General features: G+C 66.3%; 111 protein-coding genes, 1 tRNA gene and 1 pseudogene (2 of these 113 cut by a window edge). 40 read left to right on the top strand and 73 right to left on the bottom strand.

The window, feature by feature from the left end:
- Positions 1-596 carry the 3' end of a DUF262 domain-containing protein gene (locus ACOGXD_RS07895; protein ID WP_419917294.1) on the top strand. The gene continues 1,243 nt to the left of window position 1, outside the view, so 596 of the gene's 1,839 nt are visible here — the last part of the coding sequence; the start codon falls outside the window, past its left edge; it ends in the stop codon at positions 594-596.
- Positions 597-971: 375 nt separating this feature from the next.
- Here the strand turns inward: ACOGXD_RS07895 and ACOGXD_RS07890 are convergent, their stop codons facing one another.
- Positions 972-1,247 (bottom strand): hypothetical protein, encoded by a 276-nt coding sequence (locus ACOGXD_RS07890; RefSeq protein WP_419917293.1) that lies wholly within the window; start codon positions 1,245-1,247, stop codon positions 972-974.
- Positions 1,248-1,547: 300 nt separating this feature from the next.
- Here ACOGXD_RS07890 and ACOGXD_RS07885 point away from each other — a divergent pair, with 300 nt between their 5' ends.
- Positions 1,548-2,180, top strand: coding sequence for a hypothetical protein (locus ACOGXD_RS07885; RefSeq protein WP_419917292.1), 633 nt, complete (start codon positions 1,548-1,550; stop codon positions 2,178-2,180).
- A gap of 48 nt (positions 2,181-2,228) precedes the next feature.
- On the opposite strand, the gene ACOGXD_RS07880 is transcribed toward ACOGXD_RS07885, so the two are convergent.
- The 9 genes from ACOGXD_RS07880 to ACOGXD_RS07840 all read right to left on the bottom strand — a co-directional run bounded on the left by ACOGXD_RS07880 (position 2,229) and on the right by ACOGXD_RS07840 (position 16,466).
- Complete coding sequence (locus ACOGXD_RS07880; RefSeq protein ID WP_419917291.1) at positions 2,229-3,017, bottom strand: PP2C family protein-serine/threonine phosphatase; 789 nt, start codon at positions 3,015-3,017, stop codon at positions 2,229-2,231.
- A 4-nt stretch (positions 3,018-3,021) separates the two neighbouring features.
- Complete coding sequence (gene brxL, locus ACOGXD_RS07875) at positions 3,022-5,484, bottom strand: BREX system Lon protease-like protein BrxL (protein WP_419917290.1); 2,463 nt, start codon at positions 5,482-5,484, stop codon at positions 3,022-3,024.
- Positions 5,481-7,796, bottom strand: a complete 2,316-nt coding sequence (pglZ, locus tag ACOGXD_RS07870) for a BREX-1 system phosphatase PglZ type B (protein ID WP_419917289.1) — start codon at positions 7,794-7,796, stop codon at positions 5,481-5,483. Before pglZ ends, brxL begins: the two co-directional genes overlap by 4 nt.
- Positions 7,793-10,720, bottom strand: a complete 2,928-nt coding sequence (locus ACOGXD_RS07865; protein ID WP_419917288.1) for an Eco57I restriction-modification methylase domain-containing protein — start codon at positions 10,718-10,720, stop codon at positions 7,793-7,795. The genes pglZ and ACOGXD_RS07865 overlap by 4 nt, the downstream gene beginning before the upstream one ends.
- A 265-nt stretch (positions 10,721-10,985) precedes the next feature.
- A complete protein-coding gene (gene brxC, locus ACOGXD_RS07860) occupies positions 10,986-14,453 on the bottom strand; it encodes a BREX system P-loop protein BrxC (RefSeq protein WP_419917376.1) in 3,468 nt (1,155 codons plus the stop codon).
- 17 nt (positions 14,454-14,470) lie between these two features.
- The gene (locus tag ACOGXD_RS07855; protein ID WP_419917287.1) at positions 14,471-15,016 is read right to left on the bottom strand and encodes a DUF1788 domain-containing protein; all 546 of its coding nucleotides are present in this window, start codon (positions 15,014-15,016) and stop codon (positions 14,471-14,473) included.
- Positions 15,013-15,780 carry a hypothetical protein gene (locus ACOGXD_RS07850; protein WP_419917286.1) on the bottom strand — a complete coding sequence of 256 codons (768 nt, stop codon included), beginning with the start codon at positions 15,778-15,780 and terminating at the stop codon, positions 15,013-15,015. Before ACOGXD_RS07850 ends, ACOGXD_RS07855 begins: the two co-directional genes overlap by 4 nt.
- Entirely contained in the window at positions 15,777-15,986 is a 210-nt protein-coding gene (locus tag ACOGXD_RS07845) for a hypothetical protein (RefSeq protein ID WP_419917285.1), read from the bottom strand. Before ACOGXD_RS07845 ends, ACOGXD_RS07850 begins: the two co-directional genes overlap by 4 nt.
- 132 nt (positions 15,987-16,118) lie before the next feature.
- Positions 16,119-16,466: a TIGR02391 family protein gene (locus ACOGXD_RS07840; RefSeq protein WP_419917375.1), complete on the bottom strand. Its 348-nt coding sequence runs from the start codon at positions 16,464-16,466 to the stop codon at positions 16,119-16,121.
- Here ACOGXD_RS07840 and ACOGXD_RS07835 point away from each other — a divergent pair.
- Positions 16,455-16,604 carry a hypothetical protein gene (locus ACOGXD_RS07835; protein WP_419917436.1) on the top strand — a complete coding sequence of 50 codons (150 nt, stop codon included), beginning with the start codon at positions 16,455-16,457 and terminating at the stop codon, positions 16,602-16,604. The genes ACOGXD_RS07840 and ACOGXD_RS07835 overlap by 12 nt on opposite strands.
- 53 nt (positions 16,605-16,657) lie before the next feature.
- Here ACOGXD_RS07835 and ACOGXD_RS07830 read toward each other — a convergent pair whose 3' ends face one another.
- Positions 16,658-17,230, bottom strand: coding sequence for a hypothetical protein (locus ACOGXD_RS07830; RefSeq protein WP_419917284.1), 573 nt, complete (start codon positions 17,228-17,230; stop codon positions 16,658-16,660).
- A 215-nt stretch (positions 17,231-17,445) separates the two neighbouring features.
- Between ACOGXD_RS07830 and ACOGXD_RS07825 the strand changes: the two genes are divergently transcribed.
- Complete coding sequence (locus ACOGXD_RS07825; RefSeq protein WP_419917283.1) at positions 17,446-17,649, top strand: hypothetical protein; 204 nt, start codon at positions 17,446-17,448, stop codon at positions 17,647-17,649.
- Between the two features lie 101 nt (positions 17,650-17,750).
- Here ACOGXD_RS07825 and ACOGXD_RS07820 read toward each other — a convergent pair whose 3' ends face one another.
- The gene (locus ACOGXD_RS07820; RefSeq protein ID WP_419917282.1) at positions 17,751-18,011 is read right to left on the bottom strand and encodes a hypothetical protein; all 261 of its coding nucleotides are present in this window, start codon (positions 18,009-18,011) and stop codon (positions 17,751-17,753) included.
- A gap of 59 nt (positions 18,012-18,070) precedes the next feature.
- Between ACOGXD_RS07820 and ACOGXD_RS07815 the strand changes: the two genes are divergently transcribed.
- From ACOGXD_RS07815 to ACOGXD_RS07800, 4 genes are all read left to right on the top strand, one after another.
- Positions 18,071-18,289: a hypothetical protein gene (locus tag ACOGXD_RS07815; RefSeq protein ID WP_419917281.1), complete on the top strand. Its 219-nt coding sequence runs from the start codon at positions 18,071-18,073 to the stop codon at positions 18,287-18,289.
- Positions 18,289-18,474, top strand: coding sequence for a hypothetical protein (locus ACOGXD_RS07810; protein WP_419917280.1), 186 nt, complete (start codon positions 18,289-18,291; stop codon positions 18,472-18,474). The genes ACOGXD_RS07815 and ACOGXD_RS07810 overlap by 1 nt, the downstream gene beginning before the upstream one ends.
- Positions 18,475-18,492: 18 nt before the next feature.
- Complete coding sequence (locus ACOGXD_RS07805; RefSeq protein WP_419917279.1) at positions 18,493-18,642, top strand: hypothetical protein; 150 nt, start codon at positions 18,493-18,495, stop codon at positions 18,640-18,642.
- Positions 18,643-18,778: 136 nt separating this feature from the next.
- A complete protein-coding gene (locus tag ACOGXD_RS07800; RefSeq protein WP_419917278.1) occupies positions 18,779-19,069 on the top strand; it encodes a DUF6642 family protein in 291 nt (96 codons plus the stop codon).
- 36 nt (positions 19,070-19,105) lie between these two features.
- Here ACOGXD_RS07800 and ACOGXD_RS07795 read toward each other — a convergent pair whose 3' ends face one another.
- From ACOGXD_RS07795 to ACOGXD_RS07760, 8 genes are all read right to left on the bottom strand, one after another.
- A complete protein-coding gene (locus ACOGXD_RS07795; protein WP_419917277.1) occupies positions 19,106-19,678 on the bottom strand; it encodes a hypothetical protein in 573 nt (190 codons plus the stop codon).
- Positions 19,679-19,714: 36 nt separating this feature from the next.
- The gene (locus ACOGXD_RS07790) at positions 19,715-20,032 is read right to left on the bottom strand and encodes a hypothetical protein (RefSeq protein WP_419917276.1); all 318 of its coding nucleotides are present in this window, start codon (positions 20,030-20,032) and stop codon (positions 19,715-19,717) included.
- Complete coding sequence (locus ACOGXD_RS07785; protein WP_419917275.1) at positions 20,029-20,205, bottom strand: hypothetical protein; 177 nt, start codon at positions 20,203-20,205, stop codon at positions 20,029-20,031. The genes ACOGXD_RS07790 and ACOGXD_RS07785 overlap by 4 nt, the downstream gene beginning before the upstream one ends.
- Before the next feature lie 144 nt (positions 20,206-20,349).
- Positions 20,350-21,192 carry an IS5 family transposase gene (locus ACOGXD_RS07780; protein WP_419914603.1) on the bottom strand — a complete coding sequence of 281 codons (843 nt, stop codon included), beginning with the start codon at positions 21,190-21,192 and terminating at the stop codon, positions 20,350-20,352.
- Positions 21,193-21,520: 328 nt separating this feature from the next.
- Positions 21,521-22,813, bottom strand: coding sequence for an HNH endonuclease family protein (locus tag ACOGXD_RS07775; protein ID WP_419917274.1), 1,293 nt, complete (start codon positions 22,811-22,813; stop codon positions 21,521-21,523).
- Positions 22,814-22,835: 22 nt separating this feature from the next.
- Positions 22,836-23,033 (bottom strand): hypothetical protein, encoded by a 198-nt coding sequence (locus ACOGXD_RS07770; RefSeq protein WP_419917273.1) that lies wholly within the window; start codon positions 23,031-23,033, stop codon positions 22,836-22,838.
- A gap of 133 nt (positions 23,034-23,166) precedes the next feature.
- Positions 23,167-24,102, bottom strand: coding sequence for a nucleotidyl transferase AbiEii/AbiGii toxin family protein (locus tag ACOGXD_RS07765; RefSeq protein ID WP_419917272.1), 936 nt, complete (start codon positions 24,100-24,102; stop codon positions 23,167-23,169).
- Entirely contained in the window at positions 24,095-24,763 is a 669-nt protein-coding gene (locus ACOGXD_RS07760; RefSeq protein ID WP_419917271.1) for a type IV toxin-antitoxin system AbiEi family antitoxin domain-containing protein, read from the bottom strand. The genes ACOGXD_RS07765 and ACOGXD_RS07760 overlap by 8 nt, the downstream gene beginning before the upstream one ends.
- Before the next feature lie 243 nt (positions 24,764-25,006).
- Here ACOGXD_RS07760 and ACOGXD_RS07755 point away from each other — a divergent pair, with 243 nt between their 5' ends.
- The 3 genes from ACOGXD_RS07755 (at position 25,007) to ACOGXD_RS07745 (ending at position 26,841) form a co-directional block, all read left to right on the top strand.
- Positions 25,007-25,555: a peroxidase-related enzyme gene (locus ACOGXD_RS07755; RefSeq protein ID WP_419917374.1), complete on the top strand. Its 549-nt coding sequence runs from the start codon at positions 25,007-25,009 to the stop codon at positions 25,553-25,555.
- Positions 25,556-25,622: 67 nt separating this feature from the next.
- A complete protein-coding gene (locus ACOGXD_RS07750) occupies positions 25,623-26,276 on the top strand; it encodes a uridine kinase family protein (RefSeq protein WP_419917270.1) in 654 nt (217 codons plus the stop codon).
- Positions 26,277-26,376: 100 nt separating this feature from the next.
- A complete protein-coding gene (locus ACOGXD_RS07745) occupies positions 26,377-26,841 on the top strand; it encodes a hypothetical protein (RefSeq protein ID WP_419917269.1) in 465 nt (154 codons plus the stop codon).
- A gap of 36 nt (positions 26,842-26,877) precedes the next feature.
- Here ACOGXD_RS07745 and ACOGXD_RS07740 read toward each other — a convergent pair whose 3' ends face one another.
- Positions 26,878-27,282 carry a hypothetical protein gene (locus tag ACOGXD_RS07740; protein WP_419917268.1) on the bottom strand — a complete coding sequence of 135 codons (405 nt, stop codon included), beginning with the start codon at positions 27,280-27,282 and terminating at the stop codon, positions 26,878-26,880.
- A gap of 175 nt (positions 27,283-27,457) precedes the next feature.
- Here ACOGXD_RS07740 and ACOGXD_RS07735 point away from each other — a divergent pair, with 175 nt between their 5' ends.
- From ACOGXD_RS07735 to ACOGXD_RS07715, 5 genes are all read left to right on the top strand, one after another.
- The gene (locus ACOGXD_RS07735; protein WP_419917267.1) at positions 27,458-27,991 is read left to right on the top strand and encodes a superoxide dismutase family protein; all 534 of its coding nucleotides are present in this window, start codon (positions 27,458-27,460) and stop codon (positions 27,989-27,991) included.
- A gap of 196 nt (positions 27,992-28,187) precedes the next feature.
- Entirely contained in the window at positions 28,188-28,805 is a 618-nt protein-coding gene (locus tag ACOGXD_RS07730) for a hypothetical protein (protein WP_419917266.1), read from the top strand.
- A gap of 11 nt (positions 28,806-28,816) precedes the next feature.
- On the top strand, positions 28,817-29,368 hold the full coding sequence (locus ACOGXD_RS07725; RefSeq protein WP_419917265.1) for an RDD family protein: 552 nt from the start codon (positions 28,817-28,819) through the stop codon (positions 29,366-29,368).
- A 107-nt stretch (positions 29,369-29,475) separates the two neighbouring features.
- Complete coding sequence (locus tag ACOGXD_RS07720; protein ID WP_419917264.1) at positions 29,476-30,234, top strand: dienelactone hydrolase family protein; 759 nt, start codon at positions 29,476-29,478, stop codon at positions 30,232-30,234.
- A 43-nt stretch (positions 30,235-30,277) separates the two neighbouring features.
- Positions 30,278-31,645, top strand: coding sequence for a protoporphyrinogen/coproporphyrinogen oxidase (locus tag ACOGXD_RS07715; RefSeq protein WP_419917263.1), 1,368 nt, complete (start codon positions 30,278-30,280; stop codon positions 31,643-31,645).
- 27 nt (positions 31,646-31,672) lie between these two features.
- Here ACOGXD_RS07715 and ACOGXD_RS07710 read toward each other — a convergent pair whose 3' ends face one another.
- From ACOGXD_RS07710 to ACOGXD_RS07690, 5 genes are read right to left on the bottom strand one after another with little or no spacing between them, the layout of a single operon-like run.
- On the bottom strand, positions 31,673-33,067 hold the full coding sequence (locus ACOGXD_RS07710) for an amidase (protein WP_419917262.1): 1,395 nt from the start codon (positions 33,065-33,067) through the stop codon (positions 31,673-31,675).
- Complete coding sequence (locus ACOGXD_RS07705; RefSeq protein ID WP_419917261.1) at positions 33,060-33,821, bottom strand: SDR family NAD(P)-dependent oxidoreductase; 762 nt, start codon at positions 33,819-33,821, stop codon at positions 33,060-33,062. Before ACOGXD_RS07705 ends, ACOGXD_RS07710 begins: the two co-directional genes overlap by 8 nt.
- On the bottom strand, positions 33,821-34,834 hold the full coding sequence (locus tag ACOGXD_RS07700) for an LLM class flavin-dependent oxidoreductase (protein WP_419917260.1): 1,014 nt from the start codon (positions 34,832-34,834) through the stop codon (positions 33,821-33,823). Before ACOGXD_RS07700 ends, ACOGXD_RS07705 begins: the two co-directional genes overlap by 1 nt.
- Positions 34,831-35,625: an alpha/beta fold hydrolase gene (locus ACOGXD_RS07695; protein WP_419917259.1), complete on the bottom strand. Its 795-nt coding sequence runs from the start codon at positions 35,623-35,625 to the stop codon at positions 34,831-34,833. The genes ACOGXD_RS07700 and ACOGXD_RS07695 overlap by 4 nt, the downstream gene beginning before the upstream one ends.
- The gene (locus ACOGXD_RS07690) at positions 35,622-37,244 is read right to left on the bottom strand and encodes a class I adenylate-forming enzyme family protein (protein WP_419917258.1); all 1,623 of its coding nucleotides are present in this window, start codon (positions 37,242-37,244) and stop codon (positions 35,622-35,624) included. Before ACOGXD_RS07690 ends, ACOGXD_RS07695 begins: the two co-directional genes overlap by 4 nt.
- Positions 37,245-37,393: 149 nt before the next feature.
- On the opposite strand from ACOGXD_RS07690, the gene ACOGXD_RS07685 reads away from it, so the two are divergent.
- Positions 37,394-38,011 carry a TetR/AcrR family transcriptional regulator gene (locus ACOGXD_RS07685; RefSeq protein ID WP_419917257.1) on the top strand — a complete coding sequence of 206 codons (618 nt, stop codon included), beginning with the start codon at positions 37,394-37,396 and terminating at the stop codon, positions 38,009-38,011.
- Between the two features lie 61 nt (positions 38,012-38,072).
- Here the strand turns inward: ACOGXD_RS07685 and ACOGXD_RS07680 are convergent, their stop codons facing one another.
- From ACOGXD_RS07680 to ACOGXD_RS07665, 4 genes are read right to left on the bottom strand one after another with little or no spacing between them, the layout of a single operon-like run.
- Positions 38,073-38,786: an ABC transporter ATP-binding protein gene (locus ACOGXD_RS07680; protein WP_419917256.1), complete on the bottom strand. Its 714-nt coding sequence runs from the start codon at positions 38,784-38,786 to the stop codon at positions 38,073-38,075.
- Positions 38,770-40,578, bottom strand: coding sequence for an ABC transporter permease subunit (locus tag ACOGXD_RS07675; protein WP_419917255.1), 1,809 nt, complete (start codon positions 40,576-40,578; stop codon positions 38,770-38,772). The genes ACOGXD_RS07680 and ACOGXD_RS07675 overlap by 17 nt, the downstream gene beginning before the upstream one ends.
- Positions 40,575-41,456: a branched-chain amino acid ABC transporter permease gene (locus ACOGXD_RS07670; protein WP_419909712.1), complete on the bottom strand. Its 882-nt coding sequence runs from the start codon at positions 41,454-41,456 to the stop codon at positions 40,575-40,577. Before ACOGXD_RS07670 ends, ACOGXD_RS07675 begins: the two co-directional genes overlap by 4 nt.
- Before the next feature lie 24 nt (positions 41,457-41,480).
- Positions 41,481-42,935, bottom strand: coding sequence for an ABC transporter substrate-binding protein (locus tag ACOGXD_RS07665; protein WP_419917254.1), 1,455 nt, complete (start codon positions 42,933-42,935; stop codon positions 41,481-41,483).
- 243 nt (positions 42,936-43,178) lie between these two features.
- On the opposite strand from ACOGXD_RS07665, the gene ACOGXD_RS07660 reads away from it, so the two are divergent.
- From ACOGXD_RS07660 to ACOGXD_RS07645, 4 genes are all read left to right on the top strand, one after another.
- On the top strand, positions 43,179-45,110 hold the full coding sequence (locus tag ACOGXD_RS07660) for a hypothetical protein (RefSeq protein WP_419917253.1): 1,932 nt from the start codon (positions 43,179-43,181) through the stop codon (positions 45,108-45,110).
- A 34-nt stretch (positions 45,111-45,144) separates the two neighbouring features.
- Positions 45,145-46,302 carry a cache domain-containing protein gene (locus ACOGXD_RS07655; RefSeq protein WP_419917252.1) on the top strand — a complete coding sequence of 386 codons (1,158 nt, stop codon included), beginning with the start codon at positions 45,145-45,147 and terminating at the stop codon, positions 46,300-46,302.
- 44 nt (positions 46,303-46,346) lie between these two features.
- The gene (locus tag ACOGXD_RS07650; RefSeq protein ID WP_419917251.1) at positions 46,347-47,003 is read left to right on the top strand and encodes a DUF4389 domain-containing protein; all 657 of its coding nucleotides are present in this window, start codon (positions 46,347-46,349) and stop codon (positions 47,001-47,003) included.
- 354 nt (positions 47,004-47,357) lie between these two features.
- Positions 47,358-47,936, top strand: coding sequence for a Uma2 family endonuclease (locus tag ACOGXD_RS07645; RefSeq protein ID WP_419917250.1), 579 nt, complete (start codon positions 47,358-47,360; stop codon positions 47,934-47,936).
- A gap of 232 nt (positions 47,937-48,168) precedes the next feature.
- Here ACOGXD_RS07645 and ACOGXD_RS07640 read toward each other — a convergent pair whose 3' ends face one another.
- On the bottom strand, positions 48,169-48,711 hold the full coding sequence (locus tag ACOGXD_RS07640; protein ID WP_419909726.1) for a cupin domain-containing protein: 543 nt from the start codon (positions 48,709-48,711) through the stop codon (positions 48,169-48,171).
- An 18-nt stretch (positions 48,712-48,729) separates the two neighbouring features.
- Positions 48,730-50,142, bottom strand: a complete 1,413-nt coding sequence (locus tag ACOGXD_RS07635) for an amidohydrolase family protein (protein WP_419909728.1) — start codon at positions 50,140-50,142, stop codon at positions 48,730-48,732.
- Between the two features lie 55 nt (positions 50,143-50,197).
- On the opposite strand from ACOGXD_RS07635, the gene ACOGXD_RS07630 reads away from it, so the two are divergent.
- On the top strand, positions 50,198-50,881 hold the full coding sequence (locus ACOGXD_RS07630) for a hypothetical protein (RefSeq protein WP_419917249.1): 684 nt from the start codon (positions 50,198-50,200) through the stop codon (positions 50,879-50,881).
- Positions 50,882-51,094: 213 nt separating this feature from the next.
- Here ACOGXD_RS07630 and ACOGXD_RS07625 read toward each other — a convergent pair.
- Positions 51,095-51,171: transfer RNA gene (locus ACOGXD_RS07625), tRNA-Met, on the bottom strand.
- Between the two features lie 113 nt (positions 51,172-51,284).
- Between ACOGXD_RS07625 and ACOGXD_RS07620 the strand changes: the two genes are divergently transcribed.
- Positions 51,285-51,572, top strand: a complete 288-nt coding sequence (locus tag ACOGXD_RS07620; protein ID WP_419917248.1) for a helix-turn-helix domain-containing protein — start codon at positions 51,285-51,287, stop codon at positions 51,570-51,572.
- Positions 51,573-51,607: 35 nt separating this feature from the next.
- On the opposite strand, the gene ACOGXD_RS07615 is transcribed toward ACOGXD_RS07620, so the two are convergent.
- Positions 51,608-54,643 carry a UPF0182 family protein gene (locus tag ACOGXD_RS07615; protein WP_419917247.1) on the bottom strand — a complete coding sequence of 1,012 codons (3,036 nt, stop codon included), beginning with the start codon at positions 54,641-54,643 and terminating at the stop codon, positions 51,608-51,610.
- Between the two features lie 83 nt (positions 54,644-54,726).
- On the opposite strand from ACOGXD_RS07615, the gene purN reads away from it, so the two are divergent.
- The 5 genes from purN to ACOGXD_RS07590 all read left to right on the top strand — a co-directional run bounded on the left by purN (position 54,727) and on the right by ACOGXD_RS07590 (position 59,888).
- A complete protein-coding gene (gene purN / locus ACOGXD_RS07610; protein ID WP_419917246.1) occupies positions 54,727-55,383 on the top strand; it encodes a phosphoribosylglycinamide formyltransferase in 657 nt (218 codons plus the stop codon).
- Complete coding sequence (gene purH / locus ACOGXD_RS07605; RefSeq protein ID WP_419917245.1) at positions 55,380-56,966, top strand: bifunctional phosphoribosylaminoimidazolecarboxamide formyltransferase/IMP cyclohydrolase; 1,587 nt, start codon at positions 55,380-55,382, stop codon at positions 56,964-56,966. Before purN ends, purH begins: the two co-directional genes overlap by 4 nt.
- Before the next feature lie 104 nt (positions 56,967-57,070).
- Positions 57,071-58,867, top strand: coding sequence for a D-alanyl-D-alanine carboxypeptidase/D-alanyl-D-alanine-endopeptidase (locus tag ACOGXD_RS07600; protein WP_419917244.1), 1,797 nt, complete (start codon positions 57,071-57,073; stop codon positions 58,865-58,867).
- A gap of 65 nt (positions 58,868-58,932) precedes the next feature.
- The gene (locus ACOGXD_RS07595; protein WP_419917243.1) at positions 58,933-59,328 is read left to right on the top strand and encodes a hypothetical protein; all 396 of its coding nucleotides are present in this window, start codon (positions 58,933-58,935) and stop codon (positions 59,326-59,328) included.
- A gap of 2 nt (positions 59,329-59,330) precedes the next feature.
- Positions 59,331-59,888 carry a DUF6036 family nucleotidyltransferase gene (locus ACOGXD_RS07590; RefSeq protein ID WP_419917242.1) on the top strand — a complete coding sequence of 186 codons (558 nt, stop codon included), beginning with the start codon at positions 59,331-59,333 and terminating at the stop codon, positions 59,886-59,888.
- A 141-nt stretch (positions 59,889-60,029) separates the two neighbouring features.
- On the opposite strand, the gene ACOGXD_RS07585 is transcribed toward ACOGXD_RS07590, so the two are convergent.
- A complete protein-coding gene (locus ACOGXD_RS07585) occupies positions 60,030-61,019 on the bottom strand; it encodes a malate dehydrogenase (protein WP_419917241.1) in 990 nt (329 codons plus the stop codon).
- A gap of 92 nt (positions 61,020-61,111) precedes the next feature.
- Positions 61,112-62,110, bottom strand: a complete 999-nt coding sequence (locus ACOGXD_RS07580) for a PaaX family transcriptional regulator C-terminal domain-containing protein (protein WP_419917240.1) — start codon at positions 62,108-62,110, stop codon at positions 61,112-61,114.
- Between the two features lie 76 nt (positions 62,111-62,186).
- On the opposite strand from ACOGXD_RS07580, the gene ACOGXD_RS07575 reads away from it, so the two are divergent.
- Both ACOGXD_RS07575 and ACOGXD_RS07570 read left to right on the top strand, forming a co-directional pair.
- Positions 62,187-63,299: an aromatic ring-hydroxylating oxygenase subunit alpha gene (locus ACOGXD_RS07575; RefSeq protein WP_419917239.1), complete on the top strand. Its 1,113-nt coding sequence runs from the start codon at positions 62,187-62,189 to the stop codon at positions 63,297-63,299.
- Complete coding sequence (locus tag ACOGXD_RS07570) at positions 63,296-63,568, top strand: hypothetical protein (protein WP_419917238.1); 273 nt, start codon at positions 63,296-63,298, stop codon at positions 63,566-63,568. Before ACOGXD_RS07575 ends, ACOGXD_RS07570 begins: the two co-directional genes overlap by 4 nt.
- 65 nt (positions 63,569-63,633) lie before the next feature.
- Here the strand turns inward: ACOGXD_RS07570 and ACOGXD_RS07565 are convergent, their stop codons facing one another.
- Together ACOGXD_RS07565 and ACOGXD_RS07560 are read right to left on the bottom strand one after the other, a co-directional pair.
- Positions 63,634-64,479, bottom strand: coding sequence for a bifunctional 5,10-methylenetetrahydrofolate dehydrogenase/5,10-methenyltetrahydrofolate cyclohydrolase (locus tag ACOGXD_RS07565; RefSeq protein ID WP_419917237.1), 846 nt, complete (start codon positions 64,477-64,479; stop codon positions 63,634-63,636).
- A gap of 136 nt (positions 64,480-64,615) precedes the next feature.
- Complete coding sequence (locus ACOGXD_RS07560) at positions 64,616-65,872, bottom strand: NAD(P)/FAD-dependent oxidoreductase (protein WP_419917236.1); 1,257 nt, start codon at positions 65,870-65,872, stop codon at positions 64,616-64,618.
- Between the two features lie 90 nt (positions 65,873-65,962).
- On the opposite strand from ACOGXD_RS07560, the gene ACOGXD_RS07555 reads away from it, so the two are divergent.
- Positions 65,963-67,582, top strand: a complete 1,620-nt coding sequence (locus tag ACOGXD_RS07555; protein WP_419917235.1) for an aromatic ring-hydroxylating oxygenase subunit alpha — start codon at positions 65,963-65,965, stop codon at positions 67,580-67,582.
- Here the strand turns inward: ACOGXD_RS07555 and ACOGXD_RS07550 are convergent.
- Positions 67,550-68,032 carry a VOC family protein gene (locus ACOGXD_RS07550; protein ID WP_419917234.1) on the bottom strand — a complete coding sequence of 161 codons (483 nt, stop codon included), beginning with the start codon at positions 68,030-68,032 and terminating at the stop codon, positions 67,550-67,552. The two genes, ACOGXD_RS07555 and ACOGXD_RS07550, sit on opposite strands and share 33 nt — an antisense overlap.
- Positions 68,033-68,079: 47 nt before the next feature.
- Here ACOGXD_RS07550 and ACOGXD_RS07545 point away from each other — a divergent pair, with 47 nt between their 5' ends.
- On the top strand, positions 68,080-69,300 hold the full coding sequence (locus ACOGXD_RS07545) for an aromatic ring-hydroxylating oxygenase subunit alpha (protein WP_419917233.1): 1,221 nt from the start codon (positions 68,080-68,082) through the stop codon (positions 69,298-69,300).
- A 127-nt stretch (positions 69,301-69,427) separates the two neighbouring features.
- Here ACOGXD_RS07545 and ACOGXD_RS07540 read toward each other — a convergent pair whose 3' ends face one another.
- Complete coding sequence (locus ACOGXD_RS07540; protein ID WP_419917232.1) at positions 69,428-69,958, bottom strand: pyridoxamine 5'-phosphate oxidase family protein; 531 nt, start codon at positions 69,956-69,958, stop codon at positions 69,428-69,430.
- Positions 69,959-70,036: 78 nt separating this feature from the next.
- Entirely contained in the window at positions 70,037-71,032 is a 996-nt protein-coding gene (locus tag ACOGXD_RS07535; protein WP_419917231.1) for a lysylphosphatidylglycerol synthase transmembrane domain-containing protein, read from the bottom strand.
- A gap of 164 nt (positions 71,033-71,196) precedes the next feature.
- Here ACOGXD_RS07535 and ACOGXD_RS07530 point away from each other — a divergent pair, with 164 nt between their 5' ends.
- On the top strand, positions 71,197-72,414 hold the full coding sequence (locus tag ACOGXD_RS07530; RefSeq protein ID WP_419917230.1) for a glycosyltransferase family 4 protein: 1,218 nt from the start codon (positions 71,197-71,199) through the stop codon (positions 72,412-72,414).
- On the opposite strand, the gene sucD is transcribed toward ACOGXD_RS07530, so the two are convergent.
- The 7 genes from sucD to groES all read right to left on the bottom strand — a co-directional run bounded on the left by sucD (position 72,386) and on the right by groES (position 81,924).
- On the bottom strand, positions 72,386-73,270 hold the full coding sequence (gene sucD, locus ACOGXD_RS07525) for a succinate--CoA ligase subunit alpha (protein ID WP_419917229.1): 885 nt from the start codon (positions 73,268-73,270) through the stop codon (positions 72,386-72,388). The two genes, ACOGXD_RS07530 and sucD, sit on opposite strands and share 29 nt — an antisense overlap.
- Positions 73,271-73,288: 18 nt before the next feature.
- Positions 73,289-74,431: an ADP-forming succinate--CoA ligase subunit beta gene (gene sucC / locus ACOGXD_RS07520; protein ID WP_419917228.1), complete on the bottom strand. Its 1,143-nt coding sequence runs from the start codon at positions 74,429-74,431 to the stop codon at positions 73,289-73,291.
- 63 nt (positions 74,432-74,494) lie between these two features.
- Positions 74,495-76,867 (bottom strand): ATP-dependent helicase, encoded by a 2,373-nt coding sequence (locus ACOGXD_RS07515; RefSeq protein ID WP_419917227.1) that lies wholly within the window; start codon positions 76,865-76,867, stop codon positions 74,495-74,497.
- A 58-nt stretch (positions 76,868-76,925) separates the two neighbouring features.
- Entirely contained in the window at positions 76,926-78,122 is a 1,197-nt protein-coding gene (argJ, locus tag ACOGXD_RS07510; protein ID WP_419917226.1) for a bifunctional glutamate N-acetyltransferase/amino-acid acetyltransferase ArgJ, read from the bottom strand.
- Positions 78,123-78,218: 96 nt separating this feature from the next.
- Positions 78,219-79,796, bottom strand: a complete 1,578-nt coding sequence (gene guaA / locus ACOGXD_RS07505) for a glutamine-hydrolyzing GMP synthase (protein WP_419917225.1) — start codon at positions 79,794-79,796, stop codon at positions 78,219-78,221.
- Positions 79,797-79,949: 153 nt separating this feature from the next.
- Positions 79,950-81,599, bottom strand: a complete 1,650-nt coding sequence (gene groL, locus ACOGXD_RS07500; RefSeq protein ID WP_419917224.1) for a chaperonin GroEL — start codon at positions 81,597-81,599, stop codon at positions 79,950-79,952.
- 34 nt (positions 81,600-81,633) lie between these two features.
- The gene (gene groES / locus ACOGXD_RS07495; protein WP_419863559.1) at positions 81,634-81,924 is read right to left on the bottom strand and encodes a co-chaperone GroES; all 291 of its coding nucleotides are present in this window, start codon (positions 81,922-81,924) and stop codon (positions 81,634-81,636) included.
- Positions 81,925-82,168: 244 nt separating this feature from the next.
- Here groES and ACOGXD_RS07490 point away from each other — a divergent pair, with 244 nt between their 5' ends.
- Positions 82,169-83,773, top strand: coding sequence for an ATP-binding protein (locus ACOGXD_RS07490; RefSeq protein ID WP_419917223.1), 1,605 nt, complete (start codon positions 82,169-82,171; stop codon positions 83,771-83,773).
- Positions 83,774-83,999: 226 nt separating this feature from the next.
- The gene (locus ACOGXD_RS07485) at positions 84,000-85,127 is read left to right on the top strand and encodes a hypothetical protein (RefSeq protein ID WP_419917222.1); all 1,128 of its coding nucleotides are present in this window, start codon (positions 84,000-84,002) and stop codon (positions 85,125-85,127) included.
- 43 nt (positions 85,128-85,170) lie between these two features.
- On the opposite strand, the gene tsaD is transcribed toward ACOGXD_RS07485, so the two are convergent.
- From tsaD to ACOGXD_RS07425, 12 genes are all read right to left on the bottom strand, one after another.
- Positions 85,171-86,178, bottom strand: a complete 1,008-nt coding sequence (gene tsaD / locus ACOGXD_RS07480; protein WP_419917221.1) for a tRNA (adenosine(37)-N6)-threonylcarbamoyltransferase complex transferase subunit TsaD — start codon at positions 86,176-86,178, stop codon at positions 85,171-85,173.
- Complete coding sequence (gene rimI / locus ACOGXD_RS07475) at positions 86,175-86,774, bottom strand: ribosomal protein S18-alanine N-acetyltransferase (RefSeq protein ID WP_419917220.1); 600 nt, start codon at positions 86,772-86,774, stop codon at positions 86,175-86,177. The genes tsaD and rimI overlap by 4 nt, the downstream gene beginning before the upstream one ends.
- Positions 86,771-87,469: a tRNA (adenosine(37)-N6)-threonylcarbamoyltransferase complex dimerization subunit type 1 TsaB gene (tsaB, locus tag ACOGXD_RS07470; RefSeq protein ID WP_419917219.1), complete on the bottom strand. Its 699-nt coding sequence runs from the start codon at positions 87,467-87,469 to the stop codon at positions 86,771-86,773. Before tsaB ends, rimI begins: the two co-directional genes overlap by 4 nt.
- Before the next feature lie 57 nt (positions 87,470-87,526).
- Positions 87,527-88,030 (bottom strand): tRNA (adenosine(37)-N6)-threonylcarbamoyltransferase complex ATPase subunit type 1 TsaE, encoded by a 504-nt coding sequence (tsaE, locus tag ACOGXD_RS07465; RefSeq protein ID WP_419917218.1) that lies wholly within the window; start codon positions 88,028-88,030, stop codon positions 87,527-87,529.
- Between the two features lie 12 nt (positions 88,031-88,042).
- Positions 88,043-89,284: an alanine racemase gene (alr, locus tag ACOGXD_RS07460; RefSeq protein ID WP_419917217.1), complete on the bottom strand. Its 1,242-nt coding sequence runs from the start codon at positions 89,282-89,284 to the stop codon at positions 88,043-88,045.
- The gene (locus ACOGXD_RS07455; protein ID WP_419917216.1) at positions 89,281-90,849 is read right to left on the bottom strand and encodes an NAD(P)H-hydrate dehydratase; all 1,569 of its coding nucleotides are present in this window, start codon (positions 90,847-90,849) and stop codon (positions 89,281-89,283) included. Before ACOGXD_RS07455 ends, alr begins: the two co-directional genes overlap by 4 nt.
- A 15-nt stretch (positions 90,850-90,864) precedes the next feature.
- Positions 90,865-91,209 carry a holo-ACP synthase gene (locus ACOGXD_RS07450; RefSeq protein ID WP_419917373.1) on the bottom strand — a complete coding sequence of 115 codons (345 nt, stop codon included), beginning with the start codon at positions 91,207-91,209 and terminating at the stop codon, positions 90,865-90,867.
- 36 nt (positions 91,210-91,245) lie between these two features.
- Positions 91,246-94,914, bottom strand: a complete 3,669-nt coding sequence (locus tag ACOGXD_RS07445) for an SIS domain-containing protein (RefSeq protein WP_419917215.1) — start codon at positions 94,912-94,914, stop codon at positions 91,246-91,248.
- Between the two features lie 102 nt (positions 94,915-95,016).
- Positions 95,017-96,435 (bottom strand): phosphoglucosamine mutase, encoded by a 1,419-nt coding sequence (locus tag ACOGXD_RS07440; RefSeq protein WP_419917214.1) that lies wholly within the window; start codon positions 96,433-96,435, stop codon positions 95,017-95,019.
- Positions 96,436-96,441: 6 nt separating this feature from the next.
- A complete protein-coding gene (rpsI, locus tag ACOGXD_RS07435) occupies positions 96,442-96,834 on the bottom strand; it encodes a 30S ribosomal protein S9 (RefSeq protein WP_419917213.1) in 393 nt (130 codons plus the stop codon).
- A 38-nt stretch (positions 96,835-96,872) separates the two neighbouring features.
- Entirely contained in the window at positions 96,873-97,319 is a 447-nt protein-coding gene (rplM, locus tag ACOGXD_RS07430; protein ID WP_419917212.1) for a 50S ribosomal protein L13, read from the bottom strand.
- A gap of 69 nt (positions 97,320-97,388) precedes the next feature.
- On the bottom strand, positions 97,389-99,113 hold the full coding sequence (locus tag ACOGXD_RS07425) for an N-acyl-D-amino-acid deacylase family protein (RefSeq protein WP_419917211.1): 1,725 nt from the start codon (positions 99,111-99,113) through the stop codon (positions 97,389-97,391).
- Between the two features lie 103 nt (positions 99,114-99,216).
- On the opposite strand from ACOGXD_RS07425, the gene truA reads away from it, so the two are divergent.
- The gene (gene truA / locus ACOGXD_RS07420; protein ID WP_419917210.1) at positions 99,217-100,026 is read left to right on the top strand and encodes a tRNA pseudouridine(38-40) synthase TruA; all 810 of its coding nucleotides are present in this window, start codon (positions 99,217-99,219) and stop codon (positions 100,024-100,026) included.
- A 30-nt stretch (positions 100,027-100,056) separates the two neighbouring features.
- On the opposite strand, the gene ACOGXD_RS07415 is transcribed toward truA, so the two are convergent.
- Positions 100,057-103,089 carry a M16 family metallopeptidase gene (locus ACOGXD_RS07415; protein WP_419917209.1) on the bottom strand — a complete coding sequence of 1,011 codons (3,033 nt, stop codon included), beginning with the start codon at positions 103,087-103,089 and terminating at the stop codon, positions 100,057-100,059.
- Between the two features lie 98 nt (positions 103,090-103,187).
- Positions 103,188-103,580 carry a hypothetical protein gene (locus ACOGXD_RS07410; protein WP_419917208.1) on the bottom strand — a complete coding sequence of 131 codons (393 nt, stop codon included), beginning with the start codon at positions 103,578-103,580 and terminating at the stop codon, positions 103,188-103,190.
- 70 nt (positions 103,581-103,650) lie between these two features.
- Here ACOGXD_RS07410 and ACOGXD_RS07405 point away from each other — a divergent pair, with 70 nt between their 5' ends.
- From ACOGXD_RS07405 to ACOGXD_RS07390, 4 genes are all read left to right on the top strand, one after another.
- Positions 103,651-104,271: a superoxide dismutase gene (locus tag ACOGXD_RS07405; protein ID WP_419917207.1), complete on the top strand. Its 621-nt coding sequence runs from the start codon at positions 103,651-103,653 to the stop codon at positions 104,269-104,271.
- 111 nt (positions 104,272-104,382) lie between these two features.
- Positions 104,383-105,015, top strand: coding sequence for a hypothetical protein (locus ACOGXD_RS07400; RefSeq protein ID WP_419917206.1), 633 nt, complete (start codon positions 104,383-104,385; stop codon positions 105,013-105,015).
- Positions 105,009-105,344, top strand: a complete 336-nt coding sequence (locus ACOGXD_RS07395) for a transcriptional regulator (protein ID WP_419917205.1) — start codon at positions 105,009-105,011, stop codon at positions 105,342-105,344. Before ACOGXD_RS07400 ends, ACOGXD_RS07395 begins: the two co-directional genes overlap by 7 nt.
- 122 nt (positions 105,345-105,466) lie before the next feature.
- Positions 105,467-106,405: an acyl-ACP desaturase gene (locus tag ACOGXD_RS07390; protein WP_419917204.1), complete on the top strand. Its 939-nt coding sequence runs from the start codon at positions 105,467-105,469 to the stop codon at positions 106,403-106,405.
- Between the two features lie 41 nt (positions 106,406-106,446).
- On the opposite strand, the gene ACOGXD_RS07385 is transcribed toward ACOGXD_RS07390, so the two are convergent.
- The 11 genes and pseudogenes from ACOGXD_RS07385 to rpmD form a co-directional block, all read right to left on the bottom strand.
- Positions 106,447-107,166, bottom strand: coding sequence for an RraA family protein (locus ACOGXD_RS07385; protein ID WP_419917203.1), 720 nt, complete (start codon positions 107,164-107,166; stop codon positions 106,447-106,449).
- A 23-nt stretch (positions 107,167-107,189) separates the two neighbouring features.
- Positions 107,190-107,540 (bottom strand): annotated as a pseudogene (gene rplQ / locus ACOGXD_RS07380) (50S ribosomal protein L17); the annotation flags it as partial.
- Positions 107,541-107,542: 2 nt separating this feature from the next.
- The gene (locus tag ACOGXD_RS07375) at positions 107,543-108,544 is read right to left on the bottom strand and encodes a DNA-directed RNA polymerase subunit alpha (protein ID WP_419917372.1); all 1,002 of its coding nucleotides are present in this window, start codon (positions 108,542-108,544) and stop codon (positions 107,543-107,545) included.
- Between the two features lie 59 nt (positions 108,545-108,603).
- The gene (gene rpsD / locus ACOGXD_RS07370) at positions 108,604-109,221 is read right to left on the bottom strand and encodes a 30S ribosomal protein S4 (RefSeq protein WP_419863537.1); all 618 of its coding nucleotides are present in this window, start codon (positions 109,219-109,221) and stop codon (positions 108,604-108,606) included.
- A 1-nt stretch (position 109,222) separates the two neighbouring features.
- On the bottom strand, positions 109,223-109,618 hold the full coding sequence (gene rpsK / locus ACOGXD_RS07365; protein WP_419917202.1) for a 30S ribosomal protein S11: 396 nt from the start codon (positions 109,616-109,618) through the stop codon (positions 109,223-109,225).
- A gap of 58 nt (positions 109,619-109,676) precedes the next feature.
- On the bottom strand, positions 109,677-110,054 hold the full coding sequence (gene rpsM, locus ACOGXD_RS07360) for a 30S ribosomal protein S13 (RefSeq protein WP_323671034.1): 378 nt from the start codon (positions 110,052-110,054) through the stop codon (positions 109,677-109,679).
- A gap of 18 nt (positions 110,055-110,072) precedes the next feature.
- Positions 110,073-110,186 carry a 50S ribosomal protein L36 gene (gene rpmJ, locus ACOGXD_RS07355; protein WP_323671035.1) on the bottom strand — a complete coding sequence of 38 codons (114 nt, stop codon included), beginning with the start codon at positions 110,184-110,186 and terminating at the stop codon, positions 110,073-110,075.
- Positions 110,187-110,292: 106 nt separating this feature from the next.
- Positions 110,293-110,853, bottom strand: coding sequence for an adenylate kinase (locus ACOGXD_RS07350; RefSeq protein WP_419854735.1), 561 nt, complete (start codon positions 110,851-110,853; stop codon positions 110,293-110,295).
- Positions 110,853-112,181, bottom strand: coding sequence for a preprotein translocase subunit SecY (secY, locus tag ACOGXD_RS07345; RefSeq protein WP_419917201.1), 1,329 nt, complete (start codon positions 112,179-112,181; stop codon positions 110,853-110,855). Before secY ends, ACOGXD_RS07350 begins: the two co-directional genes overlap by 1 nt.
- A 9-nt stretch (positions 112,182-112,190) precedes the next feature.
- Positions 112,191-112,682 (bottom strand): 50S ribosomal protein L15, encoded by a 492-nt coding sequence (rplO, locus tag ACOGXD_RS07340; protein ID WP_419854737.1) that lies wholly within the window; start codon positions 112,680-112,682, stop codon positions 112,191-112,193.
- Positions 112,666-112,785: the final stretch of a 50S ribosomal protein L30 gene (rpmD, locus tag ACOGXD_RS07335; protein ID WP_419917200.1), read on the bottom strand. The gene runs 123 nt beyond the window's last position; the window shows 120 of its 243 coding nt (coding positions 124-243); the start codon falls outside the window, past its right edge; its stop codon occupies positions 112,666-112,668. The genes rplO and rpmD overlap by 17 nt, the downstream gene beginning before the upstream one ends.

Genomic DNA, 112,785 nt, shown 5'->3' with positions numbered 1-112,785 from the left:
TCATCAAGGAAGTGCGTGACCAGCCAGTTGAAGCTGTTCGCAGCACTCTCAGCCGCTGGCTCGAGTCGGAAGACGAGCGCCTTGACGGGATCCTGTCCTTCCGGCTGACTCAGCGAAACCGCAGTCACATTCACTACCTCCTGGCTCGGATCACCGCCTGGCTCGACACCGGAACGTCGTTGGCTGACTATCTGGACCGGTCACGCACAAATCCCTACGAGGTGGAACACATCTGGGCGAACAAGTTCGAGCGACACACGGACGAGTTCCCGACCATCTACGAATTCGAGGATCACCGGAACAAGTTGGGTGATCTCTTGCTGTTGCCAAAGGAGTTCAACGCCAGCTACGGAGCGATGCCGTACCGAGAGAAGGTCGAGCACTACTCAGGTCAGAATTTCTTGGCGAAGTCGCTGCACCCACTCGCGTACGAGCACCACCCCAGCTTCGACAGGCTTCGCGCAACCTACGGCCTCGCATTCGAGCCGTACCCAGAGACCTTCACGAAGGACGACATCGACGCCCGCCAAGCTCTCTACCGCGCGCTGGCCGAGATCGTCTGGAATCCGCCACGGATCGGGCTCACGACCGGCTGAACCCGAGCGAAGAACCGACTAGCCTCCGCTGCGGGTGACATGCCGTCGTTTGTGGACCATTCAACCTCGACACGTTCTGCACGCGTAGGCGCTGTGCCCGACTAAGCCGCCCCGTGAGCGGCTTAGAACAGGTGTCGCGACGAGCGACGACCTCACGGATCGCTAACTACTACCCCTCCGCGCATTCGACCGGTCGAATCTCGATACGTGCGCCGACGCGCCCGGCGTTGCCACGCGTACTGAACCGGGATCGCGTCGAACTCAGGAGCAGTGTGCGGTCGGGTGCGCTGCTGATCGAACGTTTTGTCCCTGAACAAACGGAGCTGCGCGTTCGGTATCACGACGTCGAAGCGCTTGGCGCCCTCGTCGTCGGCGTCAAGCTGATCGGGCAGCTTGACGACCCGGCCACAACAAGAAGTTGCTCGGGTTCATCGACGCGACCGCCTCATGCAGCGTCGCGGCAACTTCGGCCGGCTTATCGCCGAGCAAGCTCACGCCTGTCTTGTCTGCCGGCACCAACTTCTGGCAGCAGTCGAGTACCTTGAACTCCGTCTTGTTGTCGCCACACCCGAACAGGCCAGCACACAACCCAGTGCCCCACCTCAGGATCGGCCATAACCTGGTCTTCGACCGCACCAGCTTGAAGTACACGAGGTTGAGCACCTCGGATATGTCAGTGCCAGTGCCCAATATGTTCGCGCCGGTCGCGGTGTCTTCCTAAGGGCTCACGACACTCTCACACCCGCCGTCGCCATACTGCTGCAGAGATTGATAGGATTCAAGACTTCGAATGCTAAGGCTGAGAAGGATATAACAACTGTGACCCTAACGCTAGCTTGGGTTCGGTCAGTAGGAGAGACTGAAGAACTCGTAGTCGCTACTGACAGCCGGCTGCGTCCGTTCGGCTGGGACACCGCTCCCAAAATCCTTCCGTTACCGCGCGGAGATTCCGTGCTGGCTTTCGCGGGCGATACACAGTTCGCTTACCCAGTGATGCAACAAATGATGCATACAGTCGAAAGCTGGGATCCAGCCGCAAGCCGAACGCAACCACTGGCAGAACTAAAGGGTCACTTGCTACGCGTACTGGATCGTATGTCGATGCCGAAGGAATACGCTGATCTTCCTAACTCCGAAGTACCTGCCCCGACGGCCGTGTTCCTGTTGGCCGGCTTCTGTTGGTCAAGCCAACGATTCCGGATTTGGAAACTCCACTACCAGTCTGACATCGACCGTTTCTCGTTTCATGCCTATCGACGATGGTCAGGCAACAATAGTGCCAAGATGCTTGCAGTTGCCGGCAATCACATGCACGAAGCCAAGAGGTTGATTCGGAAGCAACTAGACAGTGTCGACCGGCTTCGATCAGGTGGCATCGATATGGAGCCACTGCAAGTTTTGGGTCAGATGATTGACAACGACCGATTCCTAGAAATCGGAGGTAGAATTCAGCTAGTCAAAATCTACCGTTCTCTCAAGACTGTGCCCTTCGTAGTGTCTAAAGATGATGAGAAATCACTATTTGGTCGACCGCTGCTTTCATATGAAGTACCAGATCGATTTCCTGAACTGAAGATCGATTAAGGCCGTCGGCTCCATCCTCTGAACTACTCAGGAAAAACCCCACGCGGCCTAGGTCTCAATAAGGACTACCGTTATGTTGTCTCGCCCACCGGCAGCCAGAGCTAAGCCGATCAGTTGCCTCACGGCTTCAGATCCCGTTTCCCGATTAAGCGTTCCACGAATCGCCTCGGAGGGCACAAAACTGGTGAGGCCGTCCGAACATATCAGAATTCGCTGTTGTTCGACGCGTGCGGCCCGTGCGAGATGCGGGTGCACTTTCTTAAATTTGGTTCGCCCTCCGAGGCTCTGAGTGACGATAGGCGTTGCTAGGCCGAGAAGCTGAACGCGGTCGTGTGGGACATCGTCGACCGTGAGTTGTCGGAGGACTCCATCGGCAAACTCGAATGCCTTCGTGTCACCGACATTCGCGACGGCTGCCTCACTTTGGGTAATGAGCACAACTGCGATAGTTGCACCCATTCCCACGTTGCCGTTGTTCGCGGACATCTGGTCATAGATGGCCTCGTTCGCAGTGTGCAGGGCATCGACAAGCGAGCCTGGGGAACCAGGACAGCTCGCGAAGAGGCTCTCGATGGCGAGTTGGCTGGCGACGTCACCCGCGGGATGGCCTCCCAAGCCGTCAGCGACGACAGCAAGGCAACAACTTCCGATCGACTCGGCAGATACGGCGTCACCGTCCCCGTTCGGTGCCGGCAGACCCGTTGCAGCAAACCAATCCTCGTTGCGCTCTCGCACCCACCCGGTGTGGGTGGCGGCACTGATGGTTGCCCGAATCAATGCGGGGTCCCGGCGAACCAGATCAACTGCGCGAGCATGTGCCGGCGGTGAGTCGACCACTCGGTCATGCTGCCGCACGAGCGGCTTCGAGCGCTGTCTTCATCTCGGTTGCCGTCTGGAAGCGCTGTGATCGATAAGGCGCGCAGGCCCGGACCAGCAACTGCGCGATTTCTTCGCTCATGTCGCTTCGAAATTGACGTGGGTCTCGCGGCTCCGTATCTGGCCTCGGTCGCTCATTGGGGTAAGGGTGCTCACCATCGCAAAGCAGTTGATACAAGGTCACCCCGAGGGCGAAGAGATCCGTCGAGACATCCCACCGGGTGAGGTCGGCGTCTGGCGGTTGGTACGGAGGCGTCCCAGACACTGTGTGGACCGGGTCACCGACGCGCGACGCGATATTGAAGTCGAGGAGTTTGGCACCGGATCGGGTCAGCATGATGTTCTGGGGCTTGACATCCCGGTGAACGAATGCCTTATCTGCGAGACTCCTGTACTCGGCATACTCGTCTTGCGACAGCTCTCCGTCGCTCTTTCTCCTGTCCATGTCCTTCAGTTGTTCGCTGTCGGGGTGGAACGCTGCCAATGCCTCAAGCACATCCAAGGCCACTTCCAATGCTTCTCGATCACGCAAATGCTTCTTGCCCGAGACGAAGTCGGCCAACAACTCTCCGTCGATGTTCTCCATGATGAGATACCACTCATTGAGATCGGACCGATCAGCCCAGATGGCCCGGACGACGTTGGGATGGTCGACTCCTCGAAGGGCGCTGATCTCGCGCCGGACAGCCTCGTAGCCGGCGGCGTTGTCGAACAACTTGAGCGCTCGCACCTCATCCTCGACGATGTCGCGAACCTTGTACACCTTGGAGAAGCCCCCTTCCCCGAGTCTCGCCACGACTTCGAAACGGCCGGCGATCATGTCGCCGTCGGCATAGTCACGTGATGGTTGGTTGGAGGACACGTCCGCCGGGTCTGGAACTGGAAAGGCCTCGTCTTCTGCGGGCTCACCGGAATTGACGACATTCGGCGCCTCGCTCTCCATTCGCAGCCAATGCTGAACGGTTTCGTCGCAGTAGACGACAACCTCAGGCCCGCCACCGACGCTGAACGACAGATCTGTCTTGCCGAACTCCGCTGCGCCGATGAATGCCTGCGCTTCCTTGACTCGGCGACGCATCTCGAGGGAGAGGCTGGCCGCCCACGCGAGAAAGTCATCCGGAACCTCCATCTCCGGATTCGGATACAGCAACCTGAGCAAGCCGTCGACGCTGTTGTTGGCCGCCTTGCGATCGCGACCGCTGAGCTGGCTCCCCCATTCCAGTCGGCCCTGGAGGACGTCCAGCCGAGTGGTCCCGCGTAGCTGGCTCCACACCTCGGCCAGGTAGTCGCTGACGAGGCCAAAGTGGCTTGTGAAGAACGACGGGTCGAGCTTGGGCACATCCCAGCCAGGCAAGTACGCGTGGATCCGGTCCATGAACGCGGTGTCATCACGCATTTCCTTGGGCAGCGGCGACAGCAGGTGGCCAACCCGTAGCTGCGTTTCGACGTCAACGTCAAAGTTCCCGACCATGACGACCCCGCCTTCTGCGCGGATCGACTCACGACCACGGCTGAACTCGCCCGATTCCATGTACCCCTTCAGGATGTTCACGCCCTCCTTCTGGTCGAAGGAGACACCGGAGACCTCGTCGAAGCAGATCACGTCGTACTGGGCCACCAAGCCGCGGCGGCCGGTATTCATGTTGACGAACATGTTCGCGATCGTCGCCTTGCCGCCGGACACGAGATGGGCGTAAGGAGAGACCTGTTGGAACAGGTGGGACTTGCCTGTTCCGCGGGGCCCAAGCTCAACTGCGTTGTAGTTCCGCACAACGAAGGGCACCATTCGTGCGATCAGAATGTCCTGCTGGCGACGGCCAAGGCGCGATGGCTCAAATCCAACGCTCCGAAGCAGAAGTTCCCGCCACTGGTCGAGCGTGAACGAACTGCGTCCGGACACGAATGTGGCAAGGGCGTCTCGTGTGGACATCTGGATTGGACGGATCGCTTCGACGCGGAAGGGCTGGCCGCCCTGTTCACCGGCGAGGGCCGCGATGTACTCCAGCGTCACCTCGGCATAGAAGCCGCCTGTGAGCATGCGCTGGTGCTCATCCACTAGCTCCGGCGAGATATGGATGTCGTTGAGCTGAAGACTTGGGAGCTCGGCCTTGTATGCATCGTTGCGAGAGTCCAGTCGGGCACGGAGGAGGTCGATGATCTTGACCCGCCTTCGGTCACGGGCCCGATGCTTGAACAGCTCCTCTTCGCCAGCCCGGACGGTGCGATCCTGCATCGACTGCTGAACCATCTCGAGGCCGGCCGTGATTGCGTCAGGATCGGTGGTAGCGCAGTAACGACCGAGCATGAACTCGCCGACGTACGTGGGAACCGGGTATTGGCCGCGGAACTGCTGTGCGAGATCCTTCTTGACCAGGAAGCCGTCAAAAGCGCCGGCAGCGAGTGTGTCGAGTGCGTCCAGTTCCGTCATCGGTTCTGACCCACCGCCGTCTCACGCTGGAGAAGTAGCGAGCCGTCCGCTCCCACCAGAACAAGGTGGGCCTGCCGCCCTTCGAGATCCTCGTCCCCTACGAGCAGGATCACCTTTCCCGCGCCTCCGGTCACGCGCGCCGTTTCTGCGATGCTCGATGACTCGTCGCCCGCCGATGCACGTAAGTCGACCTTGGCTCCGTCTGGCAGCCCAGAAAATTCGACGACAAGGGTGAGCCCTCGCCACTTGAAGCTTGTGATCACCGCGCCTGCGGTCTCGCCTGCCCCGCGCGTGACCGTGAGGCGGGGCACGACGCATTCCTGGGGGCTGACGCCGCCATGTTCGTAGGTCTGGTTGGCCTCAAAGCAAGAGATGCCTGGCGCGACGGCAATTCGTACGTCGGCATCCCAGTGCCACGGCACCGTTGGCACCAGCGGCTCGGCGCCATCCTTGATCCTTGCGCAACGCCCTTTTCTTGTGTCGGTGACGGCAACCGGGAGATCTTCGTTCTTCGGCAGGCCTCCCGGCATGAGAAGCCAGCCATGATCGGTGATGACAATGACGCGTTTCCATCCTGCGTCGAGCAGATCTTCAATCCGCGTCGCTATCCGCTGCACCTCAGCGCCGACTTCGTGCGCGAGCCGGAGCCCGAGGTCGTGCCCTCGCCGGTCGAGCTCGCCAGTCTCGGTCCACGCCACGCCAGTGGGTTCGCCAACATCGGCGCCGACCAGCACTTGAACTCCGGCGTCGGCAAGGAGCCCGCGTAGGACGCGGATTCCGGCAGCAGGGCCATCTGGCGCACGTCGCGCGTCGAGCGCAGCCCCTGCCACCAAGTGCTGTTGGTCAACCGGAATGAGCGCTGGTTTGGCGGTCTGGGTGACGGTCGGCAGCGCAGCGAGTCCCGTGGTGAGATCGGTTTCGAGGCCGGATCCAGCCAATCGCTCATTCAAGCGATGCGCGACATCGAGCCGAAGGCCGTCGACGAATACGACGACATCACCGCTCTCGGTAGACGGGGGCGATGCCGGAACGTACGTTGCAGCGTTCGCCATCGGTCCAACCGCTGCCTGAAGCAACCGAGCGCAAGCGTCAGCCCAGGGCTTGTAGGCGGCGCCGATTGCAGACTCGACGGCCGTGATGTCAGCCTGACGCTCCACCTCGCAGAGTGCTGCCTGGACCGCCCAGTCCGCCTTCCATCCTGCAGATGCGTACCACTCCACAATCGACTCGACGGTCTCACCCGAGGACCCCATCGAGGTCAGGCGGGCCAACTCCGCGAGGTGCTCAAGGGCTAAAGCGAGAGGTGTCCAGCCGAGATCCGCCCACACGTAGCCTCTTCGCACTTTGTGTTGGTCTTCGAGATCCAATAGCAAGGAGCGCGCATTCTCGGGGGTCTCATGTGCAACGCGCTCGAGAGCCCCGCGCAGCTTCTCCTCCTCATCCTCCGCTAGCCCCGGCCACGACCCCGGATTGCTCGGGAGAAGTTCATTCGGCTGTGCTTGGCGCAACCGGTTGGGGATATCCGGGTATTCCGAGGGGTTCTCGCGAAACCGATGCCACGCGTGAACCCAGTGGCCTTCGCCAGCCCCAAGCCGGCGAGCAGCTTCGATCTCGCTCTCCGTAGAAGGGTCGAACCCGAACTCGCTCTTGCACTGTTGCACAAAAGCACTCCACGCCCCATGGGTAAGCGACGCCCGCGTCTCTTGGGGATCGTCCAGCCAATCCAACAAGGATCGAACAAGGTCTGGATTCAGCAGCCTGTTGAGAAAGGCGGCATCGATGTACTTCGATTCAAGTCGGTTCCAGTTCTGCCCCGCAAGCTCCGGCAGGCTGTCGACCAGAGCCGTTGCCGTCTCAGAGTCGGCAGCGACGCTCAAGCCGAGTCCTCGCTCCTTGTTCGCAAGCATGGCCCTGACGGTCCAATCTCTCCCATTGGGATGCCCGATCCACTGGCATCGATGCTGGAGAGCGCTCAGCGGGGCCAACTCGGCATCCACGCTCTCGATCGCGCGTAGCGAGTCGCGAGATACCCCAGGCAGGTAGACGACCGGCGTTCCGGAAGGTGCGTCATCGATAGCCACGGTGTTAGCGATCACGCAACGCAGCCAGTAAGCGCGCCCTCGCCGCGCTTCCTGATCGAAGGCTCCGAAGCTAATGATGTGCATGCGCTCCCGGAGTTGCGGAACGAGTGATTCCCATTGACGCTCACCGTCTGGCCACAGGAGCGCAATTGGAGCACTGGTGGTGTTTCGGTCATATGTCCCGGCAGCCTCTAGGACGTAAGTGATGCGGTCCAGCACAGATTCGCTCATTGTTCGATGTCCTCACGTGCAGCCTGCTTTTGGGCCCTGGTGTAGTGCAGATGGTTGTGACGCTCGCTCCCGTCAGGGTCCTTGCCTCGATCTTTGCGCCACTTGACGTTGAACTTCGACCGGAGGACCTCGGCCTCAACAAATGGCCGCACGTTGAGGCGCACGCCATCGTTCAAGTCTGGTTCCCACCCCAGCGGTTGTTCGGCTAGTGACTTCCATCGCACGTAGATGTCGTACGGAGGCTCACCATCCAATATGAGCTCGAGTCGTTGCTGCAGACGCTGAGCCGCGGCCAGGCGCTCCTCCGAGCCGGGTCTATCCTCACGGACGTTGGCTGCTTGACGCTCAATCCAATCCCCCAAGTAGGAGTAGGTCAACCTCTCGAGGGTGGCTCTATCGAGCATGTGATAGTTCACGAGCGCGGCGAAGCCGTCCTTGTGACTGTCCCAGATGTGCCAGATAAACGGTCTGTTCTTGAACAGCCTGCAGTGCGCTCTGAAGAAGTCATCCCTTAACCAGGTCTCCAGATCTCTCTTCTTCGAATCCGACATTGCCAACAGTTCTTCAGTTTTTGTCGGCGACCAGGTCACATCGAACGCCCTAGCCAATAGCTCTCGAAGCCGATCTGCGGCGGCCCGTTCACCCAACACCGACGGCAAACACACGATGCCGTCCTCATCAGCCAGTGCGCTAAGATCGTCATCGTCATCCTGCTCCGGCCAGTGATACCCAAGCAGCCGACCAACCGCAACCTGCAGTGGCGCAGTCGCCAACTCTGGGCGGCCTCCGAACAACCATTGCCTCGGGTCATCCGATGACGGCTCCGGTAAGCCGTCCAAGAAACGATCCTGGGCAACATTGCGCCAACGGCCGATGTCAAATGGAACCTTGACGAGATAACCTGATCCTACGATTACCTTATGGTTGATTTGCCGCACTCGAGCTTCATAATCCGGCGAACTAAGGTATGCCCACAACGGCATTAGGTCTTCCGGCCTATTTGGAATCACGGGTGAACTTGCATCATTGAACATTTCACCTCGATAGAGCGTCACCCGCAAACTGCCTTGTCCCACCAGGACACCCATGCGTCCTAGCACTTGTGTGGGATTAAAGTTGTGTGCGCCCGATGAGCGAGTGAGAGCGCCTTTTCCCTCTTGCCATTTCAGGAAGCTTTCACGACCAGAATGGAAGGCTGTGTCGGAAGGTGCTGTTAGGTAGCGCTCCCAGCCAGAAGTTTGCTCGGGTAGTTCCCAGAATTTCACTATGTATTGGGCTACATCACTCGTCACAAGGCCTTGCCAACTAGTCGCATATGATGACAGCAGTTCATCCGAAGAGCGACCTAGCGCCAGAAGTGTGTCCGGTGAGGCGCTAAGTTCAGACTGCTGTAGAAGCTGGATTGGCCGCGTGGTCATAGCATTGCTCTTTGGTGCAGGTCCCTCTACATCCGTAACGTCGATCGCAAACATACGAGCTTGCGTTGTTCCGCCACTCAGGACAATGAGCGCGCTTTGAACAACTTCGCCGGTAATTGCACCAAACCCACCTTTACCTATTGGCACCAGTGTGTGCCAGCAAGTTTGCTCAAGAAGCTGTTTCCGTAGCTTGGAGAAGTTCCGCAAGAATAGCCATCCCAATGGCGTTACCAGAGCAGCGGAACCTAACGAAGCGAGCTCTAAGCATCTCTCAATAAACACCGTACCGAGATCGTGTGCGCTCTTCGGGTACCTCTGCGCCATATACCCGGCCGCCAACTCAGGCATTTTCTGAACGCCTAGGTACGGAACATTTGTAGCTACGAGCACGTAGCGCCGCGAGAGATAGTCCGCTGCTCTTGCAGTACCGGCCGCGTCCGCTCCTAGCACAGTCATCCCGGGATCGTTGGCTTCGCGCATCAATGCGGCTTCCAATAGCGGAGCAATCTGGTCCCAGTCAAAATCTTCAAATGATGTTTGGAGGCCAGCCGGATCAGAGATCTCAACGGCGCGCTTCGGATCGATTAGACTTCCGAGCGCGTCTGCATCTCGGAACATTATATGGAGGCGCACTAACGCGTTCTCCATCCGCTCATCCCCTTCGGCCAGCGCCCTCCATTCATCGGCTGATGCCTTGACCGGGATTCCCGTGCACGCGATGTTCGGTATGGGCAACTCTCGCCACCCGCCACCTACCTTCCATGCTTGGATTGCGATTGCAAACATCGCAATCTGGACACAGCGAGGGTCCAGTTCCAACCCAAACAAGTTGTCACGCAAGACAGCGTCCTGCGCGATCACCGGGCTCAGAGATTCCTCCTCAGCTCGCATTCGCCAGAGCATTGAGAAGGCTTCGACGAGGAAGTGACCTGATCCGCAACACGGGTCCATCACCGTCACTTCGGCAGCTCGGTCCGGCCACTGGTCGAATCCTCCGGCCGCCGGACGGTCGTCGTTATCGACTCGCAGGTAGCTCCATTCCTGTGTGAGTCTGCTCTCGGGATGGCGCGCTGCCCACCAAGCCCCAAGGGAGTTTTCGAGCAGGAAGCGAACCATGTAGTTCTCGGTGAACAACTGCGTCACCGGGCCGAGGTCGGCTCCGCCGATCTTGCGCTCCGATTCGTTGACCTCGTCCTTCCTATCGCGCTGCCAGAACTGGTACACCCAGCCGAGCGCGTCGTCCGCGACAAACACGGCCTCAGGCAGCCCAGCCACTATCCGTTCAAGTGCAAGACGGCCTTCCGGCGCCAACCGCAGCTGCACACACGGGTCACCTAGCCGAAAAATCCCTGGCAGGATCGCGGCCGCGAAGCGAGCCGCCACACTCCAACCGTCCGGCTCGCCTAGTTCCGAGGCCAACTCATCACACTCAGCCAGCGTCACCGGCGCCTCGAAGTCTGGGTGGATCAAGAGATCGTTCTCCGCAAGGAACCGCGCGAACAGCAACCGATGCCACTGTTCGAATGCGCATTCCCCTACGAGCAGCTCGATTGAACCGCGTGTGTCTCCGAGCTGTCTGGACTTGGCTCGTAGACCGCGTCGCAGCCTGCGCTCCCGTTCATCCAGATGCCCCCTCGGACGATCGTCCATCACGCCCAAAGCGGTCAAGGCAGCCCGACACGCGACCTCCGATGCTCGCCGACCACGTACGCACGAATCTTCCAGCGCACGCCGCAACCCCGACGCGAGTGCGCCCATCAGAACGCCCCGCTCACGTGACAACCGTTTCGCCAGCTTCGATGTGTGCCATTAGCTCGGCCCGGAATGCAGCGAGAAAACTGTCGACGTCGGACTCGGACCTCAAAGTGGCCGCCGGGAGAGAGGCTGTCACGACCTGTGGTTCGGGGTCGATGGCTTCCGCCATTGCCCTGCGGGCTGCAACGCCCTTGGCCGGTAGCGCCTGGATTCGCTCACCGATGCCCACGAGCGGCTGCGCGTTCAGCACGGCGATGAGCTTGTCGTTGCTGGAAGTGTCCGGTTCCTCGGGCCCGACGAGGCCGACGCCGGTGAGCACGGCTTCTTGTTGCCCAGGGCTGAGTTGGCCCCACGCTTCAGATGCGTGAAGCATCCCCACCTCGGATTCGTAGGCAGACCTGAGTCTTTCAAGAGCCTCCGTGATTGCTGTCCGAAGAAGGCTGGATACCGAGTCAATGAGGGGAGCCACAGGGTCGGGGCTCTCAAGCAACAGGCGCTGTTCAAGGACTGCATTTCGTTGGGCGCGAATCTCCAGAACATCGCTCAACGACGATGCGTGATCGAGCAATCTGTCAAGCATCGACCACGCCATGTCACGCTGGCCTCGATCCTCTCCCGCGGCCGTCCACTTGCCGAGATCTTGCCGAAGCTGCGTCGCAGCTTTGGCAACGGCTCGGAACTGCTGGTTTCCAGCGAGGGCTTGCAAGTGCTGGATGTGCGTCGTGTCTGGCTGGGGTGGCAGTGGCGCTGGGCCACCTGCGTGTTCTGCTAGGTCAACGAGGTGCTGGAGGAGACCACTGATTGCTGCCCCTTCTTGGCCGGTGGTGTAGGGGATGTTCGCTTCGGTAAGGACTCCCCTCACAGCCATTCGCTCGGATGCGGACGGCGGTTCGTCTTCCTTGTAGAAGAATGTTCGTCCGATTTGGGTTGCGGGAAGTTCCATAGGCCCTTGAACCGCTTGGCCATCGCGTTGTGCACGGATGTTGCCATTGGCGAGCAACACAAGCAGGGCGCCGTCAATCGCGTCCTTTGGCCATCCATACGGTGCGTCGCCGAGCTGACGCTGTATTTCACTGCCTTTCGTGCCGGCCCCAGCCGTCCTAGCTAGAACCTCCTTGCAGACAGGATTCGCCGACACGTCACCGTCCCAATCCACCTGTTTGAGTGCGTCAGGTGCGCCATCGCGGGCCTTGTCCTTGACCTTGCCCCAGTTCGCGTGATCAGCAATTCCGAACTTGCCAAACTGTCGGCTCAGTGCGTTCTGTCCTGCAGCCTCGACCCCGGCGCGAAGTGATGACGTCGTGAGCTCGTTGCCGCCTCCTTGGAAGATGCGGGCCTGGTCAACGACCGCACCTACGAGCTGAGTGAGATGCCGCTCTTGGTCCTCGACTCTTGATTGCATCCCGCGCTTCGCTTCGCGACCTTCATCCGTCTGCGGCTCGGGCCGCTGGCTGAGCGTGTCAACTGCTGCGGCATGTCCGGCAAGGGCATCACGTATTGCGTCCGCGTTGACCCTCGGCAGAAGAACAAACACAATCGGACTATCGGTGCCAGCCGTGGCTGCACCTTCACGGGCGTGTGACTCGGTGACAATCCACTCGTTGCGGATCCAGAGCGGCACGGCTGCTCCATCGAGCGTGGGCTCGTCGTCATCCCAGTGCCGGATGAACTGTCTAGGGGTCTTGCTCTCACCGTGTACCAACTTGAGACCCGCTAGCTCATCTTCGATGGTCTTTCGCAACCATTCGCTCCTGAGCTGTGACATACGTGCGGCATCGTCTCGGATCAATGCTCTGCGCACGCTGAATTCCTTGGCCCACTCTGCTCCCTCTTCTGTCTGGAGCCGGAACTCGTCTCCCAGCTTCATGACACGGCCCTGCTCAACGAGTTCCTCAAGGACCAGGGGCACTTCCCGCCGAAGCTGAGCGCCGTCCGCCGTGAGGTCCTCAACCAGAAGATCAGCGATTGTGGGAGAGGTTGCCCGAACCCCCGATTCACCGACACCGTCGTGTGCAAGCTGTGAGATCAAGAAGATCAGCGCGCAAGCACGAGACTTCAGTTGGCCCTCAGGCGAACCGTCTTCCAAGCTACGGATCAGTTCGTCGATTTCCTTCAGCAGGACCCCGCTCTGGAGCATGCTTGCGGATTCCGAATGGAAGATGAAGTCACCGCCAATGACGCAGCCGAGAGGCTCGTCAGCGACGCTCCCGGCGGCCTCATGAACGATCTTGAGCTGCGTACGCAAAACACCGGCCTTGCCCGCTTTGTCGATTGCCCGCAGGGCTAGCTCCCAAAACCGTCTACGAGTAGGCAGGAGCGGGTAGTCAGACACGAGCGTGGTCTTGTCGGCTGCCTTCGCCTCCAAGCGTGTTCCTCCCAACTGGCGGTCGATCTCGCCGCTGACGCTCTCAAGTGCCTCCTCAACTGCCGCGACAGCATCAGGTTTCTTTTGCAAAACCACCTTCCGCACAACCGTCTCCACGTCGGTGTCGGACAGGGCAACGGTGATCGAGAAGCGGTCGATCAGCTTCTGCAAGGTGGGATTGGCGGCAAGGGCGGCCTGCCCCGTGGCAACTACGACGACCTGGCTGCCAAATCGGGAACTGCAGCCTTCGACGAGGTGTTGAACTTGTTCTGCCTTGACATTCTCGTCGTTGATGTACTGCTGCATTTCGTCGAGAACGACGAGCGTGAGGGGCAGCTTGCCATCGACGGTGCTTTCCAGCCTGAGGACGTCTTCGAACGTGTCGAGCATCTCACTGTTGCTGATGTCATCGAGCATCGGGTACTGACTTTGCAGCGCGGCACTTACCTCTGCCGCAGTTGTCCCGAACCTGGCACCCGCATTCATGAGCGCTTCCGCGAGAACAGACGACACATAGAGATTCCGCAACTCGTGCTCTAGTTGTCGTCCGTGGCCTTCGACCTCGGCTTGTACTTGATCGTAGAGACCTTCGTTCTTGAGGTAGACGACTAGCCGAGCGGGGGCATACTGCTGGGGCAGCCCGGCCGCATCAAAGATGATCCCGAGGAAAGCAAGTCTTATCGAGCCAGCGGCACCCGAGCCGAGTGTTCCTGCCGCCGACCACAACCCACCCTGCCGTTTACCTTCCGCCGAGAGCTCGACAAGATGGCGTTCAATGTCTGGGGATAGTTCTGCTAGGCCTCTGGCCGAGACCCCCGATGGGAACGGGTAGTCGCGCCACAGATACTCCAATACGCGCATCAGGTGCGACTTACCGCTGCCGAAAAAACCGCTGACCCAAACCGCCGGCTGTTCGTCTTGATTCAGGTGGCTAAGGAATTGGTCGAGTATGCGCTCCAAGCCGCGTTCATACGTGCCTTCACAGACGAAGCTACGAAGCTCCCATTCGAGAGTGTTCCAATCACCAACACTTTCTGGCTTGCCAACCTTGGCCACCCCAAGATTCGGGATGTCCCCTTCGGTTGGGTCAACTGCAAACACCTCACGGTTCGTCATCATCACGGAAATCAGCCTTTCTAGGCAGTAATGGGAGTCGCTAGGTAATTCCAGCCATCGCGTGCGCCTAGCAGCCGATAGCTGTTTCCTTCAACCTCACCGGGAAAGAAAACCAGCAGGCGGCCTCGGACGTATTCCTGGACTCGCTCGACGAGTGCTGAGACTTTGACATGTTCACCGAGACCGTAGAGACTCGAAGCGCCTATGAGGCTTATGATCGTTCGGTCGGCCGTCATATCTCTGATTTGCTTCCTTACGCTCCCGATCAGCTGGTCAAAGAAGCCGAGCAGTTCCGGCTGCATTAGCTCGGGCTTGACAAAATAGGCCTCGCGGTACTCATGGGAACCCATCCATCGCTCGAACTCATTGCTTATGTCGATAAGTCCCCACCCGTAGCCCGCGCCCTTCGAAGCAGTCTCGAACTCAGGCAGATGGAGACGAAGCCGACGTTCCTCGACTGGGTCGTACACGGCCATCCAAACGCGCTGGGCCGGCGCGACGCTCGACGGCCAGGGAAGCTGGACGAACCGTTCGTAGTTCGAGATCAGATCAGCGACTCGGCTCACAGCATCCGACCTTCCATTGGGCGCAAGAGCTGTGTGAAACCGACAACCGTCACCCCGCCACTGTGCCGAAAGTCGATCAGGGAACGTTGGGATGCAATCGTGGCGAGATCAATCAGCTGTCGACGCGACAAGTCGAGCACTCTCGCCCACAGGGTCTCGAACAGCGCCTCTCCGCGTACGCCCTCTAGGTGCCCCAGCAACAGGCCGAACGCGAGTGCGGCGGGACTGGGCACGGGACGCTGGCGAACTTTTGTCGTTCTGGCGACGGTCTCTAGGTGGCCCGTCTGGTCCCACGACGCAAGGGTGTTGCGACCGATCTTCGCCAGCGTTGACTCGTTGTAAGCGGCAGGGAACTGCTGACCGACGGCTTCGGCAAGATCGGCGCTGACCACCCGGTCGCCGGGGTTGGCCGCCAAGATCGCTGGAGCGCTCGCTCGAAAGACCGGATCGCGAGCGAGGGCACAAAGGCCAGCCAGTAGCGGTTGCCCGTGGGGGTCGTCTCGCCACAGGTCTCTCAAGGCACGGAACAAGAGCGAATCGGACCGCAGCAAATAGAGCTCGCGCAAGTACCGGAATGTGCGTTTCCGCGAGCCCGTCGTGCCCTTGCCCAGCAGGTTCTGCTCCAGCACGGCGTACTCGTAGTCGGGGGCGGTTCCGTCAGGCTGTACGGAATCGAGAAGTACAGTCAAGGCTGGAATCACCACCGTATGGCTCGTTGTCGCACCACCGCTGTGGTCTGCTGGAACAATTTCGTCGGTGATCATGACATGGCCTCGCGCTGCGTGCGCCACTGAACGATGTCCTGCCGCCGCCAGAGCCGTACCCGGCTCCCGCTGAGATCGACGACGGGTTTCGGAAAATCCGCATACCGCTTCAGATAGGTCGTGACGCTGCTCGGATGAGACAGGCTGAGGATGGCCTGCACGTCTGCAGCGCCGATCAGATCATCCGGGTCGACCTTCTCTGCCATTGATCAGAGTCTAGGAACGTAGACATGTCCTTGCGCTGGCAAACCGAGGTCGGTCGGGCGTCTCGCGATCTCGATTGCGCGCTACAGGGAACACACTGGATTGCCCGGGCGCTAGAGACCCGAGAGGCGCCGTTACGCGGCGCGCCGCTTGCGTGTCCGTACGGCCGCCTTCGTGGTGGTCATGAGGTCATTCAGAAGCTCGAGCATCATCAGAGCCCGAGCAGGCGAGTCATCAACGAGTTCATGCGCCCTCGGATTCCTCCATGCTGCTACCACACCTTGGCAGAGCAACATGTGGCCTCGCTGCTCGCTCTCGTCAGTCTGCGAGCGCCCCCGATTGATGCGCAGTAGCGGAGCATTTGGTGAGAACGCCACGGTCATGAGTGGATCTCCATCCTCAGACCTGTTGGTCCGAGATCTAACGCACTCGCAGAAGGCCTTGACCCCAGACTCAACGGCGTCTGCGTGGTGGCCGGTCAACAGGCGCGTACGGGTCGCTGCGCGAAGGTCAGGGTCGATGACGCGGCGATCAAATTCAACGGCAATGTCGCGCTCGTGACCGGCCTCGTCCGCCAACGCGACGGCTTCGGCATTAGCCGGCCGCGCGAAATCGGCTAGGTCTTGGGCGATTCTCCGTGCGCGCGAACCGAATCGCATCGCTCACCCCAAGGTCACTTCGCGTACAGATGTCTCGCCATGCTCGAGAAGATCAAATCGATCTGTTCCGGCGTTGCATCAGCGGGGATGTGAATCTGTATGTCGAGATGGACCGTCGGACCCTCGGCGGGCTTGGCTGGCGGTTGCACATCTCCCGCAACTTCCTGAGCCTCTCCGGCCCCGCCTGATTCCTGAGACTTCGCAGCGGGCTTCTTCTTGGCTGGTGCTTTCTTCGCTGGCTTGCCTGAGTCCACCGCCGGAGGTTCGGGAATCTCCTTGCTAGCTACCAGGACATACGTCGCCGACATCTGTTGAGCGTTCGAATCGCCAAAGCCCCGATGATCAAACCAGGCCTTTACCGCCACCGGGTCAGGGTTGTCGCTGGCGTCGACCAGTACACCGAGTTCGTCAGGGTAGATCTCGTCCAGGATCTCTTGACAGGCGTCTGCGAACGTGCTGTCCACGCGCCACTTGTTGCCACGATCGGTCAGCCCGCCGTCCTCGTCGATGAGCCCGAGTCGACGCATCGGGTTGACCGTGTTGTTTCGTGCGCTCGATGGGCTTGACATTCCCAACATCGCGGCCACTGCAGCGGGAGTGAACTTCACCGTTGGCGCGGCGGCCGCGCGAGCCCGCAGAGTGGTCCACGCCTTCGCCCCAATCTTCGGGAACGTATTCTCAGCCATCACTACCTTTCATGAGTGGAATTACACCAATGTGACTGGGGCGCTCAGGCTACGAACGGTTGTGCAACCGCGCAACCTCATGCCGACTGAATTCGCTAGCCCAGTCACCCACCGGTGTGTCACGCTGGCTCATGGCGCGTATCGAGATGATCCCCGACGATTCCTGGGACGGCGAGCTCAGCGAGCTGCACCCCCGGGTCGTGGGCCCCGCCCACCGCCGGGTCGACAACATCCTGGCCGTCCGCTCGCTCAACCCCCGCGTCACCACCGCATCGGCAACTAGGGAGCGCAATGGCCGAGCCACCTGCGGCACCTTCTAGCGCAACCGGGAACTGCCCCCACTAGCGCTGGGGTGGGTTTCCCACGTCCGAGAGTAGGAGCGGACCGCGCCGGGTCCGGGTCAATCGTTGCGCGGGTGTGCCTAATCGGCTTCGGTGCGAAGGTACATCCCGAGCGCTAGCAGGGCTTGAACGACGGCTGCGTGTGCGGTAGTGATCGGGACAGTGTCGAAGGTGCTGTCAGGGTTGGGAACGTGTCTGTCCAAGATGGCCTCGAGGACCTGTCTGTGAGTGATGAGTCGTTGCCGGAGAGCTTCGGGGTCAGTCATGGGTTCGGCGGGGCCGCCGAGCGGGTCCGGGCCACCTAGTGCCGACTCGCCCAGCGTGAATCCTCTGTCTGTCATGCGCGACAGGATCGCGCGACCGTCAGGGAGCGTCAATCAACCACCTCTAGCCTGCGGTTATGAGCGATGATCTCGATAGTTTGCGTGCTCGACAAAGGGCGTTCGAAGACCTCGAAGCCACGGCCAGCGGTGTGAACGATGAACTGCACAAGGCGGAGCAACGTCTGCCGAACTTGCAGGCTGCAGTTGAGCAACTGCTGAGCACAGCGGAGGAAGCGCTGTCAGCGATACGCCAAGCCGCGGAAGCTGCGGAACCGAAGAACGAGTGGATGGCCTGATGACTGAGCACATCGACGTTCGTGAGGAGGTGGTGACCGCAGACGTGTTCAAGCGCTGCTTGGCTGCCGGGTTGAGCGAAGACACAGCACGGCAGAAGGCTGCGGCGGCCGTCGCCGCTTGGCGCGACCGACCCGACAGCGACCAGCGGCTCGCGCCTACGTTCGCCCGAGACTGGCCGATCTGACTAACCTGAGCATCTGCGATGACCTTGCTTCGTTGTTACACATACACATGCACCGCCTTCGTCATTGTCGGCGGAGTGCTGCTCTTGTTCACTCCCAACACCACGCTCGGCGTCACGTTCACAGTCATCGGCGCTCTTGCGCTCGCCCCCGTACCCCTGCGCAAGTGACTTAGGGCCTTCGAGTTGCCGGGCAACTCCCCCCTGCTCTTCACGGCTGTGGGCAAACACCTAAGTAAGTCCCTTCGGCTGCCACGGCAACCCGGGCAACCTCTGGCTGGATGGCAAGCGACACGTCTCGCTCAAAATGCTCGAGGCGATGATCAACGCGAGGGCCGAGGGACGCGTCATTCACTTCGGTTCTTGCGCGGTTGTGCGCGCCCGTGACGACCGGCTGCGCACATTCCGCCGAAACACCCGAGCGCGCGCCGTCATCGGCTACCGCAAGACCGTCTACAGCGACCTCGAGCTGGCTGCGTTCGAGCTCCTCCTGCTCGAAGCGCTCAGCAGGTACAGCCAGACAGGTGCCCCAGCCCGGCACCTCCGAAGCAACTACAAGTCCCTCTGCGACAAGCTTGGCTTCAAGTACATCTTCTGAGCCAAGGCGCTTCCGGACCCCTACGGCCCAACGCCATCAGATCATCGGCGGCTCGATCTCCAATCGATGAAGGAGCACCGATCCTCCGTCCGTGCGCTCAAGTGCCCCGGTGACATCGTTGTGCCCAAGCAATCCAGCGGATTGCAGCCAACCTCGTCGGAAGTTCAACTGGGCGGTGCTTCGCCAACCCATTCGGTACCTCGTGTTTGCGGCGAGCAGTAGCTCCTCGGCGGACAGCGGCGTCTCCAACACTGCAAGCAGTTCGCCGATGAACTGGACATTTCGGTGCATTTCCGCGATGAGCGAAGCGGGATCGTCGTCACGTAGCCACGCCACGCAGGCGGGGGAAGGAGTGCACACGCCGTCAACCGCCGAATACCAGCCCGCGCGGCACAAGGTGCGCCAACGGGTATAGGCCGATCCAGCTGTGATCGACAGGGTCTCCCTCATCCAGGACTGCAGTTGCTCAGGCGTTGGTTGAACGGAAACCGTGTACTCGGCCACTCGGCGTAGCGATATCAGGTAGCGGTCATAACCGCCTGGCATCCCGAGCACGCTGGAGTTGCGCGCCCTCCAGCTTGGAGAACCCAGCAACGATCTGTTGGCCATGACGTCCTAGCTTGCCGCCCGTGCGCCCTCGGTCGGCTACGACCAGTCTTGACCGAGATCGATGTCCAGTGAGATGAGCTCGATCGCCCCGTCGGCCGACAGCTGACCGACGACCGTGAACGCACGAACGAGCACGCTGGTCGAGATCAAGATCCGGTAGTCATCTCGGCCGGGGATCAACGCCGGCAGATCATCGAAGCCCACTGCGAACTTCTCGACGATTTCGAGGAGCTCAAAGGTCTGGAAGTCGCTCGTCGAAGGTTCACCATTCGGACCACGATCGCTGGGGAGTTGACGATCGAGGTCTTGGAAGAACTCGACGGCCGCTCGAACCTCTCGGCGTCCGGCGGTCACCCCCGCTGCGGTTCCGACTCAGCGATTCTCTGCTGCATCCGTGCCCGCGCTTGCTCGACGAGATGTGAGGGCGCCTCGTCGAGGTCCGTGACGATGCTTGCTTCAAACAGTTCGTGGCGCTCGGCCGGGCTGAGCTTCTCGAGTTCCGCTGCCGTCACGATGTCGTCGGACACATGCCGATCATAGGTTCAGCTTGGTCGGGTGGAGCGGCTGAATTTCATTCTCACGCACCGCCGCAGAATCGCCTCGGCAAGTCCCGGGTTGTGCCGGGCAATCGGGCGTGGCAGGCTTAGGAGCTGAGCCGGTAGGTGTGTTGGTCAGTTGCGTGTCCAGCGGTTTCGGTGGTCGATGAGGCGTGCGGTGATCAGGATTGCGGTGGCCAAACAGAGGGCGGCGTGGCGGTGGAGGGGTTTGCGGTCGGTGTTGCGTCGGAGCTGGCCGTAGTTGGACCACCAGGTGTTGGTGGCCTCGACGATCCAGCGAAGCCCCAAGGTGAGCCGGCCCCGCGAGCCGGGCGGGGGTTTGGTGCCGCGTCGCTGGATGTCGAGATCGGTGATCCCGCGGGCGGCGAGAGCTGCGCGCACTTTGGGGTAGTCGTAGCTGCGGTCCAGGCTCAGGGTGCCGATGTCGTGATGCAGACCGGCGGCGTCCACAGCGTCGAGGGTGGGCCCCAGCAGAGCGACGTCGTTGCGGTTCGCGCCGTCGATGCTCCACCCGATCGGGATGCCGTGCCGTTCAGCGGCGACGGACCATTTCCAGCCCAGCTTGCCCCGGTCCACGGGACTCTTGCCGGTGCCCTCCCCGCCGCCGGGCGCCTTGTGGATCGACCCGTCGACCGCCACCACACCGAGGTCGAGGCCGACGATCCGGTCGAACGCCGCGAGCGCCTCAGCACGAAGCCTGTCGAACACACCCGCAGCGATCCACTCGTCGCGTCGACGGCGCAGCGTCGTGTCCGACACCGCATAGTCCATGATCGCCTCGATGTCGGTCCACGACGAGCCCGTCACCAGCCGGATCAACAGCCCCCGAAAACACACCTCATCAGCCACTCTGGGGTTGTGGCAGCCCAACGGATGGCTGTCATCGGGCGGCGGCACCAACGGCTTCACAGCCGCCCAGATCGCGTCTGACACCTCCGGGTCCATAGCGCGTGTCATGATCCCCACAGCCTCCACTGGTCGTTGGTGGGTGAATGCACTCGCCATCAAACGCGAGACACCACAACGACCGGTGGATGCTCACCTACCGGCGCGGGTCCTTAGCCCAATCTTCCCCGCCGTCCACCACCGCCCAGCGGAGGTGCACTGGCGGGGCTTTGCGTTGTCATAGCTGGTCTGTTGGCCGCCTCGGTCCAGCGGAGACGCTGCGGACAAGGTCGTGACGCGTGACCCGGCAGGGTGCAGCCCGCGGGGATCGCCACGCCGAAACGAGAGCAGGACGCACTCGGGCATGCCGGCGGCTGCATCCAGGCATCTGAGTGAGGGCCTATTGCCAGAGATAGCCGCACTTGGTTTGGGATGACGGTGGGTGGCTGTGACCCGTGACTGTGCCGTCGGCGCGGCGGGTATGGGTGTGCTTTGGGTGGCCGGCGTGCCAGTGGGTGCATGATGCGGTGCTGCTCGGCTCGACGCTGTTCGAGTCGCTGGTCGCGGGGTCTTCGCTCTCGGAATCGGTGCCGGCGTCAGACTGGGCCGCCGATGCTGACGGGGATTCGACCGGTGCGGCGCCGGTCGGCGGGGTGCCGGCCAGGCCGTCTGAAGGGCCAGCGGCGGCGGGGTCGCCCGCGAAGTCGGAGCCGGTGCAGCCGTCGATCAGCGTCTCGATTGCGGCTTGCTCGCGGCGGTCCACGCTGAGTTCCCAGCGCGTCTTGACTGCGACCCAGTCGGCGGCGTAGCGGCATCGGTACTGCGCTCTGGGCGGCAGCCAGTCGGCGGGATCACCCGCACCCTTGCTGCGGTTGGTGCTCGCGGTCACGGCGATCAGCGAGCGGGGGTCGTCGAGATCGTTGCCGAAGCGCCGCCACGTTGCCGCCGTCCACGCATAGCCGCCCGATTCCCACGCCTCGGCCAGCGGCACCAGATGGTCGATGTCGAGCTTCGACGCATCCGCGACCACCAAGTTGTCGTACGCCGAGTGCCACGACCCGTCCGCCAGGCGCTCAGCGGCAAGCACCCGTTCCCTCGTGGACATCCCGCCGCTGTACAACCATCCGCCGAACACGGCGTCACGGTCGTAGCCCGATCGGTGCTCAGCTTCCACCCGCAGCCGCTCGAACAGCCCGATCACGCTGCGGCGGCGTTCGAGATCTGCCGCCTCGGCCTCGGGATCACGAATCGACGCCTCAGGAAAGGTGACCGGCGGCAGCACCTGGTTATCGGCCGCCGAAGGGCCCGAGTCGGCGGTCGGCTCGCTCGCCGGGGCGGCCGCCGGGGCGACCTCCGAGGTGTCCGAAGTCGGCGAGTTGCTGGCATCAGCCGAGGCAGAATCCGGCAACGCGGACGAAGAGCCGGCATCCGCTGCGGCACCTGGGTCCGATGAAACGGTGGCGTCTGGACTGGATGCCCGCCCTGCACCGGCCGCAACGCCGGAATCGCGCGTCGAAGTTGCAGCTGGCGTCAGTGCCGAAGCGGTTGTCGGGTGTGTGTCGTCGGTGATCGACGAGGTCTCGCCTCCAAGCCCGCACGCCGCCACCCAAACGGCGCACACGAACAGCAGCGCCTTGCGCCAAACGCCGAGCACGTCACGCAGACGCCAGTGTCGGCGCCCACCCGTCTTCACGAGGCCGCCGAACGAATCCGGCCTAATCGCTGCGACTGAACAACTGCGGCTCTCCGACGAGCTCCTCACAGCCGTTCGATTCCAGCCACGTAGCTGCGTTCAGCAAGATGTGCAGCTCCTCATCGTTGATGTGTCGCACGTCGGGGTGCACATGGTGGCGCGCAACACGTCGCACGGCTTCGTGCAGCGGAAACCCCTGATAGCTGCGCTCAGTTGCCATGCGGGAGAGTTTCGCGCGCCGCCAGCAGCGGCCATTGGATCAACGCGTCCGACTCTGCGCATTGCTCAGGCCATGGAACTGGGAGTGATCTCCGCGGCGGCCTGTGCGGTATCGCTGAGATTGACCGGTGGCGCTACGTGGTGCCGGCGTGAGGTTCGTCGGTCCATTCCGAAGAGGTCGGGTCCCAGGTGCCGTGGTGCCGGCCCGCGAGGACGGGGTTGATGAGTCTGCCGACGAGTTCCGCAGCGCCGCGAGCGGTGGTGTGTTCAAGGTGTGCTGCCTGTCTTGCAGCCTGTGCATAACCGCGCTCCCAGTCCGGCGAAGGGAGCGTGACGGCAGTCGGCGTGGGCAAGCCGCGAAAGGCGTACTCGCTGAGCAATGCCGTGCGGAGCGCATCGGCGCTGACCACCTGGGTCTCGGCGATGATGGCCAAATCAACGAGATCGCGGTATCGGGTGCTCGGCCGACCTCGGTAGGTGTCGAGCATGGCAGCGTGCTTATCGGCGATGTGGTCGACGAGCGGGTAGACGCGGTATCTAGCGGTCGGCAGCCCAGGCACTTGGACCGGTTGGATGGGGTCCACGGTCTCGGGTTCCGCAGTCATGTTGGAGACGACCACGAGATCGATCTTGAATCGTTCGAATTCTCGTTCGCCAAGGAACGCTGTGGCCGTGAGTGAGGCTGCGTCCTCGTGCGGCGAGGGAGCACGGCGCGCGTTGATGTCGAATGTGAAGTAGTCGCCAAGGGTGTCGCTTGTGCCGAGCCGCTGTAGTGCTTCGACGGCGGTCGTGACGCCGGTTCGACCGAACAGGTCGACATCGAGGCTGTAGCGGGCTCGGCCCGGTACCCGGGCCAAGAGGCCTGTGGCTCCTTTGAGCACCCACCTGTCAGGGTCTGCGATGAACAGTCGCGAGAGCAGTCGGTCGTATGTGAAGTGACGCCGTATCTCACTCGCTGCGATGCCGCCCTCGGCGGCGCAGTCGGCAATTCGAGCAGCGAGGGCTTGGCGGAATGCCTCGGGCGTGCGATAGCGCTGCGCTGGGGTGTCGCCGACGGCCGGGTCAGCCATGAAGCGCCGGAGCCGGGTGCTGAGCAGCTTGGGCTATCAGCGCTTCGATGTCGTCGTGGCTGACGGCGAGGCGGTGGGCGAGTTGGTCCTTGGTGACCGCGCCGACGCGGAGCGCGTCGTCAAGGAACCGGCCGATGTGGCCGCCGTCGGTGCGCGCAGCAAGCAGGTCGACGGTTGTGCGGGCCACGGTGGTCACCGCGAACCCGTCCTTGACCTCCCAGTCCGCTCGCGGCACGCCGCCCACGCGGCGATGCACCGCCACAAGCCCGCCGGTCTGGATGCGCCGCGCTGAGGTGAACGTGTGGCCGGCGCCGGCGAACACCCCCAAGCCGTGAACCCGGGCCGCGGACCCGAACGTGACCCACACCGTGGGCTGCATCACCCGCTCGCGAGGGCCGCGGGCGGGGTCGAGACGCAGCCATGCGATACGCAGGTCCGCGAGCGGGTCGTGCCCCGCACCGGCCACCCGGTACACGCCGTGGCCGACCCGCTCGATAAGCCCGCGCTGCACCGAGCGGGTGAGGTCGCAGTCGGGCACGCCGACCTCTGCCGCCTGAGCACGGGTGAAATAGCCATGCTGGGCTGCGGGCACGTCCCCAAGACGGCTGACCACGGTTGCGCCCAACGCTCTGTCCTTTCGCCACAGGCCGCCAGTGTCCACGGTGGCACTCGAAATCGTACTGAATACCTTTCACTATCTGCAAGGTTTGCAGCAGACAGTGACGCCAGCGACGATTCGGGTGACACGCCTCGAACATCAAAAGGGTGGCCGACGACCGTGAACGGCTTCTACCGAGGGTGAACTGCGCCTCAATGTACCTATGGCGGGAAGCGCCGAAGAATTGTTTTCGGGCGAGGTGCGGCCTGGCGCGGGCTGTGCCCCGCCGGTGTGTCACGCTGGCTCATGGCGCGTATCGAGATGATCCCCGACGACTCCTGGGACGGCGAGCTCGGCGAGCTGCACCCCCGGGTCGTGGACCCCACCCACCGCCGGGTCGACAACATCCTGGCCGTCCACTCGCTCAACCCCCGCTCCATGGCCGCACACCAAGGCCTCTACGAATCGGCCATGGCCGGCACCGCCACGCTGCGCAAGGTCGAACGCGAGCTCATCGCCCTGGTCGTCAGCCTCACCAATCACTGCCACTACTGAGTGGTCCACCACCGGCGCGGTCTGCGCCGCCTCATCGCCGACGACGAACTGGTCGCAGCCGTCGAGCACGACTGGACCACCGCCCCGCTGTCACCCAAGCGCACCGCCATGCTGGCCTACGCCGTCAAGCTCACCACCACACCCGCCGACATGGACGACGCCGACGTCGACGCCCTGCGCCACGCCGGCTTCTCCGACCGCGACATCCTCGACATCACCGAAGTGGTCGGCTACTACGCCTACGCCAACCGCATCGCCGACGGCCTCGGCATCAAAACCGAGGATTGGATCCCCGACTGAGCGACCTAGCGTCAGCTTGGTCGGATCGAGCACCTGAGTTCCGTGGTCTCATCGTGAGAGGAGATGCATGTCGCCAAGTGCTGTGTCTCGGGGCGATCAGGTCGGCGCGGTCGACATCGTGCGGCTGGTGGCGCTGGCGGGGTCGCGTGCGCGCATCGGCATCGACGGACCGGGTGGGTCTGGCAAAAGCAGGCTGGCTGCGGAGCTGGTCCGTTGCTGGCCGATCGACGTCGCTCTCATCCATGGCGACGACTTCGGGCGGCCGACAACCGACCCGGCTAGGTCGGAGCAGCGCATCGGCGGTCTCTTCGACCTCTCTCGGCTGGAGCGAGAGGTGCTCGAACCCCACGAACGGGGCGTGCCCATTCGGTACCGGCGCTACGACTGGAGCACAGACCGGCTCGGCGAATGGATCACCGCGCCGCATGACCGCACGCTCATCGTCGAGGGCGTCTACTGCACCCACCCGTCGATCCGAGACCGCTATCACTTCCTGATCTGGGTCGAAGCCGACCGCTCCACCCGGCTGGCCCGGGGGCTGGCTCGTGACGGCGAATCAGCAAGATCCCGCTGGGAAGACATCTGGATGCCCGTCGAGGACCGTTACCGAGCCGAGCACCGCCCCGAAGCCGCCGCCCACCTGGTGCTCGACAGCACCGACACGAGCGACAGCGACCAGCTGACGTTCCGAGTCACCGGCGGACTACAGCGGCCCGAATAGGCGGAGTCGCGCAGGGTCGATGTCATAGGATTTCGCACTCATCAGTGAGGCGCGAATCGGGCCCAGTGGGTCACTGTTTGCCGAGGCAGGAGGGTTGTTGATGAGGAAGTCGCTCGCGCTCGCCGCCATGGCGGTCGGGCTCACCGTGGCAGTCGTGAGCTGCGCGGACGACTCGCAGCCGCACGAGGCTGCTCTCGCAGTTGCGCACGTTGCCGACGCCATCGAGATGTACGAAGACGCCGGTATCGAATCCACGCTCGCCCACTACGACGATCCCGCTTCCATCGACGGCGAGTTCTATGTGGTCATCACTGGCCCCGACAACACCGTCCTGAACCACCCCTACCGCCCCGCGCTCACCGGCACCACCGCACAGGCCGTCACGATGGACGACGGCAGACTCGCCACCGAGGCGATCAGGGCGAGCGTCTCCAGTGGCCAGCCCGCTTGGGTCAGCTTCAACTTCTTCAACCCCGTGAACGACGCACTCGAACGCAAGCACGTCTGGGCTGTGCCTCACGACGGCTACGTGTTCGTCGCGGGCTACTACGAACCAATCGGCTAGAGGCTGACCTGACGCGGGATGCTGCCCGCGCAGCGCTCAGCGAACCCGGCGGACGGCGGCAACCAGGCCGAATGCGAAGCCGACGAACTCGATGAGCGCCAGGTTCAGGGCCGTGTGGAAGAACACGCCTGCGTTGTCGCCGGTGACGTTGGAGTGCAGGTCTGGGCTGTCGATGACGAAGTGCAGCAGGTAGCCGAACACGAACGAGGCATACATCGAGGCGGCGAACAGCGCAGCGCCCAACCGGAGGCTGCGACGGAACGCCAGCCACACCGCGGCGAGCGGCAGCAGCGTCACCACGATCGCGATGTACACCTGCTGGGCGGCCGGGATGGGCACGTCCGCAGCCATGTGGCTGTAGGTATGCGTCAGCCCGACGCCGAGATGCAGCGCAGCGATCCCAGCCAACGTGAACTGCTCGAACCTCGCCGACACCGCCATAGCAACACCAATTCTCGCGGCCGCTCAATGCCGCGCCGTGCCGAGGAGGTTCGCCGCCACTGCCGTGCCGCACTCCGCCGTCAGTTGACTCCCGGGTACCCGGTTCGCCGTGGCCTAGCGTGGTCGGGGTTTGCAACTGGTGAAACAGTCAGGACTGGGCATGCGCTCTCGGAGAATGATCACTGCGTTGGCGGCGGGGCTCCTCGCCGTGCTGGGGCTTGCCGCCTGCGGCGGGGATGACGGCGACGAGATCGCCGGCGTCGGCCAGCGGGCAAGCGCCGCTATATCGGGGCCCGACGGATCGCCGATGGGCACCGTCACCCTGGAGCAAGGTCCGAACGGCGTGCTGATCTCTGCCGACGTCAGCGGGCTGACGCCGGGTCCGCACGGGTTCCACATTCATGATGTGGGCGCTTGCACACCGGACTTCTCCGCCGCCGGCAGCCACTTCGCCCCCAGCGGTCACGGTCACGGGTTCATGTACGGCGACGACCAGCACGCCGGCGATCTTCCCAACCTCTACGCCGCCAGCGATGGCACGGCTCGGGCAGACGTCTTCACCGGCAAGATCACGCTCGCGGCCGACGCCGACACCACGGTGTTCGACGCCGACGGCTCAGCCATCATCATCCACGCCCAGCCGGACTCCTACGGCGCCGAACCCGGCGCCGGCGACCGCGTGGCCTGTGGCGTGATCGAGCGCAGCTAGCCCGCCCGACACCGCTCCGAGCGCGCATCAAGCTCTGGCTCGGTGAGAGCGTCTACGAGAGCGTCCTCCCTGTAGCCGGTCATTGCGAGCACGCCTTCGACCACATCGCCGAGCCGATCTAAGGCTGCCGCCCACAAACGCTTCGATCACGCTCGCGGCGACCGCGCCGCCTCTCATGAATGTGAAACACTCAGGCATGAGCGCCATGCTGACATCGATTGCTGCCCGGCGTAGCTCGGCCGCTGGTGACGAGAGTGTCAAGTCCGCTCCCAGTCGCCCACTCGCCCGAGCGGCGACGTTCTTGGCGGCCTCCGTGCTGATCGCTGCATGCGCACCGAGCGCGGAACGCAAAGCGCTTGACGAGGTGCTGACGGCGGAGGCGATGAGCGAGCATGCCTACGTCGAATCTGTAGACCTTCCAGAGCCGATACCCGCCGACGGCGAGCGCCATTCGCTGAATGTGTCTGAGTTCGTCGATTCGTTGATTCCTTTTGTCGCATATGTCGAGTTCGGAACCGGTTTTGAATCGCCCGAAGATCAGGAGGCAGCATTTGAAGAATGGTTCAATGAGCAGATCGTGGTTGTCGGGAACTCGCCAAGCGGATATCTGATGTCGTTTATGTGGGTGCTGATTGCTCCCCCTGGCGAATTTCAGCAGGTTGTGTTGGAGCGCGAGCTGATCGATAACCAGTTAACGGAATGGGATCCCGAGCAATTCAGTGACCGGTATCCCGTTTACCTCAATGAGTTGGCGGCAATCTGGCTTGATCTCAATGCTGACAGCAAGCCGGATTGGCTCACTATCCGAGGCTAGGTGAGTTAGTCATGCTGTCTTCTGACCCGGATCCAGCACTTGGGGACAATGAGAACCCAGAATACCCGGACCTCTTTACGCGCCTCGGTGCATGGGTATACGACTCATTCATGTTGATAGTCGTGTATGTTCCGGTCTTGATCTTCCTTCTTGTGTACTGGTACGCCACATACGGCAGCCCAGTTTGCTGTGGCCACAGTTCGGAAGAACTGACCGTAATGTGGATCGTTCCAATCTGCGCGGGCGTGGGTTTCGGCTTTCACCGAATCTATCGACTAGTAGTCACTGGTCAGTCGCCGGGAATGCGGCGTGTCGGCATCGAGCTCGTGCGCCTTGACAACGGTCGCCACATTTCGTATCCGAAGGCACTTGTCCGGACTATCCTGCCACCTGCAGTTGCTGTATTCGGATACGCCGCAGGCGCTATTGTAGGTTTCGAGAATCCGCTATGGGGTGTGCTTCTTTGGCTGATACTTCCCATTCCCGCACTGTGGAACTCCGCGAACCGCGGCTGGCATGATCAACTCGCAGGTGCAGTCATCGTGACTAAACGACCTGAATAGCGGCACGAAACACCTGACTGGACAGCCAAGGATGCGCTCAGTCGGCCAGTCTCTGCCCCGAACTTGGGGCGGTTACGGTGCAGGCGCGCAGACAGCTAGGGGGATTCGTGCAGACCGAACGACGTGAATTGGATACCGGCGACGGGCAGCTTGGACTCTATGTCGCCCGGCCGGACGGGGACGGCCCGTTCCCGCTCGTGATGTTCTTCCATCACGGGCCGGGGTTCGACGACGGGTCGCGTGAAGCGGCCGACGCCATCGCCGATGAGGGCTACTGCGTTGCGGTGCCCGATCGGTACTGGCGCAACGGTCCGTGGCTGACGTTCGACATCGCCGCGCTCTTCGCCGAAGGCCCCGACTCACCTGCGATGCAGGAATTCCTGGGCCTGCTGCTGGGCACCACCGACGACATGGTCAGCGCGGACATCGCGGCGGTGCTCGCCTCGCTGGAGGCTGACCCGGCGGTCGACACCGCCAACGTCGGATGCATCGGCTACTGCATCGGAGCGCGCACCGTGGTCAGGGCGCTCGCCGGACAGCCCGACACCTTCGCCGCCGGGGTGGGGCTGCATCCCTCGTTCTGCGTGACACCCGAGCCGAACTCGCCGCACCTGACGGTGCCGACGATCTCCGGCCGGCTGCACATGGCCCAAGGCACCGCCGATCAGCTCGCGTCGCTCGAGCAGAACCAGCCCTTGCTCGATGCCGTCGCCGAACTCGGCGAACGGGGCAGCATCGATGTGATCGAAGGTGCCGACCACGGGTTCGCCGTGCCGGGCGGACACGCCTATCACCCCGAAGGCGCCGCCCGCTCGTACGCCACGGCGCACACCATCTTCGCCCAGCACCTCGGCAGCAACGCCTGAAGCCGAACAGCACGCGCAGCGTGGCCACCAGGGAGCCCTTCGCATGAGCACCGAGCGAGTTGTCATTGTGGGCGGGGGTTTCGCCGGGCTCAGCGCTGCCTACACGCTGATGAAGCGGGGCATCACTCCCCTGCTGCTCGAGGGGTCCGAGCGAGCGGGCGGGCGCGGCAAAGGCGAGCAGATCGACGGCTTCTCGGTGGACATGGGCGCGTTCGTCTTCACCGCCACCTACGACACGGCGTTCCGCATCTGCGAGGAGCTGGGCCTGCCACTCGTGCGGTCGCAGATGAAGTTCGGCCACCTGCGCGGCGGGCGGTGGGTCACCACTTCGCCCGAGGGGTCGTTGGGGAGCTTCGTGCGGCAGCTGCCTGCGGCCATCGCCCTGGGCTTCATGTCGCCCGCCGGGTTCCGCTCGGGCGCCAAGGTGATGCGCCAGATCCATCGCCAGGCGGAATACATGAGCTTCGCCGGCGACAGCCCGCTCGCCGAGATCGACGACGACGAATCGTTCGGCGACTACCTGCAGCGGCTCGGCGTGCCGCCCAAGCTGCAGGTGACGCTCAGCGGGCCGCTCAAGATGGTGCTGGGCGACCCGGCGCCGGCCGGGCAGGCGCTGATGCGGGCCTACATCGGCGAGACGATGCTGAGCGGGGGTGCGGTGTCGATGCCCGAGCGGGGCATCGGCTCGCTGAGCGCGGCGCTGGCAGCCAAGTGCGCGGAAGTCATCCGGGTGTCCACACCCGTCAGCAGGATCGTGGTTGCCAACGGGAAGGCGACCGGCGTAGTCGCCGACGGCGAGACGATCGATGCCGACGCAGTCATCTGCGCCGTGCCGGGAACCAAGGTCGCCGATCTGGTGCCGGAGCTGCCGTCGGCGGTGCAGCGGGCGCTCGGCACCATCAACTACTCGACCGGTTGCCGGGTGGTGATCGGCGTCGACGGCTCGCCGCTGCCTGCGGGCTGGCACGGCGCGCTCTACCCCGAAGACGACGACGCGCCGCTGCTGATGGACCGGTCCAAGTTCCTGCCTGCGTGCGCGCCGCCGGGCAAGAGCATTCTCGACCTGCTCATCGGGCGCGACCGAGCTAAGGAGCTGATCCCGCTCGACGACGAGACGATCAAGCGCGAGCTGCTCGCCGCCGCCCGCCGCAATGCGCCGCCGGGCTCGAGCTTGCCAGACGACGACGAGGGCCTGTTCTTCCGTGTGTACCGCTGGGAGGAAGCGCTGTGCATGGGGCTGCCCGGCATGCTCGCCGCCCTGGCCGATGTGCCCGGGCAGCTTGCGGGCAACATCGACAACCTGTTCCTGGCAGGCGACTACATGGGCATCCCGTCGGTCAACGGCGCCCTGAGCACCGGCGAGAGCACGGCCAACCACGTCGCCGACCTGCTGACGCCCGCCACCCGCTAGACGCTGGCGCTTCCGGAACTTCAGGCATTACCGAGCATTCGCAGCGTTTCCTTCCGCAAAGGAGGCCAAGCGTGCGAATGGGCGGACGTCGAGCGCCGCTTCGAGCTGTTCGGCGACAGCCAGCAGCTCGTGGTCGCTTCCGCGGCGCCCGACGAGCTGGATCGCTGCGGGCAATCCCTCGACAAAGCCGGCTGGCAGCACCACCGCGGGATGCCCGGAGACGTTGAACGGCACGGCGAACGGGAAGGCTCCCCACAGCTTCGACACGGGCTCGCCGGCGATGGCCGACGGTCGGCATCCCAGCTCGAACGCGGTGGTGGCCGTGGCCGGCGTGGCGATCACGTCGTAGGCACCGAACCAGCGGTCCACGCGCTCGCGGTACGCCTCCAAGGCAGTGCGGGCCGCCGCGACAACGGCGGGATCGAGTCGCTCCGCTGCCTCGAGCGACCGGCGGCAGTACCAGGTGAGCTCATGGGGGCCGCCCAGCAGGTGGCCGCGGCGCTGGCCCTCGTCGGCCAGCACCAGCGGGCCGAAGATCTCTTCCCAGCCGGCGAGATCGAGATCCACCGGGTGCACGTCGTGCCCGCACGACGCAAGCACCCCCACCGCGGCGCCAGCCACGACGCCGACGCCGTCATCGATCGGTCGACCCTCGGGCTTGGCACACCAGGCGATGCGGCAGGGTGCCACGTCGCCTGAGTCATCCCCGGCACCGCTGCCACCGTCGGTGAGCACGGCATGCATGAGGCGGGCATCGGCGACGCACCGCGCCAGCGGGCCGGCAGAGATGAACGGGCTGAACGCACGGAACCCTCCCTCGTCGGGGACAGTGCCGTAGGTGGGCTTGAATCCCACGAGGCCGCAGAACGACGCAGGAATGCGAATCGATCCGCCGCCGTCCGAACCGAGGCCGAGCGTGCACATGGCGGCGGCAACCGAGGACGCGGCGCCGCCGCTGGAACCGCCAGCGGTGCGGCGAGGGTCGAAGGGATTCGCCGTGTCGGGACCCAGCAGGTTGTCGGTGGTGGCCGATTGGCAGAACTCCGGCACGTTGGTCTTGCCGACGAACAGCGCCCCGGCCTGGCGCAGGCGGCGAGCGGCACCCGAGTCGTGCGGCCTCACGTCGTCGGCGTGCGCCAGCGAACCGAGCGTGGTGACGTGCCCCTCGATATGGAAGGCGTCCTTGATCGAGACCGGCACCCCGGCCAGCGGGCCGGCAGTGCCGCTGCGATACGCCGTCTCCGCGGCGACCGCCTGGCTGCGGGCCAGCTCCCCTGTGGTGAGCACGACGGCATGCAGCAGCGGGTTGAGGTGCGCGATGCGCTCGGAAGCCTGTTCACACACCTCGACCGGTGACAGCGCGCCGCTGCGGTACGCATCGATGAGCTGGCGCACCGGCCACCACAGGGGTCCCTCATCCACGAGCCGACACGCCGCCTGAAACGGTGAACACCTCGCCAGTGATGTAGCTCGACTCATCCGACACCAGCAGCGACACCATGGCTGCGACATCGTCGGGCCGCCCGATCCGACCCAGGAATGCCTTCTCGGCGAGGTAGTTCGTGAAGAACTCCTCCGGGTAGATCCTGCGCAGGAAGTCGTTGTAGATGAGGCCCGGGGCGATCGCATTGACCCGCACTCCGTGGGTGCCGTTCTCGGCGGCAGCCACACGCGTGAGCGCGAGCACGCCGGCCTTGGCAGCGGAATAGGCGGCGCCGTGCTCGGCCGACATCTCCCAGGCCGCGATCGACGAGATGTTGATGATCGAACCGCTGCCTGCGGCGATCATGTGCGGGAGCGCAGCGCGCATGCACACGAACGTGCCGGTCAGGTCGACGTCGAGGCAGCGCTGCCAGGTCTCCACCGACATCTCGGCCACCGGCTCGATCTTCGACCAGCCTGCGTTGTTGACCAGCACATCGAGCCTGCCCTTGGCCGCCGCTGCCTCCGCGATGACGCGCTGCACCTGGGCGTGGTCGGTGACATCGAGGTGGTACGAGCTGACCTGTCGCCCGAGTTCGCCGGCGAGCTCGTCGGCGAACTCGTGGCACCGGCGCTCGTGAGCATCGGTGACCACCACGTCGAAGCCGTCGTGGGCGAGCCGCCTCGCCGCCGCGGCCCCGATGCCGGCGCCGGCGGCTGCGGTCACCAGCGCCACTCGCGGATCCGTTGTCATCAGCCTTCTCCCCCTGCTTCGACGTTGGCGATGAGGTCGTCGGCCAGTTGCGCGAGCCGTTGCTCGCGACCGCCCGACAGCAGCGCGAACGTGATGCGGTCGATGTCGAGCTGCCAGAGCTCGCGGATCCGTTCGACGCAGGTGTCGCGGTCGCCTGCCAGCGCCACCGAGGTGACGAACTCGTCGGACACGATGTGCTTGTGCTCCGCCTGCAGCGACAGGTGGTCGACTAGGCCGTACGCGTCGGCGGCGCGCTCGAACTCGGGGCGGAACCGCTCCCAAGCCGTCGGCATGCGCTTCCACGGGTGGAAGGTGGCCGCCTGGCTGACGGCCCAGGCCCTCACGTCGTCGAGGGCGGTCTGGCGGTCGTCGTCCGTCGACATGGTGACGAACAGATCGACGGTGAGCTCTGATCGGTCGCGACCGGCTGCCGCCAGCCCTTGGTGGATGAACTCGAGCTGCCACGCGCAGAACTCGGGATCGGCGGCGCCCATGAGCACGACGCCGTCGCACGTCTGTGCGGCGAGCTGCAGCATGGCGGGCTGCGACACGGCGAGGTAGATGGGGATCTGGCGCGTCGCGGTAGCCAGGCGAACCTGGCTGCCATAGAGATCGCATGGCTCGCCGCTGAAGAGCTGCCGGAATTCGTCGATTCCCGAGCGCAGCTCGGCCAGCTTGGACGGCGCTCCCCCGGCACCGAGCACCGCTGACCAGCCCGCGCCGAGACCCAGCACGGCACGGCCGCCGGACAGTTCGTCGAGGGCTGCGGTGGCGTTGGCGGTGACGGTGGGGTGACGGGTGACCAGGTTGGTGACGCCGGCTCCGATGAGCACGTTGTCGGTGGACAGCGCGGCCAGGTTCATGGCGGCGTACACGTCCTTCATGCCGAGCTGGAAGTCGATGAACCACAGCGCCTCGAAGCCTCGCTCGTCGATGGCCCGGGCCAGTTCGGCCGTGCGACTCAGCGGTTCGCGAGGGCTGACGCCCATCGAGATGCCGTAGCGGCGCTTCATGCTGACTGCCTCTCGCCCAGGAGCCTGGCGATCAGCGTGCCGTAGGCATCGGGCTGGTCCACCGAGATCAGATGGCCGGCGCCGGCTATCTCGTGGTAGCGGCTGCCGGTGACACCCTCGACGATGATGTCCGATGCCCGGCGGGGGCAGAAGACGTCGTCTGACGCCCCGATGATGTCCACCGGAATCCCGACGTGCTCGAGCAGCGGGTTGAGCGGCTCGGACCGGATGCCGATCATCGCCCGGGCCGCGTTGATGTAGCCGCTGCCGTCGCCGATGGCGTCGAGCCGCCTCGCGGTCACTGCGTCGACGTCGGACGGGGTGACGATCTGGGCGGCCGTGTCGTCGCGCAGGCCGGCGGCGAAGCCGCTCGTGTCGCCGGCTTCGAGCTGGGCGATACGTCCCGCGAAGAATTCGGCCGCAGCCGAGCCGACCACCGACGAGGTGGCAATAGCGATCAGGTGGCTGATCAGGGTGTCCGGCTCCGTCGCTGCGCGGAGGCCGATGGTGCCGCCCAGCGAATAGCCCACTACTGCGGCGGGGCCGGTCACGCTGCGCAGGAACGCATCGAGATCGCCGCTGAGCTGCGTCAGCGTGCCGGTGCCCTCTCCGGCTGTCGTCTGGCCATGGCCGCGGAGGTCGAGCGCGTACACGGTGAACCCGCGGAGACGGTCGGCGACGCCGTCCCACGACCGATGGTCTTCGGCCAGCCCGTGCAACAGCACCACGGGCGGTCCGGAGCCGTGGAGGGAGTAGTTGACCGTGATGTCATCCAGCTCGACGGAGCTCATCGGTTCGTGTCCTGGCGCGGGCCAGCGCTGCTGCCGTGCATCGTTTCAGCGGCACCGGCGGCGGCCACGAGCTCGTCGCGGAGCTGCTGCTTGCGGATCTTGCCCGCTGCTGTGCGCGGGAAGCCGTCCACCTGCACCAGCCGCTCAGGCCAGTACCGGTGCGGCAGGCCCTGTTCTGCGCAGAAGGCGAGCACCTCGCCGAGATCGAGCGGGACGCGGGCGTGGACAGCAGCGCAGATGCGCTCGCCGAGTCGTTCGTCGGGCCATCCGATCACCGCCACGCCCACCACGTCGGGATGGGCGGCGATCGCATTCTCGGTCTCCACGGGAGAGATATTGACAGCACCGCGGATGATCAGGTCCTTGAGCCGTCCGGTGATCGACACGTAGCCGTCGGCATCGATGCGGGCAAGATCGCCGGTCCGGAAGAAACCGTCGCCGACAATCTCCGCGGCATACAGCTCGGGCTGGCCGTAGTAGCCGTTGAACACGCCCGGTCCGCGCATCGCCAGCTCGCCGCTGCCCGCATCGCGCAGCGCGCCCCCGGCGTCGAGGATGCGCAGCTCCAGACCGGGCAGTCCCTCCCCCACCGTGGTCTCGACCTGGGATTCGGTCGACGCCCGAACGCAGGTGGTGAGCCCGCCTTCGGTCATGCCCCACAGCGGGGTGACGAACGTGTTGGGCAGCTCGGCGCGACAGCGCCGGATGAGGGCGGGCGGCACCTGGGCACCGCCGCAGAGGAAGCTGCGCATGGATGCCAGCTTGGGCTCGCTGGCGTCCCAGCGGGCATTGGCCAGATCCAGCAGGAACGGCGTGGCTGCCGCCGTGAAGTCGGCCCGGTGGCGGGCCACCAGCTCCAGGGCCGCGCCGGCGTCCCATTCGTCCTGGAGAATGAGCGGCGCGCCCACGTACAGCGACAGGCGGCAGCCGTGAATGGCACCCACGCTGTGGCCGAGCGGGGACGGCATGAACACCGGCGTGCCCTGGTGGAGTTCGAACCGCTCGGCGAACTGCATGTTGAGCGCAGCCAGCGAGTCTTCGCTGTGGCTCACCGCCTTGGGCGGCCCGGTGGTGCTCGAGGTGAACATCAGGTGTGCGGTGACCTCGGGCACCTCGGCGGTGGCGGTCGGCGGTGTCGGCAGACCGTCCGGCGTGAGCCGGCCTCCTTCCGCCACGGCCACGGCGATGGGCCCGCAGGCCGCCGCGGCGGCGCGCCGGGCGGCGTCTGCGGAGCGACTGCCGCTGTCCTGGCCGTCGCAGATCACCAGGGCCGGGCGCGTGAGCCCGAAGATGTGGCACAGGTGGGCCTCGGGCGTGGTGACGGGCGTGGTGGCAGGCACATGGCCCGCCCTCAGCACGGCCAGGAACATCACCATCCAGTCCGCGCAGTTGGGCAGGTGGATCACCACCGGCCGCCTGGTGGTGCCGGCGAGGGAGCGGATCTGCTCGGCGGCCTCGCCTGCTGCGTGCCACAGCTCAGCCCGTGACATGGCGGTGCCGCCGCTGACCAGCGCAAGCCGGTCGGCGCCCTCGTCGACGTGGCTCTCGAATCGATCGATCAGCCGGACACCTCGCCACCATCCGGCGAGGCGGTAGCGCTGCGCCCGGTTGTCGCTCACGGCGCTCCTCCGTTCGCGGCGGGGTCCGTTCCCGGGAGTATTGCAGGCTCGCCGAGTGTTCATTAGAGCGACTTCGCTTTTGCTTTTAGTGCCTGCCAACCGTGCGGATAGGCTTGCCCGCTGCGGGCCTTCGGGCCGCTGAAGCGACCATGGCGATTGAACCCACCACTCCGAAGGGTCGCCGGACACGGCAGACGATCCTCGAGGCTGCGTCGACGGTCTTCACCAAGGACGGCTACGTCGACGCCCGCATGAGCGATGTCGCAGCCGAGGCCGGTCTCTCGCTCGGCGGTCTCTACCGGTATTTCGAGAACAAGGAAGACCTGTTCAGCAGCGTGATCCGCGACATCCACGAGGAGCTCTTCCGGCGGAGCAGATCGTCGACGCCGATCAGCGACGACCCTGAGGCTGCGCTGTTCGAGGCCAACCTCGGCTACCTGCAGCACTACCACGACAACAGCGGCGTGATGCGTGCCTTCATCGCAGCCACCACCGTCGAGCAGCGCTTCACCACCATCTGGTGGACCATGCGCGAGCGTCACGTGGCCCGGTTCGTGCATGCGATCGAGAACGACGACCGTGTCCGGCTCGACGGGCTCGACCCGGCCACGGTGGCCCGGGCCATGGCGTCGCTGGTCGAGCAGACCGCGTACACCACGTTCGCCCACGACGCGCTCAACACCACCACGGTCGACGTGGAGACGGTGGCGCGCATCGTGACGAGGGCCTGGCACCGGAGCTTCTACGGCGAACCCGACGAGGCCTGAGGCGGCCGCACCGGCAGCGCCGTTGTGTGTGCCGCAGGCGGGCGCGCATCCGGCGGGCATCTCAGAGCTCTGAGCCCAGGTAGGCGGCTGCCAGCCGCTCGTCGGCCAGGAGCTCCCGGCTGGTGGCCTCCAGCGACACTTCGCCCGACTCGAGCACGTGGGCCCGGTCGCAGACCTCGAGCGCCTGATGGGCCCGCTGCTCCACCACGACCATCGCTGTGGTCTCGCTCTGCATCAGGCGCGTGACGCCCTCGAAGATGTCGTCGGCTGCGCGTGGCGCGAGCCCCATGGACGGCTCGTCGAGCATGAGCAGACGGGGGCAGGCCATCACCCCGCGCGCCACCGCCAGCATCTGCTGCTGGCCGCCCGAGAGCGCGCCGCCGTCGCGGCCCGCCATGTCGGCCAGCGCTGGAAAGATCTCGAACACGAGCTCACGACGCTCGTCGTGCCGGTTCTGCGCAGCCGCGCGGTGGCTGCCGAGCCGGAGATTGTCGGCCACGGTCATCGACGCGAAGATCATCCGCCCCTGGGGCACGTGCACGATGCCCGCCTCGACTCGCTTGTGCGGCGCTTGGGCGAGCAGGTCCCGGCCGTCGAAGCTGATCGAGCCGGAGTCGGGCACCACGGTGCCGCTGATGGCCTTCAGCAGAGTGGTCTTGCCGGCGCCGTTGGGGCCCAGGATGGCCACATGCTCGCGGGGCCCCACGCGGAAATCGACTGATCTCAGCGCAGGGATGCCGTCGTAGCCGGCGCACAGGTCACTGATCTCGAGCACGTTCCATCCACTTCGAGCCGAGGTAGGCCTCGATCACACGGGGGTCGGACACGACGTCGTCGGGCGAGCCATGGGCGATGATGTGGCCTTCGTCGAGCGCCACCACCGATTCGGCGTAGCGCACCAGCGACCGCACCGAGTGCTCGATCACCACGATGGCCGTGTGCGGCGCAACGAGGTCGTCGACGATCTGGAAGAAGCCGACACGCTCGGCCTCGTTGAGACCTGCGAGCGGCTCGTCGAGCAGCAGCAGGTCCGGCTCGCTCACCATGGCGCGGGCCAGCTCGAGGCTCTTGGTCTCGGCGACGGTGAGGGCGCTGAGCTGGCCCAGGGCCTTGCCGGCGAGGCCGACCCGTTCGAGCATCTCCATCGAGGCCTGCACCGGGTGCCGCACCGAGGCGCCGATCGCGGCAACCACCACGTTGTCGAGCGGCGACATGAGCCCGAAGCCCTGCGGCACCTGGAACGTGCGGGAGATGCCGAGCTCGTAGCGCCGCGGGGCGCGGATGCGGTCGATCGGGATGCTCTTGAAGCGGATCCGTCCGGCATCGGCGCGCAGGTGGGCGGTCATGATGTTGAACAGCGTCGTCTTGCCGGCGCCGTTGGGGCCGATGATGCCGACCCGCGTGCCGGCGGCAACTGTGAACGACACGTCGGACAGCACGCGGTTGGCGCCGAAGCTCTTGGCCACGCTCTCCACCTCGAGCACCGGCGCCTCGCCCGCTGCGGGCAGCGCCGCCGGTCGCCGGGGCCTGCGCGGCACGCTCAGCAGCGGCGAGGGCCGAGGCGGGGGCGCCACGACGCGCCGCAGCAGCTGCCCAGCCGGCGGCCCCTGCGCTGCGGGCAGCCGCGTCGCCAGCCAGCGGCAGCCCCGCCCAGCAGCAGGCAGGATCCCGCGCGGTATCAGCAGCGCCACCAGCACAAGCGCGGCGGCATAGACCAGCTCCTGCGCGCCGGGCACAGCCTCGCTGATCGAGTCGTCGAGGAACATCGCCAGCGGGATGAGGAACGCCGCGCCCACGACCGGTCCCCAGGTCATCCCGACCCCGCCCACGAACGCCACCGACAGCATCACGATCACGACGGTGATGCCGAAGACCTCCTCGGCAACTGTCACACGCAGCACGGCCTTCACCCACAGCACGGCCATGGCCGCTGACAGCGCCGCCGAGATCATGAAGGCAGCCGACTTCCACGCCACCGTCCGGATGCCGACAGCGCGTGCCAGCACCTCGTTGTCACGGATGGCTCGCAGAGCGAACCCGAATGAGGTCACATCGATCAGCTCGCTGATCAGCAGCGCCACGATGAGCATTCCCAGGCCCACCCACACGTAGGTGTGCGCGTTTGAGAACTCCATGAACTTCCACTGGTTCTCCGGGTGGAACGGCACCGTGAGCTCGGGCTCGCCGTAATGGGAGACGAGCAGTTCCAGGATCAGCGGGAACGAGATGGTCGCGAGCGTGAAGTAGAAGCCCTTCAGCCGGAACGTAGGCAGGCCGATCACGAAGGCCACGACCGCGGCGGCGCCCATGCCGATGGCCATGCCGATCCACGGCGACATGCCGCCGTCGCGCAGCAGCACGGTGAAGCCGTACGCGCCGATGCCGACGAATGCGCTGTGGCCGAGCGAGATCTGCCCGGCTTTGGCCATGAGATTCCAGGCCACGCCGGCCAGCGCCCACACCACGGCGAGAGTCAGCACCCGCACATGGAACCGCTGGTACAGCCAGCCGTTGAGCAGTGCCACGGCCGCCACCAGCACGACGAACGGGATGAGGCGTCGCGTCATATGGCCCGCTGGACCTTGCCGAACAGCCCGTTGGGCCGCACGTACAGGATGAGCAGGAACAGCGCGAACACCCAGACGTTCTTCACCGCCGCCGACGTCCAGACCTGCGACACCGACTGGATGATCCCGATGAGCACTCCGCCCACGAAGGCGCCGCTGACGCTGCCGAGGCCGCCGAGCACGACGGCGGCGAACATCACCACCACGAACCGCAGGCCCACGAACGGCGTGATGCTCTGGAACGTGACCAGCGCCGCTCCCCCGACGGCGGTGAGGGCCACGCCCACGCCGAACGCGATGCGGTTGGTGCGGTCGATATTGATGCCCATGTAGGTGGCGGCTTCCCAGTTCTCCGACGCGGCCCGGATGGCGCGGCCGGTGCCGGTGCGGTTGAGGAACAGGAACAGCAGCGCTGCCACCAGCAGCGACAGCAGGAAGGCGTAGAGGCGGGCCCGGCTGATGAAGATGTCGCCGATGAAGTCGCCCGTGTTGGCGTACGACGGCGCGACGACGCGGGGCTCCGAGGAGTACCTGATGAGGATGAGGTTCTGGAAGATGAGCCCGAGCCCGATGGTGAGGATGACCTGGGCGTCGTGGTTCTCGTGGCGGCCGATCACGAAGCGGATGAACAGCCAGTGGATCGCCATGCCCAGCAGCAGGAACACGGCGAAGATGCCCGGCATGGCCAGGAACGGGTCCATGCCGATGCCGCCTGCGAACAGCGCCCACGACAGGTACATGGCCAGCATCATGAAGTCGGCCTGGGCGAAGTTGACCACGCGCATCACGCCGAAGATCAGCCCGAGCCCCGAGGCCAGCAGCGCGTAGACGCCGCCGATGAGGATCCCCGGTACGAGGAACTGCAGGAATTCAGTCATCTGCGGGCGGGGTTGCGCTCGGCGCTACTCCCACACGGGATCGCAGATCGCGAACTCCTCCGGATAGACGGTGCACGGGATCAGCCTCCCGTCCACTTCCTGCCATTGGGCCAGCACGCCGAAGTGCTGGTCGACGCGGCCCGTGGCGCTGAAGCTGATGGCCGATGCCGGCATGAGGTCCACCGCGACGCCCTCGGTCAGCTTGACGGTGTTGAACGCCTTGGCGACTGCGGCCGGCGAGGGATCGCCAGACTGCTCCAGCACGGCGGCGATGAGGTGCACCACGAAGTAACCGCCGATGTGGTCCTGGCGGGCGTAGGGCTGGTCGATCGCAGCCGCCAGCTCGTCGAAGGCGTCACTGCCTGCCAGCGGGTTGGCATAGACGAAGGTCGACAGCCCGGCCACTTCCGGACCCAGGTCGGCCCATGCGGGCAGCAGGCCCTGGCCGCCGTTCTGGATCACCGGTGCGGTGACGCCACGGGCGATCAGCTCGTTCTGCAGGCCGCTGACGTCGCTGAAGGCGAATGCGATGTTGAAGATGACATCCACGTCGGCGTTGGCGATCTTGGTGGCCACGCCCGAGGGATCGTCGAGCCCGCCGGGTGCCCACGTGTCGGTGACGGCGACCTCGATGCCCCGCTCGGCGAACTCGGCCAGCAGCGCCTGCTGCAGCGGCACCGCTGCGGCCGAGGTGGAGCCCACCACTGCCACCGTCTCCATGGTGATGCCCGCCTGGTCGAGCCCGGGCTGGATGGCGTCGAGGATGAGGCCCTTGATGGCTGATGCCGGCGGCGAGTAACCGAACACGTGGGTGAAGCCCTCGCGGTCGGTGACCGAGTCGGCGAAGCTCTCGGTGACGAACGGGATGCCGGCTCGCTCGGACACCTCGGTGGCGGCCAGGCTGAACGACGACAACCATGATCCGGCGATCGCCGACACGTCGGGCTCGTCGTCGAGCAGGCGCTCGACGGCGGTGGCCGCCTCTTCGGCGGAGCCGCCCGCGTCGTAGATGGCGAGCCGCAGCGTGGCGTTGCACAGCGACTCGATGCCGCCGGCTGCGTTGATGTCCTCTACTGCCTTGCTGGCGCCGGCGATCTCGGCGCTGCCGACGAAGCTGAAGGTTCCCGACATCGGCCAGACCGTGCCGATGACCACCTCGTCGACGCAGTTGCGCTCTTCGACGGCCGCTGCCGCGGCCTGCTCGGCTTCCGCCTCGGCTGCGGCGGCGGCTTCGCGCGCTTCGGCCAGTTCTTTCTCGAGATCGGCGACGACTTCTGGGTCGACGCCTTCAGCGGCCTCGGCTTCGGCCAGGGCAGCCTCGGCTGCTGCAGCCTTGGCGGCGGCGTCTTCGGCTTCCGCCTGGGCGGCCGCCGCCGCGTCCTGCGCCTCTTGGAGGGCTTCGGCATCGGCGGTCGAGTCGGCGTCGGTGTCGTCTGCGCATGCAGCCGCGAGCAAGCCGGCTACGGCGAGCAGAACCATCAGCAAGCGCCACTTTGCTGCGGATCGCGTTCTATTGCGGGACCGGGTTCTAGGCATAGCCACTCCTTGGGCCGCCAGGGCCGGTCTCCGGCTGTCGCATTCGACCGACCGAGATCGATGTGCGCCCGACACTAGGCAGCCCTCTGGCCCAAGTCAAGAGACCGATGTCACTTTTTTTATAGCGTCAACTACTGGACATCAATCGTCCAGCCGCGACGGCGAACAGCCGAGCGGCTGCGCCTCGTGCTGCGAATCAATCTGCCCACGCTGGACCGTCAAATCACGGTCAAGTCGGATCGTAGTCCGTACTATTGTCCACGAGACTGCTGGCGAAGCCGGGTGAGCACTCTCGGAGTGGGCGGCGGCGAAGGAGGCTGCGAAATGAAGGGCACAGCGGGATACCTGCACATCCCAAGAGCCGATGGCGGCCCGCGAGGGCGGCGGCAGGCCGTTGTGGCCGCCGTGCTTGTGGTGGCTGTGGTGGCGTTGCTGAGCAGCTATCCGGCTGCGGCTCAGGATTCCGGAACCGAGTCGGGCATCTGCGGTCGCACCGAGGCAGTGCGCGATGCGATCCTGGACCAGCTTGCTGACGTCAGCGACTGCGCGGATGTGACCGACTCCGATCTGAGCGGCATCACGGGCACGATGCACGTGTCGGACGACTCGTCGCTCACGCTGAAGGACGGCGACTTCGCGGGCATGTCCGGTCTGGATGTTCTGTATCTGAGCGGCAACAGGCTCACTTCTCTTCCCGACGGCGCGCTGAGCGGGCTCTCCACACTGAGGGAGCTCAACCTGTACAGCAACTCGCTGACGACGCTGTCCAGCGACGTGTTCGACGGCCTTTCGAACCTCGAGAAGCTGCAGCTCAGCCACAACAACCTGACCTCGCTGCCCGCGGATCTATTCGACGACTTGCCGTTCCTGAGTCGTCTCAACTTGGACGACAACAGCCTGAGCGCGCTGCCCGACGGCATCTTCGATGGTCACTCGGCCCTGCTGGAATTGCAGCTGACCAACAATCCGGGTGCGCCGTTCACTCTCACTGCAGAATTGCAGCTCACCGACGATGGCGATGTGGTGGTCAAGGTGGCCGAGGGCGCGCCGTTCGACATGACGGTGGCGCTGTCTGCTGTCGGGGGGACGCTCTCAACCACCCCGGTCACGATCGACGCCGGATCGACGACGAGCTCGTCGGTGACGGTCACGGCGAGCGGCACCGACGATGTGGTTGTCAGCGTGGACTCAGCGGACCTCGCGGTCGACAACCGTCACTCGTTCGCCGGCATCCAGGCCGGCACCGGCGACAGCCTCATCATCGGGGTGAACAGCCCGGCGACGGGCGCGCCCACCATTTCCGGCACCGCGCAGGTGGGCAGCACCCTGACCGCGGACACCTCCGGCATCGGCGACGCCGACGGGCTCGCGGACGTCACTTTCAGCTACCAGTGGCTGGGCGACGGCGAGGTGATCGATAACGCAGCTGGGTCCAGCTATGTGCTGCAGTCCAGCGACGTCAACAAGGCGATCACAGTCACGGTCACCTTCACCGACAACGAAGGCAACGCCGAGACGCTGACCAGCGCGGCGACCGCCAAGGTGAACAGTCCGGCCGCGGGCGCGCCCACCGTTTCCGGCACCGCGCAGGTGGGTCACACCCTGACCGCGGACACCTCCGGCATCACCGACGCCAACGGGCTCACGAACGTCACTTTCAGCTACCAGTGGATGTGGGGCGGCGACACCGAGATCGTTGGCGCCACCGGGTCCAGCTATGTGCTGCAGTCCGGCGACGCCGGCGAGACGATCAGGATCAGGGTCAGTTTCACTGACGACGCAGGCAACGCCGAGACGCTGGTCAGCGCGGCGACCGCCACGGTGAACAGTCCGGCCGCGGGCGCGCCCACCATTTCCGGCACCGCGCAGGTGGGTCACACCCTGACCGCGGACACCTCCGGCATCACCGACGCCAACGGGCTCACCGACGTCACTTTCGGCTACCAGTGGCTGGGCGACGACGACGTGATCGACGGCGCGACCGGGTCCACATATCTGCTGCAGTCCGCCGACGCCGCCAAGACGATCAAGGTCAAGGTGAGCTTCGCTGACGACGACGGCTACCAGGAGACGCTGACCAGCGCGGCGACCGCCGCGGTGGGCGCCGGCGGGCTGTAGTTCCGTCCCGTCACAGCAATTGCGCTCAATGGCAATGAACCGATCCCTGGTCGCCGTGGTGATCGCTCTGCTCGGCGGCGTATCCCTCATCGGATGCAGCAGCGAGACCGACAGCGCCACAGACGGGCTGTCTCGCAGCGATGTCGAACAGATCGTGCAGGCTGAACTGGCTGATGCGCTGGCGGGCGAGTCCGACGTGTTACGCGGCGAAATCGACAGAGCTGTGCGAGAGGCGCTGGAGGCGGCAGCGGCATCTGCGACCGGTTTGGCCGCGGCCGATGTCGAAGCCGCCGTCGAGGCCGCTCTGGCGGAGACGGCCCCGCCGCAACAGGGCGTGACCCCAGCGCAGATCGAGGAGATGATCCGCCAGGTGATGGCGTCGACCCCGGCGAGATCGGAGCCGGCCGCATACACCAAGACCGTCGTCGAGGGCGCCATCAGCCGCTACGAGGCTGATGGGCTCGAAGCCACCGTGGAGCACTACAGCAGTCCCGAGAGCGTCGACGGACAGTGGTACGTGTTCATCATCGACGACAACGACACCGTCATCGCGCACTACAACCCCGATCTACTGGGCCTCGACGTCAACGGCCCGGTCGGAACCGACATCAACGGCTACAGCTACGGGCCCGAAATGCTGGCGGCCACGGAAGCGGGGCGCTGGGTGCCGTATGTGTATGTGAACCCGGCCAGCGGCACCCTCGGCGACGAGGCCGCCTTCGAGCTGAAGCACACCTGGGTGGTGCGCCATGACGGGCTGTTGTTCGGCTCGGGCTGGTACATCGACACCGACGAGTTCGTGCCACAGCTCATATCGGAATCGGCTGAGCACTTCCGCGCCGGCGGCTTCGAGGCGATCATCGAGTTCTATACGAACCCGCAGGGCATCTCCGTGGGGCTGGTGCCGATGGTGGAGTACTACAACCGCACTGACACGCTCGACGGGTTCTTCTCAGGGTTCACCGCGGCCCCAGACGGCGAGATCCTCACCCACATCGACCCCGAGCTGGTGGGCACCGACATCACTGACCTGCTGGGCCCGGCGGTGCACAACGCCACCGCAGAAGGCGTCTGGATCACCGCCGAGGACAACCCCGCCGACGCGCCAGGGCCCGCCACCATGCGCATCTGGGTGATGGACGTCGACGGCACCCTCATCGGCGCCGGCTGGTACAAGCCGTCGGGCGGCTGACCCCCCGCCGCTTATGATCCGGCATCTCCAGGGGGGAGACGACCATGACCGAGACTGACAGCGCAGGCGAGCCTGCCGGAGCGGACTATCCGGCGAGGCTGGATGTCGCCTATCCCGACGGCGGGCTCAGCCGGGCCAAGACGTTCTTCCGGATCATCCTGGCCATACCCATAGCGGTCGTTGCGGGCTTGGTCTCGGGTTCGATGGCCAGCAACTGGTCGGGCAGCGGCACCAACGTGGCGGCTGCCCTCACCGCCGGCGGGCTGTTCGGACCGACGTTGCTGATGCTCCTGTTCCGGCGCAAGTACCCGCGCTGGTGGTTCGACTGGAACCTCGAGCTGACGCGCTTCACCGCCCGCGTCAACGCCTACCTGTCGCTGATGCGCGACGAGTACCCCTCGACCGACGAACAGCAGGCCGTCGCCTTGGACTTGGACTATCCCGACGCGTCCCGAGATTTGAATCGCTGGCTGCCGCTGGTCAAGTGGCTGCTGGCGATCCCTCACTACATCGTGCTCGCCGTGCTGGGCGTCGCCGCAGTGCTCTGCGTGATCCTGGCGTGGATCGCCATCATCTTCACCGGCCGCTACCCGAGAGGCCTGTTTGACTTCGTGCTGGGCGTGCATCGCTGGGGGCTGCGGGTGGGTGCCTACATGTGGCTGCTCGTCACCGACCGCTACCCGCCGTTCTCACTGCGATAGCCGCCGAGTGATGGGCGACATCATTCGCTGACGCATCGAGCACAGCCTGGTCGTCGGCACTCAGTGAGGCGCTCGCGAGCTGAGCCGTGATCATGCGCCGGCGCCCGCGCCGGATTTCTTCTGAGCCACGGTTTGTTGTCACCGCGGCGGGTGGTTCAGTCATTCGGATCGTCCTCGACCACGCTCCGCAAAGTACCGAGCCGCCTAGCCAGCGACCAAGCCGTTTCCGGCATGGTGATCTCGGGAGCAACCACCGAACCTCAAGTGGCCGTGACCAGTCCGGGCCGCCTTGGAGTTGCTGGCCGATAATCGCTTGGACCTACGATTGGACAGGGTTAGGTTCCGCGGAGACCGATGACGATGACCGAGGCGAGAGCTGAAACGGCGCTGCTGACCGCAGCCGACTTGCTGCGGCTCGACGGCTCCGGCGTACGTGGCGAACTCATCGAAGGGGTGTTCTGCGAGACGATGTCGGCGGGCCAGATGCATGGAGCGATCGTCATGCGGTTGGGCGCGCGACTGGTCGACTTCGTGGTGGCCGCTGGCCTCGGCACCGTGGTCGGCTCTGATTCGGGGGTGTGGCTCGAACGCGACCCCGACACGGTGCGAGAGCCCGACATCGCCTTCACTTCCGCGCAGCGGCTGGCTGTCGGGCAGGAGGTGGCGGGGTACGCCGAAGTCGTGCCGGACTTGGTGGTCGAGGTGGCCTCGCCCAGCGAGCGCCGCGGCGAAACGCACGACAAAGCTCGCATGTGGCTCAGCTTCGGCGTGCGGCTGGTGTGGGTGATCTATCCCGAGTCACGCTCGGCCCGGGTCCACCGGCTCGACGGACCGGTCGAACTGCTGGCGCCCGAGGCTTCGCTCGACGGGCACGACGTGCTGCCCGGTTTCAGCTGCCCCCTCGCTCAGATCTGCGCCGAACCCGGCGATTGAGGCAACGCTCCCCCGCCGTGACCCGGTGGGGACGTGCAGCAACTCACTCCCACCTCTTGGTGGCGGGGGCAGGATTTGAACCTGCGACGCACGGTTTAGGAATTCCCGCCCGCCGGTGCGGTCCGCTCCCGTCGAGTGCCGGGTTGTGCTGAGTTCTGCGGGAATCCGCGGAGGGGGGTCCGGCTGGTCCCGGGCTGTGCCGGCGAATCGTGAGAAGTCCGTTACCCAAGCGTTACCCAGGCAGGCCGTTGTGGGTGGTGCCGATGAGCGTGACCACGATGACCGCGGGTTCGTCGAATGGGTTGCGCCATGCGTGCCGGGTGCCGTTCTGGACTACGGCGTCGCCAGGGCCGAGTTCGACGGCCGCTCCGTCGTCGAGTTCGAGCACGACGCGACCCGACACGACGTAGTCGAAGTCGATCGAGGCGGTGGTGTGCATTCCCGGGTTGTCGGGCTCCATGTGGCCGGCCAGGCCGGGCAGGCGCTCCTCCATCTCCGCCGCGGCCGCCTCGAAGTCGATGTCGTCGAGGTCGACGACCTGGGTCGGCGGCACGGTGAAGGTCGCGAACCGGATCCCGCCGGTCGGCGGGAAGTAGTCGTGACTTGGTCGTGGTTGGCCGGCGTCGGGGAACTCGGGGATGGTGTCGGCGCCCCAAATGCGGCGGAACTCGTACCCGGGGGCGACGGCGGACGCGATCGGTTCTACGACCTCGTTGATGGTGAAGACGGCCTTGCCCTGTTCGTTGTGGCCGGTTACGACGCGTCTCGTGTGCATGAGCTGACCTTTCTGGCTCTACTCGCCCTCGATGATGGCGAGCTGGTTGGCGATCGCCTCGAAGGACTGGGCGTTGAGGAATCCGCCGGCGTCGTCGATCGATTGCCGGAGGTACTGGGCGGTGTCGGTCACGAGACCGCGTACCTGTTCGAGATCGTGGGTCAGTCGTCCGCTGCGTTTGCGCCACGTGCCACCGACCATGACCGAGTCGACGACTCCGGGGTGGCCTTGAAGCACGACGTGGCCGGCCGCGTCGGCGCCGGTCCAGCCGCTCATCGAGATGTCGGTGCCGTCGAGCAGTACGAGGTCGGCAGCCATACCCACGGCGATACGGCCGACGGTTGCCTCGAGGCCGCACGCTCGCGCACCGTTGACGGTTATCCACGCGAGCGCGTCGCCGGCCGCAACCGTGGTGCCACTGAACATCTCGCCGGATGCGATGCGGGCCTCGTTGGCCAGGGCCCGTTCGACCTGGAGCGCGAGCCGGGCCGCGAAGAACATGTCGCCGTTGTTGTTGGAGACGATGTCGGTGCCGATCGTCGGCGCCATGCCGGCGGATCGGACCTTCTCGGTTGACGACATGCCCATGCCCATCTGGAGTTCGGTCTCGGGGGTGAAGACCACCGACGCACCGGAGGCCGCGACGGTCTCCCACTCTTCGTCGGTGCTGAAGTTCATGTGGACAAGCAAGACATCAGGGCCAAGCAACCCCCGGGGACCGAGGTGGTTGCCCACCTCGTGGCCGCCGGCGGTGCTGTTGACGTGATGCATGATGCGCAGCCCATTGGATCGGGCGAACTCGTATTGATCGGGCACGTCGACGGGCCGCGCTATACCGAACTCCTCGGGGCAGATGCCCATCGTGATGAGCGGATGGTCGGCCGCCGCGGCGGCGAGATCGACGAGCCGCGCCGCCCGGTCGGCATTGGATCCGTAGCGGTCTGCGCTTCCCGGCGGGACGTTGAACCCCGCTCCCCACCACGCGCGGATCCCGGACTCGGAAAGGCCCCGCAATGCGGCCGCGCCGTGGGCCGGGCTCAAGATGTTGTGGCTGTAATCGGCCACCGTCGTGACGCCGCAGCTCAACGCGTCGAGCGCCCCGGCCAACTGCGCGATGTAGAGATCTTCGGGCCGGTACGCGTCGGCGGCCGTGGTGCGAATGCCGATCACATAGTCCATGAGCGACCAGTTCGCCGTCACGCTGCGCAGCGGAAGCTGCCACACGTGACGGTGGCAGTCGACCAGCCCTGGGATGAGGATCATCCCGCGAGCGTCAACCCGCTCCGCATCACGTGTTGTGGCTTCGTCGACCGACCCGACCGCGCTGATGGAACCGTCCCGGATCAACACGTCGCCCACGACCGTGCCCATCTCGGCGTCCATCGACACGATCGTGGCTCCCTTGATGACCACCGCAGCGTTCTCAGCCATGTCGTCGACCGTAGTAGTTCGAATATGGGCACGCCCCCTGGCCTGCCTTCGGTGATTGGCGATTAACGCCTGCACCCCGCGCAGCTGGCGCAAACCCCCACCAGGACTCAAAGGCGACGAGCTCCAGCAGTTCTACACAGAACGAGCCGAACGGTTCGCGCTGCGAGTCCACGAGCACATCGAAGGCGGCGCCAAGCGGCTCTCGTCGCCCACCCGAGACGGACGGCTCAACATCGACCCCGACCAGAACGCCGGACCCAGTCAACAGCCGCTGTACCCGCCGCCGGCAGATCTCACCAGCATCTTCAAGAACCTCCCCCAAGGCATCCTCCACCAAGGAATCATCACCGCAGTCGTCGAAGACCTCGACTACTTCCAGTGGCCACCATGGGGCACACCGCTGCACGACCAGGTCTACGGACAGCGCAATCCCGCCGAGAACATCTTCGCCCAGATCAAAGACGAGAACGGCCTCTCCAAAAAGGTCAACCGCATCATGGGCATCGCCGCCCGCCACATCATGTGCCTCGCACAAGCCGTCTGGTACAACCTCAAACTCACCCGCAACGGCGAAGCACAACTCGAAGCAGAACTCACAGCCGCCAAACAGGCCCGACGAGCCGCCAACAAGACACAACCCACAAACAACACACCCCAACAGCAGCCGGACACCGACCAACCGGCCTCAAGCCCGCCGACCGGCGAGGCACCCGACTTCCGCGCACGACCACCCCCATAGCGGACCGGCGACCCGCCAGCGAAGCAGACGGCCACGAAGCCGTCTGCTTCGTCGCGTGCGTCCACACGCACCTCACCGCCTAACGAACGCGAACCGGCAAACCACCACCAAAACAAGCCCTGAACACGGGCCGAAACGCGCAAAATCGGGCCAAAAAGGCCCGATCTAGGTGCAACTGGCCAACACAAATGGGGTGCACTGGCCAAGACCCCTTGGTGGCGGGGGCAGGATTTGAACCTGCGACCTTCGGGTTATGAGCCCGACGAGCTTCCAGACTGCTCCACCCCGCGGCGAGAGCGATAACCCTACCAGTGGCCTTCCGGCGCCAGCAAGGTCGCGGTTCTCCCATTGGCAACCCCTATGGTGAATTCCCCATAATGGGTTGAGGAGGGATGGCCTACCTATGTCACTTCCCTACGAAGAGGTCGTCTCAGCACGCCGGGCGCGACTTGCACCTGAAGTCGCGGCACAGGGCGAGGTGTTTGCGCGTGCTTACGAGATTGCGATGCAGGTTGTGGAATTGCGTGAGAAGCTCGGCCTGACCCAGGGTCAACTAGCGGAACGCTGCGGAGTGAATCAAGCCGACATCAGCAGGATCGAACGCGGCTCCACGAGCCCGACGGCGCGGACCCTCCAACGGATCGCTGACGCCCTCGATGCCGATGTTCGGCTCGTAGCACGCGCCTTCTGATCAAGGCCGAAGCCCCATCAGCGACGGCCGCCGGGTTAACCGGTGGCGGCTTGTTCGAGGATTCGGGCGGCTCTGGCTATCAGGCGCTCGGCCTCGTCGACTGCCTCTTGGTAGGCGGCGAGGTCGCCTTCTCGCAGGGCGGCGTCGGCCCGTTCGAACGCCCTGGCGGCGCGTTCAAGCAGGTCGCCTGCGTCGGCGGTGTCGGGCGCCGTGTCGGGCTCGTCAGCTTCGTCGTCGGGCGCGGCCGCCGGCTCGTCCTCGGTGTCGTCGGGCGCTTCGGGCTCATCGGGCAGGCGCACCGTGCCGTTGCCGATGTCGATGCTGGCGCCGATCGCCTTCTCGAGCGCCCCTTCGAACGTCTCGGAGATCACCACGTTCGAGCCGATGCCGGCAATCACCAGCTGCAGCTCCGGCACCGCCGTCGGCCCCGTGGCCGCGATGAACAGCGGCCGCACATACAACAGCGAGTTCTCCACCGGGATCAGCAGCAGGTTGCCGGGCCGCACCACCGAGCCGTTCTGGTTCAGCAGCGTCAGCCGTTCGGAGATCTCCTCCTCGGTCTGGATGTTCGAGTTGAACAGCGCCGGACCGTCGATCGGCTGATCCGACCGGATCTCGAACACCTCGATCTGGCCGTACCGGTCGGGATCGTTGTGGACCACCATGAAGCCTTCGAGGTTCTTGCGGGAATCATCCTCGGAGAACGGCACGAACGGCCGGAAGATCACGAACGACGGAGCATCGTCGCCCGGCAATCGGAACAGCAAGTACTGCGGTGAGATCCTGGCCTCGACCGTGGCGATCACCTGCCCGGTCGTCTCGTCGCGCACCGTCTCCACGGTGGTCTGGCCGATCGAGTCGCCCGGATCCTGCGCCACCGCCCACGCACCGGCGGCGTCGTAGAACTCCGACGGGTCGTCCAGGCGGTACCGGCCCCACGCATCGGTCTGCACCCGGAACAGGTCCTCGGGATAGCGGAAGTGCTCCTGCAGCTCGGCGGGCGGGTCTTCGGTGGCGAACAGCGCCGGGAACTGCTTGATGTACGACTGCACGATCGGGTCGCTGCGGTCGACCACGTAGAACGTGACCGTGCCATCGTGGGCGTCCACCACGGCCTTCACTGAGTTACGCACGTAGTTGAACGGGTCGCGCAGGTCGCTTCCCAGCGTGGCCGCCCGCGAATTGGTGCGCTGCGCGTATGGGAACTGCGTGGTGGTGGTGTAGGCGTCGAGCACCCACTTCACCTTCCCGTCGAGCACGACGGGGTAGGGATCGTTGTCGTACGACAGGAACGGCGCCAACAGGCTCACCCGCTCCTGAATGTCGCGGTTGTAGAGGATCCGGCTCTCACCCTGGATCTCGCCCGACACCAGCAGGTTCGGCTCGGCGAAGCGCACCGCGAACGCCAGACGCCGGAAGAAACCGCCGATACCCACCCCGTCGGCGCCGTCGTAGCGCGTCGTCTCGGTGCGGTCGTCGTCGTCCTGGAAGTCGACCTCGGCGCGTTGCGCACCCACGATGGAATAGCCCTGCAGGTCTTCGCCCACGTACAGGCCCGGCTCGTCGAGCTCGAGGGCCTCCGCGCCCGGAGTGATCACATTCGGGATGTCGCCCAGCGCGTATGCCGGGCGGCCGTTGGCGTCGACCCCGTTGGCCGGCGCTGCCGCCACGCCGTAGCCGTGGGTGTAGGCGACGTGCTCGGTCTCCCACGTGTCGGTGGGCAGCTCGGTGGGCCGCAGCTCACGGGCCGCCAGCACGATCTGGGTGACCTGGCCGTCGATCTCGTAGCGGTCGACATCGATGTCGCGGAAGTCGTAGAAGCTCTTGATGCCCTGGGTCTGCTGGAACGTGTCCTGCATGACGGCGGGATCGAGCAGCCGCACGTTGCGCACCGTGTCGAAGTTGTTCTCGATGTCTTCGGCAGTCAACCCGGGTTCGTAGTTGAACTCGCGGGGCGACACGTTGTCGAGCCCGAGCGCGATGCGGGTCATCTCGATGTTGCGCTCGATGTAGGGCGCCTCGCGGGTCGACTCCGAGGGTTCCACCTGGAAGCGCTGCACGATGGCGGGGTACGCGGCGCCCGCCAGCCCGGCGATCACCACCCACAGCGCCACCGCGATCACCGGATAGGTGAAGCCCCGCCGCCAGATGTTCACCACCAGCAGCAGGAAGCTGAACAGGCTGATCACCATGAGCAGCCGCAGCACCGGCAGCTGGGCGTTCACGTCGGTGTAGGTGGCGCCGTCCACGAAGCCCCGGGTGGACAGCGTGAGCTCGAACTGGTCGAAGTAGTAGCCCACCGCCTTGATGAGCGCCAGCAGGCCCAGCAGCAGCGACAGGTGCGCCTTCACCTGCGGCTGCACCCGGCTGCCGGCGGGGGCCTGAACCCGGATCGCGCCGTTCAGATAGTGCCAGATGGTGGTGAAGATGAACGTCACCAGCACGGCGGCGAACGCCCAGCCAACCAGGAAGTTGAAGAACGGCAGGCGGAAGACGTAGAAGCCGATGTCGCGGCCGAACTGCGGGTCGGTGAGGCCGAAGTCGGTGGCGTTGATGAAGAACAGCCACGACTCCCATTGGCCCGAGACGCCAGTGCCGACCATGAAGGCGAGCACCAGCGAGACGCCGATGCGGATGAGGGCGCGGCGGCGGCGGGAAATCTGGTGCCAGCGGGCGGCGATGTCCTCGGCCGGGCCTGTCGGCGTGGCGCGTGCGGCGAGACGCTCGGCGATGAACAGGTTCACCCACATTAGGGCGAAGAAGATCGCCGTGAACAGCAGGCCGAGGCCGATCTTGGCCCACAGCACCTTCCACCACACCGAGGCGTAGCCCAGGCTGTCGAACCACAGGTAGTCGGTCCAGAAGCCGGCGAGGCCCCGGATGGAGAACAGCAGGATCAGGCCGGCCGCGACGACGATGCCGATGATCAGGCGGAAGCGGGTGAGGCCGCGTGGGCGGCGTGGCACCCGCCGGGGGCCGGCGGGACCCTGGGGGCCGCCGGGGCCTTGGGGACCCTGAGGCCCGCCTGGTGGCCCAGACGATGGGGGTGGCATGTCCTCGGGCGGGCGCATACGGCGCTGAGGCTACTGGGGAGCGCGGGCACCGCAGCCGGCGTACCGCGCCGCCGGCGCGCGGGGCGCGTAGGTTCGGCGCCGTGCGGCTGGCGGTACTGGTGTCGGGAACCGGATCCATCCTCGATGCGATGCTCGGCGAGGGGCTGCCGGTGGATCTGGTGGGTGCCGATCGGCCGTGCCGGGGACTGGGCATTGCCGCCGATGCGGAGATCGAGACGGTGCTGGTGGCGCGTTCGGACTGGATGGGCGAGAACAGCGACTCGGCCCAGCGGCGCTTCGACCGGGACGGCTACAGCTGCGAGCTGGCCGCTGTGCTCGGCGGGCGAGACGTAGACGTGGTGGCGATGGCCGGCTTCGGCACAGTGCTGGATGCGTCGTTCTTCGCATGGGATGGCGGCCGATACCAAGGGCGGGTGCTGAACACGCACCCGTCGCTGCTGCCGGCGTTCCCGGGCTGGCACGCAGTGCGTGACGCGCTGGATGCCGGGGCCGCCGAGTCGGGCTGCACCGTGCATGTGGCGATTGCCGAGGTGGACGCCGGCCCGGTGCTGGCGCAGCAAGCAGTGCCGGTGCTGGCCGGCGACGACGAGGCCACGCTGCACGAGCGCATCAAGGCGGTGGAACGGGAGCTCTACCCGGCCACGATTGCGGCGTTCCTGGAGCGCTGCGCCGGCGAGGACGCAATGGGCCTGCGGCAAATCGAACTCGAATACAGGCAGGAAGGACAGACCCGATGAGGGCGTTGATCTCGGTGTGGGACAAGACGGGCGTGGTCGACTTCGCGACCCGGCTGTCGGGCCTCGGGTGGGAGATCGTCTCGAGCGGCGGCACGGCCGCGGCGCTGGCCGACGCCGGAGTGCCGGTGCTGGCGGTGGAAGATGTCACCGGCAGCCCCGAGATGCTGGACGGCCGGGTGAAAACGCTGCACCCGCGCATCCACGGCGGGATCCTGGCCGACCGGTCGAAACCGGCCCACCTGGCGTCGCTCGACGAGCACGGCATCGCGGCAATCGATCTGGTGGTGTGCAACCTGTACCCGTTCCGGTCTGACCCGGGGCCCGAGCTGATCGACATCGGCGGGCCGGCCATGGTGCGGGCCGCTGCGAAGAACCACGGCGACGAAAGCGGCGGCGTGGGCGTGGTGGTGGACCCGGCCGACTACGAGCCGGTGCTGGAGGAGCTGGCCGCATCGGGCGATTCGGATGCCGGTGCGCTGAGCGCTGCCACGCGGCGACGGCTGGCACGGGCTGCCTTCGCCCATACCGCTGCCTACGACGCGGCGATCGTGAGCTGGCTGGACGAACCGACCGCAGGCGACGACGCGGGTGTGGCGGCAGGCACCCCTGATTCGCCCGAGCCAGCTCCCCTGCCGCCGACCGTGCACCTGGCGCTGGAACGGGTGGACGAATGCCGCTACGGCGAGAATCCGCACCATCTCGGGGCCCGCTACCGGCCGGTCGGCAAGCTGACCTGGTGGGATCACGCCTACCAGCACGGCGGGCTGGCGCTCAGCTACCTGAACTTCTTCGACGCCGACGCAGCATGGCGGATCGTGCACGACCTTGGCGATGCCGAACGCTCGTCGGCAGTCGTGATCGTGAAGCACGCCAACCCGTGCGGCGCGGCGGCCGGCGACGATCTTGCCGACGTGTACCAGCGGGCGTACGACTGCGATGCCCGTTCGGCATTCGGCGGGATCGTGGCGTTCAACAAGATCGTCGACCTCGACACGGTCGAGCGCATCGAGGCCGCGGCCCAAGCCGATTTGATCATCGCGCCCGGGTATGAGGACGGCGTGGTGGAGCGCCTCGAGGCCAAACGGCGCAATACCCGGGTGCTGGAGGCGCCGCGGCCCGACGAGGCCGGCGTGTCGCTGCGCCAGATCAACGGCGGATGGCTGGTGCAGTCGCCCCACACGTTCGCTTCGGCACCCGAGGGCTGGCAGGTGGTCACGCAGCGCGAGCCGACCGCGAGCGAGCTGGCCGATGCCCGCTTCGCCTGGCGCGTCTGCGGGCATGTGATGTCGAATGCGATCGTGCTGGCGCGGGACCGCACCGCGTGGGGCATCGGTGCCGGCCAGCAGAACCGCGTGGAGTCTGGTCAGCTTGCTGCTGCAAAGGCCGACGGGCGGGCTGCCGGCGGCGCCTGCGCCAGCGATGCGTTCTACCCCTTCGGTGACGGCGTCGAGGCCGCCGCCGAGGCCGGCGTGGCGGTGGTGGTGCAACCGGGCGGCGCCCTGCGCGACGACGACGTGATCGCCCGGGCGAACGAGCTCGGCCTCGCCATGCTGTTCACCAGCGAGCGGCAGTTCCGGCACTGATGAGTGCCGGAACCATTGAACGCAGTCGGCACTGATGAGTGCCGGAACCATTGAACGCAGTCGGCACTGATGAGTGCCGGAACCATTGAACGCAGTCGGCACTAGTGGCAACTACCTCGAAGGCAATCGCTGCAGCTCTCGTCGCTGTGAGCCTGCTGGGCTCATGGCCCGCGAGCGCGGGCGCGCAGACGGCTGGGTCGGCGACGCTGCCGCCGTCCGAGGTGCTGGGCGACTGCACCGATGCGGTACCGATCGTCGTGGCATCCGACGCCGACGCGCAGTCCGACATCTACTCGGCTGTCACGCTCGCCGGCGTGCTGGGCACCAAGCGCTGCATCGTGCTGGCCGGGGGCCGTCACGACCCATTCCCGCAGGACCAGCTGGAGCGGCTCGCCACAGCAGCAGCGGGCGGCTACGTCGTGGGCGGGCCCGCAGCAGTGCCGAACGCCAAGCTGTCGGGCCGCAAGATGATCCGCGTCTACGGCGCAGATCGCTGGGAGACCGCAACCGCAGTGGGAGCCATCGCAGCGGCGCTCGCAGCTGGCGAGGACCCCAGCACAACCGACGACACAGACGAGGGGGTCGACGACGACGCACCTGCCTGGCAGCAGCGGCTGGCAACCGAATTCTCGGCCGCGTTGCGGTCGAGCGAAGCAACCGACGACATGTGCATGTCGCTGTATCGCAACGGCGAGCCGATCTTCGAGCACAAGCCGCACACACCGCTGCTGCCGGCATCGCTTGCCAAGCTCGCGACGGTCACTGTGGCGCTGAACGAACTGGGCGCCGACGCAACCTTCACCACCCGGGTGGTTGCCAATGCCGACGCGCTCGATGCGGTCAGCGACGGTGTGCTGCGTGGCGACCTGTACCTGATCGGCGGCGGCGACCCGGTGCTGGCCACGCCCGGCTACATCAATCGCATCGCCGATGCGCGCCCGTACACCGATGTGACCCAGCTCGCCGACAGCGTGATGGCGGCACTCGACGCTCACGGCATCGACACCGTCGAGGGCGCGATCGTCGGCGACGGATCGTGGTTCGCCGACGGCGAGCAGAGCTACACCTCGCACTCCCTGCCGGGCGCGACGCCGGAGACCCCGGCGATCTGGAAGCAGTCGTACCTGTCGGGGAACTTCGTGGGCGTCTTGTCGGGCCTGATCATCAACGACGGCTACTCGCCCTACGCCGTCGACCGCCGGAGCCACACTCGCAGCGCCGATTCGACCCAGGCAGCAGCGTCAGACTTCGACGACCTGCTCGAAGAGCGCGGCATGGTGATCCGTCACCGGCCGCGCTCGGGCAGCGCCCCCGCAGCGGGCGACTCGACCGATCTGGGCAGCATCACCTCGCCTTCGGTGGCCGAGATGCTGGTGCGGATCCTGCGCTACTCGGAGAACACGCCGGCGGAGATGCTGTTCAAGCAGATCGGCCGGCACCGCGGCGACTCGTCGCGGGCGGGCTCGGCCGCAGCAGCGACGGCGGCGCTCAGCAAGCTGCTGGGAACGGCGGCCGACGAGATCGTCCTGGTGGACGGCTCAGGGCTGTCGGTTCACAACCGCATGAGCTGCGAGGCCGCTGTACGGCTGCTGCTGTTGGCGGGCAGTGACTCCCGCTTCGCGACCTCGCTGTCGATCGCAGGTCGAACCCCGACACTGCAGAGCTGCGGGCCGCGGTCTCCCGGCAACGGGCAGGGCCCGGCGAACACGGTCTTCGCCAAGGGCGGTCAGCTCAACGACAGCTCGGCCATCGCCGGGGTCAGCACTGCGCCCAACGGCGACGTGCTGACTTTCGCCATGATCGCCAACGAACCGTTGATCATCCGAATCGGAAGCTGCAACTCCCTGCGCCAACGCACGCTCGACGCCATAGGCCGCTACACCTACGGCCCCTCGAGCTGACCCGCTGCCGCCGACAGCCGAGTGGATGCCTGTTCGTCGGTACGCTGCGAACTACAGGCGCCGCCATGACTTCATCCACCCGGCCCCCGAACGCACTGGCCGACTACGTGCCGGCTCTGCGCGCCAGCGATGACGAGTTTCGGCTGCGTCTCTTGCTGCACGACTTCGGACTCGTATGGCAGGAAGCCGGCCCACACGAGCGAGCTGCCTTGACTGCCGACGAGCCAGAGCTGTTCGACCCCCGCTGGGACGCCTTCCTGGCCGCCTATGCCGAGCACCTCGCACGCTCCGCAGCCATAACGCCTCCGTCATGGACATCGTCCAAGCGCAGGTTTCTGCCCGATTTCTGGTACGCCGGCGGCTGCTACGCCTTCGATCGAGTGCGCACCATCATCACCACGCCCGGTGCCTTCGAGGAACACGGCGTCTGGTTCCCTCGCAGCGAGCTAGCGGTCGTCTGACGGTGACCCCGCTCGCTGAATCTGAGATCCGCGCCGCCCTCAGCGAGCTCGCCGAGCGACTTGAGCGTCGGCGAACTCATGCGCGCCTCTACATTGCCGGCGGCGCCGCGATGGTGCTGGCCTACGACGCCGATCGAGCTACCCGCGACATCGACACAGCCATTCTCGACGGCTACGAGGCGGTCATGTCCATCGCCGCTGAAATGGCACGCGAGCGAGGCTGGCCGTCAACTTGGCTGAACGAACAAGCAACGCCGTACATGCCCAAGGCCGAGCAGCGGCACGGGCGCGAGGTGTTCGAGCATCCGTACTTGACGGTCATCGCCGCGAGCCCAGAGCACATGCTGGCGATGAAGGCGCGAGCGGCTCGTCGCACCGACATCAGTGATGCGATGCGACTCATGGAGATCACTGGCATCGCCGATATCGACGACATTGCAGCACTCGTCCGCAAGGTGTTCCCCGACGAGGACTTGGGACGTCGCCAGCTCGACTGGCTGAACGCAGTGATTGAGGAGTCACAGACTGGCAGCCGCGCTCAGGAGCAGGACAGGAGCTGATGCCCGGGTGACGCTGCCGGCTGAGACACGCGTCCAATGCGAGCAGGCTGGCTGTCCGGTCTTCAATCTGGGTTCGTTCCGTGTGCGTGACGTCGAGTCGTCCGACGGCGCAACGTCCGGTGATCAGTGGCGACTGTCGGGTCAGCCGAGGAGGCCCATGCTTCCGACGGTGTCGCGCTCGTCGACCAATTCGGCCCAGGAGGCCTCGATGCGGGAGCGGCTGAAGCCGTCGAGCTCGAGGCCGGTCACCACGTGGTACTGGCCGCCTGAGACGGTGACCGGGTACGAGGTGATGATGCCTTCGGGGGCGCCGTAGTCGCCGGTGGACGGGATGCCCATCGACACCCAGTCGCCGCCCGGTGTGTCCGAAGACCAATCGCGCATGTGATCCACGGCCGCCGAGGCTGCCGAGGCTGCCGAGGAGGCGCCGCGGGCGTTGATGATCGCGGCACCACGCTGCTGCACGGTGGGGATGAAGTCGTCCTCCAGCCACGCCTGGTCGTCGACCAGGGCCGCTGCGTTGTGGCCGCCGACCTCCGCGTGGAAGATGTCGGGGTACTGGGTGGCGGAGTGGTTCCCCCAGATGGTCATGCGGGTCACGTCGTTCACCGACACGCCGGCCTTGGCGGCGAGCTGGGCGACGGCCCGGTTGTGGTCGAGCCGGGTCATGGCGGTGAACTGCCCGTCGGCGATGCCCGGCGCATTGCGCATGGCGATGAGGCAGTTGGTGTTGGCCGGGTTACCCACTACCAGCACCCGCACCGAGGGGTTGGCCGAATCGCTGAGCGCCTTGCCCTGGGTAGTGAAGATTCCGCCGTTGGCCTCGAGCAGGTCGCTGCGCTCCATGCCGGCCTTGCGGGGCATCGAGCCCACCATCAGCGCGTAGTCGGCACCCTCGAAGGCTTCGTTGGGGTCGGACGTGCCGGTGCGCGACGCCAGCAGCGGAAACGCGCAGTCGTCGAGCTCCATCATCACGCCGTCGAGCGCGCCCATTGCGGGGGGGATCTCCAGCATCCGCAGCTCGACGGGCTGGTCGGGGCCGAGCATGGCCCCCGATGCGATCCGGAACAGCAGGCTGTAGCCGATCTGGCCCGCTGCACCGGTCACCGCAACACGTACGGGATCGTTCACTGCACTCTCCTGATTCGACGCGCCGGGCACCCGCCCCGGCCGCGTGCGTTTCTAGCGCAGCATCTGTCCCTCTGCACCCCGCTCTATGCCGGTCAGTCTCGCTGTGCCAGGCCGGTAGCGGCCGGGGGAAGCTTGGCCCGGTAGGCATCGAGGAATCTGGGCCACCAGCGCTGCCAGAACTTCTCGGAAGTCTCATCGAGCGACCGGACGATCTCGGCGACGAATGACGACATCGAGTGCGAATTGCGGTAGAGCTCGCTGCGGGCGCTCACTGCGGCGTGAGCGGCCATGAACGCCCGGCGCGCCCGGCTTCCCGCCCAGTCGGCGGGCAGTGCTTGGGCGGGCAACAGCGGGTCGTCGCGATGGACTGCCTCAGTTTCTGATGCGGCAGCGAACATGGCAGCGGCGAGCTGTTCGCCGCCGAGCCGGTCGGCATCGGCTTCGATGGATGCGAGCTTGCGTTCGAGTACGCCGTAGCGATCGGCAAGCTCATCGAGGGGCCAGATACGTTTCGCGAACTCTGCCGGATCGTCATCTGTGGGCTCGCCGCCCTGAGCCGCGACGAGGCCTGTGCGGATCGACGGCGTGACGAAGCTGCGCACCGCATCAGGCACTTCGAGATGCTCGGCCAGCTGGGACACCAGATCGAAGAGGTCGTGCGGGTGCACGTACAGCCCCGACTGGATCGGTGCAGCACCGAGCTCGACGAGCAAGCGACGCAGGGCATCGCGGGCAGCTCGGCGCCGCTCGGGCACTTCGAATGCCGTGAGATGCCACCATCCATCCCAGGGTTCGAGGCCTGCATCGACGCGATGCGCGTAAGCGGCCCAGCCAATGTCGCTCTCGATGGCCGCTCGGCCCGCAGCAGTCACCCGGTAGCTGGCGCCGCGGCCCCGCCCCGCATCGCGAACAAGGAGCCCCTCGTTGGCGAGCCGAGCGAGGCAGTCACGCACGGCTTTGTCGCTGTGGCCGAGCAAGGCCGACATCACGAAGATCGGCTCGGCGTACAACGCGCCGTCGGTACCGACAGTCGACAGCACCAGCGCGCGGGTCGGGAGCGAGATGTGCGGCTCCGCTGCGTGCTCGCTCAATGCTGACTCCTCGCTCTGATGCCGTAGATTATCAACGACCGTTGATATCTTGCGGCATTCGGCCTATGCTGCTCGAATGAGCCTCGGCCAGATGGTGTTCGACCCCGATTCGGCACTGCCCCATGTCGCCTTTCGAGACCCGGCGATCCTTGCCGCGGAGCTGGACGCGATCTGGCACAGCGACTGGGTGTTCGTCACCACCGCCGATGCCGTGCCCAATCCCGGCGACCAGTTGCCGGTGATCGTCGGCAGGCAGCCGGTGCTGCTCATCCGCCAGCAGAACGGCGACCTCGCTGCGCTGTCGAACCTGTGCGCCCATCGGGGCACGCTGCTGGTCGACCGGCCGGCCAACAGCAAACGGATCCAGTGCCCGTACCACGCATGGACCTACGACGACGGCGGGCGGCTGCTGTCGGTGCCGCACGCACCGCGAGATGCCGTCGATCGCTCGGCGCACTGCCTGCCGACCTACCGGGTGGAGTCGTGGCACGGCCTGATCTTCGTCAGCCTGAACCCCGATGTCGAGCCGCTCGTCGAGCGCTTCGCCGCGGTGGAGCCGTACGTCGCCGCACACGGCCTCGACGCCGTGGCACACCGGTCAGAACAGCAAGAAACGCAGGAATGGGCCTGCAACTGGAAGCTCGCGATCCTCAATGCGATGGAGAGCTACCACCTGTTCCGGGTGCATCCCGAGACGCTCGAGCCGTTCTCGCCCACCAAAGGGGCCTACTACATCGCCGGTTCGGCTCGGGCGACCGCCACGGGCGGCTCGACTGCCTCCGGCGACGATTACCTGCTGATCAGCCTGCCGCCCGGGTTTGTCGGCGTGTTCAACTCGGGCGCGTTCTTCTGGCAGGCCGTCCACCCCATCGATGCCGAACGATGCGCCGTGAGAACCGGCGCTGCCTGGGGCACGGCATCGGGCGCGCGCCCTCGCAGCCGGAGCCGGATCGCGAACTGGTTCAGCCGCTGGACAGCCAGCGCCGCATACGGACTGCCCGACTTCCTGCCCGAAGACAAAGCGATCTGCGAGCGAGGGCAGCGTGGTGCGATCGGGGATTTCGCTCCCGGCCCGCTCGTTCCCATCGAACGGGTCGTCGCCGATTTCGGGCGCTACCTCAACTGGCGCCTCAACGGCGCGGAACCGCCGGCTGTGCACACGGCCCCCGACACAGGAGAGAACCGATGATCCAGAGCTGGGACGATCCGCCAGCGACCCGCCTCCGGCGTCCTTGGATGACGTGGGCCGGGCTGGCCGCCCTGTGGGTGCTGACGTTCTCCGGGCAGTACTGGATGTGGTCGGTGCTGTTCTTGGGCTGGGCCGCCTACGACATCTTTACGGGCGAGAGCAGCTTCATACAGCGCGTCACCCGGCGAGGCGATCCCGTCACGTATTGGCTGATCGTCTCTTCCTGGGTGGCGCTGTCATTGCTGTGGCTGCTCTACCCCGACGGATAGAGAGCGCGTCGCGACACAGACGCCGCGAGCCACCGCCCCCTCGACCGCCGAATCACCGCTGTGGCTCAGGCGGCTGCGGCTGCGGCGTCGACGGTGTTGGCCAGCAGCATGGCCCGGGTCATCGGACCGACGCCGCCGAGACGGGGAGTCACCCAGCCGGCCACCTCGCCGACCGACTCGTCCACGTCGGACAGGATCTTGCGGCCCTGGCGGGTGATGCCGCCGCCGACCACCGCCGCACCGGGCTTCACCATGTCGGGCGTGATGAGGCCGGGCACGCCGGCCGCGGCGATGACGATGTCGGCCTCGCGGGTATAGGCGCCCAGATCTGCAACGCCGGTGTGCATCACGGTCACCGCCGCATTCGCCACCGGCCGCTTCAGCGCCATCAGCAGCGCCATCGGCCGGCCAATCGTGAGGCCACGGCCCACCACCACCACATGGCGCCCTTCCACCGGCACGCCGTAGTGCTCAAGCATCACCTGGATGCCCCGAGGTGTGCACGGCAGCGGACCGTCCACGCCCATCACGAGGCGGCCCAAGTTCACTGGGTGCAGGCCGTCGGCGTCCTTGTCGGGATCGATAGCCAGCAGCGCCGCTTCCTCGTCGAGCTGGCGGGGCAGCGGCAGCTGGACGATGTACGCGTGCACGGCGGGATCATCGTTGAAGCGCTCGATCACCGCGTCCAGCTCCGCCTGGGTGATGTCGGCAGGGAGCTCCTCGTGGATCGAGGAGATGCCCACCTCGCCGCAGTCGCGGATCTTCGCTCCCACGTAGCTGTGCGATGCCGGGTCGTCGCCGACGAGGATCGTGCCGAGCCCCGGCTGCAGACCCTCGGCCGCAATCCGTTCTCGCAGGTCGTCCTTGATCTGTTCGGCCAGCGCCAGGCCGTCCAATAGCACCGCAGTCACGGGCTGCCACCGTAGTGGCGCTGTGCTAGGGCTCTTGCCGTCAGGCGTCCTCAGTCGAGGCTGGACGGGAGCGCTAGCTGATCGGACCGACGGCCATCAGTCAGGGCGCCAGAGATGCCGGGTCCAAGCTCGGGCTTCAGCACGCGTCTTGGGAGGTCGCTTTGCGGGCGCGGGATGTACGGCGTTTGTGCACGCGTCGCAGGGTGGGCGAGGCTGCAGCGAGGGCGCGGTCGGCGGCATTGAGCACGCGGCCGGGCGTGCCGGGGGTCTCGTTGTCGATGAGGTTGCCCATGACTTGCAGGGTGAGGCGGGCGATGGCGTCGGTGCCGACCGCCAGTCGCAGGCCGGCACGCAGGATGCGGGGGTGGCCGATGAGGAACGAGAACCGCCGGCCCGTCCGCAGGAAGGCGTCGAACTTCTCGGCGACGATGCGGTCGTAGGTGTCGGCAACCGCGGACGGGTCCTCTGCGAACAGGTCGGCCACCAGGATCCCGGTCTCGAGGCCGTAGTCGATTCCCTCGCCGTTCATCGGGTTGATCAGCCCCGCCGCATCGCCGATGGCCACCCAGCCGGGACCGTGCCGCTTGGTAGCGCTCATAGGCAGGCGCCACGCCCGCGGCCGCTCCAGATACGGGCCGAGCTGCCAGCTCTCGGCCACCAGGTCGCGGTAGCTGTCGCAGAGCCGGTTCAGGTTCAGGCTGGCGAAGCCCTTCATGGTGTTGAGCGCCCCGACGCCGATGTTGACCGTGCCATCGCCGGCGGGGAATAGCCACCCGTAGCCGGGCACCGCAGTGCCCTCGGCATCACGCAGCGTCAAGCAGGCTTCGAGGTACCCCTCGGCGTGGCGTGGCGTCTCGGCATAGGTGCGGATGGCCAGGCCGAACGGCTCGTCGGGATCGCGCAGGGCGCCCAGCATCCGGGCGGCCTGGCCCTGGGCACCGGCGGCCAGCACCACCAAGTCAGCGGTCCAGCGTTCGCCCCCGGCAGTCACGCCCACCGCCCGACCGTCGTCGATGATCGGCAGCGCCTCCGTGCCGAAGCACAGCTCAGCGCCGGCGGTGGCCGCGCCGTCGCACAGCGCGCTGTCGAGGCGGCGGCGGGGCCACACCGCGCCGTAGGGGCCGAACTGCCCGTTGGCCGGCCAGTCCAGCTCGCGCACTTGCCGTCCGGCGATCATCCGCAGCCCCGCGATGCGGTGCGCCTCGTCCAGCGACACGCCCAGCTCGTCCAGCGCTGCCACCGCCCGCGGCGTCAGGCCGTCACCGCAGACCTTGTCGCGCCCGGCAGGAGCCTTCTCGAACGCCGTCACCTTGATGCCGGCACCGGCAGCACGCATGGCCGCCGCCGCACCGGCGGGACCGGCCCCGATCACGATCATGTCCCGGTGCGGCACCGCTACAGCCTGCCGCCGCCAGCACCGGATCGCTCGCGCATCGTGCCGACGGCACGCTCAGGCCCAGGTTTCAGCATCTAGCTTGCACCCATGACCGAAACGCTGACGGGCACCGACCGCTCGGCTGGGATCAGCTACGACGAGCTGTTCGACAACGACACGCACCCGGTGTCGGAGGTGCTGCGGCGAGTCGGCGAGCACACACCGGGCAATACACGCGTGCCGGCCCGGGTGTACTACGCGCACGACGTTCATGACCTGGAAGTCGAGCGGCTGTGGAGCCGCGTGTGGCAGCTCGCCTGCCTCGCCGAGGAGATTCCCGAGGTCGGCGACTACCACGTCTATGACATCGCGCACCTGTCGTTCCTGATTGTCCGCACCGCACCCGACCAGATCAAGGCCTACCGCAACGCCTGCCTGCACCGGGGCCGCAAGCTGCGCGAGCACCACGGGCGGGGCGCGTCCAGCCTTCGCTGCCCCTTCCACGGCTGGTGCTGGGAGCTCAACGGCTCGCTGCGGGAGATCCCCTGCCAGTGGGACTTTCCCGATGTGGACATGGCCGACTACGGGCTGCCCGAGGCTCTGGTCGACACTTGGCACGGGTTCGTGTTCATCAACCCCGACTGCGATGCCGCGCCGCTGGCCGACTACCTGGGCGACCTCGCCGACCACTTCGAATTCGTGCCGTTCGAGCGCCGGTACAAGGCGGCACACGTCTCCAAGCTCATGCCGATGAACTGGAAGACCTGCCAAGAGGCCTTCATGGAGAGCTACCACGTGGTGGCGACCCATCCCACGCTGATGGAATCGCTCGGCGACGCCAACAGCCGCTACGACACCTTCGGCAACTACAGCCGGGCGATGACCGCCACCGGCGTGCCCAGCCCGCATCTCGACGGGCAGCCCCGCTGGGAGCGCATCGACGACGGCAAGGAGTACGGCCGCTGGCGGCATCCGCTGAGCGGCCACATCTACGAGCGCGACGCCGATGGGCAGGTGGCCGTCACCGACCTGGACGGCAACGTCAGCACCTTCGACGAGCACGGCAACCACATCGACGGTGCGCAGACCCAGGCCGACCCGCACCTGTGCAAGTGGATTGGCGGCCCACTGCCACCGGGCCTGGAAGAGATGCCGTTGATGACGCCCCATGCGCCGCCGGAGGTGACCAACGTGCGCGGCTGGCTGGCGGACCGCAAGCGGGCTCAGGTGCAACGGCAGGTGGGCGACGCCGTCGACGTCGAGGCTGTCAGCGACGCCGAGCTCATCGACTCGATCTTCTTCTCGGTGTTCCCGAACTGGTCGCCGTGGGGCTGCTTCAACCCGATCATGTACCGGTTCCGGCCGAACGGCGACAACCCCCAGGAGTGCATCTTCGAGGTGATGCTGTTTCCGCTGGCCCCGCCCGATCCGGCCGATCGACCGACACCGGCGCAGGTGCGTCACCTCGGCTTCGACGACGACTGGACGCTGGCGCCCGAGCTGGGGCCGCTGTCCAAGATCTTCCAGCAGGACTCGCTCAACCTGCCGCTGGTGCAGCAGGGCCTGAGAGCCCAGGAGCAGCAGGAGGTGATCTTCGCCTCCTACCAGGAAACCAAGATCCGGCACTTCTACCAGCACTACTTCGCATGGCTGGGGCCGAAGCTCGATCGCTCGACGGGTGCGGTGGCTGAGCTTTCAGTCGCGCTCGCTGCCGAGCCTTCCGCCTGACCACCACGATTCGAAGCGCGGCTCGATCGCCGACCAGACCAGCTCGACTATCGGTCCGCTCGGGGGCACGACGTAGGAGAACACGCCGTAGCGGTCGTCGGGCGGCGCGGCCGCTGCGGCAACGTGCCAGCCGGCCTGCAGGCAGTGTTCGGTTTCCGCAGCCACGTCGTCGACCCACACGCCCACGTGATGGACGCCCGGATCGTCCGAGCCGTCCCAGATGGTGCCCGGTTGGCCAGCCAGCAACTCGAGATGCTGGGGCCCTTCGCACGAGTAGGTGAAGGTCAGCTCGACCGATTGGAGGCCCTGCTGCGGCGTCCACACCTGCTGCGCCGCGTTGTGCTGCACCGACGCCCAGCTCACGCCCAGCGTCTCGCCCATCTCTGCCATCGCCGCATCGAGGTTTGGCACCCGGATCCCCGTGTGAAAGAGCCGCTGGTAGTCGATCATCGGATTGACCTCCCGAACCCGGCCATACTCGCGCAGGGGGTGCCGGGATGAGCCGCGAGACGCTTGTCGAACTCACACGCAGGACGCTCCAGCACGCCCGCGCGGAAACGGTGCCGCTGGCCGGCGACATCGGACGGGTGCCGGCGGCCAACTACTACGACTCCGATCGCTGGAAACTCGAGATGGCGCGGGTGTTCAAGCGCACTCCCCTGGCGCTGGGCTTCACCTGCGAACTGCCCGAGCCCGGCAACTACAAGGCGCTGGAGGTCGCGGGCGTGCCCGTCCTGCTGTCACGGGGCGCCGACGGCCAGATGCGCTCGTTCGTGAACATGTGCAGCCACCGCGGCTCGATCGTCGTGCCGGAGGGAACCGGCAGGGCACGGCGCTTCACCTGCCCGTACCACGCGTGGAGCTATGACAGCGAGGGCCGGCTGGTTGGGATCCTCGACCGTGAGGAATTCGGCGACCTCGACCCCGACGGTCATGGCCTCACGCCGCTGCCCGTCGCCGAGCGAGCCGGCATCGTCTTCGGCGCCTTGACGCCGGAGGCGCCCTTCGACATCGACGCCTACCTCTGCGGCTACGGCCAGATGCTGGCCCATCACGAGTTCGCGAACTGTGCCTACGTGGGCAGCCAGAGCGTCGACGGCCCGAACTGGAAGGTGGCCTACGACGGCTATCTCGACTTCTATCACCTGCCGATCCTGCACCGGGAGTCGTTCGGGCCCGGCTACTCCAACAAGGCCATCTACGACGCGTGGGGTCCGCACCAGCGGGTGACCTCACCCGACCGGCGGTTCCTGGCGCTCGACAATCTTCCCGAAGACGACTGGCCCGCCGACCTGCTGACCGACGGCGTATGGACGATCTTCCCGCACACCTCGGTCGCCGGCTTCCATGTAGGCGCCGACGGGGTGCCTGGCGGCGGGCGGATGTACATGATCTCGACGCTGTTTCCCGGCGACACTCCCGACACGTCCCGCACGGTCCAGCACTTCCTGGCCACATTCGAGCTCTCCGAGCAGCTCGACGGGCTCATCGAGGCTCAGAAGGCCTTCCTGCTGCACGTGGTGCGCGACGAGGACTACTACAACGGCAACCGGATCCAGCGGGCGGTGAAGACCGGGGCCAAGACCGAGTTCTTCTTCGGTCGCAACGAGGCCGGCGGTCAGCGCTTCCACGGCTGGGTCGATCGCCTCGTGGCCGCAGAGACCGACGACGACTTCGCCCAACTCTTCGCTGGTGCTGAGGTGTCCTTCCAGCGCTAGCTGGAAGCAACAAACACAGTCAGCGCTAGCTGGAAGCAACAAACACAGTCAGCGCTAGCTGGAAGCAACAAACACAGTCAGCGTTAGCTGGAAGCAACAGCACAGTCAGCGCTAGTTCGCGGGGGGCTCAGTCGCTGCGCGAGGCGAGCCAGTCGGCCGTGGCCTTGGCCATCTTCGAGCCGTCATATCCGATGCGCTGGGTCGGCTCCACCTCGAGGATCACCCGCCTGGGCGAGTCCAAGAACGAGACGAACGCGGCCTGGCCCGCTTCGTTGCCCGGCCAGAGCGCCGCAGCGAGCGCCGGGTAGAACCACGCCTTGGTTTCGGCGTCGTCGTGGACCGTGCACGTGCCCTTCCATGTGATCGCCTTGTTGCGCGGCATCGGTGAGCCGGTGCTGGTGACCACGACGCACACCCGTGGATCACGTCGCACAGCACTGATGCGCGCTCGCTGGCTCGACGCTGTCAGCCAGAAGCGGCCGTCGCGCCAGACGTACGACATGATCACGCCGACGGGCCAGCCCTCGCGGTTCGCCCAGATGAACGTGCACTCGTTGTGCGCGAGGAGCAGCTGTTCCTCGACGTCGGCGTCGAGGTCGTACACCGTGACGTCTTCGTAGTTCTCCTCGGGGTGGACCTCCGACGATGGCTCCGGCATGGCGTGACTCCGTTCGGCATTGGCATCGGCCGCCTGTGTCCATTCGTACAGGATCAGCTCGTCGTGCGCGTCGCCGCCTCACGACGGTTCGGCATGATCGGAGCCACGCCGTCGACCGGCCGCGGCCGCGAGCGGGAGCATCACCAGTTCATGGGCGAACTCCAGCACCCGCACTGCAATGGCGAATGCCGCGGCATCGCCGACCCCGAAGCGCTCGGCCAGCAGTGCCGCAACCACGACCTCGCGCACGCCGAGCCCTGCCGGAGTGATGCCGACCATGCCCACGACGATGCCTGCCGCGGTCGCCCCGGCAATCAACCAGATGTCAGCGCCGCCGGCGGCAAGCAGCGCAGCGGCCAGCAATACCGAGGCCATGAGACGCTGCGCCACTGCCAGTCCGTAGATGAACGCGGCCCGCCACACGGCTGGCCGCTCGGCGTTGAGCGCGTCGGTCTGCATCCGCCCCGACAGCCATCGCAGCACGACCACCCGCTGCATCAGTCCGTCGATGCGGCGCCACCACCCCCCGGCGCCCGCCAGTGTCCACGGCAGCGTCACCAGGCCGGCGGCTGCGCCGACGCCGATCACGATGCGTGCGAGCCAGCCCCCCGCGGTGCCCAGCCAGTCGGCCGGTGCCCACAGCGCAGCGAAGACTGCCGACCAGCCCACCAGCGTGGCGGTCTCCACGATCACCGAAGCGCCGGCTGCGGCCCGGTTCACGCCGAGCGGGGCGGCCAGGCCGGCTCGGGCGACCACTGGCACCAGCCCGCTCGGCAGGTAGCGCGTTGCCTGGGACAGCATCCAGATGCGCAGCGCCGGGCCTTGCGCCAGCGGCGTGCCGTAGCCGCCGATGAGCTCCCGCCATCCGAGTGCCAGGCACCAGGTGGCGGTCATCGACACGATGACAGCGGCCACCAGCCCGATGGCATCCACCTGTAGGTCGATCTGGCGCAGGTCGTCCCAGTAGCGGACGGCCAGCCAGACGATCATCGCCGCAGTCGCCAAGCCCAGCGTCCACCTCACGGCAGTGCCGGATCGCTGCCGTTCGGCGATGCTGCTGTTCGATCCGCTCACGGCTGCACCCTCGTGATGCTGCGCATCAGCCAGGTCCGGCGTTCCCGGCACATCTGGCACCCGGCCGGCATCCCGCCGAGCGTACCGGGGTCCCGGCGAGCCATCCGGAGCGTCGACGGAACGGCTCCAAGCAGGACCGCTGCGAGACTGGGCGGGTGCGTGTGGTGTTGGTTGCACCGGGGTTTCCGACGTCGCTGGACGATCACCACAAGCCCTTCCTGCTCGATCACGCACGAGCGCTGGCCGGTGCAGGTGCCGAGGTGACGGTGGTGTGCCCCGCTCACCCCGATGCGCCGCGCCGCCACGTGATGGGCGACATCGAGGTGCACAGAGTGCGCTTCGCCCCCCGCCGGATCGAAGCACGGGTGGCGCTGGGCGAGAGCTACCGGGTCTTCTCCGGATTGTCAGCGCTGTGGGTCATCCCGATGATCGCCCGGCTGACGCTGGCCGCAGCACGCCAGGCACGTCGCCGCTCGGGTGACGGCGCCGTCATACACGGCCACTGGTGGTTTCCCTGCGGACTGGTGGCCGTTGCAGCCGCTGCCCTTGCGGGACGGCGGACGGCCAGCGTGGTGCACATCCACGGCTCCGACGCCGCGGTCACCACCAATGCCGTCCACCGATGGCTGGCACGCCGGGCACTGCGCCGCACAAGCGCCGTGGCGACGGTCTCCGAGGACCTGCGGCGCTGGGCGTCATCGCTGGTACGACGACCCCACGGCCTGCACCCCCCGCAGGACGCCGAACCGGCTCAACGCACCACTGGGCCGCTGCTGCAGGTCGTGTCGATGCCGGTGGGCACCGACCGGCTCGGAACGCCAACGCCGGCACCCGCCGACGGTCCGGTGATCGGCATCGGCCGCCTCATGGCCGAGAAGGGGTTCGACGTACTCATCCAAGCCGTGGCGCTCATGCCGCCAGCCGCACAACCCGAGCTGGTCATCGTCGGCGACGGCCCCGACCGGACGCTGCTCGAAGCGCTGGCACTCCGGCGCGGCGTCAACGTGGAGTTCGCCGGTGCCGTGCCCCCCCGCGAGATTGGCAGCTGGTACCAGCGGGCCCGTCTCGTGTGCGTGCCGAGCCGCCGCGAAGGTTTCGGCATGATCACCGCCGAGGCTCTAACCGCAGGCCGACCCGTGGTCGCCACCGCCGTAGGCGCCGCGCCCCAATTCATCCACGAGGGCGTGAACGGCTGCTTGGCCCCACCCGGCAACGCTGACGCTCTGGCGGAGGCGCTCAACAAGGCCCTGCAATCAGACCTTGCTGTCTCGGCGTCATCAAGCACTGCGGCGCCGGCACCGTTCAGCCCTCAAGCCCACGCCGCACGGCTGCTCGAGATCTACGCCAGTGTGACTACAGCTCGGCGACGATCTCCGCCATGAGCTCGCCGGCCTCGGTGGGGTTCAGGCCCACGCGCACGCCAGCATCGCGCAGCGCATCCATCTTGGCCGCAGCAGTGCCCTTGCCCCCCGAGACGATGGCACCAGCGTGGCCCATCTTCTTGCCCGGAGGCGCAGTCACCCCGGCGATGTAGCTCGACACCGGCTTGGACATGTTGTCCTTGATGAACGCAGCGGCCTCTTCCTCGGCTGAGCCGCCGATCTCGCCGATCATCATCACGGCCTTGGTGTCGGGATCGGCTTCGAATGCTTCGAGGCAGTCGATGAACGAGGTGCCCGGCACCGGGTCGCCACCGATGCCCACACAGGTCGTGACGCCGATGTCCTTCTGCTGCAGCTCGTACAGCGCCTGGTAGGTCAGCGTGCCCGACCGGCTGACGATGCCCACCGGGCCGCCCGGCTTGGCGATGTGGCCCGCGGTGATGCCGATGTTGCACTCGCCCGGCGTGATGATGCCCGGGCAGTTCGGGCCCAGCAGCCGAACGTGGGGATAGTCGCGCTTGAGCATGTTGAAGAAGCGGGCCTCGTCGTGGGCCGGCACGCCCTCGGTGATGCAGGCGACGAACTCGATGCCCGCTTCGGCGGCATCCATCACGGCGTCGAACACACCGGGCGCGGGGATGAAGATGCAGGAGGCATTGGCGCCCGTGGCCGCGACCGCCTCGGTGCAGTTGGCGAACACCGGCACGCCTTCCACGTCGGTGCCGGCCTTGCGGGGGTTGGTGCCCGCCACCACGCTGGTGCCGTAGTCGCGGTTCAGCATGCCGTAGTACCGGCCTTGGGAGCCGGTGAGGCCCTGGTAGACGACCTTGGTGTCGGAGTTGACGAAAATGCTCATGTCCTGAGGCTCCCCTGATCAGGCCGCGGCCATCGCGACGGCTCGACGGGCAGCGTCGAGCATGGTCGGTTCCATCACCAGCTTCTCGTTGAGGTGCGGTGCGAGGATCTCGCGCCCCTCCGCGGCATTCGTGCCGTCGAGGCGCAGCACGATCGGCGCTTCGATGTCGACGGCGTCGAGCGCCCCGATGATGCCGTTGGCCACTTCCTCGCCGCGGGTGATCCCGCCGAAGATGTTGATGAAGATGGCCCGCACGTCGGGGTCGTTGTTGATGACCTCGAGCGCATTGGCCATCACCTGGGCGTTGGCGCCGCCGCCGATGTCGAGGAAGTTGGCGGGCTTGCCGCCCACCTGGTTCACCACGTCGACGGTGCTCATGGCCAGCCCGGCGCCGTTGGCGATCACGCCCACGCTGCCCGCCAGGCCCACGTACTGCAGGCCCTTGGCGTGCGCCGCTTCTTCACGCTCGTCACGGGGCTGGGTCTCGTCGTACTGCGTGTAGTCCTCGTGGCGGAACACGGCGTTCGCGTCGAGGGTCACCTTGGCGTCGAGCACATGCACCCGGCCCTCGGGCGTGAGGATCAGCGGGTTGATCTCGACGAGGTCGGCGTCGCCCTCGGTGTAAGCCACATAGAGCTTGCGCAGGATCTCGACGGCCTGATCGGTGGCGGCGGGGTTGAGGTTGGCGCCCTCCACCCACGCCCGGGCAGCCTCTTCGGTGAGTCCCTCGGCGGGGTCCACGAGCACCTTGCTGATGGCGTCGGGATTCTCGGCCGCCACGGTCTCGATCTCCACTCCCCCTTCGGCCGACAGCATCCCGAGATGCTTCTTGGCCGAGCGGTCCAGCGTGAAGCTGGCGTAGTACTCCTCGGAGATGTCTGACGCCTTCTCGATCCACAGCCGTCGCACGATGTGGCCGTTGATGTCGAGTCCCAGGATGTTGGACGCGTGGTTCTGCACGTCGTCGACGGAGGCGGCGAACTTCACGCCTCCCGCCTTGCCGCGCCCGCCGGTGTGCACCTGCGCCTTCACCATCACCGGCGTGCCCAAGCGCTCCGCGGCGGCCACTGCTTCGTCGACGCTGAAGGCGACTTCGCCGTCGGATACCGGCATGCCGTAGCCCTTGAAGAACTGCTTGCCCTGATATTCGAAGAGATCCACGGCGGGGAGCATAGGAGCCGAGCCCTGCCGCCCGCTGTGAAGACTCTTGGGAGCTCCAGGCCTCTAGGTGCGGACGCGGCGGAGGTTGGCGAAGCTGGCGACGAGGGTCTTGTTGCCGAGGTCGGCGAAGTGGACGGTGACCTCCCAGTCGTCGCCGTCGGGCCGTACGTCCTGCACGACGCCGGCACCGAAACGGTCATGCAGCACGTCATCGCCGACGCCGTACCCGAGGTCGGCCGAGGGGGCCGGCTTCGGCTCGCCCATCCGGGCGGCCACCCGGCGGCGGGCCTCCTCCCGGCGAGACTCGCGACCCTTCGCCGCGCTGTCGTCGTGGCGCGCGGGATCGCTGCGGGGCTGGCCCCGGGCGGTCAGCTCCGTCTCGCTGAGTTGGCTGTACTCGCTGGGTTCGCTGGCCCGTCGATTGGCACCCCAGTCGCTGGTGACCGGACGCCACGAGCTGCCGAGCCGCTGGGTGTCGTCGGAGCGGTCGTCCAGCAGGTCCGCCGGGATCTCGTCGATGAATCGGCTGGGCGGGTTGTAGCTGGTCTGGCCGTGCAGCATCCGGCTCCATGAGTGGGTCAGGTAGAGCTGCTTGCGGGCCCGGGTGATGCCGACGTACGCCAGACGGCGCTCTTCCTCCAGCTCGTATGGATCGGTCATCGAGCGGTGGTGCGGGAAGATGCCGTCTTCCATGCCGGTCACGAACACGATGTCGAACTCGAGCCCCTTGGCGGAGTGCAGCGTCATCAGCGAGACCTGAGAGGCATCGGTCATCTCGTCCACGTCGCTGACGAGCGACACCTGCTCCAGGAACTCGTCGCACGACTCGAACTCTGCGGCGGCGCCCGCGAGTTCTTCGAGGTGCTCCAGCCGCCCGTCGGATTCGACGGTTCCTTCGTCGTGCAGTGCCTGGATGTAGCCCGATTCGTTCAGCGCCACTTCGAGCACGGCAGCGGGACCCTCGTCGATGCGTGCCCGAGCACGACTCATCAGCTCGCGGAACTGCTGCAGGCCGCCGCGGGCGGTGCCGCGCACGCCCAGCGATTCGACACGGTCGATCACCTCGGCAAGCGATATGTCACCCCGTGTGGCCGCATCGTCCAGCTTGGCAATCGTGCGGTCGCCGATGCCGCGGGCGGGCAGGTTCACGACCCGCTTGAGCGACACCTCATCAGACGGGTTGACTGCGGCCCGCAGGTAGGCCAGCGCGTCCTTGATCTCGCGCCGGTCGTAGAAGCGAGTGCCGCCGATGATCTGGTACGGCACGTCGTTGGCGACGAGCTCCTCTTCAATCACGCGCGACTGGGCGTTGGACCGGTAGAACACCGCAGCGTCAGACCAGTCGATCCGGCCGTCGCCGTGCAGGCGGCGCAGCTCCGCGCAGACGTAGTGCGCCTCGTCTTCCTCGTTCGTGCCGCGGTAGCGGATCGGCTTGGCACCGCCGGATTGATCGGTCCAGAGGTTCTTCGGCGGCCGTCCGAAGTTGTTGCGGATCACCGAGTTGGCGGCATCGAGGATCGCCTGGCTGGAGCGGTAGTTCTGATCCAGCACGTAGGTCGAGCTGTCATCAAAGGTGGCGCCGAACTCCAGGATGTTGGTGATGTCGGCACCCCGGAACGCGTAGATCGACTGGTCGGAGTCGCCGACCACGAAGACGTTCTGGGCGGGCCCGCTCAGCAGGCCGATCAGGCGCACCTGCGCCAGGTTCGTGTCTTGGTACTCGTCGACGAGGATGTGCTCGAAGCGCTGCCGGAAATGCTCGGCCACCTCGTCATGGGCACTGAGCAGCTCCACGCCCAGCATCAGCAGGTCGTCGAAGTCCATGGCGCCGGCGCGCCGCAGCCGCTTCTGGTACTCGGAGTAGACGCGGGCCACTTCACGGTTGAACGGCCCGCCGCCATCGGGCGACTCGGCCCGCTCCGCAGCCTGCGGCGGCGTGGTGAGCTGGTTCTTCAGCGTCGAGATCGCCGCGTGCACGGCGCGCTCGTTGAATCGCTTGGCATCGAGGTCGAGGTCTCGCACCACGTAGCGGGTGAGCCGCCGCGAGTCGGCCTGGTCGTAGATGCTGAACGTGCCCGGGTAGCCGAGCACATCTGCATGGCTGCGCAGGATGCGGGCGCAGGCGCTGTGGAAGGTGGAGATCCACATCCGCTGCGCCACGGGACCGACGAGGCTGCCGATGCGCTCGCGCATCTCCCCCGCCGCCTTGTTGGTGAAGGTGATGGCCAGCAGGCCGAACGGGCTGACCTGCCGATGGGCCAGCAGGTAGGCGATGCGGTGACTGAGCACACGCGTCTTGCCCGATCCGGCCCCGGCCACCACCAGCGCCGGACCATCACCGTGCAGCACGGCGGCCCGCTGACCAGCGTTGAGCGGCGCCAGGATCGGATCGTCGCCTGGGTTCATCGGCTCGGCGCTCATGAGCTGCGGGCTCACGGGTTGTCGTTCGGTCGGCGCGGGCTGCGCCACGGGCGAGGGACGAGCGCGCGTCGGCTCATGTCGTGTAATCGGCGTTGATGCGGACGTACTGGTCGGTGAGGTCGCAGCCGTACACGGTGAACGAGCCATCCGCGATGCCCAAGTCCACCGAGATCAGCACCTCGTCCGACGCCAAGTACGCCTCAAGCTCGGCGAGGGCTTCGGGCGTCGCGGGCGTGGGGTACACCTCTTGGTCGCCGAAACGGATCCTGACGCGGTCGGGGTCGATGTCGGTCTCGTCGCTGCACTTGCCGATCGCCATCGCGACCCGGCCCCAGTTGGGATCGCGGCCATGCACGGCCGTCTTGACGAGCGGCGAGTTCACGATGACCTTGGCGACCCGCTTGGCCTGGGCGTCGTCACGAGCGCCGTTCGCCGACACCACGATCAGGGTCTCCGCTCCCTCGCCGTCGAACGCGAGTTGACGTGTCAGGTCCAGGCTGACGGCGCCGAGGGCGGCCTCCAGATCAGCCTCGTCGACCGGCCCCGCGGCGCCGTTGGCCAGCATCACCACCATGTCGCTGGTGGATGTGTCGGTGTCGACGCTGAGCGCGTTGAAGGTCACATCGCAGACCCGGCGCAGCATGGCGTCGAGCCGTTCTGGAGCGATCTCGGCATCGGTGATGATCACCGAGATCATCGTGGCCATATCGGGCTCGATCATTCCCGAGCCCTTCGCGATGCCCACCACCGTGGCGGCACCTGCTGAGGCGCTCGCCGTCTTGGGATGCGTGTCGGTGGTCATGATCGCCGTCGCAGCGGCAACGGCATCGTTGCTGTCGAGCGCTGGTTCTGAGCCTGCGATCAACCGGTCGAAGTACGTGTCGATCTTGCCTTCGGGGTAGGGCACGCCGATCAAGCCGGTGGAGCCGACCAACACTTGGCCGGGCTCGCAACCCACCAGTTCCGCGACCCGATTCGCGAGGTTCGCTGCGTCTCGCTCACCCTGCGCGCCAGTTGCCACGTTCGAGTTCTTCGATATGACCACCACAGCCTGCACTCGCCCGTCGGCAACGTTGGCCTGACTGCGACGCACGCTGGCCCCCGAGAAAAGACTCTTGGTAAACACACCGGCTGCGGCCGCCACCCGATCAGCCGCCAGCACCATCACATCGTCGGTGCCGTCCTTGATGCCGATATTGCCCACATGGCAAGCGAACCCCGCCGGCAAGTCCACCGATGCAGCCGCATTCGCGGCCCCTGCTGGATTCATGATCAGCCCTTGTCGCACGCTTTCCGCGGCCCGGCCGCGGCTGTGGGGCCAAGGTAGTTGCGGCTGTGCTGTGAACCTCCGCCTATTCCCATTCGCCTATTCCCATTCGATGGTGCCGGGGGGTTTGGAGGTGATGTCGTAGACGACCCGGTTCACGCCGGGCACTTCGTTGACGATCCGTGACGAGATCAACTCGAGCAGGTCGTGGGGCAGGCGGGCCCAGTCGGCAGTCATGGCGTCCTCGCTGGTGACCGCGCGCACGATGATCGGGCGGGCATAGGTGCGCTCGTCGCCCATCACGCCGACGCTGCGGATGTCGGCCAGCACGGCGAACCCCTGCCAGACCTCGCCGTCGAGACCGGCCTTCGTAATCTCGTCGCGCACGATGACGTCGGCCGCTCGCACCGTCTCGACGGCTTCGGGCGTGACCTCGCCCACGATCCGGACGCCCAGGCCCGGCCCGGGGAACGGCTGGCGCTGCACGATCTCGGGCGGCAGGCCCAGCTCGGTGCCGACGGCCCGCACCTCGTCCTTGAACAGGCTCCTCAGCGGCTCCACCAGCTCAAAGGTCATGTCTTCGGGCAGCCCGCCCACGTTGTGGTGGCTCTTGATCTTCGCCGCGGTGGGCGAGCCCGACTCGATCACGTCGGGGTACAGCGTTCCCTGCACCAGGAAGCGGGCGTCGGTGATGCCGCCGGCGGCGCGCTCGAAGATGCGCACGAACTTCTCGCCGATGATCTTGCGCTTGTCCTCGGGATCGATCACTCCCGCCAGCGCCTCGAAGAACTCGTCAGCGGCCCGCTCGTGGATCAACTCGATGCCCTGTGTGCGCCGGAATGTGTCGGTGACCTGCTCGCCCTCGCCGGCACGCATGAGCCCCGTGTCGACGAACACGCAGGTGAGCTGGTTGCCGATCGCTCGCTGTGTCAGCGCGGCGGCCACGGCGCTGTCCACCCCGCCCGAGAGCCCGCAGATGGCTCGTGCGCCGCCCACCTGGGCACGGATGGCCTCGATGCTCTCGGTGATGACGTTGGCCATCGTCCACTCGGAGTTGATCCCGCAGATGCCGTGGAGGAACCGCTCGAGCTGGGCCTGCCCTCCCGGCGTGTGCGCCACTTCGGGGTGATGCTGCACGCCGAAGAAGCGGCGCTGCGGGTCTTCGATGACCGCAGCGGGGCTGTCGGCAGTGGACGCCGTGACCGTGAAGCCGTCGGGCGGCTCGACCACCGCGTCGAAGTGCGACATCCACACGGGCTCGCTGGAGCCGACGCCCTCGCCGGATTCCCCGAGCAGTTCGGAGGGCACGCCAGCGTGCGTCATGGTGGTGCGCCCGTACTCGCCGCGGCCGCTGCGGTCCACCTGCCCGCCGAGGTCGCGCGCCAGCAGCTGCGACCCGTAGCAGATGCCCAGGATCGGCACGCCCATCTCGTACACGCCGGGATCGATGCCCGGGGCGTCTTCCACATGTACCGATGCCGGCCCGCCGCTGAAGATGATCGCCGCGGGCGAGCGCTCGGCGAGCTCGGCGGCAGTGGCCGTGTGGGAAACGATCTCGGAATAGACCTGCGCCTCGCGCACCCGCCGGGCGATCAACTGCGCATACTGCGCGCCGAAGTCCACCACCAAGACCGTTGGGTGGGCGGCCGCGGCGGCCGCCGGAGAGTGAGTGGACATGGGCCGCAGCTGCGCCGAGTTGGGGAAAGGTATGAGGGTACCGTTGGGTCCTAGCGGCATTGCGGGTTTTGGCAGCCGGGTACCGCCCGGCAACGACACAGAGCCGGCGCGAACGCCGGCCCTGCGCTTGTTAGGGAGGAGGTGGAGCGGGAGCTACATCATCCCCGGCATGCCACCCATGCCGCCGCCCATGGCAGCAGCAGCCGCAGCCGCGGCGGCGGGATCCGGATCTTCGGGCTTGTCGGTCACCAGGGTTTCGGTGGTGAGCAGCAGCGCCGCGATCGACGCTGCGTTCTGCAGCGCCGCACGGGTGACCTTGGCCGGGTCGATGACGCCGGCCGACACCAGGTCCTCGAACTTGCCGGTGTCGGCATTGAAGCCCGTGTTGCCGTCGGCCTGCTCGATCTGCTGCACGATGACAGCGCCCTCGTAGCCGGCGTTCTGCGCGATCTGGCGGCTGGGGCCTTCCAGTGCACGATGCACCATGCGAGCCCCGGTGGCCTCGTCGCCGTCGAGATCGAGCGCTGCCACAGCAGCCCGAGCCCGCAGCAGCGCAGTGCCGCCGCCGGGCACGATGCCCTCTTCGATCGCAGCACGGGTGGCCGACACCGCGTCCTCGATGCGGTGCTTCTTCTCCTTCAGCTCGACCTCGGTGGCCGCGCCGACCTGGATCACCGCCACGCCGCCGGCCAGCTTCGCCAGCCGCTCCTGCAGCTTCTCGCGATCCCAGTCGGAGTCGGTGTCGTCGATCTCGCGCTTGATCTGAACCACACGCCCGTCGACGTCGCCGCTGTCGCCGCCGCCCTCCACGATCGTGGTCTCGTCCTTGGTGATGATCACCTTGCGGGCGGTGCCCAGCAGGTCGAGAGTGGTGTTGTCGAGCTTCAGGCCGACCTCTTCGGAGATGACCTCGCCGCCGGTCAGGATCGCCATGTCGGCCAGCATCGCCTTGCGTCGCTCGCCGAAGCCAGGCGCCTTCACGGCTGCCGATGAGAACGTGCCGCGGATCTTGTTGACCACGAGCGTGGCCAGCGCCTCGCCCTCGACGTCCTCGGCGATGATCACCAAGCCCTTGCCGGTCTGCATGACCTTCTCGAGCACCGGCACCATCTCGGCGACCGCGCCGATCTTGCCGTTCACGAACAGCAGGTACGGGTCGTCGAAGACAGCTTCCTGGCGGTCGGGGTCGGTCACGAAGTACGGCGACAGGAAGCCCTTGTCGAACTGCATGCCCTCGGTGAATTCGAGGTCGACGCCGAACGTGTTGGATTCCTCCACCGAGATGACGCCGTCCTTGCCGACCTTGTCGAACGCCTCGGCAAGCGTCTCGCCGATCGTGGTATCGGCCGAGGAGATCCCGGCGACGCTGGCGATCTTGTCCTTGTCATCGGAGACGTCGGTCGACATGTCGACCATCTCGTCGACAGCGGCAGCCACAGCGGTCTCGATGCCCCGCTTGAGCTCCATCGGGTTGGCACCGGCGGCCACGTTGCGCAGGCCCTCACGGACCATGGCCTGAGCCAGCACGGTGGCGGTGGTGGTGCCGTCGCCGGCGACGTCGTTGGTCTTGGTGGCCACTTCCTTGACGAGCTGAGCGCCCATGTTCTCGAACGGGTCGTCCAGCTCGATCTCGCGGGCGATGCTCACGCCGTCGTTGGTGATCGTGGGTGCCCCGAATGACTTCTCGAGCACGACATTGCGGCCCTTGGGCCCCAGGGTCACCTTGACCGCATCGGCCAGTTTGTTGACGCCAGCTTCGAGGCCACGCCGGGCCTCCTCGCTGAACTTCAGGATCTTGGGCATGTGTTTGTTCTCTTTCCCCTCGGCGCGCTCAGCGTCAGGCCACGATGGCCAGGACGTCGCGGGCGCTCAGGATGAGCAGGTCCTCGCCGGCCACGGTGATCTCGGTGCCGCCGTACTTGCTGTACACGACGGTGTCGCCGACGCCGACATCCATCTGGATGATCTCGCCCGACTGGTCGGAACGCTTGCCGGGGCCGACCGCAAGTACCTCGCCCTGCTGGGGCTTTTCCTTGGCGGTGTCGGGGATGACCAGGCCGCTGGCCGTGGTCTCCTCCGCGTCGCTCGGACGCACGACGATGCGGTCCTCAAGTGGCTTCAGGTTCATGGTCGGAAGTGCCTCCTGTGGCGCTGTGCCCTGTCTGGGGGCGTGTCATGGAACTGCCCGGCGGCACTTAGCACTCTCACCGGGCGAGTGCTAACGATACGAGCCCTCGGGACCAGCCACAACCTTCTGCAAACACAATTGAAAATTATGTTGCTTATAACAAGATCGGTGAGATAAGTTCGTCTCAATGACAAATCGTTCATATCCGTCATTTCATCCCAGCAGGCAGACACAGCAACTGTTGATGACGACCGAGCAATTCAGAACAGAGTTTCCGAACGAGAACAACTACGTGGAATGGAAGGCAGGCGTCAGCCGCAAGGAGATCCAGCGGGCAATCGTCGCATTTTCCAACGCCGACGGTGGTGTCCTGCTGCTCGGCGTCGATGACAGCGGCCAGCCCACAGGCAAACCGCTGGATGCCGGTCTGGAAAAAACGCTGTGGGAGATCATCAACGACATCGAATCACCCGGCCCGATCAAGATCCGCTCGCTGACTGTCGGGACCGTGCTGATCACCGTCCTGTCGATCGAGCGACGGATGCAAGGGCTGGCGCAGACATCGGACGGTGCCGCGCTGGTTCGCAGAGGCAAGCAGAACCTTCCATTGACAGGGGCAGCTCTCGTCGAATTGGTAACAGAGCGCACACACGACAGCTTCGACAACAGCCCCTCGGAGTGGTCAATCGCCGAGGCCGACCCGGACCTGCTCAGACAGCTTTGCGAGGCTCTCGACGTCGATGCAGACCTCGACGGTTCCAGCTTGGCTGACGCGCTCGAAGAGCGAGGAATGCTCGTACGTCAGGCCGGCGAGCCAGTGCTAACCAAGGCCGGGGCGCTCTTCTTGGTGCCGCAGGCTTCGAACGAATTCGGCAAGTGCTTCGTCGAGGTCTTTCGCTTTCCCAACCCTGACGGAGAACACGACCTTCGCAAGTCGTTTGCAGGCACCCCGGCCCAGCAGGTCGACGAGGCAACTGCATGGATCGACAACGAACTGGGTTTCGATCTCGTCGTACTCGGACGCAAGCGTCACGAACTTCGACGCCTCCCGGTGAGGGCGCTGAGGGAGGTGATCGCCAATGCCGTCGCTCACCGCGACTATCAGCTCGCAGGATCCGCGGTCGAAGTACGAGTGACACCTCACGAGGTGTCGGTGAAGTCCCCAGGAGGATTTGTTGCGCCGGTGACGAGCGAGAACCTGCGCCATGCGCATGCTGCACGCAATCGGCGCATTATCCAAGCGCTGCGTGCGTTCGGTCTCGCGGAGGACGCAGGCCGAGGTGTGCGGGTGATCCTTGAGGAAATGGCTGAAGATCTTCGAGCAGAGCCCACCTTCGCCGAAGATCCCTCTGGACACATCGCGGTACGGCTGCCGATCGAAAGCCCGGTCTCACCCGAGGAACGTGCGTGGGCGCGTGAACTTGAGCAGCGAACCGTCTTGCAACCTGAGGATCGACGTGTGCTCATCGAGGCGGCTCGAGGAGTCGAGCTCTCGAACGCCAGCGTCAGGTCGCTGCTCAACGCTGATAGTTCAACGGCACGCCAGAGTTTGCAGCGGCTGCGCGATGCAGGCTTCCTCATCCAAGACGGCGAGCGTCGTGGCACCCGGTACTACATCGCGCCTGGGCTTCGACGTCCTGCGTGGGTTGGCTTGGACCGCGCCAGCCTGCAGGCCGCCATCGTGGACATGGCCAATTCGGGTCCGATCACTAATGCTGCAGTACGCGAATTCATGGGCCTCTCTCGATCCGAAGCGGTAGCCGTGCTTCGAAACCTGGTCGCACACGGACAGCTTGAACTTCGCGGCTCCAAGCGTGGCTCGCACTATGTGCTTCCCGGCAGCGGGTGATCGACACGACGCTCGCTCGCCACATTGGCTCAATCCACGAAGTCCTTTGACGGGCCTGGACCCGCACCACCGTCGAGAGCCGATGGGTCCATGAGTCCAACCGCGCGAATGAGGGCAACACGTGCAAGAACGGTGAGCGGCGCGGCGAGGATGCGCACATTCCGCACTGTCTCTTAGGCTCAGCTGGCTGGGACAGTGACCGGGGCATGTGGCCAGGGAGGCAGCGATGTCAGTGGAACTGGCGGTGTGGCACATGAGCAACAGCGGACCCGTGCTGCTTGGGTCTTCCGCGCTGGATTCAGAAGAGCGCTTGGAGACGCTGCTCATCGATGACCCGACCATGTTGGGAACGGAACTTCTCATTATCGGGCGGCAGGTGCCCACGTCGTTCGGTGGTCGCATCGACCTGCTGGCACTGGACGATGAAGGCCGTGTTCACGTACTGGAGCTGAAGCGCGACCAGACACCGCGAGACACCGTCGCACAAGTACTCGACTACGGCTCATGGGCTGCGAACTTGGGCCTGCAGGAACTGCAGGACATCTTTGATGCCCACAAACTCAGCACTGACCGGAACCCCGGTGAGGTCTCCGGCGCGGAGTCGCTCGACGCGGCATTTGCCGATCAATTCGGCCAAGCGCTGCCCGATGTGGTCAACGCCGACCAGCAGTTCACCATCGTGGCCTCGAAGCTGGACGATGCATCAGATCGCATCGTTGAGTTTCTGGCCGAAACGTACGAAGTTCCGATCAACGCAGTGTTCTTCCGTCACTTCGCCCACAATGACAACGAGTACTTGGCGCGGACATGGCTATTGGACCAGCAGGTCGCCGAGAATCGTCCCAACCGCAAGGTGCGCAGCAAGAGCCGCCCATGGAACGGTCGGGACTACTACGCCGTGCTCGGGAGCCGTGAAGACGACAAGCGCTGGTTATTGGCGCGCCGGTATGGCTTTCTGAACGGCGGCAGCGGCAAACGCTATTGGAAACCCCTGCGGCATCTTGAGCGAGGACATCGCGTTTTCGCCCATGTGGCGGGTTGCGGATATGTTGGCGTCGGTGAAGTGACCGGTGAAATGAGGCCGATCGGCGAGGCGACCGTGATCGTCAGGGGCGAAGAAGAGGCACTCATCGAGCAGCCTGACATCCACTCGCATTTCCTGAATGCCGCGGCCTCGGAGGATGAAGATGCCGTCGAGATGGTGGTCCCGGTCAAATGGATGGCCACCCGCGACTTCGGCGAGGCGTTTTGGGAACCGGGATTGTTTGCCAATCAGAACACGGCCTGCAAGCTGACTCGTCAAAACACCATCGACAGGGTCTTGGCCGAGTTCGGTCTCGAGGACTCCGAATAGCCCCATTGCCGCACTTGCCGGGTAGCGGTTGAGGACTTGGACGTTAGTTAAGGAAGTCGATGCGCAGGTTGGGATCGGCGCCGCCGTCGAGGTTGGAAGGACCATCGCTGGCCAACCGGTACCAGGCCGTCGCGGCGATCATTGCGGCGTTGTCGGTGCACATGGCCCGGCTCGGCAGGTAGGCGTTGATGCCGTCTTCCATGCAGATGTCGAGCGTTCGCTCCCGTAATGCGCTGTTGGCCGCCACGCCGCCGGCCAGGCAGATGCCCGCTGCTGAAATCTCGCGGGCCGCCTTGCGGGCTTTGTGGGTGAGCACGTCGGTCACGCAGGCCTGGAACGACGCCGCAACGTCGGCAGTGGCGACCTCGGGGTGGGCTCGAACCCAGTTGATGACCGCCGTCTTGATGCCCGAGAACGAGAAGTCGTAGCCGTCGTCGAGCATGGCCCTGGTGAGCGGTACCGTGGTGGGATCGCCCTCGGACGCCAGCCGGTCGATGACGGGACCGCCCGGGTAACCGAGCCCCAGGTAGCGGGCCACCTTGTCGAAGGCCTCCCCGGCGGCATCGTCACGGGTGGCACCCAGCAGGCGGTAGCGGCCGTGGCCCTCGAACGAGATCAGCATCGTGTGTCCGCCCGAGACCAGCAGGGTGACCAGCGGGAACTGCACTTCGGCGTCGTGCTCATCGAGCAGCGCCGCGTACAGGTGGGCTTCGTGGTGGTTGATGCCGATGTAGGGAACGTCCCACACGAGCGCCAGCGCCTTGGCAGCGGCCACCCCCACCAGCAGGCTGCCCACCAATCCGGGACCGCAGGTAGCCGCCACGACGTCGATGTCGCTGTCGGCGGCGCCGGCCTCCACCAGCGCCTCGGCCACGACGGGCGTGATGAGGGCTTCGTGGGCGCGGCCCGCGATCTCGGGAACCACGCCGCCGTAGCGGGCATGGAGATCCACCTGGCTGCTGACGATGCTGGAGCGCACGTCGCGGCCGTCGTCCACGACCGCTGCGGCCGTCTCATCGCAGGAAGTCTCGATGCCGAGGATGGTCGTCATTGCACCCCCATGCTGGCCGCAATGCCATCCAACCGTGTGCTGTGCTCGTCGCTGCCGATGTCGTGGCACCACATCACCAATGCGTCCTCTCGCTTTCCGCCAGGGCCGCCCCGGTAATAGTTCTTGCGGCTGCCGACGGGCGCATAGCCGAACCAGCGGTAGAGGCGCTGGGCCGCAGTGTTGGAGGAACGCACCTCCAGCGTCAGCGCTTCCAGCCCATCGATGCGTCGGGCCTCGCGGTGCAGCTCCAGCATCAGCCGTGCGCCCACGCGGTGACCCTGGCAGTGGGGATGCACCGCCACGGAGGTGATGTGCCCCTCACCGGCCACGATCATGAAGCCGCCGTAGCCGATGACGCCGGCGGGTCGGCCGTCGGGGCCCGGCGTGCAGGCCACGCGGTACACCCGCTCGCCGCCCCGCTGCAATTCGTCCAGGTACAGGGCCATCGACCAGGGCCTCGGGTACACCAGCTTGTCGATGCGACGGATCTCGCGCAGATGCTTGCGGCGCATCGGGACGATGACGGGCGCTGGGCCAGGCGCAGCCGGAGCACGCCGCCGGCCTGCAGGGGCCGCCGCTGTATGCGCTGTACTCACGATCGCTCCCGCTGCTGCCAATTGATGCGAGCGTCGGGGGCGCGCAGGTACATCGGCGAGATCTCGGATGGGCTGACGAACTCTTCGCGCAGCGCTCGGGCGTGCGCCAGCTCCACCAGGGCACCGGCGTTGGGATGGCGCAGCCCCTCCCGGCCTATCTCCGCGCCGCGCACACCGCCCAGCACCTCCGCATAGCGCTCGGCACCGTCGCCCACGATCAGCGTCTCCGCACCCGTTGCCATCAGCTGCGCGGCGACATCGGCGGGCTGATCGACGGCGGGCGGGCTCATGAGCTGGATGCCCCCGGGCGCCCGCCGGTACGTGGCGTAGAAGATCTCGCCCCGGCGAGCATCGACGGTGGAGACGATGAGCCGATCGCTGAAGCGCGCCGGGAATGCCGTGAGGTCGAGGCTGGAGACGCCGATCATCGGGACGCGGCAGGCATGCGCAATGGACTTCGCGGTCGCCAAACCCACCCGCAAACCGGTGAACAGGCCGGGGCCGACATCGACGGCCACCAGGCCGATCTGCGACAGCTTCATCTGCGCCTGCTCGCAGAGGAACCGGATGGCCGGCGCGAGCGTCTCGGCGTGGCGCCGGTCGCGGGTGGTGTGGAACGAGGCGATGATGCCTTCGTGCCCGCCGATGGCCACGCCGACTTGGGGCGTCGCAGTCTCGATGCCGAGAACTAGCACTGCGCTGCCTCCGCGCAGTCGGGCACTAGCACTGCGCTGCCTCCGCGCAGCGGTGAACTAGCACGGCGGCACCGGGAAGCTGTCGGCGAAGTGCCATGCTGCGGCGAGCGAATCGGCGCGGGCGTGCCAGCTCGGACCCACGAGGTCGGCCTCGAAGATGCGGATGTCGGGCGATTCGCCGGGGTCGGCAAGCCTGATGCGTACTTGCAGGAAGTCGCGAGGCAGCTCGCCGATCACCACCTCGCCCCACTCCACGCACACCACCGCGTCGTCGTCGAGCAGCTCGGGCAGGTCCAAGTCGAGCACCTCGCCGAGATTCTCCAGCCGGTACACGTCGAGGTGGTGCAACCGCATGCGGCCCTGGTAGCTCTGCGCCAGCGTGAAGGTGGGGCTGGTCACCGGCTCGGCGACCCCGAGTGCTGCCGCCAGCCCCTGCGTGAACACCGTCTTGCCAGCGCCCAGGTCGCCCGACAGCAGCAGGACATCGCCAGGACGCAAGAGCGGGGCGAGTGCCGCTGCGACAGCTCGCGTCCCGTCGGCGCTCGTGGTGCGGAACCGCATGACGGAGCTTGTCTAGCGTGCCGAGCCGCAGCCCAGCGCCTCTGCACGGCGGTAGACGCGGGGGACGCGCAGCGAGATTCCAGTGAGCACTTCGTAGGGACTGCGACCGCACCAATCGGCCAGATCGGTGATGGTGACACGCTCGTCGCCCTGGCGGCCGACGAGGGTGACCCGGTCGCCGTTGTAGGCGCTGCCATCGCCGATGTTGACCATCGTCTGATCCATGCAGACATGGCCCACCACGGGGTGCGGCGCTCCGTCGATGAGTACGTTTGCCGGTCCCTGTGCCGGCCCCTGCTGCGGGCCCGTGCCCAGCGAGCGGGCGTAGCCGTCGGCGTACCCGACGGGCAGGGTGATCACCCGGGTCTGGCGGTCTGCGGTCCACGTGCTGCCGTAACCGACAGATGCTCCGCGGGGTACCACCTTGAAGTAAACGACCTCGCTGTGCCAGCTCAGCACCGGTTCGGTCGGCAGGGCGGCTGCGATCTCGGGTTTGGGAGCCACGCCGTACAGCACGATGCCCGGGCGGACACGGTCGAGGTGAGCCTCGGGCAGACGGGCAATGGCAGCGGAAGCCGCCATGTGCCGGACGGGCGTGGGCAGCGAATGGCGCTCGTAGAAGCTCAGTGCCTCGCTGAAGTAGTCGAGCTGCCTGCGCGCATCGGACAGATCACCGCTGTCGGCGTTGGCGAAGTGGCTGAACACGCCCTCGACGCGCACCGAGCGGCAGCGGAGCGATTCGGCGAACAGCCCCTCGGCGTTGTAGTGGTGAACGCCGATGCGCTCCATGCCTGTGTCGATCTTGAGATGCGCCCGGGCGGTGGTGCCTGCGGCGACGGCCGCATCGTCGATCTGGCGCAGCTTGTCAATCGACGGCGCCGTGAGGATCAGGTCGTGGGCAAGGAAGAGGGGAATCTGGCGCTCGACGGCGCCGCCGAGGACGTGGATGTCGATAGTCAGTCCGGCGCTGCGCAGTGCCAGCGCCTCCTCGACATAGGCGACGCTCACGCACGACACTCCGGCAGCCTGCAGCGCCAGCCCGATCCGCGCGATGCCGTGGCCGTAGGCGTTGGCCTTGACCACCGGCACCACCTCAGCCCCGGCGACGTGTCGGCGGATCGCTGCCAGGTTGCGGTCGAGCGCGTCGAGATCAATGTCGCACCAGGTAGGACGCATCTCTGACGCGTCTGGTTCCCGCAGCCGCATCTCTGACGCGTCTGGTTCCCGCAGCCGCATCTGCGATGCGTCAGTCATGTGCCGCTCATTTCGGCACCGGAGGCAGCGAGGCCAGCTCGCACTGTCCCCAACAGCTCGACCTGGTGCATCGCAGTCAGCGGCGTGAGAGCTGCGACAGCACCGTGACCGCCGAAGGTGGCGGTGCGGCCGTGCCAGTGCGCAGCGGCGGCGGTCTGCAACAGCACGGCACCAGGTTCGGTCGCACCGGCGGACAGGACCGCAGCGATCATCCCCGAGAGCACGTCGCCCGATCCAGCGGTCGCCAAGCGGGCGGTGCCAGCAGCGGCCGCCAGCACGACAGTCGTGTCAGCCTCTGGAGCAGCTCGGGCGGCCACCAGCGTCGTCGGTCCCTTCAGCAGGACAACGACATTGAATTCTTCCGCTGCCCGGCTCACAGCATCGAACCGATCAGCCGCGGGTGGGCTGCCCGTGAGCTTGGCGAACTCCCCGTCATGGGGTGTGAGAACGGTCGGCGCGGTGCGCTCATACAGGCACTCAGGATGGTCCGCGAGTGCCGTGAGGCCGTCGGCATCGACGACCAACGGCACCGGACAGTCGGCAATGAAGCGGGCTGCCTGGGCCATGGCGGTGGGGTCGGTGCCGATACCCGGTCCGATGATGGCTGCGTCGAAGCGTTTGATTCCGTCGAGCGCGGGCCCGGCCCACTCCCCTGGCCGGAGGTCGCGCGCCACCGCCTCGGCCGGTCGAGCGACATCGGCCGCTCGCACGCCCGGGGAGCTCGCTACCACCATCCCGGCGCCCGCTTGCTGGGCGGCCGCGCACACGAGATGTCCGGCGCCGCGCATCTGGGGCGAGCCCGCAATGACCCGCACCGCCCGGCGCCACTTGTGCGCTGCCGGCTCAGCGGCTGGCAACGCGGCATCTGCATCGGCATCGGTCACGAGCCACGACGCCGCCCCGCTGGCGTCGAGCCCGATCGGGGCGAGCTCCACCTCGCCAGCGGCAGCCGCCCCGGGGTGCAGCAACAGGCCCGGCTTCAGCGCCCCGAAGGTCACAGTCAATGCCGCAGGCCAGCAACCGTGGTCCTCACCGGTCAGCGCGTCGATGCCGGAGGGGATGTCGACCGCCAGCACGGGTGCTGCCGGTGCTCGATCCGCACCCCACGATCCGCGCAGCCCGGTTCCGTACGCCGCATCGATGACGAGGTCCCATGCCGCCGACGTGGGCATCTTCGAGCCTGCGCGGATTGGTGAACCTTCCGGTTTCGTTGCCTCTCGTTTCCCGCTCTTGTTCGCTGCGCTCACGGGCCGCTCAGGCCACGGCTTCGCCTGCCGGCTCAGCCTCTCGGAATTGGCCCTGCCGACGAGCTCCAGCGCCTCGGGTGGCGTCACGACTCGGCAGCGCACGCCCCATCGCTCCAGCGCCGCCGCTGCGACCCGCCCGTCTGCGCCGTTGTTGCCCTTGCCGGCGGCCACGAGCACCCGGCGCCCGTAGGTGCCGCCCATCATCCGTCGGGCTGCGATAGCGACGGCCGCGCCGGCACGCGCGACGAGCACATCGGTGCCTTCGGGCGCAGCCGCGTCAATTGCTGCCATCTCAGCCGGTGTCACGATCGGGATCACCGTCTCGCTCCCGGCCTATTGCGCCAGCACCATGGCGGCTGCCACCGAGTCGGTGTGGGTGAGCGTCACCTGCCATTCCGACAGGCCTGCTGCTGCAGCTCGTTCGGCCGCAAGGCCTCGAAGCACCAGTTCGGGTCGGCCGCCGGGGTGGCGTGCCACTTCGATGTCGCGGAACTTGCACGCGCCCAATCCGATGCCCAGCACCTTCATCACCGCCTCCTTCGCCGCGAATCTGGCGGCGAGGCGGGTGTCGGGATCGACTGTCCCCATGGCGTAGGCAAGCTCGGCGGGGGTGAACAGGCGGGCGCGCATGCCGCTGCGCCGCTCGAGCACTGCGGCGAATCGCTGGACATCCACCATGTCGAGCCCGATCGAGGTGCTCACGTGCCGGCGGTCCTACTCACCCGGCTCGTCGCCGGGCGGGGCCGGAGCACCCAGCCAATGCTCGGCGAGCACGTACACCGGTCGGGTCAGCAGATCGAAGACGTCGAGCGTGCCGAGCAGATCGTCACGGAACCATGGCAGCGTCTCGGTCACTGCGTCGGCGAGCGCCCCGTAGCGACCGCGGTAGCCCATCAGTACCGACCGCATCGTCGGCGCACGCAGCCGCTCCACGAAGCGGCAGTGCAGCAGCGTCAGCCCGGTTGTCGTTCCGTCCTTGGTCTCGGGAATGTGAAGCACTGTGCGGCCGTCGCGGCCGCGGGCCACGGTGACCTCCCGCTCGTAGGCGGCACGGTGCTTGCTGCCGCGCAGCTGCGGGTTGGTCACCGTGCGCGACTCGATGCCGAGCGCCGTGCCGCCACGATCAGTCAGCCAGATGGTGACCTCCGGGCCGCTGGCTGATGCCACTTGGCCTTCGATGCGGTATCGCGACCAGCCGGTGACCTCGGCCACCACCGGGTCGAGCGCGGCCAGGGTGCGCAGCGCGGCATACGACAGCCGATCCCTCGGCGCACCGGCTTCGAGCGCCGCTGCCACCAGCATCGAGTCGAGCAGTGTCTCATCGGCGCGCGAAATGCCGACGGTGACGGTCTTGGCCTGGTGCTTGATGGTGTCCACCGGTCGGGTGAGTTCGTCGATGGCGATATTCAGCGCATCGGTGAAGTCGTCGATGACAACCGAAGGCAGCCCCACCTTGCCGATGTCCGCTTGGTACATCTCCAGCGGCGTCATGCCCACTGCGTACCGCAGCACCGCTCCGAGGCGAGCCGCAGTGCCCGCCCGCAGGTGCCCGTCATAGCTGCCTGCACGCACGCCGTCGCGGAAGCGATTGGCTGGGGCGCGCAGGCGCTCGGCCAGCACGGCCAGCAGGTCGCCCTCGCGGCCGGGGGCCGTGAGCGATGCCCCAGCACGACCGCGGACCGCCGGCAACGATTCATCGCCGCCGGCAACCGCAAGCAGCGATTCGGTACTGGCACGCATCTCACGCAGCGGATCGGCCAGTGCGTCGATGGTCAGCGCCGCCTCGTAGCCGTACAGGTGACCAGCGGCCGTCGCCAGCATGAAGTCCACTGCCGGATGCACGGCGGGAACCTCCAGCAGCTCCGCCGCGGCGTCAAAGCGGCCGGTGCCGGCGGAGGCCACCACGATCGGAGTCGCACGGTGCGCCCGGTAGATCGCCACCTCCTTCGCGGCGTCGTCGGCGACCGAGCCCGAGAGACCCGTCGCGCACACCCAGATGAGCGGCTCACACGAGAGGTCGATGTGCTTCTTGTCCTCGGTCCCGTCCTCGGCGACGGCGTGATAGCAGACCTCAGACAGCTTGATGCGAATCTCACGGGACGCGATCCGGTTCGCGCCATTGCCCACCACGGCCCAGTGGCGATGGGCGCCCACGTGGCGCCGCGCGATCCGGGCGATCTCGCCATGCGATGCGATCACGGCTTCGAGTGCGGCGGGCAGCTTGACCAGCGCACCGAGCAGCTCACTGATGGCAGTGGACGTCGTGGAGTCGCCGGGGCGGATGTCAGCGGCGATGGCGGACGCGAGCAGCGCGCACGCCGCAACCTGTGCGTAGAAGGCCTTGGTGGATGCCACCGACATCTCCACGTCGCGGCCGTCGGAGGTGTAGAGCACGCCGTCGGCCCGGTCGGTCAGGTCGCTGCCGCGCCGGTTGACGATGGCGACCACGGCCGCGCCTCGGGCGCGAGCGAGATCGACCGTGCGGTTGGTATCGGTGGTGGTGCCGGACTGGCTGACGGCCACGACCAGCGTGTCGGACAGGTCGGCGTGCAGGCCGAAGCCGCTGAACTCGGTGGCGAGAGGCGCCGTCACTTCGACGCTGCGCAACGTGCGCGATGGCGCCAGGAGGGATTCGAGGAAATGTGGCAGTGACGACGCTGCAGCCGCCGCTGTGCCCTGGCCGATGGCAACGATGCGGCGGATGGAGCCGTCCCGCAGCCGGGACCGGACATCGGCAGGCAGGGCGTCGGTTCCAATCCGGGCGTGCCGCAGCGCGCCGGCTGTGGCTGTGTCAATGCGGCCACGCAATGTGGCCTGGAGCGACCGGGGAGCCTCGCTGATCTCCTTGAGCAGGAAGTGCGGGTAGTCGCCCCGGTCGATGTCACGGGTGGTGACCTCGGCGGTGACGATGTCACTGGCTTCGACGGGCAACTCTGTGCCGTCGTAGGAGAAGCGGCGCAGCGCAGTGAGTTCGGCCGCCGCGCCGCTGGGCGTGCCGACCAGCATGATCTGGCCGCGGCTGCCCACGGGGTTCGCTGGGTCGGACGGAGTCTCTCCATCGAGGCGGACGTACTGGCGGCATTCCTCGACCAAGCCATACGGCTCGCTCGCGACGATGTATGACGGGCCTGTTGCCCCTAGGTACAGCGCCTGGCCGCTCCCCCGCAGTGCCAGCGCCGCCACGTCGGGCATCGCGGCGACATGCGCCGCGATCGCCACCGAGCCCTCGAAGCTGCTGACGGCATCAGCGAAGGCTTGCCGAAGCTGTACCGAACTACCAGTGGAGTGCTCGCCGTTCGAGCTTGCAGCGAGGGCTTGGCGCAGCATCGTCGGAATGACCTTGGCGTCGGTGGTGATCTCGGGCGCAATCTGAAGACGCCTCTGCGCGATCAGGTCGGCGTAGTTGTCCACGTCTCCGTTGAGCACAGCGGCGATGTGCGGGACATCGCCGCCATCCGAATCAGCGATGTGCGGGACATCCGTGCCTGGGTCTGAGGGTCCCCATGCATCGAGGGGATGGGTGTTGGGCACCGAGACGATGCCGATGCTGGCCCACCGGGTGTGGCCCAGCACGACCGCGTCCGCGCCGTCGACGCACAGAGCCCAGCGCAGCAACCTGTCCTGGCGGATCTGCGATCTCAGCGCCGACGTGTTGTCGCCGAGCTCTCCGATTTCCGACGCGGTCTTGTAGACGAACGCCAGCCCATTGCCGGTGTCCCGCGCCGCGCCGGCACCGTAGAGCGGGTCGGTGAGCCGTCCGCCGTGCGCGCCGCCGGCGCTGCCGGTATCGGCGTCGAGGCGCGCTCCGTGTACGAATACCTGCAGCCCGGCCGAGTCCCGCCCTCGAACTTCGAGGCGGTCAAGTGCAGACAGCGCGACCTGGATCGACCAGAGTCCGCCCACGGCTGCCGGCGGGGGCGAGCCGCCCCAGAGCCCGATCACTTCCCGCGCCATCCGCAGACGGTCGCGGCGCAATGCGAATGCGTGGTCCTTCAGCTCGCTGAGGCAGGCATTGATGCGCTCGATGCGAGCGCCCTCATCACCGGGCAGCGCATCGCCGGCATCAAGTGCCCTGTCGATGTGGTCGACAGATTCATCCACGGTCGCCAACGCTGCCTCGATGTCGAGCACACACTTCGCGTCGGATACCAGCAGGCGGACGCCGGGTAACGATCGCAGCGCTTCGTCGGCGTCTTGCAGCACCGCGGCGGCGGCTTCAAGCCGCTCGAGGGAATCGCGACCGTCAAAGGGGGCGTCGGAATTGCCCCCGGCCGCTGCGGCAGCAAGCAGGCCGGCGGCGTCATGCAGCCGCGGGACAACCGCAGAGGCCTCCAGCGCAACCCTGTCGTCGCGGCGGCCGATAACGGCCACAATCCCGCACACAACAGCGAGGGTACCGAGCACCCGACGGCCCGTTGGTCGGGCGCATCACCACTGGGCGGCACCGGCCGCGCGCCCTGCTCAGCGGCGCAGCTGGACCCGTGACTAGACGGTGCCGGCCGCGCCGACGCCCTCGACGATCACGTCGGCGAGACGGTCCACAAGATCCGTTGCCTCGCGCTCGGTCGGGGCCTCCACCATGATGCGGATGACCGGTTCGGTGCCGCTGGCACGCACCAGCGCCCGCACGTCAGGACCTGCCCCTGCGGCGATGTCATCGACCGCACGCAGCGTCTCATCGCCCAGCGATCCGTAGCCGGCAGGCACATTGCGGAGCACCTGCGGTGCAACCTGCATCGCCTGCAAGGAAAGCTCAGCGCTTGTGAGCGACGATTCGCCCGCTGCCCGCCGGGCAACGAAGTCGGCAAGGTGGACGGCGCTGCGCAGACCGTCACCGGTGGTGGCCTCGTGCCGGAAGACGACATGACCTGACTGCTCGCCGCCGAGGCTGAGACCGCCCCCATCCAGTGCTTCGAGCACCGCACGGTCCCCCACCGCGGCCGTGAGCACTTCAATGCCGGCCTCGGCCATCGCCCGGCGCAGCCCCACGTTGGACATCACTGTCACGACCAGCGTGTCGCTGGCGAGCAGGCCCTGCTCAGCTAGGTCGACAGCGAACAGCGCCATTTGGCGGTCGCCGTCGATGACCTGCCCTTCGCTGTCCACGGCAATCATCCGGTCGCCGTCACCGTCGAACGCCATGCCTAGATCTGCGCCGACGTCGAGCACCGTCGCACCGAGCGCGCCAGGATGCACCGAGCCGCAGCCGTCGTTGATGTTGCGACCGTCGGGCTCGCAGAACAATGCGGTGACCTGTGCGCCCAGCCGTCGCAGTACTCCGGGCGCCAGCGAAGCGGTCGCACCGTTCGCGCCGTCCACCACCAGGTGCAGGCCGTCGAGCGTGCGACTGTCGATAGCAGCGCACAGCGAGCGCTCGTAGGCATCCAGCACTTGGTCCATCTCGCTCGGCCGCTCCGCCTGAGCTTCAGCAGCGCGGACAGCGGGAACAACGTCCGGCCGGCGTGCGACCTCAGCCGCGGACGGACGGTCGCCGTGCGTCAGCCGCAGGTCGGCGAGACACCGGGCGACGGCGGACTGCTCGGCATCGCTGAGCTTGGTACCGCCCGCTGCGAACAGCTTGACGCCATTGTCGTGCCACGGATTGTGGGATGCCGAGACCACGGCACCGGCCATGTCGAGGTGCTGGGCTGCAAATGCCACGACCGGTGTGGGCACGATGCCGAAGTCGATGACCTCAGCGCCGGTCGCTCGCAGGCCGGCAACAAGCGCTCGTGCCAGCGCAGGACCCGATTCGCGCGTGTCGCGGCCAACCGCCCAGCGCGCAGCATCATTGCCTGCGAACAGCGCCCGGTTCGCCGCGCGCCCGAGCGCGTGCGCGACAACCTCATCGATCTCGTCGAAGGCCCGCCCTCGAACGCCGTCGGTTCCGAAGGTGGGTTCCACGCCGGGTTAGCGCTTGGAGTACTGGGGCGCCTTGCGGGCCTTCTTGAGGCCGTACTTCTTGGATTCCTTCTTGCGGTCGTCGCGATGCAGCAGACCGGCGGACTTCAGCGTCGTTCGCGCCTCAGGGTCGAGCACCAGCAGCGAACGGGCAATGCCCAAGCGCAACGCGCCGGCCTGACCAGCCACACCGCCGCCGTCCACGGTAGCACTGACGTCGTAGCTCTCGGCGGCTTCGGTGAGTCGCAGCGGCTCGGTGATCTCCATGCGGTGCACCGACGACGTGAAGTACTCGTCGAACGGGCGACCATTCACCGAGATGTTGCCGCTGCCGGGCAGGAACCTCACCCGGGCGACGGCACGCTTGCGGCGGCCAGTGGTCTGCGTCAGCGGAACGGGCACGAAATCGGGGTCTTTCTCGTCGGAGGTCGATCGGTGCTTCAGCGCGCCAAGGCGTCGGGCAACGGCAGCGGCTGGGGCTGCTGAGCGGCATGGGGATGGTCAGGCCCGGCATACACCTTCAGCTTGCGCAGCTGAGCCCGGCCCAATCGGTTGTGCGGCAGCATGCCGCGGATGGTGCGCCGCACCGCGTCGGCCGGCCGGCGGGCCAGCAGATCGCCGTACTTCTCGCTGTGCAGACCGCCGGGGTAACCCGAGTGGCGGTGCACGAGCTTGTCCGTGGCCTTGTTGCCGGTCAGCACCACCTTGTCGGCGTTCACCACGACAACGTGGTCACCGCCGTCGATGTAGGGGGCGAAGGTGGGCTTGTGCTTGCCGCGCAGGATCTTGGCGACTTCGGTCGCCATGCGGCCCAGCACCATGCCCTCGGCATCCACAACGAACCACGAGCGCTCGATCTCAGATGCTTTGGGGGCATAGGTGCGCACGCTGGAACTCCGCATGGGGTCGGCTGCGAGACAGACCCCAAGAGGCTACCGGTGCTCAGCCAGATGCCGTCACTGGCCAGATGCCCGAACAGGCACAGTGTCGCGTCCCGCCCGGAGCAGGGTGCCCGGTCGCGCATCGGTGAACTCGCCGCCGCTGACGGCGACCTCGCCGTTGATCAGCACGGTGTCGATGCCGTCGGCCTCGCCATAGAGGCGCCACGCACCGCCGGGCAGGTCCTCACGCACCTCGATCGGCTTCGGCGCCACCTCGTCGGGGTCGAACACCACGACGTCGGCATGGCAGCCCTCCGCCAGACGGCCGCGGTCCGCGAGGCCGTACAAGCGGGCAGGGATGTCAGTGAGCTTGTGTATGGCGTCTTCCAGCTCGAGCATCTGGCGATCACGGGCTGCGGCCAGCAGGTACGTCGAGTAGTTGAACGTGGCCAGGAAGTCGAGGTGCGCGCCTGCATCCGATGCACCGATCACGCAGCGGTCGTCGTTCCACAGCTCCTGGCGCAGCGCCCAGCTGTCGTCGTCGTCCCCAGCAGCGCGCGGGTACAAGCCGGTCTTGAGATCGTCGGCAACCACCAGGTCGCACAGCGCATCCCACGGCGTGATGCCTTGCTCGTCGGCGATCTCGCCGATCGTGCGGCCTTCGAAGTGCGTGAGCTCGGGCTTGGTGACCTCGCCCACGGTGAGGCGCTCCCAGCGGGCCACGCCCCGGAACGCGCTCGGCTGCTGGGCGAGATCGTTCAGCGCGGCGCGGCGCTGCGGGTCGGCCAGCAGCTGCATCTTCTCTGCCGGCGGCAGCGCCATGGGCTCGGCCCAGCCGTGCAGCGTGTCGAGCAGGAATCCGCTCTCGAAGCACAGGCGGCTGACCGCGGGCATCGGGGCGGTCAGCGCCACCACGCGACCGCCTTGGCGAGCGGCGAAGTTGCTGGCTTCAAGCTTCTGGGCGATGACATCTCGGTGCCGGCCGTTGGCGAAGATCACGTTCCAGTTGAGCGGCCGATCCGCCGCCACCGACATGTCGGCAAGCAGCTGGTACACGTCGGTGTCGAAGCGCTCGATGGTTGGGATGAACTCGAGAGCCACCGCCGGGCTCGACCGCAGCACCGAGCACAGCTCGATCAGCTCGGTGGTCGAAGCGTGGCGCGAGGGCACAGCTTCGCCGGCGGCGTCGTTATGCGTCTTGGCCCACGACGAGCTGAAGCCCAGCCCGCCCGATGCGATGCTCTCGGCCAGCAGCCGCTTCATGGCCTCAAGCTCGTCGGGCGTGGCCTCGTGGCCCACCGAGCGCTCACCCATCACGATCCGCCGCAGCGCGCAGTGCCCTACCAGGAACCCGGCGTTGGGCATCAGGGTGCCGTCGATCGAGTCGAGGTACTCGCCGAAACTGCGCCAGTCCCACGGGACGCCCTCTTGCAGCGATTCGAGCGGCATGCCCTCCACCCGGGCGAGCATCCGCATCAGGTAGTCGCCGTGGTCGGGCTCCAGCGGGGCGATGGTGAAGCCGCAGTTGCCGCCGATCACCGTGGTCACGCCGTGCAATGGCGACGGAGACAGGGTGGTGTCCCAGAAGACCTGGGCGTCGAAGTGCGTGTGGATGTCGACGAAACCGGGCGCGACCACCTTGCCGGAGGCGTCGATGGTGTGCCTGGCGGCACCTGCCGCCTGAACCGCCTCGTCGCCGACCGCCACGATGCGCCCGCCGGAGATGCCGATGTCACCCTGCGCCCGCGGTGCCCCCGTGCCGTCGATGATCGTGCCGCCCGCAATCCTGGTATCGAGCATGTGCGGTATCCCCCTGTGACCTGGCCGATGCGACCGAGCCGATGCAGCCGGGTCAACGATTGGCCGTGACTGCACCGCTCCCAGCGAAGTTACCGTGCCAGCGATGAACGAGCATGAGGCCGCCCGCGGGGACGGGCAGCGAACAGTGCGGTTGGATATGGCGTACCGCGGCACGGGTTTTCGCGGCTTCGCTGCCAATGAAGGCGTTCGCACGGTGGCCGGCGAGCTGGGCGCCGCGCTCGAGCGCATCCTGGGCGAAGCGCCCCTGCTGACCGTGGCCGGCCGCACCGATGCAGGCGTTCACGCCACCGAGCAGGTCGTGTCGTTCCGGATCGGCGGCGAGGGGCTGCGGCGGCTCGACCCAGCCGGACCCCCGCGCTTGGCGTCCGCGCTCAACCGCATACTGAACCCCGAGATCGCCGTCGCAGCCGCCGCATTCGCCGATGACAGCTTCGATGCGCGCCATTCGGCAAGCTCCCGGGCCTACGAGTACCGCATCCGAAACGCGGTACATCCCGACCCCCGCTGTGCCGACCTCGAATGGCATGTTGCTGCTCCGCTCGACATCGGCCAGATGAATGTCGCTGCGGGTCACTTCGTCGGCGAGCACGACTTCACCTCGTTCTGCAGGCGACCGAAGGATCGTCCCGACGCTTCGCTCGTGCGCACCGTGTCGAGGGCGCGCTGGTCGGCTGAGGGCGCACAGATGCGGTTCGAGATCGAGGCCAACGCGTTCTGTCACCAGATGGTGCGGGCCATCGTGGGCCAGTGCGTGGCGGTGGGGCGCGGCGACCCGGCAGCTGACGACGTGCCCGCTGTGCTGTCTGCACGCAGCCGGGATGCGGCGGCGCCCATAGCGCCGCCCCACGGACTGACGCTTGTCGCAGTCAGGTACCCCGACGATGCGTACTGATGCGGCTTGCTGAACCGTCGACCTTTTTGCCTACTCGGCGGTGCGGAAGGCCTCGATGCGGTTGTCGAGGTTGAAGAGCAGCGCGATGAACTGCTGCACGTCGGCAGCGGTGACATCGTCGAGGGCCGCGCGCCGACGTGCCGGAGTGGCCACGTCTGCGTCGTCGAGGTAATGGCGGCTCAGCAGCGGGTTGATGAGCACCGAGTTGGTTTCGAATGCGTAGTTGTCACGGACCACGGCGATCGCCTGGGCGAGGTCGCGCTCGGTGGGACCGTCTGCGATCAGCTCAGTCAGGATTTGCAGCACTTCCGCGTGACCCACGTCGAGGCCTTCTGACGGGCCGGTCGAGCTGATGCGCGCCTCCCATGTGTCGACCGCAGTGTTCGGCGACACTGATGCACCGACTGAATAGGTGTCGCCGAGTTCCTCGCGCACCCTCCCAACAAGCAGGTCGTTGACCACTGCCGCCGCCACGTCGGCGATGACGGTGGTTTGTACGGAAATCGGTGCCTCCGCTCCGAACATGACATTGAAGCCCGCTGCACCGGCATCGGCATCGACCGCGATCGTGAGGCGCTCGACTCCCTGGGGAAAGCCGGGACGGTGATTGATGAACGTGTCGCTCTCACCGGCGGGCAGCGTGCCGATGTAGCGCGCCGCCAAGTCGGCCACCGTGCCACGGTCGATGTCGCCCACAACTGCCACGACCAAATCGTCGACATCGCTCAAGCGTGCTTGGTACAGCCCGAGCAGCGAATCTGTGGTCACTGCGTCGATCTGGGCTTGGCTCGCAATGAACTTGTGCCATGGGCTGCCGCCGTACAGCGCGTCCAGCAACTCCAGCTCCGAGATCCACAGCGGGAACGTCTCGGCGTTCGCGAGCCGCGTTTGCATGGCCTGCACCTGTTCGGCGACCGCCACATCGGTGATGCGCGGCTCGGTCACGTACAGGTGCATCAGCGTGAACAGCGCTTCGAGGTCGTCGGATCCGGCTGCACCGGAAAATCCCTCGGAGAATTCGGCGATGTACGGGCTGACCCGTGCCGTGGTCGTGGCGAGGTATTCGTCGAGCTGGGTTGCTGAGGCATCCCCCGCACCGCTGGAGGCCACCGCGCCGACCGCGTGGCGCACGAGCGCCGAATCGCCCTCGGTCAGCGTCGACCAGCCGCCGAGACTCTCGGCTACGACGTTCACTTCGCCGGCTGCGATGTCCGACGGAGCGAACACCACGCGGGCGCCGTTGGCAAATTGCCACTCGTACGCATCATCGAACAGGTCGACCTCAGCCTCGGTGACGGGAGCGACCGGACTGGGCGTCTCCATCAACACATCGACGGCTTCTTCGGCCTCCGGCGGGGCAATCGGCCGCGCCGCTTCGACAGCCGAGAGCAGCTCGTCTGCAGTCGGCACCGCGGAGGGGTCAGGTCCGATGGAAACGACCAGCGGTGGTGCGATGTCGAGCACCCAACGCAGGTGCGCCGTCAACTCCTCGATCGAGTACGTGTCCAGCAAGCCTTCGAGGCGCGCGACACGCTCAGCTGTGGACGAGATGTCCGATCCGGACAGGAAGTGCTGGACGTAGCCAATCGCATAGTCGTCGTCCTGACGCGTCTCGTCGCTCTGCAGCTGGAAGTCGAGCGACGTTCGGATCGCGCTGACCGCTTGTTCGAGTTCGTGTTGGGTGAAGCCGTAGTGGGCCGCGCCCTCCACGACCGACAGGTAGTCGGTGGTGGCCTGCACCAGATCGGAGCCCTGGTAGTTGGTGCCGTACAGCCGCAAGCCGCGCGCAGCCGCGAACGCGCTGAAGTGGGGCTCGGTCGCCTGGGCCATCAAACCGGCGCGGTGCGCGGCGTCCAAGCGGATGTCGAGCATCTGCGCGATCAGGTTCTCCATGAGCAGCAGCCGCTCGCCGCCACGGGTGTCCGTGGGCCATGCCGGCAGCTGCCAGTCGAGCGAGATGTAGATGGGGCCGTGATCAGGGTGCGTCACGACGTCAGTGACCGGCTCGGTCACGAACTGCACCGTGAACGGATTTCGATCCGGCTGGGCAGGCAGAGCATCGGCAGGCGCCGGCAGGTCGCCGAAGTGCTCGACGACGAGTTCCTGCATCTGGCTCACCGGCAGGTCGCCCACGACGACGACGGCCATGTTGTCGGGCCGGTACCACGTGTCGTAGAAGTCGCGCAGAACCTCGGCGGTGATCGACGAGTTCGACTCCTCGGTACCGCCGATCTCCATTCCCTCATAGACGGTGCCCTCGTAGTAGATGGCGTTGAGGAAGTTGGAGATCCGGCCCGATGCCGACTCGTCGCGCAGCCGGTACTCGTCGAGGATGATGCCTCGCTCTTGCTCGACGTCGGCGGGAAGGATGGTGGCGGCTGACGCCCATTCCGCCAGCACAGTGAACGCGAGATCGAGTGCCTCGGGATCATCTAGCTGGAAGTCGAGGATGTAGACCGTCTCGTCAGGGCTGGTGAATGCGTTGAGATCGTGGCCGAAGTCGGTGCCGATGTCGCGCAGCACCTGATCGAGCTCGTTCTCGGAGAACATCTCGGTGCCGTTGAACAGCATGTGCTCCAAGAAGTGCGCGGCGCCCTCGGCGCCCTCGGGGTCGAGCACTCCTCCCGCGTTGACTGCGAGGTGCATGACCACGGCATCACCCGGCGAGTCGTTCGATCGCAGGTAGTAGGTGAGGCCGTTCGGGAGCTGGCCGATCACCGCGTCCGGGTCGACCGGCAGCAGCGACGGGTCGAGGTCGGCAGGCTCGTAGTCGTTGAACTCGCCCAGGTCGACCGGGTCGCCGATGGGTTCGGGGGCGGGCTCGGGTTCGTCTGCGGGCTCTTCGGCAGGCTCAGGTTCGTCTGCGGGTTCGGGCTCGTCGGTCGCTTCGGGCTCTGCGTCGGCATCGACAGCGTCTGGTTCGTCGGTGTGAACTTCGGCTGTCTCGTCGTCGGCCGCTTCGGGTTCGCTGACCCCGTCATGTTCGTCCGGAGCACACGCAGCCGCCAGCAGGGCGGTCACAAAGAGCACGGTCAGGAGCTGGCGCCACAGAGCTGGTTTCATCGAGGGCTTCGCCTTTCGGCAGCGAGTATGCGGAACAGGACGGTACCGGCACCCGAGAGGCCAGCGGCGTCGAACAGGGGCGGAGTCCTCGAAGTGCTTCACCACTCGGCGAGACGTTCAAGCAGCAGTTCCGGCGAGCCCGCACAAGCCGTGATGTCAGCCGTGCTGAGCGCCGCCGACCAGCGCTCGCCGTCGTGGGCCACGATGGCAGGGAGTTGGGCTGCAGCAGCGAGTTGAGCGGCTGTGGCCTCGTCGCGATGCACTAGCTCCAGCTCGACCGGCGTAGCCGCACAGGCCTGCTTCCACTGGCGCGAGCCCATCGGGTTCCAGCCGTGGGTGATGTCGCACAGGGCGCACTTGCTGCGGCCCCGCAGTTTGCCTAAGGCGTAGCGGAGCTCTCCGGCGAGCCCGCCGTCAGCGTCATAGATGCCTACTAGCCGCACGCGCCGCACCATACCGCTGGGCCAGAACGGCCCAGTCGCGAATTGCATGCCCAGGCGACGCTGAAGTTCTGACTTCCGCTGGCATACTCGCCCGGGCCGGTGACCACGTGGGACTCAGATGACGATCCAGCTGCCAGACCTTCCCTACGCACCCGATGCGCTCTCGCCGCACATCAGCGAGCGCACGATCAGCTTCCACTACGGCAAGCATCACGCTGGCTATGTCACAGCAGTGAACAACGGCATCGCCGGCACGCCCAATGAGGGCCGGGCGCTGGAAGATCTGGTGTGCTCGCTGCCCGCAGGCGGGCTGTTCAATGCAGCAGCCCAGACGTGGAACCACAACTTCTACTGGCAGTCGATGTCGCCCGGTGGCGGCGGCGAGCCCGGCGGCGACCTGGCAGCGGCGCTAGCGGCAAGCTTCGGCGGCGTTGACGCGTTCCGGGCCGAGTTTGCCGCCGGAGCAGTCGGGAACTTCGCATCGGGCTGGGGCTGGCTGGTATTCGACGGTTCGGGCGGCGACGGAAGGGGCTCGCTGCGCATCGTCCAGACCGACGATGCCCAGACGCCCCTGACTGACGGCCTGAGAGCACTGCTGGTGATCGACGTGTGGGAACACGCCTACTACCTCGACTACCAGAACGCCCGGGCCGCCTACGTGGACGCGTTCGTCGAGCACCTGATCAACTGGGAATTCGCCTCAGCCAACTACAGCGCCGCGCTCGACGCCCACGCCTAGCTCAAGAGCACGGCCGTCACGCAGCCAATGCCCGATTGCTCTTGCATCCGCTTGCGTCTCCGTATAGTTTGCAATACAAACTAGTTTGCATTGCGGACCTAGGAGGTTGTGATGTCGACAGAGACCGATGATTCGACAGCTCTGAGACCCGACGAGAGTTGGGAGACCGTTCTCAGCACCATGCATGGCGCTCGCAGCGCCATGCACACGGCCGGGAGCACAGCGATCTTGCTGATGTGGGCAGGCATCATCTCGATCGCCTACCTCGCCCAGTACGCAGTGTCCACCTTCGCGCCCAGCTTCGCCGATCAAAATCCGTGGTATCCGGGGCCGCTATGGGCGATCATCACGTTCCTCGGCGTCATCGGCAGCATGACCATCGGCTACCGCGCCGGGCGCGCGGTGTCGCCAGGTTTCGCCATGCAGAGCGCCGGTATCCGCGTGTTCGCCTACTGGATGGCTGTCATCGTGGCGGCAGGGCTGCTGCCGGGTGCAGCGGGTCTGTGGAACGAGTCCGGTTCGGAGAAGATCCCCTTCGTCTTGATGGGGGTCATCGCGCTCGGCTACGTGCTCTTCGGCATCTTGCACCGGACGGTGATCGCCACCTTCGGTGTGGGCATGGCCGCGGCCTTCTACGTTCCGCACTACCTGTTCGAGGACATCGCCCCAGCAGTGTCGGGTTTCGCGATGCTCGGACTGCTCGGAGCCATCGCCACGTGGGTGCGCAGGACCGGCGAATGGTAGATCCCAACGGGGTGCCCGACGGCGGTGCCATCGACCTCGACGAGATCATCCACCAGCCGGCGCGACTGCAGATCATGTCGTTGCTCGTGTCACTGGACGAGCGGGACCGGCTCGCCTACGGGTTCGTACAGAAGCAGCTGGGCCTGACGCCCGGCAACCTGACGACTCACCTGCGGAAGCTGGAAAACGCTGACTACGTGGCGACGACCAAGGAGTTCCACGGCGCCAAGCCGCGCACGTGGATCGAAGCCACGGTGACAGGACGCAAGGCGTTTGCCGGGTACCTCGTCAACCTCGAGCGGGCCCTCGGCGTGCGCACCAACTCCTGACGCCGCGATCGCCCGTTGCGGCCGGCGGTTGGCATCGGCGCGAGCTCCTCGTGGCTCGGCACGTCTTGAACGGTGGGATTACATCATTAGGCTCCATGCCGCATGGTGATTGGCGATGCCCGATGCCGGTAGAGGCTGATGCCCGGACGCTCGCCGATCTGGAGCCCGAGGTCGAGCGACTCCTCGCGCGCCATCTTCGGCAGACCAAGGAATGGCACCCCCACGCGCTCGTACCCTGGAGCCGGGGCCAAGACTTCGCGCCCGACTACGAATGGTCGCCCGAGGAGGCCAACCTCACCCCTGAGGCTCGCAGCGCCCTCTTCGTGAACGTGCTCACCGAGGAGAACCTGCCGTACTACTTCCGTGACAGCGAGCGGCTGTTCGGCCGTGAGGGCGCATGGGGCGAATGGGTTCGCCGCTGGACGGCGGAAGAGGGACGGCACGGCCGGGTCATCTACGACTACCTGTCGGTCACCCGCGCCCTCGACCCCGTGGCACTGGAGCGGGCGCGCATGGCGCAGGTGCAGTGCGGGCAAGTGCCCCAGCCGCCGAGCCTGCTGGAAGGCCTTGCCTACGTGACGCTGCAGGAGTTGGCCACCCGAATCGCGCACTTCAACACCGGGCGCCACATCGACGACCCAGCCGGCAAGGCCATCATGCGGCGGGTCGCCTTTGATGAGAACCTGCATTTCCTGTTCTACCGCGACGTGATGAGTGCCGCGGTCGAGATGGACCCCTCCAGCGCGGTGGTGGCCATCGCCAACCAAGTCAAGAGCTTCGCCATGCCCGGAGTGGGCATCACCGACTTCGACACCCACTCCCGCATCATCGCCGAAGCCGGGATCTATGACCTAGCCATCCACCACGATCAGATCCTGCAGCCCGTCGTGCTGCGCGACTGGAATCTGCCGGGATTGACTGAACTGTCCAGCATCGCGGAAGCGGCGCGCGACCGCCTCATGAAGATGATCGACCGGATTGGGCGCGTCGGCCAGCGTCTCGCCGAGCGCTACGCCGAGGCACGCGAAACACTGCGCCGCAACGCGGCACTCGTGCGATAGACCCCGCAGCTGCGCCCACAACCGCGCTGGCCAGCGAAGGACTAGTGGTCGCCCTTGGGGTCGAGCAGGGCGGTCAGCCGGTCGATAGAGAAGTCCTCGCTGCGGGCGGCGTCGATGAGCACGCGCTCGGCAGCGGCGATCTTGGCGGCCGCTGCGGGAACGTCGGCCGCCGCATCGGCAGGCACCACGACCGCACCGTGACGGTCGGCGTGAATGAGATCGCCGGGACGCACCGACATGCCGTGCACCGTCACCGGCACCGCGTACTCCACAACGTGCACCCAGGCGTGGGACGGGCCGATCGAGCCGGCCAGGGCGCCGAAGCCCGGCGCCCACTCGCCCAGGTCACGGATCGAGCCGTTGGTAATGACGCCGAGCGAACCGAGCCCGGCGTGGATGCTGCTGTTCACTTCGCCCCACCAGGCGCCGTAGCCAGGCGATGCGTCGATGTCCTCGATCACGGTGATCGTGGGCTGAGGGCCTTCGGCCATGTGCCGGTAGTAGCCGACACGCATTGCCAGGTCGTTGTCGCCGGATCGGCCCGATGGCGCATTGGCGCGGATCGTGGCCGTGCGGGCGTAGCCGACCATGACGGTGTCCGGGTCCGGACAGACCAGCGGTGACGTGGTGTAGCCGTAGGCGCGGCGATGCGGAGCCACAACCTCGAGCGCGTTGCAAACGGTCGGGGTGTCCAGCGCCCGCAAGGCGTCGAGCACGCCAAGGCTCGACGGCCCAGCGCTCAACGGGTCCTCGGTGCTCATTGTCGGGACTCCGCGAAGAGCTAGACCAACTCGATGAGCGCCATGGGGGCGTTATCGCCCCGGCGCGGCCCGAGCTTCAAGATGCGCGTGTAGCCGCCCGGACGTCCCTCGTAGCGCGGGCCGATCTCGTCGACCAGCTTCTGGGCCATCTCCTGGTCGCCGTTGAGGCTGGCGATGATCTGGCGATGCCGTGCCAACCCGCCCTTGCGCGCCTTCGTGATGAGCTTCTCGGCGTACGGCCGCAGCGCCTTGGCCTTGGCCTCGGTGGTCTCGATGGCTTCCGCAGCGAACAACGACGCCGCCAGATTGGCCAGCATGGAGCGCTGGTGACTGGCGCTGCCGCCGAGGCGTCGGCCCTTCGTGGGCGTGGGCATGATCAGCTGACCGCCGCTGGGGTGGCCTGCTCGGCATCGGACTCGCCTTCGCCCTCAGACTCAGCCTCGGATGACGGGCTCATGCCACGCAGCGCCAGACCCCGCTCGTCGAGCTTCTCGATGACCTCGTCGAGCGACTTCTGGCCGAAGTTAGGAACGGTCATGAGTTCGTCCACCGATTGGTCGAGCAACTCGCCGATGGTGTTGAACTGCGCACGCTTGAGGCAGTTGCGGGCGCGCTCGGACAGACCCAAGTCCTCGATGGGACGTTCGAGATCGCTGGTCCGGCCGCCGCCGACCGCCACCTCGGCGATATCGAGACCCAGGGGCTCCGGCGACAGCTCGGCAATCATGAGCATCAGCCGGCACAGGGTGTCGCCCGCCGACGACAGCGCTTCGCGCGGGGTCATCGCGCCATCGGTCTCGATGTCGAGCACGAGCCGATCGAAATCGGTGGACTGCTCGACGCGCACCGGCTCGACCTCAACCGCCACACGACGCACCGGGCTGAACAGCGCGTCAACGAGGATCACGCCGATCGTGCTGCCGGTACGCTCGCTCTCGGGCGCCGCGTAGCCCCAGCCGCGCTCGACAGTGAGGTCCATCGCCAGGCGGGCGCCCTCGCCGAGCGTCGCGATGTGCAGGTCGGGGGTCAGGCACTCGACGTCGATGCCCCAGTCGACGTGCCCCGCCAGCACCGGGCCCACGCCCCGCTCGTCAAGGCGCACCGCCACGGGTTCGTCGGTGTGACACCTCAGCACCACGTCCTTGAGATTCAGGATGATGTCGGTGACATCTTCGACGACGCCCTCGATAGTCGTGAACTCGTGCAGCGCGTCGTCGAAACGCACTTGGGTGATTGCTGCGCCGGGAATCGACGACAGCAGAGTGCGTCGCAGCGAGTTGCCCAGCGTGTGCCCGAAGCCAGGCTCCAGCGGGCCGATGGCGAAGCGCTGGCGATTGCCCTCGGGCTCGCCGAGGATGTCGATCGTCGGTCGGTGCATAACCAAGGTGTCGGAGATGGACACGTTCACCCCTTCGTGGGCGGCAGATGTTGACAGGACTATTTGCTGTAGAGCTCGACGATGAGCTGCTCGCGAACCGGGATCTCGATCTGGGATCGGATCGGCAGCTCGCGCACGGTGACCCGCTGGCCGCCGTCGCTCGCCTCCAGCCACGCAGGCGGGGTGCGGTCCAGCACGTCGAGATTCCAGCGGATGGTGACGATCTCGCGGGCCTTGGTCCGCAACTCGACCACGTCATCCTTGCGGGCCCGGAAGCTGGGGATGTTCACCCGGCGCCCGTTGACATCGATGTGGCCATGGCTCACGAATTGGCGGGCCTGCGGGCGAGTCGCCGCCCAGCCGGCCCGGTACACGATGTTGTCGAGCCGCAGCTCGAGCAGCCGGAGCAGGTTCTCGCCGGTGACGCCGCGCTGACGGGCAGCCTCTTCGTAGGCGTTGCGGAACTGCCGCTCTGTCATCCCGTAGGTGAAGCGGCACTTCTGCTTCTCCTGCAGCTGCAGCAAGAACTCCGAGTTCTGGCTGCGCCGCCTGCCGCGGCCGTGCTCGCCGGGCGGGTAGGGACGCCGGTCGAGCGCCTTCGTCTCGCCCTCAGTGCCCCAGATATTGGTGTTGAGCCGCCGCGAGACGCGCGCCTTGGGACCGGTGTAGCGAGACATCTCAGACCCTCCGGCGCTTCGGGGGGCGGCAGCCGTTGTGCGGCACCGGCGTCATGTCGCGGATGCCCTTGATCTCGATGCCGGAATTCTGGATGGAGCGGATCGCGGTCTCGCGGCCCGAGCCGGGACCCTTCACGTGCACGTGCACCCGGCGCACGCCATGTTCCATGGCGCGCTCGGAGGCCTGCTCAGCGGCCTGCTGCGCGGCGAACGGCGTCGACTTGCGGGAGCCCTTGAAACCGGCGTTTCCGGCCGAGGCCCACGACACCACATTGCCCTGCAGGTCGGTGAAGGTGATGATCGTGTTATTGAACGAGCTCTTGATGTGCGCCACACCGTCGCCGACGTTCTTGCGCTCCCTCCGCCGCCCGCGGCGAGGCTGCTGCTGCTGGTTCACTTGCGCCCGCCTCTCATGCGTCCGGTCTCTCGTTGCCGACGAAATCGGCCGCGCACGTTCACTTGCGTACCTTCTTCTTGCCAGCGACGGTCTTGCGCGGACCCTTGCGGGTGCGTGCGTTCGTATGCGTGCGTTGGCCCCGTACCGGAAGACCGCGGCGGTGACGGACGCCCTGGTAGCAGCCGATCTCGATCTTCCGCTTGACGTCCTGGGCGACATCGCGCCGCAGGTCTCCCTCGACGGCCAGGTTTGCGTCGATGTGGTTGCGGATGCGGGCCACCTCGGCATCGGTCAGGTCACGCACGCGCGTGCGCTCGGCAATGTTCAGGTCTTCGCAGATCTGCTGGCTGGCCGAGCGGCCGATGCCGTAGATGTAGGTGAGCGCGATCTCCACACGCTTCTCACGCGGTATGTCGACGCCGGCGATTCGGGCCATCGATACAGAACTCCTGTCTCAGCCTTGCCGCTGCTTGTGTCGCGGGTTCTCACAGATCACCCGGATCCGCCCGTGACGGCGGATCACGCGGCATTTGTCGCAGATCTTCTTGACGCTCGGACGGACTTTCATCGGGTGACCTGCGCTGTAGACGAGCGAGCAAGTATAGGGGTCACAGTGCCGCCCCAATGGCGGCCGCTGTGCTGTTCGTGCGGCCGCCATGGCCGCCAACAAGAGCTCACAGTGTCGCCTCGATGGCGGCCACGATGCGTCCATGGACCTCGGCGGGGGTTCCGAGTCCGTCCACCGTCACCAGCACTCCCTGATCGGCGAACAGCTTCCGCAGCGGCGCTGTCTCGGCTTCGTACAGCTCCAGCCGCCGGGAAATGGCCTCAGGCGTGTCGTCGGCTCGGCCCCGCTCCAGCATCCGCCGGGTCACTACCTCGTCGGGCACGTCCAGGTCGATCGCCCGGTCCACCGCGTTCGGCGCCAGCAGCGCGAACAGACCGTCGGCCTGGGTTTCGGTGCGAGGGAAGCCGTCGAGCAGGAAACCGGCAGCAGTGTCGGGCTCGGTGAGCCGCTCAGCCACGATGCCCAGGATCAGCTCGTCGCTGACCAGGTCGCCTGCATCCATGACTGCCTTGGCCTGCCGACCCAGCTCGGTGCCTGCAGCGACCGCAGCGCGCAGCATGTCGCCAGTCGAGATGTGAGCGACGCCGTAGCGCTCCACCAGCAGCTCGCACTGGGTGCCCTTGCCAGCTCCCTGCTTGCCCAGGATGACCAGCCGTCGCGTGCTCATCAGGCCAGGAATCCTTCGTAGTTGCGCATCAGCAACTGGCTGTCGACCTGCTTCATGGTCTCGAGCGCCACGCCGGAGGCAATCAGGATCGAGACGCCGCCGAAGCCGATGGCTGCACCGGCGCCACCAGAGCCCAGCGCATCGAGGTCACTGGTCAGCGACAGCAGCACGCTGGGCAGCAGCGCCACCATGGCAATGAACAAAGCGCCCGGCAGCGTGATGCGGTTCAGCACTCTGGCCAGGTACCGCTCGGTCTGCGGCCCGGGCCGGATGCCGGGAATGAAGCCGCCCTGCTTGCGGATGTTGTCGGCCTGGCGCACCGGGTCGAACGTGATGGCCGTATAGAAGTAGGCGAAGCCCACGATCAACCCGCCGAAGAAGAGGATGTAGGCGATGTTGTCGGGCTGGGTCAGGTACTCGTCGACAGCGGTCTGCAGCCAGCCCCAGTTCGCCACATTCGACAGCAGCACCGGCAGGAACAGGATCGAGCTGGCGAAGATCACCGGGATCACGCCCGACTGGTTGACCTTCAGCGGGATGTAGGTGTTCTGCCCGCCGTAGAGCCTGCGGCCCACCTGCCGGCGGGAGAACTGCACCGGGATGCGACGCTGGCCCTGCTCGATGAAGATGATGGCCACCATCATTCCCGTGGCCACGATGATCGCCGCCGCCAGGTACACCGTGCCTTGCACCGCCAGCAAGCGGGCGCCGTCGAAGGGGATCGTGGACACGACCGAGGCGAAGATCAGCAGCGACATGCCGTTGCCCACGCCGCGCTGGCTGATCAGCTCGCCCATCCACATGAGCAGCGCCGTGCCTGCCGTCAGCGACAGGATCACCAGCGCCACGCGGTTGAACGTGAAGTCGGGGATGACGATGACGCCGGCGGTGTTGCCCAAGGCAGTGCCCTGGCCCCGCCCGAAGATGAACGTGATGCCCGTGGCCTGCACGAAGGCGATGCCCAGCGTCAGGTAGCGGGTGTACTGCGTCAGCTTCCGCTGCCCTACCGCACCCTGTTGCTGGAGCTGCTCGAAGCGCGGGATCGCGACGGTGAGGATCTGGATGATGATCGACGCCGTGATGTACGGCATGATCCCCAACGCGAAGATCGCGAAGTTGGTGAGCGCGCCGCCCGAGAACAGGTTCAGCAGCGCCAGCACGCCGCCGGTCGAGCTGGCCTGCTCGCGCAAGGACACAATGGCGTCGAAGTCGATACCCGGCACCGGCACCTGGGAGCCCAGCCTGTACGCCGCGATGATGAACAGCGTGAACAGGATCTTCCGGCGCAGGTCAGCGATCCGGAAGATGTTGCGCATGTGGCCGAGCACGATGAGCCCCTAGCGATTTGTGTGCTGGTTGCCCCGAGCGGGTGGCCGGGGGCCGCTGAATGTGGGCGGCAGAATCTCGATGCTGCCGCCGGCAGTCTCGATGGCTGCCCGGGCCGAGCCAGATACGGCATGGGCCTTCACCGTGACGGACCGGGTGATCTCGCCGCGCCCGAGGATCTTGACCATGGCACCCTTGGACACCAAGCCGCGGGCCAGCAGCTCGGCGGGGGTGATTTCGTCGAGACCGCAGTCTTCGAGGGTGTCGAGATTGACCGGCTGGTACTCGACGCGAAACGGGTTCTTGAAGCCCTTGAGCTTGGGAACGCGGACCTGCAGCGGCAACTGCCCGCCCTCGTACCAGACAGGAACGGTGCCACGGGCGCGTGTGCCCTTGGTGCCGCGGCCGGCAGTCTTGCCGCCCTTGCCGCTGGTGCCGCGCGCCACTCGCTTGCGCTTGCGCTTCGATCCCGGCGGCGGGGCCAGATCATGCAGTCTCAGCATCGCCGACCTCCTGAGCTGTAACGGATTCAACAGTGATCAGATGACTCACCTTGCGCAGCATGCCGCGGATCTCCGGTCGATCCGGCAGCGTATGGCTGCGGCC

Origin of the sequence: Candidatus Poriferisodalis sp. (assembly GCF_965204125.1) — a bacterium.
Taxonomy (GTDB): domain Bacteria; phylum Actinomycetota; class Acidimicrobiia; order Acidimicrobiales; family Poriferisodalaceae; genus Poriferisodalis.
The sequence above is the reverse complement of the archived record's forward strand: the minus strand, read 5'-3'. Positions and strand labels throughout refer to the sequence as shown.

Excerpts from the sequence above, each read along its gene's own strand:
- ACOGXD_RS07770 (WP_419917273.1), bottom strand. The coding sequence starts at position 23,033 with ATGGCAACTGAGCGCAGCTATCAGGGGTTTCCGCTGCACGAAGCCGTG.
- ACOGXD_RS07545 (WP_419917233.1), top strand. The coding sequence starts at position 68,080 with ATGAGCCGCGAGACGCTTGTCGAACTCACACGCAGGACGCTCCAGCAC.
- ACOGXD_RS07395 (WP_419917205.1), top strand. The coding sequence starts at position 105,009 with ATGGTAGATCCCAACGGGGTGCCCGACGGCGGTGCCATCGACCTCGAC.
- guaA (WP_419917225.1), bottom strand. The coding sequence starts at position 79,796 with ATGTCCACTCACTCTCCGGCGGCCGCCGCGGCCGCCCACCCAACGGTC.
- ACOGXD_RS07795 (WP_419917277.1), bottom strand. The coding sequence starts at position 19,678 with ATGGCCAACAGATCGTTGCTGGGTTCTCCAAGCTGGAGGGCGCGCAAC.
- ACOGXD_RS07800 (WP_419917278.1), top strand. The coding sequence starts at position 18,779 with ATGCTCGAGGCGATGATCAACGCGAGGGCCGAGGGACGCGTCATTCAC.
- ACOGXD_RS07820 (WP_419917282.1), bottom strand. The coding sequence starts at position 18,011 with ATGACAGACAGAGGATTCACGCTGGGCGAGTCGGCACTAGGTGGCCCG.
- purH (WP_419917245.1), top strand. The coding sequence starts at position 55,380 with ATGAGGGCGTTGATCTCGGTGTGGGACAAGACGGGCGTGGTCGACTTC.
- ACOGXD_RS07850 (WP_419917286.1), bottom strand. The coding sequence starts at position 15,780 with ATGATCACCGACGAAATTGTTCCAGCAGACCACAGCGGTGGTGCGACA.
- ACOGXD_RS07595 (WP_419917243.1), top strand. The coding sequence starts at position 58,933 with ATGACTTCATCCACCCGGCCCCCGAACGCACTGGCCGACTACGTGCCG.
- ACOGXD_RS07640 (WP_419909726.1), bottom strand. The coding sequence starts at position 48,711 with ATGCACACGAGACGCGTCGTAACCGGCCACAACGAACAGGGCAAGGCC.
- rpmJ (WP_323671035.1), bottom strand. The coding sequence starts at position 110,186 with ATGAAAGTCCGTCCGAGCGTCAAGAAGATCTGCGACAAATGCCGCGTG.
- ACOGXD_RS07705 (WP_419917261.1), bottom strand. The coding sequence starts at position 33,821 with ATGACAACGGATCCGCGAGTGGCGCTGGTGACCGCAGCCGCCGGCGCC.
- ACOGXD_RS07490 (WP_419917223.1), top strand. The coding sequence starts at position 82,169 with ATGACGACCGAGCAATTCAGAACAGAGTTTCCGAACGAGAACAACTAC.
- ACOGXD_RS07700 (WP_419917260.1), bottom strand. The coding sequence starts at position 34,834 with ATGAAGCGCCGCTACGGCATCTCGATGGGCGTCAGCCCTCGCGAACCG.
- ACOGXD_RS07415 (WP_419917209.1), bottom strand. The coding sequence starts at position 103,089 with ATGAAACCAGCTCTGTGGCGCCAGCTCCTGACCGTGCTCTTTGTGACC.
- sucD (WP_419917229.1), bottom strand. The coding sequence starts at position 73,270 with ATGAGCATTTTCGTCAACTCCGACACCAAGGTCGTCTACCAGGGCCTC.
- ACOGXD_RS07550 (WP_419917234.1), bottom strand. The coding sequence starts at position 68,032 with ATGATCGACTACCAGCGGCTCTTTCACACGGGGATCCGGGTGCCAAAC.
- groL (WP_419917224.1), bottom strand. The coding sequence starts at position 81,599 with ATGCCCAAGATCCTGAAGTTCAGCGAGGAGGCCCGGCGTGGCCTCGAA.
- ACOGXD_RS07540 (WP_419917232.1), bottom strand. The coding sequence starts at position 69,958 with ATGCCGGAGCCATCGTCGGAGGTCCACCCCGAGGAGAACTACGAAGAC.
- ACOGXD_RS07405 (WP_419917207.1), top strand. The coding sequence starts at position 103,651 with ATGACGATCCAGCTGCCAGACCTTCCCTACGCACCCGATGCGCTCTCG.
- rplO (WP_419854737.1), bottom strand. The coding sequence starts at position 112,682 with ATGCTGAGACTGCATGATCTGGCCCCGCCGCCGGGATCGAAGCGCAAG.
- ACOGXD_RS07810 (WP_419917280.1), top strand. The coding sequence starts at position 18,289 with ATGACTGAGCACATCGACGTTCGTGAGGAGGTGGTGACCGCAGACGTG.
- ACOGXD_RS07350 (WP_419854735.1), bottom strand. The coding sequence starts at position 110,853 with ATGAGCACGCGACGGCTGGTCATCCTGGGCAAGCAGGGAGCTGGCAAG.
- brxC (WP_419917376.1), bottom strand. The coding sequence starts at position 14,453 with ATGATGACGAACCGTGAGGTGTTTGCAGTTGACCCAACCGAAGGGGAC.
- ACOGXD_RS07745 (WP_419917269.1), top strand. The coding sequence starts at position 26,377 with ATGAGGAAGTCGCTCGCGCTCGCCGCCATGGCGGTCGGGCTCACCGTG.
- ACOGXD_RS07750 (WP_419917270.1), top strand. The coding sequence starts at position 25,623 with ATGTCGCCAAGTGCTGTGTCTCGGGGCGATCAGGTCGGCGCGGTCGAC.
- ACOGXD_RS07650 (WP_419917251.1), top strand. The coding sequence starts at position 46,347 with ATGACCGAGACTGACAGCGCAGGCGAGCCTGCCGGAGCGGACTATCCG.
- argJ (WP_419917226.1), bottom strand. The coding sequence starts at position 78,122 with ATGAATCCAGCAGGGGCCGCGAATGCGGCTGCATCGGTGGACTTGCCG.
- tsaD (WP_419917221.1), bottom strand. The coding sequence starts at position 86,178 with ATGACGACCATCCTCGGCATCGAGACTTCCTGCGATGAGACGGCCGCA.
- ACOGXD_RS07740 (WP_419917268.1), bottom strand. The coding sequence starts at position 27,282 with ATGGCGGTGTCGGCGAGGTTCGAGCAGTTCACGTTGGCTGGGATCGCT.
- ACOGXD_RS07685 (WP_419917257.1), top strand. The coding sequence starts at position 37,394 with ATGGCGATTGAACCCACCACTCCGAAGGGTCGCCGGACACGGCAGACG.
- ACOGXD_RS07730 (WP_419917266.1), top strand. The coding sequence starts at position 28,188 with ATGAGCGCCATGCTGACATCGATTGCTGCCCGGCGTAGCTCGGCCGCT.
- ACOGXD_RS07485 (WP_419917222.1), top strand. The coding sequence starts at position 84,000 with ATGTCAGTGGAACTGGCGGTGTGGCACATGAGCAACAGCGGACCCGTG.
- ACOGXD_RS07385 (WP_419917203.1), bottom strand. The coding sequence starts at position 107,166 with ATGAGCACCGAGGACCCGTTGAGCGCTGGGCCGTCGAGCCTTGGCGTG.
- ACOGXD_RS07620 (WP_419917248.1), top strand. The coding sequence starts at position 51,285 with ATGTCACTTCCCTACGAAGAGGTCGTCTCAGCACGCCGGGCGCGACTT.
- ACOGXD_RS07670 (WP_419909712.1), bottom strand. The coding sequence starts at position 41,456 with ATGACTGAATTCCTGCAGTTCCTCGTACCGGGGATCCTCATCGGCGGC.
- pglZ (WP_419917289.1), bottom strand. The coding sequence starts at position 7,796 with ATGAGCGAATCTGTGCTGGACCGCATCACTTACGTCCTAGAGGCTGCC.
- ACOGXD_RS07450 (WP_419917373.1), bottom strand. The coding sequence starts at position 91,209 with ATGGTGGATGTCCAGCGATTCGCCGCAGTGCTCGAGCGGCGCAGCGGC.
- ACOGXD_RS07410 (WP_419917208.1), bottom strand. The coding sequence starts at position 103,580 with ATGCAATTCGCGACTGGGCCGTTCTGGCCCAGCGGTATGGTGCGGCGC.
- tsaE (WP_419917218.1), bottom strand. The coding sequence starts at position 88,030 with ATGCGGTTCCGCACCACGAGCGCCGACGGGACGCGAGCTGTCGCAGCG.
- ACOGXD_RS07780 (WP_419914603.1), bottom strand. The coding sequence starts at position 21,192 with ATGACACGCGCTATGGACCCGGAGGTGTCAGACGCGATCTGGGCGGCT.
- rpsM (WP_323671034.1), bottom strand. The coding sequence starts at position 110,054 with ATGGCCCGAATCGCCGGCGTCGACATACCGCGTGAGAAGCGTGTGGAG.
- ACOGXD_RS07725 (WP_419917265.1), top strand. The coding sequence starts at position 28,817 with ATGCTGTCTTCTGACCCGGATCCAGCACTTGGGGACAATGAGAACCCA.
- rpsD (WP_419863537.1), bottom strand. The coding sequence starts at position 109,221 with ATGTCTCGCTACACCGGTCCCAAGGCGCGCGTCTCGCGGCGGCTCAAC.
- ACOGXD_RS07615 (WP_419917247.1), bottom strand. The coding sequence starts at position 54,643 with ATGCGCCCGCCCGAGGACATGCCACCCCCATCGTCTGGGCCACCAGGC.
- alr (WP_419917217.1), bottom strand. The coding sequence starts at position 89,284 with ATGACTGACGCATCGCAGATGCGGCTGCGGGAACCAGACGCGTCAGAG.
- ACOGXD_RS07845 (WP_419917285.1), bottom strand. The coding sequence starts at position 15,986 with ATGGCAGAGAAGGTCGACCCGGATGATCTGATCGGCGCTGCAGACGTG.
- ACOGXD_RS07665 (WP_419917254.1), bottom strand. The coding sequence starts at position 42,935 with ATGGTTCTGCTCGCCGTAGCCGGCTTGCTCGCGGCTGCATGCGCAGAC.
- ACOGXD_RS07805 (WP_419917279.1), top strand. The coding sequence starts at position 18,493 with ATGACCTTGCTTCGTTGTTACACATACACATGCACCGCCTTCGTCATT.
- ACOGXD_RS07695 (WP_419917259.1), bottom strand. The coding sequence starts at position 35,625 with ATGAGCTCCGTCGAGCTGGATGACATCACGGTCAACTACTCCCTCCAC.
- ACOGXD_RS07400 (WP_419917206.1), top strand. The coding sequence starts at position 104,383 with ATGTCGACAGAGACCGATGATTCGACAGCTCTGAGACCCGACGAGAGT.
- ACOGXD_RS07575 (WP_419917239.1), top strand. The coding sequence starts at position 62,187 with ATGAGCCTCGGCCAGATGGTGTTCGACCCCGATTCGGCACTGCCCCAT.
- ACOGXD_RS07735 (WP_419917267.1), top strand. The coding sequence starts at position 27,458 with ATGATCACTGCGTTGGCGGCGGGGCTCCTCGCCGTGCTGGGGCTTGCC.
- ACOGXD_RS07715 (WP_419917263.1), top strand. The coding sequence starts at position 30,278 with ATGAGCACCGAGCGAGTTGTCATTGTGGGCGGGGGTTTCGCCGGGCTC.
- ACOGXD_RS07375 (WP_419917372.1), bottom strand. The coding sequence starts at position 108,544 with ATGCACCGACCGACGATCGACATCCTCGGCGAGCCCGAGGGCAATCGC.
- truA (WP_419917210.1), top strand. The coding sequence starts at position 99,217 with ATGAACGAGCATGAGGCCGCCCGCGGGGACGGGCAGCGAACAGTGCGG.
- ACOGXD_RS07655 (WP_419917252.1), top strand. The coding sequence starts at position 45,145 with ATGAACCGATCCCTGGTCGCCGTGGTGATCGCTCTGCTCGGCGGCGTA.
- ACOGXD_RS07555 (WP_419917235.1), top strand. The coding sequence starts at position 65,963 with ATGACCGAAACGCTGACGGGCACCGACCGCTCGGCTGGGATCAGCTAC.
- ACOGXD_RS07390 (WP_419917204.1), top strand. The coding sequence starts at position 105,467 with ATGCCGGTAGAGGCTGATGCCCGGACGCTCGCCGATCTGGAGCCCGAG.
- ACOGXD_RS07765 (WP_419917272.1), bottom strand. The coding sequence starts at position 24,102 with ATGGCTGACCCGGCCGTCGGCGACACCCCAGCGCAGCGCTATCGCACG.
- ACOGXD_RS07815 (WP_419917281.1), top strand. The coding sequence starts at position 18,071 with ATGAGCGATGATCTCGATAGTTTGCGTGCTCGACAAAGGGCGTTCGAA.
- groES (WP_419863559.1), bottom strand. The coding sequence starts at position 81,924 with ATGAACCTGAAGCCACTTGAGGACCGCATCGTCGTGCGTCCGAGCGAC.
- brxL (WP_419917290.1), bottom strand. The coding sequence starts at position 5,484 with ATGACGGAACTGGACGCACTCGACACACTCGCTGCCGGCGCTTTTGAC.
- ACOGXD_RS07570 (WP_419917238.1), top strand. The coding sequence starts at position 63,296 with ATGATCCAGAGCTGGGACGATCCGCCAGCGACCCGCCTCCGGCGTCCT.
- ACOGXD_RS07635 (WP_419909728.1), bottom strand. The coding sequence starts at position 50,142 with ATGGCTGAGAACGCTGCGGTGGTCATCAAGGGAGCCACGATCGTGTCG.
- ACOGXD_RS07675 (WP_419917255.1), bottom strand. The coding sequence starts at position 40,578 with ATGACGCGACGCCTCATCCCGTTCGTCGTGCTGGTGGCGGCCGTGGCA.
- ACOGXD_RS07645 (WP_419917250.1), top strand. The coding sequence starts at position 47,358 with ATGACGATGACCGAGGCGAGAGCTGAAACGGCGCTGCTGACCGCAGCC.
- ACOGXD_RS07425 (WP_419917211.1), bottom strand. The coding sequence starts at position 99,113 with ATGCTCGATACCAGGATTGCGGGCGGCACGATCATCGACGGCACGGGG.